Genomic DNA, 115343 nt, shown 5'->3' on the forward strand with positions numbered 1-115343 from the left:
TTGCCGTCCAGCCGGACCGCTTTTCCGTGCAGCGCAGCGCGGTTCTTGACGCATCTCCCTCCGCCCTTTTTCCACAGGTCAATAGCCACCGGAATTTCGTAAAATGGAATCCGTTCAATGAGCTTGATCCAAATGTGCGGAATACTTTTGCCGGCCCGGAAAGCGGGGTCGGAGCTGTTTGCTCATGGAAGGGAAATGGTCAAATCGGGGCTGGCTCCAGCACGATTATCGAGAGCAGGCCAAATGAACTTGTGCGTCTCCGTATGGACTGGAAGGAGCCGATGGAAGGCACCAGCAACGTCGATTTCACTTTTGAGCCGAGAGACGGAGGGACCCTGGTGACGTGGAAAATGTATGGTCCCCAGACGTTCGCCGGAAAAGCGATCTCGCTATTCATGAGTGCGGAAAAAATGTGCGGACCGATGTTTGAAAAAGGTCTCCGGAACCTTGAAGTGGCAGCTAGGGATACCCGGATTTCACATTGAAAAATTTGATGCGTTTATGTATAAAGTAATATCACTAGAACCCGAATATAGAGTATGAAAACTGTTATAGAACCTTACCTGTTCTTCCGTGGCCGCTGTGAAGAAGCTGTCGAATTTTACGAAGCCGCTCTTGAAGCAAAACGCGTGATGCTCATGCGTTTCGAAGAAGCTCCCGATCAACCGCCGGAAGGAATGCTGGCGGAGGGCTGGGGAAAGAAAGTCATGCACGCCAGTGTCTGGATCGGCGAGACCATGGTGATGATGTCCGATGGATGCGGTGCTGACGAAGGAGGCTTCGATGGTTTCCGCCTTTCCATCGCGCCGGAAAATGAAGAGCAAGCGAAGAAAATTTTCGATGCTCTATCCAGCGGCGGTAGCGTGGAAATGCCATTGGGAAAAACCTTTTGGTCGCCCTGTTACGGGATGTGCACAGACAAGTTCGGTGTAGGCTGGATGGTGAACGTAGTAGCAGAACAGCAATAGCCTCAGTATTTCATTCAATCCCTAATCATCACACAAAATGAAAAGATATGTAGACGGGTTTGTCCTCCCGCTTCCGAAGGACAATATTGAAAAATATACGGAGATTGCCCAACAATCCGCCGCCATCTGGAAAGAGCACGGTGCGCTGGAATATGTGGAGGCGATCGCCGATGATATGACAGCGGAAAACATGGTTGCCTTCCCCAATCTGGTAGGAGCTTCCACGGAGGAGACGGTGGTTCTCGCCTATATCGTTTACGAGTCCCGGGAACATCGCGATGCAGTCAATGCCAAGGTCTTCGCGGATCCCCGTATGAAGGAATTATGCGGATCCGATACCGATATTTTCGATTGCAAACGTCTCTCGTATGGAGGCTTCCGGATATTCGTTAGTGAATAGTTTCCCCGGCTATCGATTCCATGGATTTGCGGGCCAGCCGCCGATCGGCTTCAAGGAAGTGGAATCATATATTGGCTAGGTGCGGATCCATGGGTTGGCGTTTTTCAATTCATGGATCCTGCCGGAGATGGCGATTTTGCCATGGAAATAATCTTTGCTCCGGGGTCGTCCCGTATGGCCTCTGGAGCTTGGATAAATGACTGATTGTCAATAGATTAGGTGTCTAACGGATATGGCGGTTTCTTCACCGAGATGAGTTTGTGAGAGTGAGGAATTGAGAGGAGGTTCCGCTCCTCCCAATGAGATCTTCCAAGTTTTTCCTGTTTGCGATCGCGGTAGCGAGCCCACTGTTCCCGGGCTCGGAATTAGCTGCGCACGGTGCTTACCATGATGTCGTTGCGGATCTAAAAAAGGATCTAAACCAGGATCCGAATGATGCGGAGCTTCGCTTCAAACTGGCGGAAGCTCATGCGGCGCATGACGAATGGAGGGCCTGCGAAAAGGAGCTGAGACTGGTGGAGCGGTTGGAGCCGGGAAAGTATCCCGTTGTCTACCTCCGCGGGTTGGCTCTTCACGTTGCGGGTAAGGAAAAAGAAGCAAAGAGCGAACTGGATACTTTTCTCGCCGGGAATCCGAATCACGGTGATGCGCTGGCAACGCGAGGCAGAGTGTTGATTTCGCTTGGTAGACCCGAAGAAGCCGCGATCGATCTCCAACGGGCGGTGGATCTCGCGGAATCGCCCAATCCGGATTTGATTCTCGAATTGGCGAATACCTACCGGTCCTTGGGACGGCTGGAAGATGCATCCGGTATATTGGATCTCGGCCTGAAAACTGCCGGGGATTCCACGTCATTGCTACTATGTGCGCTGGATATCGAGAAGGAGGCGCGGCTTTGGGACGATGCCTTGGGCCGGGTGGATTCTCTGCAACATGCCAGCCCACGGCCGGAGCCATGGATGGCGGAGAGAGCCCGCTTGCTCGCACTTTCAGGGCGTGGAGATGCATCCCGGCAGGCCTGGATGACCCTGCGGAAAAGAATTTTCTCCCTGCCAAATCTTGAACGTGGAACTCCAGAAAATGTCCGGCTTCTCGCTGAGGCGGACCGAGCTACCGGACGCGCAGCACCAGCTCCGGTAATGGCGCCTCCCGCCGTGAAAAATTTCTCTCATACGACCTCTAACTAAAATAATCCATACATGAAATCAAACCATCTTACCGTGTCCGCCGCGCTGTTTCTGACAGTGGCAGGCGCACATGCCGTGGAATTTGGGAATGTCGATGTCATCCAGAATGATGCCGGGAATTCCTCCTCTTCCATCACCTTGCAACGCACTCCGGGAAGCTCCTCGGCCTTTACCATTCTTGGGGGGAACCGTGGCGACTATGAAGTTAGCTTCGGCTCGCCCAACGATGCCGCTGCGGGAGTCATGATCGCATCCGTGGCAGAAAATGGCCGTGATAATACGGCGGGCGGAGAAGAAGGTGGCTTGTTCTACGCGACTTGCGCAGCCAGCGACACCAGCTCCGGGACCTACAATATCGCGCTATTCCGCTCGGCGGTTGGCGATGAATGCAATGTCAATGTCGGTTGCGCATGGTTCCCCTTCGACGAATGGTTGGGCGGCTATGTTAAAAATTCCACCGGGGCGAACGGTGGTCCTTTGGATGCGCTAACTGGTAGTGCCGGGATAGCGATCGGCACGCATTTTACGGATGAATCCGGAGGTAAATCATTGCTGGATCTAACCGCCTTGGGTGCTGGTTCCGCAGATGGTGTATTGCTGGTAAACCATGCGAAAAACGAGGATAACTTCGCACTCTCCAAGGCAAATTCCGATGGGTCTTTTTCACTCTACGTTCATGACAACGGCTCCAACGGCAGAAGCTACGAGCAGGATCCAGTGGCCTTTGTATATATCCCGGTGAATGCTGTGGGGACCAAGCAACTGGTGGCAGCTGCCCGCGTCAACAACGACGCTTCCACAGATGTTGCGGGAGGTAGTTTTTCGCTAGTGAAAGCGGGCACAGGACAGTGGTTCCTCACGATTCCCGGGCAGACAAATACCTCCGGTGTTCTGATCATCAGTCCGGAAGGGGATGTCACCAACAATGTAGATAATGTGATTTCCTATGAGTGGGATCCTGCAGGCAGCCACTGGGTCATCGAAAGCCGCGACCTCAGCGGAAATACGAATCAGCCAAACCTGCAGAACGGAGCCACCGATGATGAGGACATGTTCAGTTTTGCCTTTTTTGAAACCGACAATGAAATCCCCACCGCAGAGATCACGGCACCGGCCGGCGATTCGTTTACATCTCCGGGAACTTTTACCATCGAGGCAAATGCCTCCGATTCAGATGGAACCGTTACCAAAGTGGAATTCCTTCGTAATGGAGTGGTGGTAGGAACGGACACGACTGCTCCTTTCAGCTACACGGAGAGTAATCTTTTGGGGGGCTCGTATGATTACATCGCCCGCGCAACCGACAACGAGGGGAGCACAGGGGTCAGCCAGGCAAAGAATATCCGGATCACCCTGGACCCTGAGAATATTCCCGCGAATACCGCGTTGAGCTTCGATGGAATCGATGACTACGTGACAATGGGTAGTGCGCCTGAGCTCAATGTCGGCGGGCCTCCTGCCAGCGGTTTGACGCTTGAATGCTGGTTCCGCAAAGATGGCGCGGGACTTACCGCCAGCTCCGGCAGCGGTGGCGTGCGTGCGGTCCCGCTTTTTGGCAAAGGTCGAGGCGAAAGCGATGGCTCGAATGTGGATTGCAACATCCTCTTCGGCATCAATTCCGCCGGGATCCTGGTCGCGGATTTCGAAAGTTATTCCTCCGGTTTGAACCATCCGATCACAGCGGTCAACCAGCCCATCGAGAACGGGACCTGGAATCATGCGGCTGTGACTTTTGATGGCGTGACCGGAGTTTGGACCATGTATTTGAACGGAGTGGAAGTCGGCACCCAGACGGTTTCCGTCGGTGGGGCTGTGCCGCGCTTCGATAGCATCCAGCACTTCGGAATCGGTAGTGCGCTGAACTCGTCAGGTGTGGCGGAAGGAGCTTTTGCGGGGATCATTGACGAAGCCCGGGTTTGGGATCACGCCCGGAGCGCCACGGAGATTGCGGCGTCGATGGATACGGAGATCGGCTCAGGGACGGGCTTGCTCGGCCGCTTCGGTCTCAATGAGGGAACCGGCTTAAGGACCGAGAGCTCCAGCGGGGCGACCATCGGCAATCTTGTAAATGGACCGATGTGGGTGAATGGAGCGCCATTTGCTATCCAGAACCAAGCACCGGTAGTGAGTGTGTCCGCGCCTGCGGAATCGGTAATTCCATCACCCGTTAGTTTTACCGCTACAGCTTCCGATGCAGATGGTAGCGTCAAAAAAGTCGAGTTTTTGATCAATGGTGAAAAAGTCGGCGAGGATACTACGGCGCCTTATGCCTTTGACTGGACACCATCGGGAGTGGGCACATTCAGCGTCCGTGCGATCGCTCGCGATAACCTTGGGGCGGCCGGCTACAGCACTTCTTCCTCCCTGGAAATTCTTCCGAATCCGAACCAAGCGCCTGTCGTCGAAAACGGCGGTCCCGCGGATGGTAGCGAGGTATCCGGCCGTTCGGTCATGCTCAGCGCGAACCTGGCTGATCCGGAAGGCGACGCAATGACAGTCACTTTCTATGGGCGTCAGACAACGCCGGTGGAGCCGGGAGAGGATTTCAGCCTGGTGGCGATTCCGGATACCCAATACTACTCGCAGGGCTCTGCATCGAGGGCGAACAACGTGACCGTTGAGGAACTGGTCGGCACCTTCGGGGCGCAGACCCAATGGATCGCGGAGAATAAGACTGCGCGGAATATTGCATTCGTAAGCCACATGGGAGACGTGGTGGAAAGTGGAAACTTCGGCGGAAACACGATCCAGTGGGATCGGGCGACGGCTGCAATGGGCAAGCTTGAAAAGCCTCTCGATGTATTGCGTGCCTACGGCATTCCCTTCGGCGTGGCACCCGGTAATCACGATATCGATCCCATTGGCAGCTACGACTCCGGCTCGACAGCGTTTTTCAATCAGTTCTTCGGCACCGATCGATTCGAAGGCCGTGATTACTGGGGTGGCAGCTACGGATCTGATAACACAAACAACTATCAGCTCTGGAGTGCGAGTGGCCTGGACTTCATCTCAATCCATCTCGCTTACGATACTACTCCGAATCAGGCGATCCTCGACTGGGCGGACGCGCTTTTGAAAGCCCATCCGCACCGCCGTGCGATCATCACCTGCCACTACATTATCGGGCGGGGAAATCCTGCCTCATTCAGCACGCAGGGAGCCGCGATTTATGAAAACCTGAAGGACAATCCCAATTTGTTCCTCATGCTCTGTGGACACATTCATGCGGAGGGATTCCGGTCAGATACCTTTGAGGGACGCACGGTTTACTCGGTGCTTTCGGATTATCAGGGTCTCCAGGATGGTGGCCGTGGTTTCCTGAGAACCTTCACCTTCTCCCCGGCGAACAACCGCATCCGCGTGGAAAGTTACTCGCCGACTCTCGATCGCGAAGTGCTCGCCAGCGACAATCTGCCCCATTTCGATGGGAGCTATGATTTGAGCTATGACATGCAGGCGCCAGTGATGGACTGGGTGCCGATCGGGACCATGGAAGTGGGAGCGGGAGGAACCACCAGCTCAGTCCAGTGGACCGGCCTCGAACAGGGCAGACATTACGAGTGGTATGCGGCCGCTACCGACGGAATCAATGTGATCTCGTCCGCTCCGTCGAAATTTACGACTGCGGAAGGGATCGCGCCAGTGGTCACGCTGGATGCTCCTGTGGATGCCGCGACATTTTCTTCTCCGGCTATCGTAGAGCTGAAAGCCAGCGCCTCTGACAGCGATGGTGTGGTGGATCGTGTGGAGTTTTATAACGGGGGAATGAAAATCGGAGAAGATCGCACCGCTCCGTATGAGTTCTCTTGGACGCAAGTTCCAGCTGGCTCGTATGAGCTTAGTGCGGTGGCTGTGGATGATGACGGACTCACCGGACTGTCAAGCGGCGCAGCCATTGTGGTAAATCTCGGCGATATTCCACCGCTCGTCAGGATAACTTCGCCTGCGGTGGGCTCGGTGCTGGAAGTTCCCGCGAGTTTGACACTTGCCGCAGATGCAACAGATCATGAAGCGGAAGTCGTAAAAGTCGGCTTCTATTCCGGCGCACTTGAGCCTGTGCTACTGGCCGAGGATGACACAGCCCCATTCACGGTGGATCTCAGTAATCTGGGCGCGGGATCCTATCACTTCACCGCGCGGGCAACCGATAGCGTGGGACAAACCACGGTCTCGGAGCCAGTGGTGGTGCAAGTTTTCACAGAAGCTCTGCCGCCGCAAACGGCTCAGATTTCGGTAGGAAACTTTGACTTGCCGACCTGGACAATCGTGAAAACCAGTCCATCGCCAAACCAGTTCGACCAAGCGGGGAGCGACATCGGCGATCTTGAAATCAGAATCAATGGGACGAGCGTAAACTTCAGCGAAGGTATTGCCCTGGCGAACAATTGGAGTGGACCGGCGAGTGCAAACAACAGCTCGCACGACAATATCGTGCAGCCTTATGCAGATGGCGTGGGCAACCTCTTCATCAATGTGCTGGACAACAGTAATGACAACGCCGCCGGTGCAAACCCTGCTACCGCGGAGCAGACCTCTGGTGTAAGTGTGGCATGGCTACCGTTTTCCCAGGGCTGGACCGGAGCTATAGTAAATACTACAGGTGAAGTAATTTCCGGGAACCTGCCGGAAGGCGTCACAGTTGTGAAATCCGGCGGATCTGGTATTTATGCGGTGAACGGATTGTCAGTGGCGGGCAACATGCTTGCCTACACCAATGGCAATACCGGAACGCTGGCAGAAAATGTCTGCTCCGTCCGGGTGGAGAACAACCAGTGGATCATCGATACCCGGGACAACGGGGATTTTTCCCAGAGCAATGAATTCAGCTTTGTCTACCTGCCGCCTCATACGGGTGGCGTGTTCGCCGGAGCGATTTCCGGAGACGGGGTGGTCTCAAATCTCAATGCCCTGGCCACAGAAATAGGCGTCATGGCGATTGCGAATACGGAGGGCTTGGATGTTACCTTTGGTGACGGCTCTCTGATCAATCCCGGGACAGCGGCACTGTTCGTTACCGCGGATTCCACCGACGGCGGTTATAACAGCCCCGCGGTAAACAACCTGATCTGCGTGGATCCTGTGGGAGATAGCTTCCGGATTTATTCGCAGGATTTACCGGAAATCAATGGGACTCACGAGGCGATTGACGTTCGGTTCATGGTGATCCCGTTCGCTCCGGTGGTCTCAATTGTAGCGACTGATGCCAGTGCGGGTGAGTTCGGAGAAGACAAGGCCTTGGAGTTCAAGGTCTCACGGATGGGTGCGACCACGGCGGAGCTGGCTGTGCCGCTTGTTTCCGCTGGATCCGCCACTGAAGGGCGCGATTATTCGGGCTTTACCAGTCCCCTGACTATCCCGGCGGATCAGACAAGCTCTGTGCTGCCTCTTACCGTGATTCCAGACGATAAAGCGGAAGGCATGGAAAGCGTGGATGTGTCCCTCGGAAACAGCGTGGAGTTCGCCACTGGCTCTGCACCGGGTGCGCGTGCAAGTATCGCAGATCATCCGGCACAGGATTATTATTTCACAAATATTGCGGATCCTTCCCTGCGTGCGCCAACGGCTGATGCGGATGGTGACTCGAACGCGAACGCTGTAGAGTATTTCATGGGGAGCTTGCCGGGTGATGCGAGCAGCAATGGGTATCTGGAGGTTCCGGAGAGCTCCGGGACGACCTTCAAAATCCGCTATCCGCGTGCGCTGGATCGCTCCGGCGTCACCGGAAGGTTGAGCTGGTCCAGCGATCTGGAGACCTGGCATGCGGATGGTGAAAGCAATGGCACGCATACCGTAACCTTCGTGGAAGAAGTGGTCAGCGAGTCCGGAGCGAATCCAGAGACGGTGGAAGCGACGGCCACTATCACTGGCGACGGAACTGCCCCGAAAATCTTTGTTCGGCTCGGTGTTGAATAGGCTTGGCCAATAAAATCTGCTGGAGATTGCTAACCCGAATCCTCTCCCACCATCTGGTGTGGAGGGGATTTTTTTACCCCCGGGGGATGTGCTTTCAGCAAGCTCCGTTCAATCCCTTCAAGAAGGCCTCAGCCTTTGTCATCGAGGTATTTCCACTGGCCCTTGAAGCGTTTGAAGCGGGACTTCTCGTGTAGCTCACTACGCTCGTTGTCACTGAAGTATTCCGCGATAAATTCGACTTTTCCCGTTTTATCGGCAGGACCGCCTTTCGATGTTCCCAGGATGGTGAGAAAGCTCCAGTCCGCCTCGTGTAGATGGGTTTCGAGCTCCTCCTTCATACCCGGCCATCGGCTCGCAGGATGCATGCTGGAAACGAGAAAGTCCGCGTTGCGGAAAAAATACGCGCTGTAACGGGCGCGCATCAGCTGAAGGGCGGTGGTGGGTTTATCCCGCCCGTAATGAAATGGCATGCAGCATTCCGCATAGATCTCCCGGCTCTTACAAGGGCACAGACCCGCTTCCCGTTCTCGGGGAATTTTCTCAATTTCATCGCTCATGGGTGGTGTTCTCCGCCGGATCCGAGCCTTTCGCAAGAACGGAAACGCATGCGCGGCTTACAAAGAAACTGGCGGCTTTTGGGAAGCGGGAATGCTGCACCTCGGTGTTATTTCCCGGTGAGAGGAGTCAGTTCATCCAGAATTTCCCGTGTCATGGGGCTCACCTGTTTCGCCGGGGAGGCTGGCACTTCGAGTTCCAGGCCCACAGCTCCTGCGCAAATATCATCACGGCATGCTTGTGCGGAAATATTCACCTTCACCGCTTGTTCCGGAGTCGCGAGCTTCACCGCGAAGTAGGAGACGCCCTGAAAACCCCAGGTGAACCAATGCATCTCCGGATCGGAAAAATCCGTGGGTTCGGTCTGTAGCCATCCGCCTTTGATTTCCTGGTCGATCGTGATCTCAGTCGGGAGTTCCTGGTTTCCTTCGACGATTTTCCGTCCCTTCAACCGCGCTGCGTTGTCCATTGCAAAGCTATGCCAATCGGCAAAATGCCTGGCCTGCACCAAGAGATATTCACCTACCACAGCGGCCCGGTAGCCGACCGCCTTTTCCTTCCCGCTGGACAGGTATGCGGTTTCCGACCAGCCTAGGGATAGATCCGGAATATTTTCTTCCACAGGAGCTTTGCGGAAATTCATCTGTCCCGTCTTCAGATTGATATCGCGGAGTTTCCCCGCTCTTAGCACGCCTAGCCTCACCACACTGTTCGGAGCATGGAAGAGCTTGATGTATACGGAAGGATCACTTGTCAACGGATTACTGGCTCTGCCATCCACACTAATGACAATGTCTCCAATCTCGAGATCGTGATGCCCGTTCATCGCCGCTTCGATATCGAGGCCGGTGACTTCCGAGGCGAAGCCTTTTTCCGGGAGGCGTAGTTTTTCTTTCTCTTTCTTTTGTAATTCCCGGCTTTCGAAAAACAATTGTGGCTCCACTGTCCAGTGACGGAATTCCAGGTCAGTCTTCCACCATTCCCGGGGTAGCGTGACCACCATTTCGGAAAGTTCCCCGTTTCGCTTCACGCCGAGAAGAATTTCCGGAGATAGTCGTGGGACCTTGTCGAGTTGATACTGGAGATCTCCAAAAGTTAGCACGGTGGTCCCATTCAGACTGGCAACCGTATCTCCCGCCATGATGCCGGCGTCAGCGGCTGCTCCCTTCGTCTCTTTCAAAAGCAGCCCCTTCGGCACATCCAGATATAGACCCAGCCGCTTGATATCGGGCGACCGGTATAGGTCCGAAATGGGGTCCAGCAGCCCGGCATGCGCCTTTTCTTGCATCGAATAATCCGCAATCAGATGGCACTCCGTGCAGCGGTTCTTTTGAATCACCTCCCGGTTCAGTAATCCGATATCCTCCGGCTTGAAATTGGCGGTCGCCCCGGTGGAAGCCCGTCTTCCCTCTTTGAACGCTTCATGTTCGGAAAGCCCCAGCGTTAGCGCCAGCTCCAGGCTGTCCAAATTCAGGTAGGTGTCTGCGGCGACTTCATCCCTCCCGCCATATCGCAAATAGATGTCCTCATTCCCATTGATGATGAAATAATAGAGAGAGTTGTGCCAGTCGCGGTCATAGTGGGCGATATTCACTCCTGACATGCTCGTCACCCGCGCTAGAACATAGCGGGACATCAGTTTCCCGCGCGGTGAATCCGGCTCGGTGTAGTAGTATACCTGTGCATCGAACTCGCGGCCGTTGACGCACGGTGCACAACGAAATTCGAGGAACAGCGGCTTACCGCTTGCCTTGGCCTCCGCGAGCGCCTCTGGCAAAGAGGCATGCCAAAACAACGCCTCTCCCCGGACTTCCGCTGCAAAAACGCAAGTCCAGAAAGAGGCTACTAACAACAAACAACGAAAAGCCATCATTCCAGCAGGGGAAGCATTTCAGAGACCGGCAGCCAATAGGTCCGTTGCCAGATTTCAGATACAGGCACGGTATCGGAATCCCCCTTCAAATGTTTCCAGACGGTTTCGTCATCGGCCGCAAATTCGGAATATTCTGACTGATCGATTTTTCCGTCCTCGTTCCCGTCCAGGTTGGAAAGAGATGCCGCCAGATGAACCTGCACGGCTTTCAGCCCCAGGTCCGCCGCAAAATGCGAAACGACTTCACTCTCATCGATCATCCCGTCTTTGTTCAGGTCATCACCCTCGAAATGTCCGCGCTGATGCCAATCCACACCGTCTTCCTCGATTTCTCCCCTGACAGGGACACCCAGAGAGTATTCCTTGATGTTCAGCTTTCCGTCTCCATCGCCATCGACTTTCATTTTGTCTTCCAATAGAAACACCAGCTGGCCACGGATCGAATCACGGATCTCAGCTTCATCCAGCTTCAGGTTCTTATCGAGATCCAGGTCTTTCAGATACTCCACATCCGCTTGGCCCATTTGAGCCATGCGCGAGAGGCGCTCGGCATGATGATCCTCATAGATCTTACGGTCTTTCTCAGGCATCTGGGCCAGTTCCGCCTCAGACTTTTTCATTTCCGGATGCACGGGAGGAGGATTTCCAAATCCCATTCTCCGCAAAGCGCTGACGAGCGGGACAAGTTTTTCCCCGCTTTCATCCACCTCGGAAAGTGCCAGGCGGATATGCCGGGATGAGATTTCGGAAGTCTCCGTAAGGACTTTTTCGGTTTCCGGGGAAACTTCCGCATGCAGGGCTGCCGAAAGCCCGAACAGACATAACAATGAAATTTTCATAATTAGAATTCGTAGGCTGCTCCGATGCGGAATTCACGGCCGGCACTTGCGAAGCCAGAGTCGGTGAAGATCGTGTGATCCTGGTATTGCTCGTTGAAGATATTGTCCACGTTGAGAGAGAGGCTCAGCCCCTCGACCTGCTTCACATCCCACCGGATAAACGTGTTCACGAGGAAATAGGAATCCTTTGCCGCAACAGCCGGGAATCGACCGAATGGAATTTCCTCCACTTCCTCCCGATACTCGATATTGCCACCAAATGTCAGACCGCTTTCCTGGTGGTTATAGCTCGCCTGGGTAATCCATTGCCGCCCGGCAACAACCATGCCCGTATCATCTAGATAGGCATATCCCTCCACCTCCGGATTATTTTCCGTCACTGATAGAGATACGAGAAAACCATCCTTTTGATAACCAACCCTGGCCTCATAGCCATCGTTCATCACGTCTCCGTAACTGGTTGCTCCGCCAATCGGATAAATGTAATTTTCGATCGTTTGGTCGAAATAGGATGCATCGGCAAAAAAGCCGTCACGCTCGAACGCTGCTGTGATTTTGAAGGTTTCCGCATCTTCGCCAGACAAGCCAGCTGGCTTGGCCGCCGGGAAAAACGCCTCGCGTATGCCCACTCCGCGGTATGCCTCCGCGTATCCCGCCGTGAGCGTGAACTCTTCCACCGGCTTGAACTCCAGCGCCACATTGGGGCTGAACTCGGATGAATCATTATCCGTGCCCGTGATGTCCTCGAAGTCATACACATCGAAGCGCCCACCGAAGCTCAGGCCGAACATCCGGTGAAACTGCCAATCGTTCTGGAGAAAGAAACCGTAGGCCAGCTCCTCCTCACTGGCACCCGTAACCCCGTAGGCCACGGATGTCACATCGCTCTCCGTGCTTTTGAAATCAAAGCCATAGGTGCTGGAGAAGGTATCGGTAAACATCGAGGTGTTGCGCACACTGATTCCGAAGGTTTCCAGCAAGGCATTCTCTCCTGTCGTTTCCCGGGTGTATTCCTGTCCGGTGAAATACGTGTTCGCCTTCAGGTCCACCAGGGGGTTGTTTCCAGGCGTAAAGCGGTAAGTCGCGCTGAATGTATCGCGGGAGATCTCATTGCGTTGCAAGACACCTGTTGGGCGCCCGGATGAATTGAGGAAATCCTCAGTCACATTGAGACGGTCATAGGCGAACGTGTCACTCAGGACATGCTCAAAACCGACATCCAGGCTGTGACCGCCATCAAAACGACCCGAAAGCTTCATGAGAAAGCTTTCCGAAGAATAGTCGGTCAAATCGACGTTGTCTCCATTTCCATCCTCGTAGTCATCCTTGTCCGTGTAACCACCTGAGAGGAGGATGGCCCAGTTCTCGCCGAGACGTGATGCGAGAGTCTGTGAAAAGCGATAGCCTTCACCGTTGGAATAATACATCCCCTTGCTCAGTCCGTAGAAATCTTCACCTTCCCCAATCAGATCGAAAGCGTTCTTGGTCTCGAATTGCAGCGATCCGTTCAATGCGCCGAGTCCTTGCAAGGCATTGCCGGCGCCACTGGAAACTTCCACCTGCTTGATGAGATCCGGCTCAATGACCACTGCACCATTGTGGTGCGAGATATTGCCCTAGACCGCACCATCGATTGTCACATTGCTCAAATTGCTTTCCAGCCCGTTGACGAAAATCTGCTGGGCCTGTGCGCGGCCGCCATTCACGTCCACGGCAGGAGTCTTCTGGAAGACTTCATCGAGATCCGTCGCATTGATCTCGACCAGATCCTCGGCGGTAACCAGGCCTGCCGCATCCAGCTGCCGCTCTTCCTCCCCGCGGACGACGAGAGGATCAAGCCCTTCGATCTCTTCCTCCCGCTCCGTGCCGGGTTCCTGTGCATTTGCTTGTAGGACCAATGCTGGTGCGGCCCCCATCACAAGCGCCAGCCTTGCTGACCTTCCGAGATTCCATTGTTGCGTTTGCTTCATGTCGCACGCCTTTTCCCCCGGATTGTTGCCGAGGTAAATATGTTATTGAGACGCAGTATAAATTAGGTGAATTATCTATCAAATGAAAAGGCCGGTGCCCTCTTCGGACACCGGCCTGATGAATTCTGCTTTCGTGGAAGTTACGCGAGCGGCGTTGTAACCTCTTCGACAGGGCCTGCGGAAGCGGCTTCCTCAGCTTTCTGATCACGCAGCCATGCACGGCGGGACATCTTCACGCGACCCTTTTCGTCCACGCCAAGGCATTTTGCTGTGAGCATTTCGCCTTTTTTGACGACGTCTTCCACTTTCTCCACGCGGCCTTCGGCCAGCTCCGAGATGTGAACGAGACCGTCCTTGCCGGGAAGCACTTCCATGAATGCACCGAAGGCGGTGACCGAAACAACGCGACCTGTGTAGGTGTTGCCGACTTCGATTTCCTGGAACATGCGGTCGATCATCGCTTTCGCGCGCTCGAGGCCTTCCTGCTTGGATGCGTAGATGTGCACGGTGCCATCGTCCTCGATGTTCAGCTCTGCGCCGGATTCGGCTTGGATGGCTTTGATGTTTTTACCGCCAGGTCCAATGAGCTCGCCGATACGATCCTGTGGAATCTTGACGGAAACGATGCGTGGCGCGTGGGCGCTGAGTTCCTTCGGAGTGGTGATGGACTCTGCCATTTTGGCGATGACTTTCGTGCGACCGTCTTTTGCGATTTTGATCGCTTCCTCAAGCATGGAGAGCGGGAGGCCCGGGAGCTTGAGGTCGAGCTGGTAGCCCGTCACACCGACATCGGTGCCGCAAAGTTTGAAATCCATGTCGCCGTAGAAATCCTCGGAGCCGATGATATCCAGAAGCATTTTGTGGGATTTGAGGGATCCATCCTCGTTGTTCTCGGTAACGAGACCTACGGAGATACCACCAACCGGGCGGATAAGTGGAACACCGGCATCAAGAAGAGCCATGGTGCCAGCGCATACGGAAGCCATCGAGGTGGAGCCGTTGGATTCCATAACTTCGGAGGAAACGCGCATGGCGTATGGGAAATCCTCTTCGGATGGGATGACGGGCTCGATCGAGCGCTCGGCGAGGGAGCCGTGGCCGATTTCGCGGCGGTTGATGCCGCCCATGCGTCCGCATTCACCTACGGAGAATGGAGGGAAGTTGTAATGGAGGATGAAACGTTTCTCATCCACACCACCTGCGTAGTTGTCGAAATGCTGTTTTTCATCAGCTGGTGCGAGGGTGGCTATGCCAAGTGCCTGTGTTTCACCACGGGAGAAAATAGCAGAGCCGTGGACGCGTGGCAGGGTGCCGACTTCCCCGTAGAGCGGGCGAAGATCGCCGATCTGGCGGCCGTCCGCACGGATTCCTTTCTCCATGATGGAGATACGGAACGCTTTTTTCTGAAGGTATTCGAAGGCCTGCTCGACATCGAAATCAGTTGCCTCGGGAGCACGCTCCTTGATGGCTGCTTCGACTTCATCGCGGAGTGCTCCGACCTTTTTGGCACGCTCGGTTTTGGAAGCGGCGTAGATTGCATCTTCGATGCGGTCGCCGGCGATTTCGTAGGCGATTTCGAGAAGATTTTCTTTTGCGAGCGTGAGTTCGTATTCGCGCTTCGGCTTGCCGCATTTCGCGACGAGTTCCTCCTGAGCTTCTACAATTTTGGTTACTGCTGCTTGGGCGAAGTGGAGGGCTTTGATGAATTCATCTTCCGGGAGCTCATTGGCTTGGCCCTCGATCATGATTACGTCGGTTTTGTTGCCAACATAGATGAGGTCGAGATCGCTTTCGGCACGCTCATCGTGTGTCGGGTTGATGAGGAATTCACCATCAACACGGCCTACGCGGACGGCGCCGATCGGGCCTTCGAAAGGAATGTCGGAAATGGCGAGGGCGGCTGATGCGCCGTTCATCGAGAGGATGTCGGAATCGTTGATGCCATCCGCACTGAGAAGAATGGCGACGATTTGTGTTTCGTAGAGGTAGCCTTTCGGGAAAAGAGGGCGCAGCGGGCGGTCCGTCATGCGGCAGGTGAGAATTTCCTTTTCGGTAGGACGGCCTTCACGCTTGAAGTAGCCTCCCGGGAAGACACCGGCTGCGGTGGCTTTCTCCTTGTATTCTACGGAAAGCGGGAACCAGGTTTGGCCCGGGCGCACTTTGGTTTGGGAAACAGCGGTGACGAGGATGATGGTTTCCCCGCAACGGACGGTTACTGCACCGTCCGCAAGTTTGGCAAGTTTGCCGGTTTCGATTGTCATCGGATTGCTACCGACATCAACCGTGACTGATTGGATGTTCATTTTCTTATGTTCTTCTTTTACTTACGTCAAAGCCCGGCTGCCGTGTGCAAGCCGAGCTATCATGGTTTTCGGGGAATCCCCGGGGGGAGGGTTCTTAAAAAGAACGCATACCCTTTTTGCGAGGCAGCCACGAGAGAGACTCCCGTGGCTGCTGTTGCGAGATGGTCCGGATTAGCGGCGGAGTCCGAGGTCTCCAATGAGTTTCACATAGCTTTCCTCATTCTTGCCCTTGATGTAATCAAGAAGCTTGCGGCGCTGGGCTACGAGCTTGAGGAGGCCGCGGCGTGAGGAGAAATCCTTTTTGTGCGCGTTGAGGTGATCCGTGAGGTGGAGGATGCGAAGGGTAAGGAGGGCCACTTGATAAGTTGCGCTGCCGGTGTCGCCTTCGTGTGCTTGGAACGACTTGAGGTCGATTTCTTTTTGTGGTGCGTTTACGCTCATAATAAATAAGGGATGGGCTTAGCGTTCATCGCCAAGCCGTCCTAGTCGCGCGGAATGAAGCGGGGATGAGAGTGGATTGCAAGGATTTTCGCTGTCTGGGCGGCTGGTTTGTTTATGTTTCTTAATGGTTTCTGGGTTGTTGAAAATTTTCAGGAGATGCGGTTCCACGGCATTTTTGCTAGCATCATGCCCATTCCGCAGGTGTCTGTGAGACCGGCAAAGGCCAGCCCGGATCCTACAAATAGGGGAATTCCAAGCCAGTAAGGATGAACCAGGAGACCCAATAGGGAGCCAAATACTACCAATGATCCGGCCGCGATTCTCACCTGTCGCTCCAGAGACATGGTTGATTTTCCATGATTCAGCGGCAGCCCGGCCGCGGCCCAGGCATCGATTCCCCCGTCGATGATGACGGTGTCGGCAAGGTTTTGTCCGGCGAGTTTTGCTTTGGCTTTCGCAGAGCGGGCGCCGGATTTGCAGAGAAGATAGATGGGCTGATTTTCCACAACCCCATGGATTTTATCCGCGTTGAGCTCATCCAGAGGCAGGAGGGTGGAGCCTTCAATATTCCGCTCTCTGTATTCCGCAGGCGTGCGCACATCAATGATCTGGGCTGGAGTGATCTGGCTGGAGGATAGCTTTTGATGGAGAGCTTCGACTTGGATTGTGTTCATGATTTATCTTTAAGGTGGCTTGGTAAAATTTCCAGCGATGACTCAATCTGCCGCGCGTATGTGGAATGGTTCCGGAAAATGCCGGGTGGCTATTGGCGTTCTGTCGTGTTTTAGTCTGGCCAGCGCGACTGATGACTTACTTTCTCTATGTATTCGATCTCACAGGTGTATTCTTTTTCGCCATTTCAGGGGCGATCGCTGGACGCAAGAACGAGATGGATATCTTCGGGATGTTTATGCTGGCTCTGGTCACCGCAATTGGCGGCGGCACGCTGCGGAGCCTTTTGATCGGAGTGACGCCGCCTCCGGTCTTGAGGGATCCGGCTTACATTTCGCTCGCGGCGGGCGCTACCATCGTCTCGCTGTTCGCAGAGCCACTGTGGGAGAAATGGCAGCGGGCGGTATCGCTCTTTGATGCGGTGGGGCTTGGAGTTTTTGTATGTATCGGAATACAGGTCGCACAGAATCAGGGACTTGCGCCATGGGCGTGCCTGGCGATGGGCTTGGTCACCGCGACTTTCGGCGGGGTGCTAAGAGATCTTTTCCGGGCAGAGGTTCCTTTGATTTTCCGGAAGGAGATTTATGCGACGGCGGCTTTGCTCGGCGGGCTTGTCTACCTTTTGGGTGACTTGCTGGGAATGCTGCCACGTTATAATATACCGATTACCACGGTGGTGACCGCCGGGATCCGCCTAGCCGCGATCCATTTCGGGTTGCGGCTGCCCCTCCAGGCGAGAGAGGAATAATAGCGTTACCAGGTCTGCCCTCGGAAACCTCAGCCTTTCAAATGCCGCATGCTTTCCTGGATGCTCTCGATCGGGTGCGGTGATTGATCCTGCTCCACGTGGCAATGTTTCACACCGGCGGCCTGGGCGGCAGCCATGATTGGCTCCATCGGGATCATGCCATTGCCGATTTCCTTGAACGCATCTTCAGGAAGCTTTCCGTAGGTCGGGATCTCAATACCCTTCTTGAGGTCCTTCAAATGAAGCTGAGCTACGCGGCCTTTGAGCTTTTCGATCAGTTCCAACGGCTCTTGGCCGGCGGCTTTGACCCAGAAGACGTCGATTTCGAACATCATCTCGGGGCTGAACTCGGCGATGAAAATATCGTAACCGTTTTGACCGCCTTCCATGGGCTGGAACTCGAAATTGTGGTTATGGTAGCACAGTTGGATGCCCGCTTGCTTACTGATCTGAGCGGCCTGATTGAATTTCTCCGCCAGAGCTTTGTAGCCATCCAGATTTGTGCGGAGAGGCTCCGGCACGTAAGGGATGACGAAGTGGCTGAGACCGATGGAGTGTGCGAGGTCCACGTTTTTCTTGAACTCGCCAAGTTCCGCGTCTTTTGCCTTAACGATGGTGTTCACATCAATATGGCTGGAGTTCACAGCCAGGCCATTTTCCTTCGCTGCCTCAAGCATTGGCCCGGCATTCGGGAATCCGTAGATCTCGACTTGTTTGTAGCCTGCTTCCGCGACCGCTTTGAAGGTGCCTGGAGTGTCGGTTTTCAGCGCATCCCGCAGGGTATAGATCTGCAGTCCCATATGATCAATGTAGGGGCTGGTATACTCTCCGGCGAAAAGCGAGCGGACGCTTGTCAGCGCGAGGACTGTTCCAGCGGTGTTGCGGAGGAAGTGGCGGCGGTTCAAGGTTTTCATGGAAGAAGAATGATGGGTTTGATGCTTTGCTACAAGAGGGTTTATCGAGCGCCGGCAAGTTCCTGGCAGGTTTTGATATCGAGTTTTCCGGAGGCGAGGAGCGGGATCTCGCTAACCGGAATGATGACCCGCGGGCACCAGAGGGAAGTCAGCCCGTGATCGAGGAGTTTGTAACGTAGATCGATGCATTCCTGCTCCAGCGCCTGGCTGGCGATGGTGGAGAGCAGCACGATGGCTTCGCCCTTTTGCTCGTCGGGGATGCCGACGATGGCGATTTTTCGCTCGGTTTCACTATCAAGACCCAGAACCTGGTTGATGGATGCTTCAATGGTTTCGTGGGGAACCATCTCTCCCGCGATCTTGGAAAAACGCGAAATGCGTCCCTGGATATGGAGGAAGCCGTGCTCGTCCATCTTACCAACATCTCCTGTTTTGAACCAACCGTCACTGGAGAGGACCTCTTTGGTCTTCTTCTCGTCGCGGAGATAACCGGGAAAGATATTGGAGCCTTTGAAAATAATAATGCCTGGCTGATCCAGTGGGACGGATTTTTCCGTGGCGGGATCGATCAGTTTGATGGCGATGCCGGGAAGCAGCTGGCCGACGGAGCCATTGGAGCGTGCGGGTAGGATATGCGTGTCCGCTTGATCTTCCGGACATGGTAGGTTCACGTTGGTGGCCGGGGAGGTTTCCGTCAGGCCATAGCCTTCCATCGGGCGGACGCCGAATTTTTCTTCGAAGGAATCCGCGAGGTTTTGCGGGAGTTTCTCGGCACCGGTAACAATGAGTTTCAGTGACTGGAGTTGTGCGGGATCAATGCGTTTCATGTAGCCGCGAAGAAAGGTCGGCGTCGCGAGCAAGACATTGATCTGGTGGAGGGAAATAAGCTCCGCGAGTCTCTTGGTCTCCAGCGGAGACGGGTAGGTGATGAGGTTTATGCCCTCAATGACCGGATACCAGAGGGTTACCGTGCAGCCGAAGGAGTGGAATAGCGGGAGACTGCCGAGCAGGGAGGCGTCCCGTCCGATGTTCAGGCGTGAGGCGAATTGGGTAACGTTCGCGAGAACGTTGCGGTGGGAAAGTGGCACTCCTTTCGGCTCTCCGGAGGAGCCGGAGGTAAAGAGCAGAATGGCTTCATCATTGTCGCGGCGTTTGTTGAGGCCCAGTAGAGTCGCCAATGCAGCGGCGGGAAGGAGTTTTGAAATAATCCCCCATTTTACGATTTCCTTCTTCAGCTCCGGAATCGTGCGCTCGATGAAAATGAGATCCCGGTTCGGCGGCCAGGGGAAGGTGGATACTTTTCTGACAAAAGGATCGGCTGTGATAAAGCGATCGACATCGGCTTGCCTGATCGATGAACGGATGGCCTGGTGGGAGGCGGTGAAATTGAGGTTAACCGGGATCTTTCCGGCGAATAGCACTGCGAGATTGGCGATGAGGCCGCCTTTCCCCGGGGGCAGGACGATTGCCACGCGCGGCTTATCGGTTTCCTCGCGGATATATTTGGATAGCGCGATGGCAACGGGTAGGATCTTGGAGAAATTCAGGACGGAATCGTCCGCGCCATCGACCAACTTGTCGGCGGGATTGTTTTTCAAGCCGTGGAGTAGGGCGGTGGCAAGCGAAGTTTTGAGAATCGCGCGGGAGGAGTAAGCTTCCTCGAAAGCTTCGAGAATGCCCGCCTGGTAGGCAGGCAAGGAGACATCTCCGGCAGAAATCAGGCTGCCCGGACATATTACCGCGTATGGCAGGGAGGAAATCTTTTCGATGCTCAGGCAGGATTCGCGCGGGCAGTCCAGAGCGATCGGGAGCACAGGCAGTTTGAACGCGGTGAGAGTTTTCAGATGTCCGGCGGGAATGTGGACGGGAGTCGCCGGGCGGGTCGCCGCGCGCCCGGGAACATACAGGATAATGCCGTTGTCTTTGAGGAAATTGGCGAATTCCCGGCCAGCTGCGGCGGGATTTTTATCCGTGATGGAGAACATTGCTCCGGAGCCGGATTTTTCCATGTGACCACGCAAGGCGGGATCGTGGTGGTCGTTTTCCTCGATGAGGTAGGTGATTTTCCGTCCTTGGAAAAGCTTTTCGAGATGGAGGAGCTGATTGAAATCGAGGCGTCCGGGGATGGCTAGAAATCCGGTGGATGGGATGCGGTCTTGGTGCAGGACTTGGATGGCGGCGGACATTTTTTTGAAAGCTTTCTAGGGAATAGATGCGGGTTTTTAGCGCTGGTAGCACGGATTTTTTTGTAAAATCAACGGAGTTTTAAGGAATTGAACGGAGATGACGCTGTTTGTAGTAAGTTATCATCATATCTTGATTTGATGATTTGACTCTTGAATCCCTTCCTGCGCACGCCTAGCCTGCGGCATGGCACAGCAGGATTTTACGGCGGAACTCGAAAAGAGCCTCTCAGAAAAAATTATGGTGCTGGACGGCGCGATGGGCACGACAATCCGCACCTACGGTCTGGATGAGGCTGCGGCCAGAGGCGGGGAGTTCAAGGATAATGAAAAGGATCTGCTGAACAACGGGGATATTCTCTCACTGACTAATCCCGGGGTGATTGCTGATATTCACCGGCGTTTTTACGAGGCGGGTTCTGATATTTGCGAGACGAACACCTTTTCCGCTACCGGCATCGCCCAGAGCGAGTTTTTCGTGGAGGATCCTCGTGAGACGGGAGGAAGAAAGGATCCTGAGTTTTTTCAGAAGATTCTGGAGAATGATTTTTTGAATGAGCTCGCCTGGCGAATGAATGTGGAGGGCTCCCGCCTGGCACGTAAAACCGCGGACGATGTGGCAACGGATACCGGCATCAAGCGGTATGTGGCGGGCGCGATCGGGCCGCTGACAGTTTCCCTGAGCAACTCTCCGGATGCGGAGGATGCGGCGTTCCGCGTGGTAACGTTCGATCAGGTGCTGGAAGCCTACCGGATGCAGGTGCGGGGCCTCATCGAAGGCGGGTGTGATATTCTGATGATCGAGACGATTTTCGATTCGCTCAACGCAAAGGCGGCTGCCGTGGCCGTGCAGGATGTCTTCGAGGAGCAAAAGCTGACTCTGCCGGTGATCGTTTCCGCGGCTGTCGGCCTGGGTGGCGAGACGATGATTTCCGCGCAGAAGGTGGAGGCGCTCTGGAATGCCTTCGCACATATCAAGCCGCTTGGCATCGGACTGAACTGCTCTCTGGGTCCGGATTTGATGAAGCCGTTCCTTGAGGAGCTTTCCGGCGTTGCGGGCACTTATGTATCGGCTTATCCGAATGCTGGTCTGCCAAATCCATTGGCGCCAACCGGCTTTGATCTGGAGCCGGAGCACATGAAGGAATTCATGAAAAATTTCGCGGAGAGCGGCTTGGTTAATTTCGCCGGCGGATGCTGCGGGAATACCCCTGAGCACGTCAGAGCCATCGCGGAGGGAGTAAAAGGGGTTGCACCAAGAGCGGTGCCCGGGCGATGAGGTTTATGGCGACTATGAGATCGCTTTTCCGCGGAACTTTGAAAGTATGAAGCATGGATAGCACATTAAATTTCGATTCATTGCTTATGTTTTTTGAACTCCTGCTGTTTCTCCTGAGGCAGTGGACGCTATAATTTTATGAAATCTATCAAACCAGCCCTTCGACTATCCGGCACGGAAGCCTATAATCATGATGAAGGAAAAGGCTTCCTCATGATCGGTGAACGGACGAATGTCGCGGGTTCCCCGAAGTTTGCGAAGCTAGTGCGCGCCGGTGATCTGGAGGCTGCGGTGGAAGTCGCAAGGCAACAGGTGGAAAATGGAGCGAACGTGATCGATATCTGTTTCGATGACGGCCTGATTGACGGAAAGGCGATGATGGCGCGTTATCTGGATCTCCTGCAGGGTGAGCCGGATGTCGCGAGGGTGCCGATCATGGTGGATTCCTCGAAGTGGGAAATTCTCGAGGAAGGTCTCAAGCATCTTCAGGGAAAAGGGATCGTGAACTCGATCTCGCTAAAGGAAGGTGAGGAGATCTTCAAGAAGAACGCCCGGCACATCATGAAATACGGAGCGGCCGTCGTGGTGATGGCTTTCGATGAAAACGGGCAGGCTGCGACTTATGAGGAAAAAATCCGCATCTGCGAGCGGGCCTACCGGATTTTGGTCGATGAAGTCGGCTTTAATCAGAATGACATTATTTTCGATCCCAATATCCTGACCGTTGCAACGGGGATCGAAGAGCATAACAATTACGCGCTGGATTTCATCAATGCGACGCGTTGGATCAAAGAAAACCTGCCGGGTGCGAAAGTTTCCGGCGGAGTCTCCAATATCTCGTTTTCCTTCCGGGGGAACAACGCTGTCCGCGAGGCAATGCACTCCGCATTCCTCTATCACGCCACAAAGGCCGGGATGGATATGGGCATCGTGAATGCGGGAATGCTTGAGGTCTACGATGAGATTCCCAAGGAGCTCCTCACCTGTGTGGAGGACGTGCTTTTGAACCGTAGTGACGAGGCGACGGAGCGTTTGCTTGATCTGGCGGAGAGTTTCAAAGGGGTGGGCGGGAAGAAGCTGGAAGAAGATCTCTCGTGGCGGGAGGAATCTGTCGAAAAACGCCTGGAACATGCACTTCTGAAAGGAATTGATCGCTTTATCGATGAGGATACGGAGGCTGCCCGGTTGAAATACGGCAGGCCTTTGAAGGTGATTGAAGGTCCATTGATGGACGGGATGGGAGTGGTGGGTGATCTTTTCGGAGCCGGAAAAATGTTTCTCCCCCAAGTGGTAAAGTCCGCCCGTGTCATGAAAAAGGCGGTCGCTTGGCTTTTCCCCTACATGGAGGCTGAAAAGGCGGAAAACCTCGCTGGCAACATCGCTGCCATCTTGGAAAAAAATCCCGGCATGACGAGGGACGAAGCCCTGAAAATCGCCGAGCGCGGTAATTCTGCCGGACGTTTCCTTATCGCAACGGTGAAGGGTGACGTGCACGACATCGGGAAAAATATCGTTGGCGTGGTGCTGTCCTGCAATGGCTTTGAAGTCACCGATATGGGGGTGATGGTTCCTTGTGACAAAATTCTGGACCGGGCCGTGGAAATGGGCGCCGATGTGATCGGGCTGTCCGGGCTCATCACTCCCTCGCTCGACGAGATGGTGCATGTCGCCAGGGAAATGGAGCGTCGTGGGTTCAAGATCCCATTGCTCATCGGTGGGGCGACAACTTCCGCCGCCCACACTGCGATCAAAATTGCCGAGCATTATTCCGGCCCGGTGGTTCACGTGCTCGACGCTTCACGTTCGGTGCCTGTGACCACTTCGCTGCTCTCGAAGGATCAATACGAAGGTTTTGTCAGGGAGCTGCGGGAGAAGCAGCAGAAGGCGCGCGACAATTTTCTCGGCGGCCCGAAGAAGGAAACCATATCGCTTGCGGAGGCCAGGGCAGAGGCGCCGAAAATTGATTGGGAGAATTATACCCCGCCGGTTCCGGATTTCACTGGCACGAGAACGATCGAGCCGGAGATTGCAGATCTTGCCGGATATATCGATTGGACCCCGTTTTTTCATGCCTGGGAGCTTCGCGGCGTCTGGGATCGGGATAAGAAAATTCTGAAAACAAAAAATGAGGGGGGAGCGGCCGAGGCAAAAAAACTCTACGCGGAGGCCAATGTTTATCTGGAAAATCTCATCAAGGAGGATCGTCTCAGAGCCCGGGGGATCTACGGATTTTTCCGCGCGAATTCGCATGGGGACGACATCAGGGTCTGGAATGAGGATGGTAGCCTGCGGACCACGTTCCACACTCTGCGCCAGCAGCTCAAGAAAACCTCCGGTAAACCAAATGCCGCGCTTTCGGATTGGGTAAAACCGATGGGGGAAGATTACCTCGGCGGCTTTGTGGTAGGCATTCACGGGGCGGACGAATACGCACGTGAACTGGATGCCCAGCACGATCCATACGGCTCAATTATGGTCAAGGCGCTCGCTGACCGCCTGGCGGAAGCTTTTGCTGAAATGCTCCACCGCAAGGCGCGGATCGATTGGAATTACGAGGCGGAAGGTGAGCTGACAAAAGACGCGCTGATTCATGAGAAATATCAGGGAATTCGCCCGGCGCCAGGCTATCCGGCCCAGCCGGATCATACGGAAAAGCCAATTCTCTTCGATCTTCTCGGAGCAAGCGATGCCACCGGCGTGGAACTCACCGAAAGCTGCGCCATGCATCCGGGAGCGGCTGTTTGCGGCATCTACTTCTCCCATCCGGAGAGTCACTATTTTGCCCTTTCGGATCTGCAGAAGGATCAGGTGGAGGACTATGCACAGCGTAAAGGCATGACGGTGGAGGAAGCGGAGAAATGGCTCGGGCCATGGCTCGGCTACGTGACGAAGTAGCCTGTTTCCATGCCTGGCGGGGAAATTTTCTTTCCTGTGGAAATTCCCCGTTTCCAAGACCGCGCCATCGTCTATTCTCAGCGCCATGCGCAGCCTTATTAAGCACGTTCTCACACGCACTGAAGCCACAGATTCATTGGAAGTCGCCGGTTGGGTCCGGACCCGCCGTGACTCCAAGGCCTTTTCCTTTATAGAGCTGAACGACGGGAGCTCGCTGCTGAATCTCCAGATCGTCGCGGATGCGAATATACCCGGCTATGAAGAGATTCACAAAATGGCCACGGGGGCCTCAATCTCGGTCAAGGGGAGGCTGATCGCATCCCCTGCAAAGGGGCAGGACTGGGAAATGCAGGCATCCAGCATCAAGCTTCTCGGAGCGGTGCCGGAAGATTATCCATTGCAGAAAAAAGGGCATTCTCCAGAGTTCCTCCGTTCCATCGCCCATCTCCGGCCGCGCACAAATCTTTTCGGCGCGGCCTTTCGTATCCGCTCCCGCATGGCTTATGCGGTGCACCGCTTTTTCCAGGAGCGGGATTTCATCTACGTCCACACTCCGATCGTCACTGCCAGTGATTGTGAGGGTGCGGGAGAAATGTTCCGGGTCACGACCCTGCCGGACGATAAGATCTCCCGTGATTCCGAGGATTTTTTCGAAAAACGCGCCTATCTCACAGTTTCCGGCCAGCTGGAAGGCGAGACGTTCGCTTGCGCTCTCTCGAATATTTATACCTTCGGCCCGACTTTCCGTGCGGAGAACTCCCATACCTCCCGTCATGCCGCGGAGTTCTGGATGGTCGAGCCAGAGATGGCGTTCTGCGACTTGGCCGGCGATATGGATGTGGCCGAAGAGATGATCAAATTTTTGGTGAAGGAGGCGCTTGATGGCCAGGATCACGATCTCTCCATCTGCGAGAAATTCGTGGATAAAACGCTCCGCCAGCGGCTTGAACACGTTGTCGAAAAACCGTTCCAGCGCATCAGTTACACGGAGGCGGTGAAGCTCTTGGAAGCGTCAGGCCAGAAATTCCAGTATCCGGTAAAATACGGCCTGAACCTTCAGTCCGAGCATGAGCGCTGGCTAACGGAAGAATATTTCAAGCAGCCGACCACGGTTTACAATTATCCAAAGGAGATCAAACCGTTCTACATGCGTCTGAATGAAGATGGTAAAACCGTCACAGCGATGGATCTGCTCGTTCCAGGGATTGGCGAGATCATTGGAGGCTCTCAGCGCGAGGAGCGTTACGATGTGCTATTGGAGAACTTCAAGCATCACAAGATCGATCCGGAGGCTTACGGGTGGTATGCGGATCTGAGGAAATACGGCACTGTCCCGCACGCGGGCTTCGGGCTTGGCTTCGAGCGTTTATTAATGTTTGTCACGGGCATTCAGAATATTCGCGATGTCATTCCTTTTCCGCGGACTCCCGGGCACTGTGAGTTCTAGCCACACTTTCCCTTGCTGCTAATCTTTTCCTGGGACGGACCCATCACTGCGGACAAGATCCCTGGTCCCGCATCGCCATGTGTATTGAAAAGGCTTGCACCACGGCAAAGCGCCCCCTAACTCACTCGCATGGCTACCGAAACCACACTAATTCTTTTCAAACCAGACGCAGTTTCCAAAAATCTCACCGGCGAGGTGCTTGCACGCTTCCAGAAGGAAGGATTTTCCATCCGTGGAATCAAAATGATGACTCTCAGTGATGAGATCCTTGCAGAGCATTACTCGCACATCGCGGATAAGCCGTTTTTCCCTTCCGTCCGCGGTTTCATGCAGGAAGCACCAGTCATCGCGCTGGCTCTCGAGGGTGAGGATGTGATCTCCCGCGTTCGTGATCTGCTCGGCCCTACGGATTCCGTGGCGGCTCCTGCCGGCACTATCCGTGGCGATTTCGGCTTCAAGGACGCTGACGCGAAAATGCGGAATGTCTGCCACGCGTCCGATTCTCCGGAAGCTGCCGCTGATGAGATCAAACGCTTCTTCAAAGCGGACGAGATCTTCGCTTATTGAGCCGAGTTCCCGCGGAGATGAAAACCTTCAGCCTGCTGCTCAAATCGCTCGATCCGAAACCGAGCCGGCAGGAGCTGGAGGAAATTTCCGTAGAAGTCCCATCTGTTGCAAAGGCTGATTGCGCTGGCATTGTCAGCGATTGGTTCGGCATTGTGGTCTCTGGCATAAGTATCGAGGATGCCCGGCTTTTGCAAACCGCGCTGCGCTCCAAAGGATGTGCAACCGATGTGGTCGGGGATGACGATATTCCTGCGCTCCATCCGGATATTCGCTGCCAGCGCGTTGCTCTGACAAAGAGTCAGGTCATTCTGACAAACTCGATGAACCGACGGCAGGATCGCAATAAAGACGAGCTGGTTTTCATCTCTGCGGGGATGGTTTCCCGGAATAAGCTGATCACCAGATATAAGACGGTGTCCGAGACACGTGAGACCAGATATGGAAACTATACCGTCCCGGTCGAAAGAGCGGTAAAATGCGAGGAAACGAAAACTTCTTTCCGGGTGGATTTCTTCTTCAGCACCGCTCCACACCGGATCTCTCTGGAGCTGGATTCGGATTCTGTGATTTTCTTCGGCGATAGGCATGTCAGGCTGAAAAATTCCACGGAACTGTTGGTTCTGATGGTAGATCTTCTGGCGATTGTTCCACCGGAGAGAACGAACCGCAGTCTTCGGGAACTGGCTTTGGATCAGGTTTATCCCAGTATGCATGGATATGAGGAGGAGCTGCGCTGGGCGTTTTACCGACTGGGCGCAAATAGCTAGAACGAGCGCACGGCGTGGCGGGCAGTTCGCTATTGCCCGCAGCCATTGAATTTTTAAAGATAACAACGTGTTCGAAACGAAAATCATTGAGGCCACTGACGATGGCATGAAGGAAGCGCAGAACGAGGCTGTCAATCTGCTGCAAAATGGCGAAATCGTGGCCCTCCCGACGGAGACGGTCTACGGCCTCGCGGCGGATGCGTTCAATCCCGAAGCGGTTGCCAAAATTTTTGCGGCAAAGGAGCGCCCGGACTTTGATCCGTTGATCGTTCATATCGCTACGCTCAAGGACCTGAAGCGCGTTGCCATCGTGCCGGAAGATATTCAGGAAACGGTCAACAAACTCGCCAATGAGTTCTGGCCGGGACCTCTGACCATCATTTTGCCGAAAACTCCGGAAATCCCGGATCTGGTAACGAGTGGGTTGCCCACCGTCGCAGTCCGCCAGAGCGGGCATCCGATTTTTCGCGCGATCAATCAGGCGCTGGGTCAGCCGATCGCCGCGCCGAGTGCAAATCGTTTCGGCCGTATTTCCCCCACTTCCGCAGCAGCTGTGATGAAGGAACTGGAAGGGCGCATTCCCCTCATCGTGGACGCCGGCGCATGCAATGAGGGTCTTGAAAGCACAATTATCCGCATTGAGCCCCGCGAAGGAAAGAAACCCATTTTCTACATCCATCGTGCCGGTCCGATCACCAAGGAGCAGCTTCAGAAGTTTGGTAAAATAGAGAAGGTGAAACCGGGTGACAAACTACAGGCACCCGGCCAACTGGAGAGTCACTACGCTCCGCTCACCCCGTTTCGTCTGATTGAAAAACCGTCCGATTTCATCCCGGAGGAAGGAAAGACCTATGGATTGCTAAGCTACAAAGGTGAGGAAGGCGGAGAATTTGTCCGCATGCACGAGTGGGACAGCGTGGTCGCCCTAAGCCCGGGAAGCGGAAAACTTGCGGAGGCTGCCATCCGTCTATTTTATGTGATGCGCGAGATGGATGAAATGGGCTTGGATGAAATCATCGCGGAGCCGGTGAGCGAGACTGGCCTGGGTGTGGCCATTATGGATCGGCTTCGCCGGGCTTCAGCGAAGCACCCAGCTCAGCAATAAAGCCAGAAACAGCACGAGACTCACGACTTTCCAGAAAAGTAGCGGGTTTCTGGCGGCGAGGGGTAGCGGACCGTTAGTGAAAATCGCAGGATCCGGCTCGGATAGATAGCGGATGAATTCCGACATCGTTTCGTGCCGTGAGTCGGGCGATATCGAAAGGGCTTTGCGCAGCGTGCCGTCCATCCAGAGCGGCACCATCGGATTGTAGAGGGTAGCGGAAGTATACTCCAGGGTGAGGAAGTCCCGGAGTGTCCGCGCCTTTTCCCACCGCTCGCCGTAGGGGAGTTTTCCTCCTGTTAAAAGGTAGTAGGTGATCGCCGCGATCGAAAAAAGATCGGCCTTGGTCGTGGCCGTCGCGCCGAGCCGATACTCAGGTGCGGAAAAATCCAGGGTGCCTAGCGCGCTATGCCGATCAAAGGGCGAAGCGATCTCGGAAATGCCGCCAATACGGCAGCTGCCGTAGTCGATGATTTTCACACAGCCGCTGGAATCCATCAGAATATTCTCCGGCTTGAGATCCTGGTGAATGGTATCTTTCCGGTGGAGCGCGCGGATCCCGGCGACAATTCCGTCCACGATCCTTACCACGCATTCGATGGATGGAGAGGGATTGTCTCCGCTCCATTGGGCGAGTGTGGGGCCATCCACGGGCTCGAGAACGTAGTATAGAAAGTTGCGGGGCGTTTCCCGGTGAACAACTTTTACGAGATGAGGATTATCCGTCCGCAGGCCGATCCATTCTTCAAGCGCGAAACGCTCCAGATAAGAGGCATCATCCTCATAATTCACGGAAGGAGTCTTTAGCACGAAAGGTCGGTCTCCAGCATGGATATCGTGCACCAGGTAGAGCTGGGAATTCGGAGACGCGGCAATAAGGCGTTCCACCATTAGGCCGTCGATGGATTGGCCGGGTAGCAAATCCGGCGGAAAAGGAAGATGGCTGAGCTGGCGGAACACATTATCTTTGTCGTTGTCGGGAAGCGAATCGATACGGATCACCAAGGCCGAGCGATTGTCGTCTCCGATGGAAGCTGCCTCTCCCAGTGCGGAGGCGATTTCGTCCGGCTCCCTACCGGAAGAGAGCTCGGCGAGGATTTTTTTCGTTGGGACAAACCCGTGAATGCCATCGGTGGTCAGGGCGAAGATATCCCCTGCCTCGAGTGGAATAGCATGATAATCGATGTTGGGATTGAGGCTGATCCCCATCGCGCGGGTGAGGTAGCAGGTAGCGGCCGATACGCGGGTGGAATGATCCCGTGTGATTTGCTCAAGCTCTGCTCCGCGCAGACGATAGAGCCGGGAATCGCCGATGTGAAAAACGTGAGCCGTGTGGGATTTGAAAATTGCGGCGGTAAAGGTGGTGACACAGCCTTTCTCCGCTGACGAGTGTCCCTGCCCCTGGGAAAAAAGCCAGCGATTGATCGCGGTAAGAACCCGCTGTCCTGCGGTTTTCACCTCCCAGGACTCCGGGGTTTCATAGTAGTCGCTCAAGAATCCCCGGACGGCGGTTTCGCTGGCTTCCTTCGCCGCGCTGGCCGCGGAAACCCCATCTGCAATACATGCGGCGATGCCCTTGGTGGCCAGCAGACTGCCCTCCGGGGTTTGGATTCCCAGGAAATCCTCGTTCTGGGGTTTTGGCCCGGCGTCGGTGAATTGTCCGACAGCCAGGCCGATTTTTCCGCTGAGGTGCATACGGGAGATTTACCTGCGTCCCTTTGCTTACGCGACTTCAATCAGTTGCACCGAGCCGTCTTCCGCGACTTCCGAGATATGGCCCTTCGGCTCCTTGAGGAAGCAAGAGGCAACGAGACCGACCACGGATGATGCCGCAATGATCGTGAAGAAAGTGGATGCATCCACAAAGGAGTAGATGGTCAGGAAAGTCACGCCGCCCACATTGCCGTAGGCACCGGCCATGCCCGCGATCTGTCCTGTCATCCGGCGCTGCACGAGAGGAACCATTGCGAAGACCGCGCCCTCACCTGCCTGGACGAAAAATGAACATGCCATCGTGGCCATTACCGCAAGGGCGACCGGCCAACCGGGGGTAATGCCGGAAAGGGTGAGGTAGCCGAGAGCGAGCCCGCCTAGGAGGATGAGCATGGTTTTTCTACGGCCGAACTTGTCCGAGATCCATCCGCCTCCAGGCCGTGCTGCAAGATTCATAAATGCGAACCCGGATGCGAGAAGGCCGGCAGCCACACAGGGCTGAGTTTGAAGGTCTCCGCAAAGAACGAAGGCAGCATGGAAACAACTGCAAGCTCGGAACCGAATGTGATGAAGTAGTTGATATCCAGAATCGCAACTTGTTTGAAAGAGTAGCGTTGGTGCTCCGGGACTCCGCCGTTCTTGAGCATTTCAGCGTTCACGCGGTAGATCTGGTAAGTTTGAAAAGCGAACAGCAGAGCGAGTCCCACGTAGAGAATGATGACGAAGGGCTGGGGGAGAAGATTCACGCCACTTGGAGATAATTTCCACGCAAGCAAAGCGAGTGCCGCGAACATCGGCACATTCATCGCCAGGAGGAAATAGAAATCACGCGGGGTGGAAACTTCGAGCCCGCCGGATTTCTTCGGTTTGAAATATGTGGATCCCTTGGGCGTATTGCGGGCGATTTTGTAAAAGAAGAACCCATATACGAAAGCGACGGCACTGATGGAAAGTAGGGCATAGCGCCAGCCGTTTTCCCCGCCATACATGAGGGCCACTGTAGGTAGGAGCATAGCTGCTGCCGCGGAGCCGAAATTACCCCATCCACCGTAGATGCCTTCCGCGAGGCCGACTTGCTTCGCCGGAAACCATTCCCCGACCAAGCGTATGCCAATAACAAACCCCGCCCCGACGAATCCCATCAGGAAGCGTGCGAGGGCAAGCATTTCAAAACTCTGTGCGAGGGCAAAAAACGAGCAGAGAGCTCCTGCAGACATCAACAGCAGAGAGTAGGTAACCCTGGGGCCGAACTTGTCGACAAGGATCCCGATCACGATGCGTGCGGGAATGGTGAGGGCCACATTCAGGATCAGCAGAGCCTTCCACTGGGCGTCGCTCATCGCAAAGCTTGAGGTGATGGCACCCTTGAATGGCGCGTGGCTGAACCATAGAACAAACGTTAGAAAAAAAGCGATCCACGAGACATGGAGCGTTTTTATCGCAGGTGATTTGAAGTCGAGAAGACGTAGTTTTCCGGATGGATCTGTAGACATTGGCTGAATTTGAGGTTCAGCACCTTTGTTAGCTTGGGGTATGCCAGTGTCGCTTGGCTGGAGCCTGAGCGGACGTCATTATTGTGATAATGAAGGTGAGCTGGATTCATAGCTCGTCTCCCGTGCGCTGCGCGGCTTGCCTTTGCAGACCGCTCACTCTTGCGGGACGTGGGGCTCGAAAGTCATCGAGCGCTCATGTTCGCGGGCTTTGGCCACCCGCTTTGCCTGGGTGTAAAAATACTCCTGGGCGCGGAAAGCTTTTTCTCCACGCTTCGGGGTGATCGGCTCGGAACTACCATCCGGGAGGATGTGATACGCGTTCTGATTGTCCCTGAAGTAAGCTTCGAGGATTTTGATAAGGCGGCGTTTGATCGTCTTTTCATCGATCGGGATCATCAGTTCCACACGTTTTTCCAGGTTACGTGTCATCCAGTCTGCCGATGAAATGAGGACCTCCGGGTCGCCGCCTTGATGGAAATAGAAGAGTCGCGCATGCTCGAGGAAACGATCGATCACCGAGACGACTTCAATATTCCTGGAGAATTTTTCACCCGGTATGAGACAGCAAATACCACGGACGTTCAGTTTGATCTCCACGCCAGCTTCGGAGGCGGTGTAAAGTGCGGCGATGATATCGGGATCCTGGAGTGAATTGGTCTTGGCGATGATTTTTGCCGGGAGCCCCTGCTTGGCTCGCTCCGTTTCGCCCGCGATATAGTCGAGAAGGAGCGGCTTCATTGCCGATGGTGCGGGAATGAGCCGCTGAAAGCGAAGGAGCTTTGAGCGTCCGGTGACCGCATTGAAAAGCAGCGAAGCATCGTTTCCATACTCCGACTTACAGGTGAGGTAGGAAAGATCGGTATACAGGCGGGAAGTTGTCTCATTATAGTTGCCCGTGCCTAGATGCACGTAGCGCCGGATGCGGCCGGACTCGCGGCGGAGAATGAGGCAAATTTTTGCGTGGGTTTTGAGATTTTTTACCCCGTAAACGATTTGCGCACCGGCGCGCTGCAGTTCATCCGCACGGGTAAGGTTCCGCGCCTCATCAAAGCGTGCTTTGAGTTCCACCAGCGCGGTGACGTGCTTGCCGTTTTCCGCCGCCTTGATGAGTGCATCGATGATTTGGGACTGGCGGGCTGTGCGGTATAAAACCTGTTTGATCGCGATCACATCCGGATCGGATGCCGCTTCTTCGATCATGCGTATGACCGGGTCAAAGGACTCGTAAGGGTGGAAAAGGAGAATATCGTTTGCAGCGATTGTCTCGAACATTGAGGCACCCGGAGTGATCGAGGGGCTATTCTGGGCCGGCCAGTCCTCATCGCGGAGGTGGTCGAAGTCTGGTAGAAAGGCGAGTTCCATCAGAGAGGAAAGCCCCAGTGGTCCATCGTGACGGTAGATTTCCTGCGCACTGGAAGCGGTGACGTTTTGAATCATCCGTGAGAGATCGCGCGGGGCGCTGGCGCGGATTTCCAAACGCACGGTATCGGCAAAGCGGCGGGCGGTGAGAACATCTTCCATCTCATCGGCCAGATCGGTGGCGTCTTCCTCCTCGACGGCGATATCGCCATTTCTGGTGACCCGGAAGGCTGTCGTGGCTGTGATATTTTCACCGGGGAAAAGCCGGTCCGCGTGGGCGGCGATGAGATCCTCGATAAGGATGAACGCATGGGTCTCATCCTCGGTGGTGATGGAAATCCGGCGTGGCAGGTTTTCATGAATCGGGATCAGCACATGGCGGGTGGATTTATCCGCGGGATCCACCAAGCGACAGGCTAGCACGATGTGCAGGGCCGGAACGATTGGCGGAGGGGAGTTCGGATCTACGGCGAGGGGCGTAAGGAGAGGAGAAATATTATCCTCGAAGATGATGGCGGTCTGCGAACGCTGGATATCTGTGAGCTGTTCCGCGGAAAGAAGCACGATGCCCTTCTGTGCCAGCGCCGGAATAAGGGTGTGGTTCAGGAGATCATATTGATCCTGATTCATTTTCAAAACCCGCTCACGAATGGCGGCGAGGTTGCGGAACGGTGTGTAGCCGGAATTGTCTCTCGTTTTTCTGCCACTACGGCGTAGGAGCATCAGCGAGCCAACGCGGACCTGGAAAAATTCATCCAGGTTCGAGGCGGAGATGGCCAGGAATTTGACTCGCTCGAGTAGCGGCATGGATTCCTTTAGAGCTTGGTCGAGGACGCGCTGGTTGAATTCGAGCCAAGAGAGTTCGCGGTTATGGTATTCAGGCATGAGAATGATTCGGAAAAGTGCGGGTTAATTGTCTTCCTCAATGACGACCGTGAGGCCGAAGACATGCTCGAAGAGATCTGCCTTCGAGTCCATGGCGAGACGCTCGATGGCGGCATCTTCGAGGCCTGGGAGGCGAATCTTGAGTTTACTGGAGGTGCGGCTGATTTCTATTTTTGAAACGCGTTGTGCGTGCGTGCGCTCAAGGGCATCAGCCACGCGGAGAATGGCTGCGAGTTTGCAAACACGAATACGGTCTTCCACTGAGAGCGCCGCGTATGAGGGATGGTCGAGACGGGGGCCCGAGTGCCGGTGATAGCGGGAAACGAGAGCAACGATGGTGACATCCAGGCGATCAAGACCAAAGATTTCCGAGTTTAGGATAATGTATTCCGAGTGCTTGTGGTGAGCCCGGGGACTGACGTAGGTGCCCACTTCATGCAAGATGGATGCGACCTGGAGAAGCAGCGCATCATGCTCTGTTAGATTATGCAGATCTTGCAGATTCTTCAAAAAATGCTCGCAGAGGCTGCCGACGTGAGCGCCATGCTTTGGATCGGACTGATATTTGTCCGCCAGAATGCGGGCCGAGCGAAGAACCTCCTCCGCAAAGGTGTCTGTGATGATCCGGGAGGCGAGAAGATCTTGCAGAAGACCTTGCTCATATTCACTGATGGGAATGTGGACTTCTTTTAGATTCAGTGATTCCGCAATCGCGAGATTGATCTCCAAGGCAGGAATCAGGGCCTCTGCTGTCTGGTAATCCAGCTGGAAGCGCTTTACGGCTTCAAGATCGGTGAGAGATGCGGTTTCCGCGGTAAATTCCCGGAAGCGCTTCAGTGAGCATGCTTCATTATTTTTGGTCACGAAGCGTGCGACCGATTGGATTTCGTAGCCGATAAGGACCAGGCCATCGATCTCGACGTCCGAATAATCAAACCTCAGCTGTGAGAGGTTTCCGGAGGCATGCTCACGGATGACGCGCATAAGCGTCGGGCCCTCGGCCAGTGAAGCTTCCACAGCCTCGCGGGTGCGGTGTGTTCCCATCCGGTAACTTGTATATCGGGTGATGAGTCCTTCCTGGAACAGCAGTGCCCGTGTGTTGCCCGGGCCGACGTGCACAACCAGAGCGGTGCGTTGGCTCATGGCCGGAAGATGCTGGATGCGGCGGCGCGTTTTGAGATAGATCAGACGGGTCATCTCACCATCATCGATCATCGAGACAGGAAGTCCGCAGGCAATGCGGATGCGATTGAGGACGGTTTCGTGGTTGGCCGCCTCATGGAGAACGTTTGTGGCTACAGAGCGGTGGAAATTGTGCGGATCCAGGCCTAGCTCGGCAAGAGTCTCTTGATAGCCGCGGATAATTGATACGATGCGCTCAGTAGTCGCGCTGGAGACAAGATTGTTTCCAAACACATCTTGTGCCAGAGCTGCGGGTTGCTCCAGAAAGTCGATTGCGACGAGCCCACCATCGGCATCGCGCTCGGCAATGATCATGGATACGGAGCTGGCTCCGATATGCAGTGCGGTGACAAGCTTCGCATGATTGTCCGGGTGCAATGTGGTTTTTTTCCGCGCTGGAAGCATGTGAAGATGACACTCCCAGCGACGTAGATTTACAATGATGAATATGTGACGATGAGCGGGAAAATGCAGACGAAGCTTGTCACATCAAGCTCGCAACGTGATAAAAGGCTATGCCTGTCAGCGGAGCTTCCGAACGATATATAGTGAAACCCGGATCCAAAGTGGATCTCGGTAAGATTGATCCAGGGGAACAAACTTTGTTCCAAAAAGGCGGAAAAGAAGAAAGCTACGCCGCCTTCGATAAGCTGCAGGATGAGCTCCAGCACCTTCAGAAGATGCTTTACGCACAGAATAAGCATCGGGTTCTCGTCGTGATCCAAGCGATGGATACCGGTGGAAAAGACGGCTGCGTGAAACACGTTTTTTCCCGGATCGATCCCCAGGGAATCCATGTCCGTGCTTTCAAAAAGCCGAACGAAGAGGAACTTGCCCATGACTTTTTATGGAGGGTTCACGCGAAGGTCCCGCAAAATGGCCAGCTGGTAATCTTCAATCGTAGCCACTACGAGGACATCATCGCAGTGAAGGTGAAGAAAATTTACGAGGACAAGGTGTGGAAGCGCCGTTTCCGGCATGTCGTTGATTTCGAGCGTATGCTTGCGGAAGAAGGCACCACCATTGTGAAGATTTTCCTTCATATTTCCAAGGAAGAGCAGAAGGAACGGCTTGAGTCCCGCTTAGTGAATCCGGACAAGCATTGGAAATTTAATCCAGACGACTTGAAAGACCGGGCGCTGTGGTCGGAATTCATGGAGACCTACGAGGATGTTCTGGCCAAGACGTCCACGGATTACGCACCTTGGTTTGTCGTTCCGGCAGATCGCAAGTGGTATCGGAATTTGATCGTTGCAAGGATCATGGTGGATACCTTGAAGAAACTCGATATGCGTTTCCCGGAGATCGACTGGAATCCCTCCGAAATCGTCGTAAACGACTGATACTTAAAGCTTATTAGGAATTCTTGACTGTAAAATAGGATTGTTAATACAGGCAGGGCGTGTAAGTTGACCAAGTGTCATGAATACCCGTCGCTCAAGTCGCTTCCAACGTGCGTGCAATAAGTATCCGGTGCTGAGATTTGTCCGTGGACCGCTTCTGTGCGTAACGGCACAGTTCAACACACGGAATGCGATCTTTATGATCCTGTTGTGTGTGCCAGTCCTATTGTTTGGTGCCTTACAGACAATACCAGGATTCTTGTTCGTATCTCCGCAGCAAAATGAATATTTCTATTTCGCGCAGATCCTCAGCGAGAGTAACTCACGATGGCTGCCGATGGTGCTATGCACCCTGTGCACTTGTTTTTGTTTTGCAGTGCCGTGTGATCGGCACCCGGCGCTTGGACGCAAGTGATACGCTCGGTTTTGCTTGAGCAATGCCTGTAAAAGGCACTTATATATCGAGCAATGAAATCTATTACCGAGCCTCCTTCCGGAAGAGCGCGATTGCTGGCTTTTGATGGAGGCGGGATCCGGGGGCTCTTTGCCCTTCAGTACGCGAAAAGAATCGAGACGCTGCTCCGGGCAAGGACAGGGAATCCTCATCTGGTGCTGGCGGATCATTTTCATTATATCGGCGGCACCAGCACAGGGGCAATTATCGCTGCATTCCTTTCCTGGGGACTAGAGGTCGCGGAGATCGAAAGATTATACCGTATCAACGCGCTGGCGATGTTCCAGAAATCCGGGTGGACCACGCGTTTCACCAGCCACAAATTTGTTGCCGATGGGTTGACCGAATTCCTCCAAAAGTTTTTTGTCGAGGATGATGGAACCCCTGCGACTTTCGGCACACAGAAGCTCAAAACATTGCTTCTTGTCGTCACACGAAATGCCTCCACAGGTTCTCCCTGGCCACTTTCCAACAATCCGCAAGCGAAATACAACGATCCAGCCTCACCGGGAAATAATTTGCAAATTCCGTTGTGGCAGCTGGTTAGAGCCAGCACGGCGGCTCCGACATTTTTTCCTCCGGAGATTTTACGGGTCAAGGGTGAGAAGGGTGAGGATATGGAATTCGCCTTTGAGGATGGCGGGATCACTCCTTTTAATAATCCCGCCTATTTGCTGAAGATCATGGCGACCTTGCCGGAGTATAATCTTGGCTGGAAAAGTGGTAGAGAGCGGATGTCTGTGGTTTCCATTGGCACGGGTGGCACCAAGCTTGGACGGGATCAGCATATGCTTGATGTGCTTTCCCAAGCGAAGAATTTGCCCTCGGCGTTGATCGGATCATTCCAGCAGTATCAGGATTTGCTGTGCAGAGTGCATGGCGAGTGTCGTTACGGGCCGCCGATAGATGGCGAGCTAGGCGCTCTTACCCGGCCAAGCGAAAATCCGGAATATATCTATGCCAGATATGACAAGATTTTTACAGATGCCGACCTGAAAGCGGCTGAGGCTGTCACCAAGCACGGTTTCACATTGGACAATCTCGAACTCATGGACTTTCTCTGTGAATGCGGAGCGTCACATGCTGAGGATGTCGTGAAATTAGAACACTTCGATGATGAATAATACCAAGCTCCAGCCAAAATTGCTCGGCTTCGCCGGGCACCGGCAAGTGGCGGACAAAGAAAAACTAGCCATCGTGATCCGGCATGAAGTCGAGATGATGAAACAAGCTCTAGGCGAGAAAATGATTGGTATATCGAGTGCCGCTGCCGGAGCGGATTTGGTTTTCCTCCGCGCCTGTGTCGAGCTGCGGATTCCGACCATTGTGATTCTTCCATTTTCCGAGGAGAGATTCTCGGAGGATTTCGAGGATCAGGCGGAATGGCAGCTTGCCCAGCAGCTGATGAGTGTTTCTCTGGTAAAATATATCATTCCGGGCCGATATGAATCCCCGCAGGCGTATCATGTGGTTTCCACACAGCTTTTGGAATGGGCGGATGCCTTTCTGTTTGCGTGGAATGGCCAGCCCCAGAAAGGGATTGGAGGGACGGGCGAAACGGTGGCAGACGCACGGGATACAGGCACGCCGAGCCGGATTATTGATACCGGATCCCTGGTCGCAAGGTGGCAGGTTCCTGTAGACGAAAGCCGTGCGGCAAAGCATGGGTTTGAGACGAGAAGAGAACTACTGGAATTTCTCGATCGGCGGTATTCCGGCGCGGTTCATTAACTTTCCATACTGAGACGGAGCGCCTTTGATCTGCGTGATTGCTCGCGATCGCAAGCGGTCAGAAATGATTTGATCTCTTCAAGGAGAGAATCGCAGTGCTTGTTCCATTTTTCCCGCCCTCGAAGGATCAGCGCACTCTCGCGCAATCCAGTGAAGTGGACTTGCTCGGCACCCGCGTTTCTCAGTTCCGATAGCTCATTGCGAATCGCCTTGAAAAAACCCAGCTCGAATCCGTTCCCGGCATCATAAGCGGCCTTCACCAGAGAAACGGTGACGGGCGGGGCCAGTGGCTCGAGTTTCTCCGCGATCTTTTCGCAGCCGATTTTTACAAGCATCTTGCGCACCCGCTCATAGAGATCTTCCAGAAGAAGGAGCCGGAGTGGACATTTGTTTTCCAAATAAAGCTCCACCCCGCTTCTAATCTCCTCGACTAAGGGAAAATCCTCCAAATCAGCAGCTTGCGCGGCACGGCGCAAGGCATCCTCCAGCCACAGGGTATCGTAATCGAGCACCTGGTAGGGGCCGATTTGGATAGCGGGGCGGTTGCCGATGTATGAAATCACGAAAAAGTATTAACGGTAGTTATGAAAAAGTGGTTTGGGGTGGGACAGCAGTCTGGGTGAAGGTCGGATTTTGGCTGGTTGGACCTATTCTTTGAACAAACGTCTCTGGAAGGTATCCCTTGCCGCGCGTCGCGAGAGGGACTGAATCTCCGCGATGAACTCATTGACGTTTTCAAACTGGCGGTAGACTGAAACGTAGCGCACATACGCTACCGGATCGATCTGGTGGAGCTTGTCCATCACCTTGGCGCCGATTGATGCCGAGGGCACTTCGCTAAGGTGGTCTTTGTGAAGGTCTGTGAGAATTTCCTCCACCGCGCGATCCAGTCTCTCCATAGAAACGGGGCGCTTTTCACAAGCTTTGATGAGTCCTCCCATTAGTTTCTCGCGGTTGAGCGATTCTCTAGTCCCGTCTCTTTTGACAACTCGGAGTTCGGTGCGCTCGATTTGCTCATAGGTGGTGTATCGATACGCGCATTTCAGGCATTCCCGGCGACGGCGGATCGTCGTCCCATCTTTCGAGGAACGTGAATCGAGCACTTTGTCATTAAGGGAACCGCATTGAACGCAACGCATAGATCGGGAGGTGAAACAATGCGCTATACTCTAATCGCTCATGTGGTATGGTCAATTCGAAAACGGTAGCACATATTGCATGTGAACCTTGAAGATCAATAGGTCTTATGGGTTATTTTTGAAAAATTCGACCTGCGGGAAAATGGCTCCGGTAGAAGTTTCCAAAAAGTGCGAAAGGGGAGCGACAGTCAGGCAAACTTGAGGAAATGTGGTCCATCTGGTTGGCGAAATAATTTGCAAAGCGCGATCTTTCCGGTCTGTTTGGGCGCTTTTTTACATGCGGGTCGGTCAATTTGCCGCGGAGATTTTTTCATCCGCTTCCGCCTTGTCTCCAGACTGTTCCTCCGGTGCTTCCTGATGGTTGGCACCTTCTGGCTGGTAGCAGAACTCTGCAAACATGGGGAAATGATCCGATCCCACTGATGGCAACCGTTTGAGATGGATGACGCGGAAATGATCCGAGATAAAGATGTGATCCAGGGGCCAACGGAGGAACCAATGGTGAGCGTGAAAGGTGCTGAAGAAACCTCTGCCCACGCGAGGATCCAGTAATCGGCTGATTTTCTGAAACAGGCGCGTCGTCCGTGACCAGGCGACGTCATTCAAATCCCCCAGAACGATGGTCGGTCCACCGTGTTCTTCAGCTCGTTTCCCGATGATCAGGAGTTCCGCATCCCTGTCTGTCGAAGTGCTGTCCTCATCCGGGAAAGGAGGTTTGGGGTGAAGAATATGGAGTTTCACCAAGGTCCCATCGCTGAGGTGGATGGCGGCATGCACTGAAGGAATATTTTCTCTGATAATGTATTCCACGGTGGTTCCGATCAATGGTATCCGCGAGCGAACCACCATCCCATAGGTGTCTTCCTGGGGGAGTTCCACAGCGTGGGGATACTGCCCCGATAGATTGGAGAGCTTGTCGTTCCACCATTTGTCCGTTTCCAATGCTACGAAGATGTCCGGCTGATATTCGCGGATATGGGAGAGGAGTTTATCGCTTTTCCGATTGTACATCAGAACGTTGGAAACCAGAAATTTGATTCTTATCTCGCTGGTTCCGTCCAGGACCTCCTTTTTGTGTAGAGGGGTGTAGCGCCACATCCAGATGGCGAGAGCAAGTAGGGCGGAGGCGAGCAGGAAGATAATCAACCAGTCCCGACCGGTTTCGGAATCCGAAAAACCGAAGATGAACAAACCCGGCATCACCAGTAGACCAGCAACGAATAGCTGAATTCTGGGGAAATCCCAGCCTCTGATCATCCAATAATCGCAACGGATCAAAGGAATGAATGTGCCTATGGTAATAAAGAGGGCAAGGAGTTGGAATATCATTTCAGCGATCACCCAACCAAACAACTCCATGCAGCGGAGTTCGTCAAATGACTCCCGCCGTCAATGATCGGCTGGATATCTTCCGAGAGTGGTTTTCAGCGGTTCCAATTTGTTGGAACTTTTGCTATCCGGTCGGTCGATGAGTCCTTCCGCCCTCGCCAATCTCCTGCACGCGCTTCCTTATGTTGAGGAGACCACACCCTTCGGGCCGGAAGTGCTTGTTCAGAAAGTGGGGGATAAAATGTTCGCCTGCTATCCACCGGTGAAAGAACCTCTCCGGCTGAACTTGAAATGCGATCCGGAGCGAGCCATCGAAATGAGGGAGAAATATGAGGAAATTACTCCCGGATATCATATGAACAAGCGGCACTCGAACACCCTTTTGCTGGATGGGACACTTCCCCCGGAGCTAGTGAAGGAATTAGTAGAACATTCCTACGATCTGGTAATGAAATCGCTCACCAGGAAGAAGCGCGATGAACTGAGCCAAGACAGGTTCCCTTAGAATCCTGTTAGGTTGCTTATAGGATGATAAGTAGCTTTCCGTCGTTTTTCACCAAGGACGCTCGGGAACTGGTCGATAGGAGGAGGATTTTGTCAAAGGTTGAGTGGTCGGGTAATAATGAATCTTGGCTATGTGTCTGATTATCAGGGCTTTGACTGTTAGATAATTGTTTTATCGGATGATTAGTAGTTTGGCTGCCAGGTGGATTGATGGATTGTGAGGGCATTGCCTAAGTTGAATATGCAAGGTTTCCCTGCATTTCATCGAGGTGGTTTTCCATGGAGTGAGAGGTGGGGATGGCTTGTTCACCCTTACACCCCTACCCAATGAAATTAATAAAGTTAATATGTCTTGCTGGCTTGTTGCCCGCTTCCCTGACTGCTCAAACAATTCAGAGCGCAGATTTTTTCAACCCCGATTTCAAGGTTCGTCGGCAGGGCGCAACTTCTGGAATCCTGAATGTCAGTGTCAATACCGCCAAGGTCGAAGGCACCCAAAGTAGTGGATCTACAACGTGGCGTCACTCAGCCGGGGGACATGCCCAGGTGCGGACGAATGTTATCGTGGCAAATCTGGACGCGCAATTGGCTGCCTACACCCAAACTTCCGGGGACTCACTCGTTTTTGGACGGGAAATTACAACAAGCGCCACGTTATTGGGTGAGGATGTCGGAGGGCAAAACCTGACGCCACTGATCAATGATCTGGTAGGTGCGAGCGTTCTCTATAGCTGGGAGTCCGATGCGACGATGTCGGGGCTGGCCATAGCTCCAAACCAAGTTTACGAAGTCAGTTTTCGCGTGACGTCGGGTTCGGGTCTGCCGGCGAATCTTTTGAGCGCTTCCACCTTTGGCATTACCAATCCTGAGGTCTCCGGGACTGGGGCCGGAAGCGCGGAACTCCTGAATTTGCTGGATGTTGTGACGTTGGGAAACCAACCGGATACAGGACTTTTCACCTTTCAATTCCAGTCTTCACAGGCGCTTGATCATTTGGATTTCAAGTTCGCAGCCACTTCGGGAGTCAGCGTTTCCGCACTTGGAGGCTCCGCCGAAAACCAGAATGTTCTTACTTTCTCAGAGTTTACGGTGAATCAGGTCCCTGAGCCATCATCCCTGATGCTTTCGGGTTTGCTTGGTGGTGTCTGCCTGCTGCGGCGCAGACGCTAACTTATATGAATTTGTGCAATCGTAAGACCTTCCATTCACTACGGGGATGGAAGGTTTCTTCGTGTGTTTGTTATGGAAACTTTAATAATCTGGCGATGGCCGATTTTCGATAGACTTAATTTTTGATGGATTGGGAATTTTCATAAGGATGTCTTAATTAGACCTATTGCTATGAATACGATTTTTTCAGGACACACCCATGAGGTAATATCAGGCCGCTTGCCTCAGCGGGGTCTTGCGAGAGCTTCGGAAACCATGGTGGGAGGAGCGGGAGTGGTGGATTTCCGTCATCTTCAGCTGTTTCGGAGGGCGTATTTGGAGCGTGACTACACTTCTGTCGCTGTCGGCACCGGGGCTGCAAAAAGAAGTGTCGTAAAGACCATCCGCGATCTCGAACTGGCCTTCGAGGAAACTCTTTTCATCGAGGATTCGAGAGGACGGCTTGTGCCAACGCCGTTTAGCGAAAGGCTTTTCAATGATTCCGCCAAACTGCAGAATGCGGTGGCGCATCTCATGGAAGAGGTGGAGATCATCCGGAATCACTCCCGTGTCCTGCGACTGGGAGCCACCGCGGCAGTCTTTAGAACTGCTGCCTTCCGTAAAGCGTTTCTGCGGCTTCAGGAGCTCCCGGGTGTGCGAACTGCCTATGTCCCCATAGAGGTGGGAGATGCTGCCAAAGCACTTAGCCAAGGGCATTGTGATTTGTATCTGGGCTTTCTGGATAACGCCGGGGACCGTTTTGAATCCACCATTATTGGTAAGATTCCTGTCCGCGAATATCTTCGAGGAAATTTGCAGGATGATAGCCCGAGGGCGTCCTACGCATTACAGATGGATTTCGGCTACATTCATGATCGGGCAAATCAGCACAGCAAGCGACCGAAACTGAAATTATCGGAGCAGGAGTGGATGGACTGGCTGAGCCACCCGTCCAGCTGTGAGAGAGGGACTGTGGTTCAAGCATTAGAGGTTAGCGTCGATGAGCGCTTCTGGACCACTCTACCTGTCAGGGAGGACAGCCCTTATGCATTTTCCCTGAGTGCGACTTATTTAAAGCAGCATCCCTTCGAGTTCTTACCGGGCCTTTGCGAGCAGTTGAAATCACGTCCATAATTATGTTGATTACGCCGGAAATTCGGGAATTGCAGGCTGTCATTGCCTTGGTCCACGAGCATGGATTTGCAGGCGCGGCGAAGTCGCTAGGCGTTTCGCAGCCTTCCGTAAGCATGCGCATTGCAAAGCTGGAGCAGATTTTCGGCTTCACCCTTTTCCACCGCCGTCCGGAAGGGAATGTGCTTACAGAAGAAGGGATGCGTCTCTTGCCGATTATAAGGAATATTAACTCCGAATACAATAGTCTCCTCAGCCGGGTTTCCTACTGGAGACGGGCACAGAACAAAACGTTGAAGATTCTTGCCGATGGCAGTTAGCTATCCGGATACCTGAGAGATTCTTCCCAGCGGGATAGCGAATCGCAGTCAGCGGAAGAGTGGGCGAGTCTGTGCGGCGATGCAGGTTGGCAGGAGGCCCTGGTCTCATACAGTGCCGATATAGTTCTGACGGGATCTTTCCTGAATGCCGGCAGTGTATCGGGTATAAAAACGGAGCCAATTTTCTGTCAGCGGGGACTCACCGTCGCCTGGAATCCAAATTATTACGATTTCTCGGAAGAAAAATTCAATTTTCCCGACTCCGTGGCGTCCAGTGTTGTCGTGCCGTGCGAGACAATGGCTCTCGGGTTCTGGGAATTTTTATCCCGCTGGTGTAGGGAATCATACGGATTTTCTTTGCTGAGCAACTTGGTGGTATCGACCGAGGCTGAAGCTGTGCGTGAATGTTCCCAAGGGATAGGAGTATTGGTTTTGCCCGGAGACGCGGAAAGTCGATTGCATCTGCGGGGTGCCGGTCTATCTGTGGCAGGTGTTTTCGATTCACTGCTGCCGGAGGCGTTTACCTTTGGCGTCAGGTATCGGGCGGAAGAGCGGAATCCGCTTGTTCTTGAGGCGGTCGCAAGACTGGCGGCAAAAGCGCGCTCCCGGGCTTGTGTATGATCATTCCGGCGTGTGACATTCCGCACACCCGCTCCCGAAAAACTTGCCAAATCCCCGGATCTGTCCCACCTAGTAAGCACATGTGGCGCGGCGTGAGTGGCGCTTTCCAAGTTTTTATCTTATGAAAAATATTCTCATCATCGGAGCCGGCGGAGTCGGCAGTGTAGTCGCCCACAAATGTGCCATGCTCCCGGAAGTCTTCGGCGAAATCACCCTGGCCTCGCGCACGCTTTCCAAGTGTGACGATATCGCCGCTTCGGTATTGCAGAGGACAGGCAAGCAGATTGCGACCGCGAAGGTGGATGCTGATAACTCCGATGAAACCGCGGCCCTCATCAAAAAAGCCGGGGCGGTGCTTTTAATCAATGTCGCACTCCCCTACCAGGACCTCAATCTGATGGATGCGTGTTTGAAGGCTGGTATTGATTACATGGATACTGCCAATTACGAGCCTCTGGACGTGGCGAAGTTCGAGTATTCCTGGCAATGGAAGTATCAGGAGAAATTTGAAGAAGCTGGACTGTCCGCTCTACTCGGTTCTGGCTTTGATCCGGGCGTGACCAATATCTTCACAGCCTGGGCACTGAAACATCATTTTGATGAGATTCACACCCTGGATATCATTGATGTGAACGGGGGCGATCACGGCCATGCTTTTGCGACCAATTTCAATCCCGAGATCAACATCAGGGAGGTTACCGCAGAATGCCGCCACTGGGAGAACGGTGAGTTTGTAGAGAGTGCCCCGATGTCCACCCATCAATCGTTCACCTGCCCGGATGGAGTCGGCAACTATGAAATCTACCGGATGTATCATGAAGAACTCGAATCGTTGGTAAAACACATTCCTACGATCAAACGTGCCCAGTTTTGGATGAGTTTTTCTCCGAATTACCTCAAGCATCTCGAAGTGTTGGAAAATGTTGGCATGACCCGCATCGATGAAGTCGAGTATCAGGGGCAGAAAATCGTTCCGCTACAATTTTTGAAAGCGGTTCTCCCGAATCCCGGCGATCTTGGAGAAACAACGAAAGGTAGAACCTGTATCGGAAACATCATCAGCGGAATCAAGGACGGCAAGCCGAAGGCGATTTACGTTTACAACATCTGCGATCACGAAGCCTGTTTCGAAGAGGTGGGCTCGCAAGCGATTTCCTACACGACTGGCGTGCCGGCAATGATCGGCGCGAAGCAAATGCTTTGCGGTGGATGGAGCAAACCGGGTGTCTGGAACATGGAGCAGCATGATCCCGATTCCTTCATGGCCGATCTCAATGAATTCGGCCTTCCATGGAAATACATCGAGCTGACCCCTGAACAGGCGGCAAGTTTCGAGGTTGCATGATTGAAAGTTCCTGAATTGCGCAAATTCCGGATATTTAAGATCCAAGCCCCAATATTTTAAAAAATATTGGGGCTGCGTTTACATAGTATTGCAAAAATTTGCAATCTGACACGAATTTTGACTTGTCAGTGATGTGGTTTCTTACGACATTCTCAGCGTGAACATCACAAAAACCCATACTTTTCTAACGGCTGCACTCTTGGCAGGTTTTCAGACTGCTGGTGCGCAAGTTACGAACGAAGGTTCCTTCCAGTTCGTTGCTCAATCTTCCGCGACCTACCAGCAAAGCCCGACTGATGTGACCTTCCAAGGTGGCTCTTTCAACATCGGGTTGCGCGATGGCTTGCTGATTTATGAATCTCCATGTATTCTCGATGAATACTTTCCGCCAAATCCACCTGAAGATTTATTTGGAAAAGGAAAATGCGCCCAAGGTGCAACAGGATATATCACCGCCGGAGATATCGACGGGGACGGTGTTAATGATTCCCAGGCGTATGCTACGGTTTCGCAAATTATCGCAGCTCGTTCCATCAGACCGTTTGAACCGCAGAACGTAAGGCTGGTGGCGGCACCTCCATCCGAGCTGCCTCGTCCGCTTTCCGGTTTTACTGGAAGTAGTGCGAAGGTGTTCTTTAACATTCAGTCTCCTATCGGTTCATCAGAATATAGTATTTCCGGGTATCGTTTCAGCCGGGTTTACCTTCCAGGCGATCGTAGCCGTTTCGATAAGGAAATCGTCCCGGGCTCCTATACCTTCACGTTTCCCCGCTTAGGTCAGACTCCTGGCACAAACAACAATCCAATCGCTCAAACCCTTAACCTTTTTCCGACTCTTGACGGCTACCGGAAGGTCAACAATCAGAGAGTAGGCTTTCGTTTCAAAAACGTCATTTTCGACGGCGGTTTCGCCGTGCTCGATCCGAACATCGTTAATGTAATCGAATGGGAGGGCAATACCGGAGAGCGTATTATTCCAGGGAACGACACGGCCTATGTGTCCATCAGAGCACTGACAGCCCCCGAAGATCCAAATTCTGGAACCACGGGCGAGATTATTTTCCCGAACTTTACCGGCGTCTCCAATCAGATCATCTTACCAAGTCCTGTTCAAACCAGTTATGCGTTGGCTCCAGGTTTCTTGGCTCCAGGTGAAAGTGGTTTGTTTGAGATCGAATTTTCTACCTACCGGCCTACGACCTCCGTCGCTTTCGAGCGATCGGTGCGCCGCTTTCGCCTGCCTGTGAAAATGGGGAACTTCATGACTACGGCGCTTCGTGCTGCTCTTCCGGCAAATGCTACTAACGAACAGCGTGATCCAAGTGCGGACTATGACGGAGACGGAGCAAGTAACTTTGCCGAATGGGCTTTTGGCTCGGATCCGGCAAAAGCTGGCAGTGTCCCTCCTGCTCCTAGTTTAGAGCTGGTGAATACTCAGGCAGCGCCCGGAACATTCAGCGAAATCGGTAGCGAGTCCCATGGCCAAGGATGCTGGGAATACAAGGTCGACAAGTTGATCAATCCGATCCCTGCGCTCGACTATCATGTGGAGCACAGCACTGACATGAAAACCTGGGTTCGCATCGATAAGAGTGATGACAAATGGAACTTCCAGGAGACATCGAATCAAATCAAGGTTAGCTGCCAGGATGATGAACTTCATGGCGGAGGTTTCTTCCGTGTGAAAGTTGTGACAAAATAAGAGAAAAGCTTTAGCCTAATCTTTCATAAAGCCCGTCTCGTCTCTGACGACGCGGGCTTTTTTCATTTCCCGGTTTCGGTCCAGATCGGATTATCCAGCGAATACTTATGTTATCCGGATTGCGGATGACCATGAATCTCAGGAAAAGCCGGATCGCCGGGCAAAAAAAGCCCCGCCATGCTCGTGCGAGAGGCGGGGTGATAAGTGAATAAATTTGCTATGGGTTACCCCAAGTTAGTGTAGACCGATTGAACATCATCATCATCCTCAATTTTATCGAGAAGGTTTTCAACGTCTACAATCTGTTCCTCGGTAAGCTCAATCGGCTGCGTGGGTAGCCGCTGAAGTCCGGATTTCTTGGTCTCAATATTCATCGCTTCAACGGCAGCGGTGAGGCTGGCAAATGAAGTATAGTCACCGATCAAGGTGACGATTCCATCATCCACAGACATTTCTTCGAGTCCGGCATCAATCAATTCGAACTCTAACTCCTCGAGATCTTTGCCTTCAGGCGCCTCGAATTCGATGACTGACTTCCGGGTGAACATGAAGTTCAGGGATCCGCTCGGTGCGATCTCTCCACCGTTTTTACCGAGAATGGTTTTTAAATTCCCTACGGAGCGGTTGGTATTATCCGTGGCACATTCGATGTAAAACAAAGAGCCGTGAGGTCCCTTGGCCTCGTAGGTGATTTCTGTGATCTCCGACGCGTCCTTCCCGGCAGCGCGTTTGATCGCGTTTTCAATATTCTCCTTGGAAAGGTTTGCTGCTTTAGCGTTTTGGATGGCAACTCTCAGTGGAGCATTGCTCTCCGGGTCCGGGCCGCCGTTTTTTGCTGCCAGTGTGATGGACTTCGCGAGCTTGGGAAATATTTTGGACATGCTTGCCCATCGCGATTCCTTCGCCCGTCTTCTGCATTCAAACGCTCTTCCCATGGTCTTTCTGAAAATTAGTTGGTTACACGCATTGGCATTAATACGTAGAGGAATGAGCCATCAATGCGAATCACACCCGGGCTCATCTCGTCAATGAGGTCCAGGTAAATATTATCGGTGTCCAGAGCGCGGAGTGGAGCTTGGAGAAACTCGGGATTGAAAGCGATCTGCATATTCGGCCCCCCGTAACTTACCTCCAAAGTCTCTTGCGCTTCACCCACATCCGGTGAGTTCGCGGTCACTTCAATCTGGTTTTCTGAAAAGATCAGCTTAACGGAATTGGATTTATCTGACGAAAGCAAAGATACCCGGCGGACTGTTTCGAGAAGTGCGTCGCGGGATATCACCACGCGCTCGTTACTATCGCCTGGGATAACCTGGCGATAGTTCGGATAGTTTCCTTCGATCAGTTTGCTTGCAAGGAAGGTATCACCAACGGTGAAAGAAATCTGGCTGTCGCTAAGCTTGACCTCGACCTCACCGGAATCTCCCAGCAGACGTTGGATCTCCTGGACCGCCTTCGAGGGGATGATGACATCCGTCTCATGGGAAGCCGGGAATTCCAGATCGGTATCAGCCATGGCGAGGCGCCGGCCATCGGTCGCGACCAGAGCGAGTTTCCCTTCACGGAAAGAAGCGAAAATGCCGTTCAAAACATAGCGTGTCTCATCGGTGGAAATCGCAAAAGAGGTCTTCTTGAGGCCGTTTTTGAGATCCGCTTGCGGGATTTTGAATGTTTTTGCTCCTTCGAAATCCGGGAGCGGAGGGAATTCCGAATCGCTGAGGCCAATGATTTTGAAAGTTGATGGGCCGCTTTTGATGGTTGCGTAATTTTTCGCGTCGACAGTGACCTCGACTTCACTGGAAGGCAGTTCTTTCACAATGCTTACCAAGCGTTTGGCGGGGAGGGTCGTGGCACCTTCCTTTTCGATCGATGCTTCAACAGATCCGGTGATGCCGACATCAAGGTCTGTGGTGGTAAAAATCAAACGCCCTTCTTTTGCGACCAAAAGGACGTTTGAGAGGATGGGCAGAGTGGTTCTGGAGCTCACCACGTGCTGAACCTTTTGCAAACCTTCGAGGAAAACGTCTTTGGAAATACTGAACTTCATAAGCTGAATATGCACAGTGTGCTTCTGCGAGTGTCTGTTTTCATTCCGCCTTTGCAAGCATACAGTCACCGGAATCCCAAGATATTTTCCCTCATGCTACTACAGGTGGTATGCTATGGGTGCGAGAGGCACAAAAAAGGCAAGGTTCGACGGTTCCTGAGGAAATGTTGGGCGGGTTAAAAGTTTCGCCTAGCCGCGCCCCCTTCCGGACGGGTAGTTTGTCCGCATGAATCGCTTCCTGCCACTGGCACTGATAGCCCTGCTTCTGATCATTTTCCGTTTCATCGGGAGTCTTTTCCCGGAGACACTACCCAATTTTCAACCCCTTGCCGCTTTGTTCTTTTGCGGTGCCTGTATGGCCAAGGATTGGAGGGCTTGGGCGCTACCACTCTCCGCTTGGTTGGTCACGTATCCCGCTCCGGCGCTCATCGAAGGAAACAACAGCTATCTTTCGGTGGATGCACTACTCACAACGGGGCTGGCTTTTGTCGCCACTTATTTCATTGGTAAAGCTCTTTCCGGGCGGGGCCTTGGGACATTGTTGCTAGGATCCATCGCAGCAGCACTTGCCTTTCATCTGATCACCAACGGAATCGCTTGGATCGGGAGTCCTATTTATGCAAAAAATCTAACCGGCCTGTCCCAATCGCTCTGGACAGGGCCCGCTGGCAGTCCGTTCCCGTCTTGGGTGTTTTTGAGAAACATGACTGCGGCGAATCTGATTTTTACCACGGTTTTTCTCTCCGCGCGTTTCGCTTTACCCCGTTTTTCCCCTGTGTCAGCGGAGCTTGCCACTAGATAAACCTTGCCGCCTGCGCCTCACACCTCTACTCAGCAACCGATTTCACTAACCCGATTCTCCATCATGTCCGATCTGAATTTCGCCACCTCTCCCATTAACCAGTCTCTCAGCAATGAGAGAAAACTCGAGCTCTTCACTCAGATGGTGCGCATTCGCCGCTTCGAGCAAGCTGCTTTGAAAAACTATAGCGCAGGGAAAATGGGAGGGTTCCTCCACCTTTACATCGGGCAGGAATCGGTAGCCGTTGGCACGATCTCCCTCGGCGGCGCTGACGATCATTTCATCACCGCTTATCGCGATCACGGCCACGCCCTTGCTGTAGGGATGGGGATGAATGAATGCATGGCGGAGATGTATGGCAAGCAAACCGGTTGCTCAAAAGGAAAAGGCGGCTCGATGCATTTCTTTGCTCCCGACAAAAACTTCTGGGGAGGTCACGGAATCGTCGCCGGCCAGACACCGCTCGGTCTTGGCCTGGCTTACGGTCTGAAATATCTTAACAAGGAGGGCTGCTGCCTTTGCTATCTTGGCGATGGTGCGGTTAACCAAGGTGCTTTCCACGAGTCTCTCAACATTGCCTCTCTATTCGGCATTCCGGTTGTTTATGTCATCGAGAACAACGGCTACTCCATGGGGACTTCCCAGAGCCGCTCGTCCGCATATTCAGGATGTCTTGCACAGCGTGCGGAGGCCTACGCCATTGAATGGGATGTCATTGATGGCTCTGATATCTACGAGGTGCGTGCAAAAACGCACATCGCCATGGAGCGCGCCCGCAAGGAACAAAAGCCAACCGTTCTGGAGATCGATACCTACCGCTATTACGGCCACAGCGTTGCCGATGCGAACCATAAGAAATACCGCACTCCTGAGGAGATCGAGAATTACAAGCAGAACCACGATCCGATCAACGTCTTCCGCCGGAAGCTCACTGAAGAAGGCGTGCTCGACGAGGAAATGGCGGACAAGATCAACAAGGACGCACAAGCGGAAGCTGCCGCTGCAGTGAAATTTGCCGACGAGTCGCCGGCGCCGACAATCCCGGACATTTCCACAGATGTCTATTGGGAAACCGACAACAACACCGAGGCGTCAAAAATCGGTCATCACTTCTTTGCCTAATCCACAGTTCCCGGATCACCACACACTTCTTAATCCAATTTTCCATATATCATGCGCACTTTGACCTACCGTGAAGCCCTCCGTGAAGGACTCGATGAAGAACTCGCCAGAGACGAAAATGTCGTCCTCATGGGTGAGGAAGTCGCTCAATATAACGGAGCTTATAAAGTTACCGAAGGCCTCTGGGCTAAATGGGGTGACAAGCGCGTTGTCGATACACCGATTTCCGAAGCCGGGTTCATCGGCATGGGGATCGGGGCTTCCATGCTCGGCGTCCGTCCTGTCATGGAGCTGATGTTCTGGTCATTCCACTCCGTCGCCTTCGATCAGCTGGTTAACAATGCCGCATGTGTTCGTTATATGTCCGGTGGCCTTTGCAACTGCCCGATTGTGGTTCGTGGCCCTGCAAACGGCGGCACGAACGTTGGAGCGACTCACTCACACATTCCCGAAGGACTTTTCGCAGCCTTTCCAGGCTTGAAAGTTTGTTCTCCGGCAACCCCGGCTGATGCAAAAGGTCTGATCAAAGCGGCAATCCGCGATAATGATCCAGTCTACGTCATGGAAAATACTCTTCTCTACGGAATGACTGGAGAGGTTCCGGATCCTGCGGATGGCGATTTCGTGATTCCTCTCGGCAAGGCGGAAGTAAAACGCGAAGGTGCGGATATTTCGTTAATTGCGCACGGCCGCTCCACAATCAGTGCGCTACAAGCTGCGGAAACACTCCAGGCAGAGCACGGCATCAATGCGGAAGTGCTGGATCTTCGCTCCATCCGCCCACTTGACGTGGATGCGATTCTTGCGACCGTCGCAAAGACACATCGCGTGGTTCTTGTGGATGAATCGAAGCCGTTCGGTGGCGTATCGGCAATGGTTTCCCACCTGATCCAGGAGCATGCCTTCGATGAGCTGGACGCTCCGATCAAGCGGGTCTGCACAATTGATGCACCGGCAATCTACTCACCACATATCGAGAACGAGCAGTTGCCAAACCCGCGTCGTATTGTGGAGAAAGTGCTTACCATGTTCTGATTTTCCACACAGCGGCAAGCTGGAATAATGTTTCAATCAAAAAGCCATCACCGGGATTTCTGGTGATGGCTTTTTCTTTCGAAAACCAGCGGAGCGTTAAGGTTCTTGTTTACGGTATTCGTCCAGCCGCTCCATGGCTTGCTTTTCGTAAGACCGTTTGAGCTGCCAGAGCGGTCTCTCAAGTTCTGCTTCCCATGCGAAAAGCTCTTTGAACATTGTGCGGACTTTTTCAGGATTTGCATCCGCCAGGTTGTTATCCTCCGAGGGGTCGGCTGCGATGTTGTAAAGTTCCGCAGGTCTGTCCGGAAAACGGAGAAGCTTCCAATCTCCTTTGCGGATCGTTCCCCGGCATTCCTTTTTCCAAAACAGTGTCTCGTGGGGAAGTGCGGTGTTTTGTCCTGTCAGGAAAGGCATTAGATCCACTCCGTCGAGCCCTTCTATCCCAGCGGGATTGCCACCTCCCAAAGCGACGAACGTTGGGAGGAAATCCAGGGTGCTGACTGGATTCTTGAAGGTGCTTCCGGCTTCCAGGCGGCCTTTCCAGGACATGATTCCCGGGACGCGAATTCCACCCTCCAGGTGGGTCGCCTTCGTTCCGCTGAGCGGATAGTTGCTTGATGAATTGCTATCCGTTGGGCCGCCATTGTCGTTGGTGAAAATAATCAGAGTGTCTTCCCGCAGTCCCAGTTCATCCAATTTGGCGAGAATTTGCCCGCAGGCCCGGTCCAGGGATAGAGTCATTTGCGCCACTTTCCGCCGCCGTCCCTCCAATTGTGGAAACTCTTTGGCATCCCCGGGATCGATATCCATTGGGGAATGGACCGCATTGAAAGATACATAGGCAAAAAACGGTTTTTCTTTATTCCGCTGCATGAAATCGCAGGTTTCATCAGCAAGCCTGTCGGTCAGATAGCCCTCATGCTCCACAAATTCGCCGAATCCACGCTCGATCAGTTTGCCTTTTTCGGTGGCCGCATCATCGGGATAGGCGTAGTAGTTGCGGGCTCCACCTCGAAAGCCATAAAACTCGTCAAATCCCCGCTTGAGAGGGTGATATCGATCGGCATCCCCCATGTGCCATTTGTCGAAGATCGCCGTGCGGTAGCCAAGTTTTTTCAGATGATCCGCAATTGTCGGGATCCCCAGAGGCAGTCCCATATCTTCTCCGGTCAGCCCGGACTCGCTCATGTAGCCGGGAACATTGTTTTCCTCGAAGCCGAAGCGTTGTTGGTATTTTCCGGTCAGAAGCCCAGCTCTAGAGGGGCCACACACCGCCGCCGTCACATAGAACTCCGAGAACAGGATTCCGCTTTTCGCCAGCTTATCGAGATTGGGTGTCTTGAAATGGCGGCTTCCTTGGAAGCCAAAATCCGCATACCCGGCATCGTCGGAGAAAAGTAACAGAATATTCGGCTGCTTCTCTTCTGCTCCCGCAGTGCAGATTCCAGCAAAGTTCAGTGGGAGACTTGTCAAAAAGCCTAAAAAGCAATTTTTCAAAAGAGCTATCATTGTCAACAGTCTACGAAGACGGATAGCCCAGTCTATCCAAATCTATGACTGCCGTCCGCTCACTCTGCTTCCAGGAGAGCACAGTGGCGGATCAGACAGGATGCTATCGAACCGGTTAGATTGCGTGGGCCCGTGCGCCGCGAGCAATCTGGTTGCCGACTTGGCCGATGGCATTTTGGCGGGGCATGTGTTTGGCCGATGCTGTAGCTGAAATCAAGTCTGCCAGCTGCTGTGGCCATTGCGCGGCATCTTCGGCTGATAGTTTGAGATCGAAATCATCTGATGTGCTTAGATCCGTGACATTCAGAGTCGGGGTGAGAGCGTGAGCGATGCAGGCTCGTTTCCCGGAGGCGTGAAGGATCATATTTGCAGCGGCTCCCAGTCCGGTGACGAGCTCAACCGGGTTTTCCGTGATGCACTGCATGATATGAAAACCGGGAGTGGAAATATCTTGGGCGAAGCTCAAGGTGGGTGTCCATTCCGATACCCCGGTGGCTTTTCGGAACACCGCGCAATCGCGAAGCGGGTCTTTTTCGGGAAGAATCACGCTGCCTCCCTGGCCAACGATTTGCCGGGCTACTTCTGCGAGAGCTCGGGATAGACCATCACTCAAATCCTCGCCGGACATGATCGCTATGCTCAGATCCTTACCCGCACCCTCGGCTCTTTGGGGGATGGGTGTCTTTGAAAATTCTTCCCGGAACCAGGAGTCTACCGCTGTGATGGTGTTCGCTGTGCCGCGGGAGCCTTGGATGGTGAGCCATCCGAAGTTTTCAAGATCGATTTGGCGGGTTTTGATTGCCTCGGTGATCTCCGGGAAGCCAACGTCTTTGCCGCTCATCGCGGAGCGCAGGAAGTTGAGGGAAACCATTTCACAGCCCAGCGAAAGGAAAACGCAACGCTCGACCAAGGAATGGGAAGAGTAACTGAGCATAAAATTGATGATTTCCGAGCCCGTTGTGACTCCGCAGCCCTCGGTATTAGTCAACACGACGAAGCGCGAGACTTTCCCGCTGGCAAGAAGCTCACCGTTTTCATTGAGGCGGCGTGCCGCCTGCTCCGCAGTGGCAACCGAGCAGCCAACCGTCGGCAAAATAAGACCGACGCGATCCTTCGGAACAGCCCGGCCGTTTTTCAAAACTGCCTCGAAAGTGAAATCCAGTTCGTTTGCCGAAGCTTCCCGATTCAGCGGGATAGGATCGCCGGGAAGCCGCGAGGCGATCAAGGGAGCATGGTCGGACGGTGGCTCCATGAAGAATTTCCGCCTCCAGAGCAGATCGATGTTCTGGTGGGCTTTTTCTCCGTTGGTGCGCTCACCCGAAGCGATGGCAGCAATCTTATCGAGACTCTCGGCGGTGAGATCTTCCATCGACATACCGTCGAGGTAGCGTCCCGCGTTGATATCAATATCATCCTTCATCAGCTCGTAACGCTCGGTGGTATTTACGATTTTGACGGTTGGGACGATGGAAGAGTTTGTCGGTGTGCCGCGTCCTGTGACAAAGAGCACGATATTGCAGCCCGCAGCTGCCTGGCCGGTATAGCTGGCAATGTCACCGCCCATACCATCCATGAAATAGAATCCCGGTGAGGCCATTCGTTCGCCGTATTCTGAAACGTGCTCGATGGGAATTGCCGGATCGCGTTTGATCGCCGCGCCCAACGATTTCAAAGTGATGTTGTAGAGCCCGCCGAGAAGATTGCCCTCGGAAGGGTTTTTATCGACCTTTCCACCATGCCAGCCGAGCTGGGCCTTGAAGCGATCAAGCATGGAAAGAAAGCGTGGCCCGATCCCGGGATCCGCGATGTAGGAAAGCGTGTAGTCCTCCGCGCCCGCGAGTTCCGGAGTTTCGGTAAGGTTTGCGCTACCGCCGTAATAGATCACCTCCCTTGCGATTGCTGAGGAGAGCACATTTCCGCTGATGCCGGAGAATGCATCCGATGCCCCGCAGTTGAGACCGATCTTCAGTTCGGAGAACGGGCGCTCTGTGCGGACCGATTGGTTTGCTTCGCTCAGGCCTTTGCTGGTTTCCGCACAGATTTTCGCGAGATCGCTCTCGAAGGTATCCGCGGCTGTGACCGAATGGACTGGCAGGTCGCTGACATCCGGGCCGTTGTTCGCGATCCATTGCAGGAGCTCGGCATTGGTGATTTCTCCTTCGGTCTGTGTATCAATCGCGATCAATGCACCGACATTGGGATGTGTGACCAGACCGGAAAGCGTGCGCAGAGTCCTTTCGCGTTCCTCGGCGTCGGTTTCCGCTCCTTCCGTGTGACGGATGGCGACGACGTCATCGACATTGTCAAAATTATCGATTTTTCCCTGAAAACTCTCGGCAGCACGTTGTGCCAAGGCGGAAGTGCGCGAGGTGGTGCCAAGGATAACAACGAGATTCCTGGTTCCTGTGCCGCGTGGGCCGCGGAAATGACCTTTGAAACTACGGGATGTCTCATACTTTGTCAGCGGCTTCGGGGCAGACCACGCAGACTCATCGAAGGAGTAAGGCGGCATGTCGTCGATGAAGTTTGGCTCCTTCGGAATATCGAGGCCGCGGTATTTCGGATCCTGCTGGATGGAAAAGCGATCAAGGACGCCCTGATTGCAGAGGTATTCGCCCGGCTGGATATCACGAATCGCACGGCCAAACGGATACTCCCATGAGGTAATCAGCTCTCCCTCGCGGATCGCCCGTGCGGCGAAACGATGTCCGGTGAGAACATCGTGCCGCATGAGAATCGTGCGACTGTCGTGAAGCAATTGCTGACCTTTTTTCAGGTCTTGTGTCGCGATGACCGCATTGTCTCCCGGAAGGGGGAAACGCGCGAAGCCATCGATCGGGGCAGCTTGGGAAGTTGAAGGAGTCATGGCAAAAAGAACGGAAGGAACAGCTTAGGAAAGGGTCTCTTTCATGGCTTCATAAGCGCCAATTTCCAGAATGCGCCCCAGCTTTTCGGTAACTGCATCGGTCAGGCCGTCGATGGCGTTGAGATCCATCTTCCAGTTTTTCTCATAGCCGAGGACTGTTTCCACCAGCTGGCGGAGACCTTGCGGGGAGCCATCGTAACCAGACCAGACTTTGTCGTAGAGTTCGATGATATCCGCATTGTCCTTACAATCGTATGATTCCTCGTTGCGTTTGCCGCGATAGAATGCAAGCAGAGCTGCGAGAGAAAGCGCGAGGCGCGGTGGGATGCTGCCGGTGTTTTTCCTGGCATCAAGGAGACTAGGTAGCACGCGGGTTTCCCACTTGCTCATGGAGTTGAGCGAGATCGTCAACCAGGGGTGACGGATAAATGGATTGTAGAAGCGCTCGAGGATTTTTTCGGAAAATTTCTGAAGGTATTCCTGGTCGCCCGGGATATTCGGCACGATGTCCTGTGCCAGCATCTGGCGGACGAATTTGCCGAGCGCCTCGTCCTCCATGGACTCACGGACGGTATCAAAGCCGCTGAGGTAAGCGACAGCCATGGTGCCTGTGTGGGAGCCATTGAGGATGCGCACCTTTTGATCACGGATTTTCCGCTGCTCTTCTTCGTTGACGAAACTAACGGTGAGCCCCGCCTGATCGGCCGGGAATTCCTTTGCCACCCAATCCGGAGCCTTGATCACCCAATTGTGATAATACTCGCCAACAACGATCAGGTTGTCCTCAAAGCCGACTTCAGCCTGATACTCTTTGACGGTCTCACGGGGAAATCCCGGGACGATACGATCGACCAATGTGGAGCAGAATGAGCATGAGTTTTCCAACCATTCGGTGAAACCCGCCTCCAGCTGCCAGTCGGCGGCATGGCGCAGAACATATTCCTTGAGCTTGTCACCGTTGTTTTCGATGAGCTCGCAACAAATTACGATAAGGCCCTTGTCCGCAGCTGCCTCGAATTTTTGGAAACGCTTATAAAGAAGAGCTGTCATTTTTCCCGGGAAGGACTTCTGTGGCTCCATATCCAGGCTTTCGCCCTCCGCCCACTGGATGCCGGCTTCCGTGGTGTTGGAGATGACGAAGCGAACGTCCGGACTCTCGAAAAGTTGCTGATATTCGGCATACTGGCTGTATGGGTTCAGGCAACGGGTCACGCAGTTGATGAGTTCGCTCTCCTTCACTACGGCGCCATCTTTCATGCCTTCCAGGAAAAGGTGATACAGTCCATCCTGCTTGTTGATCATATCGGCCAGGCCCTGCTCGATGGGCTGGACGATTGCTACCGATGAATTGAATCCGACTTTCTGATTCATGCGCTGGATCATCCAGTCAACAAACGCACGGAGGAAATTTCCCTCTCCGAACTGTATGATGCGTTCTGGGTAATTCGGTAAGTCTCCGGCTGTGGCGCGATTCAGTGGTTTCATAAATAATAAAGGGGGTATTGGGAAAAGGAGTTCAGGAGGCAGTGGTGTGGCCTTTTTTGAAATTGAAGCCGTGGATGCCGGTGGGATAAATAGGTTGGAATAGTATTTTCGGGCGAGCGAGGGATCCCGGCTCCGAGGATTCATGAGGCCGTCGGGCGGGCTCAATCGTCTTGGATCGGAAGTTCATGCGCTGCGGGTGATAAGAGAAATCGCCGTGTTTTTTCCTATGGAAACGTAGTTGAAAACCGTAAATTGCTAAAAAATCGATGTTTTTTTGCAGAAATCCGGAGCGTTGTCCGCGAATTTGATGAAAGTATACAATTTTTGAACACTTCTGCTGACGCATTGACTGGCTTTTAGCTGAAAAACGATATTTTCAATGAAGTTTCACTTTCGCGCCTCTCATCAAGATGAGTGAGGAGATTCCGCGCTTCCCTCTTTGACAATCCTGCGGTCCCGCACCAGTCTCGGCGCGCGAACTCTTTTCAAGAAATTACTATGTCTTACGATCTCATTGTCATTGGTGGCGGCCCTGCCGGATATGTCGCTGCAATCCGCGCGGCCCAACATGGAAAAAAAGTTGCTTGTGTCGAGGCTGACCGAGCTGGCGGCACCTGCTTGAACTGGGGTTGTATCCCGACCAAGGCGCTCCTTAAAAATGCCGAGCTTTATCAGACGCTGATGCACAAAGCCGGTGAAATGGGTCTCCAGATCCAGGGGCTCTCCTATGATTGGTCCGCGGTTGTCGGCCGGTCACGCAAGGTTTCGGATCGTCTTGCAGGCGGCATCGAGTTTCTTTTCAAGAAAAACAAAGTGGATTATATCCGCGGCTTTGGCTCCATCGAGTCCGAAGGAAAAGTAGGCGTGACCGCAGCGGATGGTGCCAAACAGGTCATCGAGGGAAAAAACATCATCATTGCCACCGGCTGTAAATCCCGTCCGCTCCCGCCGCTTCCTTTCAACGGCACATCGGTGATCGGCTCGAAGGAGGCAATGGTTCTCGCAGAACAGCCAAAGGAAATGATCATCATCGGTGCGGGCGCTATCGGTATCGAGTTTGCCTACATTTACAACGCATTCGGCACGAAGGTGACCGTCATTGAGATGTTGCCCAATATTCTTCCGGTGGAAGATACTGAAATTGGCGAGGCTCTTGAGAAATCCCTCACAAAACAAGGGATCCGCTGCCTCACAAATACAAAAGTGACCGCAACCAAGGACCATGGTGACCGCGTGGAAATCACCGTGGAAGGGCCCAAGGAAAACGGAACTATCTCTGCGGATGTCTGCCTGGTGGCAATTGGCATCCAGCCGGTTCTCCCGGGTGGGCAGGAGCCTGCACTGGATGAGCGAGGCTACATCACGGTGGGCGATCGCTATGAAACAAATCTCCCGGGTGTATATGCAATCGGCGATATCAACGGGCCGCCATGGCTCGCGCACGTTGCGTCTTTCGAGGCTTTCCAATGTGTTGACGGCCTATTTGTGGATGGCTTCAAACCCCGCAAGGTCACAAATTTCCCGGGTTGCACCTATTGCCATCCGCAGGTTGCTTCCGTTGGTAAAACCGAGCGCGCGCTCAAAGAGGAAGGCGTGGAGTATACCGTTGGAAAAATCCCATTCGTCGCAATCGGTAAAGCAGTCGCAGCCTCCGAGACAGATGGTTTCGCAAAGCTTCTCTATGGCAAGAAACATGGCGAGCTATTGGGTGCTCACATCATCGGGGACAATGCCACCGAGCTAATCGCGGAAATGGGCCTGGCGCTGGATCAGGAACTCACCATGGATGAAATCCACGCGACCATTCATGCGCATCCGACAATGTCCGAGGTCATCCACGAGGCAACTCTCGCGGCAGAAGGACACGCCATCCATTTCTAGGGAGTTCCCTCATTACCAAATCTAAACCGAAGCCACGTTTCCCGCCCGGGAGGCGTGGCTTTTTTCAAATAACAGTGCTGAACTTTCCTGAGCCGCCGAGAGACGGAGGGATATTATTTTTATTTGAGAAACTTGGAAATCTCTCCCTGTAGCCAGCTTTCATTTTCCCAGGGAACACGGTGTCCGGCTTCCGGTGCGGTTCTCAAAATGGAACTAGGGACAAGCGCCGATGCTTCCGCGGCGTAGGCGTGGAACTTTGGGTCTTGTTCTCCTGCGATCCAAAGGACGGGAATATCAATTTCGCCTAGTCTGTCCCAGAGAGGCTGCTGATTGCCCAGAGACCAATCCACAAAACTGCGGGCAATCTCGCGCCGCCGCTGAATCAGTTTTTTGTCCTCGCGCTCGTCTCTCATCGCGCCGCCAAGCAGAGATTGCGAATTCCATTTTTGGAGAAATTCTCCCCAACCAATTGTCAGCGCCTGGGTTGCCCACAGTGTGTCATGGCTGCGGCGGGCGGAGGCTTCCGCAGGATCTTTCAAGCCTGGATTCGCCGAGATAATGATTGCCGCATCCCACGGGCCTTTTTCCAAGAGTGCATGCAATGCCAGCCGGCCGCCCATGGAGTAGCCGAGCAAGACACGCCGCTGGCCCCGGGAGACTTCGCCCGCAGCATCGGCATTAAGCCGTTTGCCGAATTCTGGCATGGGCACACTCTCGCACTGGAGAAAACGCCAGAGATCGACCGCACGGGTCGCGATTCCCTGCTTAGCTAGCTGACTGGCCAAGGAGCGCCAATCCGAGGCTGTGCCCACGGCACCGTGGAGGCACCAGATTTCTGTGGGCACCGAGGTCTCGTCTGTCCGCTTGGCGGCTTCTAGGCGCTCGTCGGTCTCTTTTGAAGTTTGGATCACTGGGCGGAGCGTATTTGTCTTTCCTCTTCGATCTTGCGGATGAAGTTCTCGATGGTTTCCCGGTATGGATCGTCAGGACCCGTCTGCGTCATCGAAACGGCGACGAAGATCGCTGCGGCGATCGCCAGGAGAAAGCTTCCCCAGTAGAGAATCGCGAGAATCCAGCCGATCGTATCGAGTTTTTTATGATCAGCGTAGCCTTCCGGGCAGACCAGAAGCCGATAGCCCAGCCAGATATTGAGCAAGGGAATGAAGAGGCCGAGAAACCATAAGCGGGTCATCGCCAAATTCTGGAACCGCTTCAGCAGGGCGATCAGTGAAACGATAATCGGTAGGAATGAGAGCACGGCCACACCCAGTCCAAGCTGGTCGGCAGCGACGCTTCCGGCCAGTTGCTGGGAGACAAAGGAGAGGGCCACCAACCAGATCACGGGGAAGATATAGCTCATAAAGAAGAAAACACTGCGTGAGACACCGGGCCATCGGCCTTCGTTTCTCAGTCTTTCCTCGGGAGTTTCTTCAGGTTGGAATTCGGTGAAAGCTGTGGCGGAATCTTCTACGGCTTCACCAGAAGCATCCTTGTTTTTCTGGAACAATCCTTCGATCTCGCCGGAGGGGATCCAGTCTTCCATCCCATCCTTCCAGACCATATCCAGGCGTGGGTTGAGTTTGCCACGCTCGGCTTCGTATTTGAGATCGTCCAAAGAGACTGGCCCGAATTGTTGCCCTTCGTGGGTCACATACCATTCTTTGGTTAAATCGGGATCCTCCATAAAGCTTAACTATCAAAGGCAATTTCCCGTGTCAACGTGCAGGCGACCGGAAGATTAGAGCCTATCCGGAAATTTTTTGGTAATTCGGAACAGCGAATGCAGTATTTAGAGGTGATGGATTTGCAGGACAAGCTGGGGAGAGGTGTGAGGGATTTGAGAATATCTGTAACGGATCGCTGCAATTTTCGGTGCCGCTATTGTATGCCAGCTGAAGTATTTGGCCCGGGTTACGCATTTTTGCCGAAGGATGACCTTCTGACGTTCGAGGAAATGGTGAGACTTGTGCGGATTCTCGTGCCTCTGGGTGTGGGAAAGATCCGTCTGACCGGAGGGGAGCCTCTCTTGAGACGCGGAGTGGCGGATCTCGTGGCGATGATCGCCGCTGTCGACGGTGTCCACGATCTGGCGATGACAACCAATGGTGTCCTGCTTTCCCATCATGCGGAGGAGCTTGCGCTAGCTGGAATGAACCGGGTGACTGTGTCTCTGGATTCTCTCGACCCCGCGATTTTTGCCAGGATGAATGGCACCGGCGCAAAGGTGGATCGCGTCATCGCCGGAATATTGGCTGCGAAAAACTTTGGATTACCGGTGAAGGTAAATTCCGTCATCCAGCGGGGTGTGAACGAAGATCAGATCCTACCTTTGGCGAGGTGGGCGCGGGAAGCGGATGTCGACCTCCGCTTCATCGAATACATGGATGTTGGCGAGACGAATGGATGGGATATGTCGCAGGTAGTTCCCGGGGCGGAAATTCTGGAAATTCTCGGCACGGAATTCGAGCTGCAGCCCAGAGCCGCTGCCTACCGGGGAGAAGTAGCGGTGAATTGGAAGCACCTTGGAAGCAGACAGGAAATCGGGCTGATCCAATCGGTCAGCTCTCCGTTTTGCCGGGATTGCCAACGGCTGAGACTTTCCGCAGACGGAAAGATTTTTACCTGCCTGTTCGCGGAATCCGGCCATGACCTGCGCGGTATTTTACGCGGTGGATTGGGGGACCGTATGGTTTCCTCCGTTGTTGAGGATATATGGCGGGCAAGGGTGGATCGTTACTCGGAGCTGAGAGGAAAAGTCGCGATGAAAAAGGCGGAAATGAGCTACCTCGGCGGTTGAGGGTGGTTAGTGAGGACAAAAAAACCGCCGGAAGGTAAAATTACCTAACCGGCGGTGTTATGCTATGGCTTACAAGGTAAGGGGTCAGTGTGTTGCGTGGGTCTGGATCTCGTCGCCGACTTTTTCGACGTCTTGGCCGAATCCGCGAGTGGTTGCACATGAAGTTGAGGCGAGTGCGAGAATGGTCGCCGCACCGGCTGCCATGGCTACCATGCGAAGTGGAGGTTTTTTGGAAGTTTGTTCGACGGTCTTGCTGATAAATAGTGGATTCATGATACCTCTACCTATTGCGCGAAATATGCCACTCACGGCAAATTGCCCAAACCCTAGCTTTTAAAAGGGATTCCGGCGGCAGGTGGCATCTCGGCACTTCCGAATGCGATGCAGTTTGCAAGGCATTGCAACAAATGGTGCGAACTTTTTGCACGGAGCAGCAGCCTGACATTCAAGACAGACGTCGAGCACCTTCAGCCGGGCGACTTGCAAAGATTTCCGGTGGGAAGCCGAACTTTGCTTCGTAGCTTTTCACCATTGCAGCTGCAATGGCTTCGGCCTTACTGGCTTCACAGAGTGTAACGGTAGATCCGCCAAAGCCGCCTCCTGTCATCCGGGCGCCGATGACGCCGCCTGCGGCACCTAGCGTGGCGGCGGTTTCGACCAGCTGATCCAACTCCGGGCAGGAGACCTCAAAATCGTCCCGCAGCGAATTGTGGCTTTCGTACATCAAGCGGCCGACTTCCTGGAAGTCTCCTTTGCGCAAGGATTCCACAGCCCCGATGGTGCGGGCGATTTCGCCGACAACGTGACGGGAGCGGCGGTAGGTTACCTCATCCATCTTTTCTTTGGCTGCATCCAGATCTGCAGGGGAAACATCGCGCCAGCTGCCTTTTCCGATCGCGATCAGGCCGTCTTCGGTGTTTTTCCGGCGGGCTGCATAGCCTCCATCGGAAAGCTCGTGGGAGACTTTTGTGTTGGAGATGAGGATGGTGAGATCGTCATGTTTGAAAGGAACCATTTCAGGCTCGCCGGTTTGGCAATCGATCAAAACCAGCTCGCCGTCTTTCCCGAAAGCGGAGGCAAATTGATCCATGATTCCGCAGGGGACCCCTGCGTAATCGTGTTCCGCTTTCTGCGCGAGCAGGGCCATTTCCTTTGTAGGCATCGTATTGCCGGTGAGGCCGAGAATGAGGACTGCAACAGCACACTCAAGGGCGGCGGACGATGAAAGGCCAGCACCACCAGGAAGGCTGGAGATAATGAACGCATCAAATCCAGGGACTTCCACACCCCGCTCGTGAAAGCCGTGAATCACACCCCGCAGATAGTTCGACCACTTGGGAGTTGCCTTGTTTTGCGGCGCACAAACGGCGAAGCAGGCGGTCTCGGAGGTAAAGGCCGTGCCGGCACGGACTTCCGTGGTCCCATTGGGAGCCGCTGCGATAACCACCGTGCGCTCAATGGCGAATGGGAGCACGAATCCATCGCAATAATCGATATGCTCGCCGATGAGATTGACCCGTCCCGGAGCTGCGGCAACGATGGTTGCTTCCTTGCCGTAGCGGGCTTTGAGTTCGTCCTTGGCGATTTTTACGAGATCAGCGATTGGTGGATTCGGAGCGAGCATGAGCCGGATTCTAAATGGGATTCTTGGTTATTGGCGCTTATTGAGCGAAAAACGCGTAGATGGCGATGACTGCAACGATCAGGATCAAGCTTGCCCATTTAGCATTTTTCCAGGGAGTCATGTCGATCGGTGTGGTGGTCTCCAGAATCCATGCGGTCGGGCGTGGAGCCACGGTGCCCCATACGATCATGAGAATGACAAGGCTGGCGAAGACGAAGCCGAGGAAATGGAAGTTATAAACAAAAACACTGTCTACGGCCGGACCGACACCCGGGATGAAATATTTCACCGCAATCATAACGAGACCGAGGATGAGAGCCACGAATGCCGCCTTCGCGGGAACGCGCTTGTGAAGCATACCTACTACCACAACCGCGAAAATCGGGATGAAGTAGATCGCGTTCATGTCCTGAAGGTATTTGAAAATACTGTCTTGGCCGGCTAGAAGCGGAGCCACGAACATTGCTGCGATGGCAATAGCGACCACGAAGATTTTGGCAGCCTTCACCATCTGCTGTTCCGAGCCCTTTGGATTGATGACGTGGTGATAGAGACCGATGCTGAAAAGCGCGGAGGTGCTGTTCAATGCAGCATTGAAGGAACTGAGAATGGCTCCGACCATGACTGCTGCGAAGAAGCCTGTGAGATATGGAGGAAGAACACCACGAACCAGAGTGCCGTAGGCGTAGTCATTGGAGATACCGTCCGCTGCATAGAGGTGGAAGGCGATGATGCCGGGAATCACCAGATAAATCGGCCCGAGGAGCTTGAGCGCACCGGTAAGGAGCACGCCCTTTTGACCTTCTGCGAGGCTGCTAGCGCCGAAGGTGCGCTGGATGATCTGCTGGTTGGTGCACCAGTAGAAGAGGTTGAGAAGTGCCACACCGGTGAAGAGAGTGCTGAACGGAACGCTGGTTTCCGGGCTGCCGATGGAATTGAGTCGATCAGGATTTGCTTCCTTGAGGATACTCCAACCTTCCAGGATACCTTCGCCATTGCTGACCTTGTTGAGGGCAAACCAAGCGATCATCACACCGCCGACAAGAAGCCCGATCCCGTTGATCGTATCGAGAACGGCCAGGGTTTTAAGGTTTCCAAAACGTGAGTAGAGCGAGCCCATGATGCCGATGAGAAAGACCGTCATCCAGAGGATGACTGTGTCCGGCTGGACGACGTTCCCGAAGAAATTCACAGGCTCGGTGATGCCGGTGAGCGATTTCAGGTCCAGCATCTGGGAGAGGCCAACCGCGCCGCTGTAAAGAATGATCGGAATGAGAAGAAATGCGTAGGCGAGAAGGAAAATCATGTTCGCCAGGCTTTGCGTGGATTTATCGAAGCGATTTTCCAGGAACTGGGGCACAGTGGTAATGCCGGTGCGGAGGAACTTGGGCAGGAAGAACATCGCCATCAGGACAAGGGCGATGACTGCGACAACTTCCCAAGCCATCACGCAGAGTCCGTCTTTGAACGCCGCTCCATTCAGGCCCACCATCTGCTCGGTGGAGAGGTTGGTCAGCAAGAGGGAGCCGGCAATGATAGGGAAAGTCAGGGATCGACCACCCAGGAAGAAGCCCTCGGATGTGCTGGATTCATCCTTCCGTGTGAGGAACCAGGTGAGTCCTGCCGCGAAGGCGGTGAATAGGACGAACGATATCAGAGTCAGTGCGTGCATGTTTGGATTTTTGGAGTTTGCGAGGCGGTTACCGGAAAAATCTGATTAGAAGTGATGCTTACTACCAGAAAAACTTGCAGAACTCTCCGAGAAACCACGTTTTTTCGGGGATTGAATACGGTGTCATCACACGGTTGTTGGAAAATCGACAATGTTTACCCGGCTTATATCAAATGAAGGCAGGGTTTATACGTGAATTGCAGCTTTATCGCGGAAGCGGTAGCGATGGTGTCCCGCAATCAGGGATGCCTGGGGGAATCCACAGTTTTCGCGGGAATAGACACTTTGCACCCACCAGGTGAAATTTCCGTAAACTTTCCGGTTTTCAATCCGGGTTTGCCAGCGTTCAATGCCGGCACGTCCCCGACTTATGAGCAAATCCTCCATCCGCATCGCTGTTGGCGCCGATCACGGCGCTTTTGAATTGAAGAACGCAATCGTCGCTCACCTCCGGGAGAGCGGATATGTGGTAGAGGATTTCGGCACACACACCGCCGATTCCGTAGACTATCCCGATTATGCCAATATCGTTGGCCGCAATGTCTCCGATGATACCTTCAATTATGGCATTCTTGCCTGCACATCCGGGATTGGGATGTGCATCGCCGCGAACCGCTTCCGTCACGTGCGCGCTGCAAATGTCCGCTCCGTGGAAGAGACGGTCATCACCCGTAAACACAATGATGCGAATGTGATCTGCCTCAGCGGAAAAGATACCGATGCCGAGACCGCGAAGAAGATGGTGGAAGCCTTCCTTACCACCGAGTTCGAAGGCGGTAGACATGAGGCCCGCGTTTGCAAGTCATCAGGCAGTCGCATCGCGGAGACTGATCCTGAACTTTACAAGGCTATCGTCGGTGAAGAGCACCGCCAGCGGAACCACATCGAGCTCATTGCCTCGGAAAATTTTGCCTCGCCTGCGGTTATGGAAGCGCAGGGCTCTCTGCTCACCAATAAATATGCGGAAGGGTATCCCGGTAAGCGCTGGTATGGTGGCTGTGAATACGTCGATGTTGTCGAGACTCTCGCCATAGAGCGCGCAAAAGAGCTTTTCGGCGCGGAACACGCGAACGTGCAGCCTCACTCCGGCTCCCAGGCGAACACTGCCGTTTACTTCTCCGTGCTGAAGCCGGGTGATAAAATTTTCACCATGGATCTCGCCCACGGCGGACACCTTACCCACGGCCACAAGGCGAACTTCTCCGGTCGCTTTTACGATGTCACACATTACGGGGTTTCCCCTGAAGACGAGCGCATCGATTATGCGGAGCTTGAAAAAACCGCCCGCGAGCTGAAGCCTGCTCTCATCACCGTCGGCGCGTCCGCCTACTCGCGTATCATCGATTTTGAGCGCATGGGCAAGCTGGCCCGTGAGATCGGAGCCTATCTCTTTGTTGATATGGCGCATATCGCTGGCCTTGTTGCTGCCGGAGTTCACCCGAATCCGGTGCCGCATGCCGATTTCGTCACTTCCACAACCCATAAATCACTGCGCGGTCCACGCGGCGGTATCATTCTTTGCAAGGCGGAATTTGCTAAAAAGATCGATTCCCAGGTCTTCCCGGGAATCCAGGGCGGTCCGCTCATGCACGTGATCGCGGCGAAGGCGGCTTGCTTCGGCGAGGCGCTCAAGCCGGAGTTCAAAGCCTATTCACAGCAGGTAGTTAAAAACGCCCAGGCAATCGCCGCACGTCTCACCCACCACGGCTTCCGCGTTTGCTCCGGCGGCACGGACAATCACGTGATGCTTGTCGATCTCCGCCCGAAGGGTCTCAACGGTTCCGAGGCTTCTCTCGCACTGGATGAGGCGGGGATTACCGTGAACAAAAACGGCATTCCGTTCGATACCGGCAGCCCGATGAAGCCATCCGGCATCCGCATCGGCACTCCGGCGGTCACCACCCGTGGGATGAAGGAATCCCACGTCGAGCAAGTGGCGGACTTTATCGCAGAAGCTCTCGCGGATCACAAAAATACCGAGAAGCTTCACGCCATCCGCGAGAAGGTTTTCGCTTTCAACCAGGCATTCCCGCTTCCTTGGTAGAAAGGAACCCCGATCTGGAAATCGCGATAGCTCCAGCTCTCACAGCAGCCGTGATTACCATGTCACGGCTGCTTTTTCGTTATGTTCTACGACGTCCGCAGCTGGAAGATACTTGGCAGTAGTCGCATTGACACGACGACCCATTTTCATCAGATTTTTATAGTAGCACTCTTTCCTTCTTAGCGTTCGGAATGAAACACTATCCACTCCAAAAATGAACCACTTCGAAAGTGTTGTGAGCTTTAGCGAGCCCATCCTCAAAAACTGGCTGTCCAACCAGTCAGACATCTATAATGCAGAGATCGTTCAGCAACAGTATTTATACTCGATGGCAAAAGGATCAATGAGGTCATCATCGTCATTTTACACGCTGATTGAACAGGATAAGCATCACGATCTACCGGTTCTCGCCCGCCTTTCGTTGGAGCGCTATATGAAAGCCGATTTTGCCAGGCGGTCGCCCACAAATGCGGTGGCTTTAATGATCCACGAAGTGAAGACTGTCATCATTAAACTCAACAAGCTGGCGAAACTTCCTAGCTCCGATTCAGCTATGCTGATTTTGAAGGTAAGCGATCTCGAGAAAGATCTGCAGAAGTTTGAGGGGTTGGTGGATCCAGATTATCCCAAGGATTTATCGATGTTTCGGATCTTCGAGCTTTGCGAGTTGGAGGAAATTTATCGTGGTGCCTATCATGAGCTTTCTAAAGTCGCTCATGGTGGGTTTCATTCTGGGTTCAAGGATGTCAGGGCAGATGGCTTATTGAATTTTCTTGCTTTGATGACTCCCGTAGATGCTACCAACATGCTTTATATGACGTATCATGAAACGCCTGCATACGGTTATGAATCACTGCGCGAATCTATTTATGACAGGTGCTTCCAGAAATAAAACTGAGAGAATATACTTCTGGAGTGATATCTACCGCCAAGAAGTCGGCTTTCCACTTTGGGATGGGACAGTTGGGTAGAAGTCGCGGAAAGCCCGTTACCCCACCGCCTTATTCCTCTCATCCACTTGCTCGTTCAGCGTGCAGAAGTCGTAGAGCCAGCCGAGGCCGAAGAGGCCGCCGGTGAGAAGCCAGATGATGCCGGAAGGGATTTTGCCGAGGTAAAAGCGGTGGATGCCGAATAGGCCGAGGAAAAGCTGGAGCAGCCAGGCGACGGAGTAATCATAGGTGCCGGTGGAGTATCTGCCCGCAGCTTCCTTTTCCATGGAGGGGATGAGGAACAGATCGACGATCCAGCCGATAAGGAATACGCCACCTGTCAGCAGCCAGATTATCCCGGAGACGGGTTTCCCGTAATAAAAACGATGAACCCCGATAAAGCCGAAAATCCACATGAGATAGCCGAGTCCGGTGCTGTGCGTTTGTCCGTTTTTTTCAAGCATGCGCTAAAGTATGCGGTCTGCGGATATGTGCTATTCCAAAAAAATGGAAACGCGGTCCGGGGAGCAATCGTGGCTCTCACAGAGAAGATGAGCCGGATTTCACTTCCGCCACCTGTTTAGGCTTCCCCTTTCGGGGTGCTTCCGTTGAAACTTCCGGCAGTTCCATGTCCAATCCCTTCAGAGAAGATCTCGTTTCCCGCAACCGCCCTGAACCCTGCACGGTGGTCATTTTTGGTGCCACTGGTGATCTCACGCATCGCAAGTTGATCCCCGCGCTTTATAATCTGGCCGTTGATGGCGAGCTGCCGACCGGGGTGAATATCATTGGATTCGCGCGTCGTGAGAAATCGGACGAAGAGTTCCGAGCCGGCCTGGAGGAGCTCAACCAGAAAGTTTCCCGCAGTGGCCATGATGAGGAGATCTGGGGGAAATTCATCTCCAGTGTGACCTACCATCAGTCGGAATTTACGGATCTCGATGGTTATGCGTCGTTGTCGAAACGGCTCGATGAGATTGATGCCGGCCGTGGCGGCAAGGGTAACCGCCTGTTTTACATCGCTTCCGCACCTGAGTTTTTCGATGATATTCTGTTGAATCTCAAAGGCGCAGGTTTGAACGAAGCGAAGGAAGGCTGCTGGTCGCGGGTGATCGTGGAAAAGCCCTTCGGCACGGATCTTAAGACGGCAAAGCATCTCAACCAGGTGGTCAACGAGACTTTCCATGAGAGTGATACTTACCGCATCGATCACTATCTGGGTAAGGAAACTGCGCAAAACCTGATGGTTCTGCGTTTCGCGAACGCGATTTTCGAGCCTCTCTGGAATAGCAAATACATCAGCCATGTGCAGATCACCTGCTCGGAAAACCTTGGTATGGAAGGTGGCCGCGGAGGTTACTATGAGAAATCAGGCGCACTCCGGGATATGGTGCAGAATCACCTTTTGCAGCTCCTCAGTCTAGTGGCCATGGAGCCACCAACGGATCTTTCCGCGGATGGTGTGCGTGATGAAAAAGTGAAGGTCATCCGCTCGCTCCGTCAGTGGGACACTCCGGAAAAGGTTGCGGAAAACGTCATCCGCGCCCAATACACAGCTGGCCATGTCGATGGGAATCCTGTTCCCGGCTACCGCGAGGAAGACCGCGTTTCCCCGGAATCTGAAACCGAAGCCTATGTGGCTGTCCGCTTGTTGATCGATACCTGGCGCTGGAGCGGAGTGCCGTTCTACATTCGTATGGGCAAGCGTTTGCCGAAAAAATCGACGGAAATTTCCATCCACTTCAAGGATGCACCCTGTGTGCTTTTCAGCGCACTTCCAGGAGGCGTCCCGGGCGGCAACGTCCTGGTGATCCGCATCCAGCCGGATGAGGGGATATCACTGCGTATGGTCTCCAAAATTCCTGGAACAAGCCTGCGCCTGGAGCCGGTGAAAATGGATTTCCATTACGCGACTTCATTCGGAAAAGGCAGCCCGGAAGCTTACGAGCGTCTTATCCTCGATGCGATCGCGGGTGATGCCACTCTCTTCGCCCGCCGCGATGAGGTGGAAGAGGCGTGGCGTTTCATCGATCATATCGAGCGTGCCTGGCATGAGTCCGATAACAAACCGCCGATGGCAGAGTTTGTTGCAGGTTCCTGGGGACCGCGCGAGGCGGATGAGATGATCAAAAAAGACGGCTTCGCGTGGCGCAGGCTTTAATCCGAATACCAGTATGGAAAATTACGCAGAACTGGGAACGGAGGTAAAAGTCTCCGATATCGATAAGGAATTACGAACCCTGTGGGAGCAGGACGAGGCACGGACAAATGCGTCTCTGATGAACCTTGTGGTCTACACGGAGCGTGATGGTGGTTTGCTGGAGAACTCCCGGATTATCAATAATCTTACCCGTGAAAACGCCTGCCGCGCGATCCTTGTGGAAATCAATCGCAAGGAAGCCGCGAGCCTCCGGGCATGGATCACCGCTCATTGTCACCTTTCCCACGGGCAGAAATCGATCTGCTGTGAGCAGATTGCCTTCCGTCTCACGGGGCGGGTGACAGGACGTTTCCGGAATACGGTTTTCTCCCACTTGAATTCAGACCTTCCGCTGATCTTCTGGTGGCAGGGTGAGCTCTCGGACGTTTTCACCGAGCGTCTCGCCAGTGTGATGGACAGGCTGATCGTGGATAGCTCTTCCTGGTCGGATGTGGCTGGCAGTTTCATCCGTATCAATGAGGCCGTGAGCGGCAACAGTGGCTTGGTGGTGCAGGATCTTGCCTGGACTCGCTGCTGGCAGTTCCGGGTGGGAATCGCGGGGCTTTTCGATGATACCGTGGCGCAGACGATGCTGGGAAAAATCTCCAAAGTCCGGATCGGATACCATTCCGCTCACGAGAACACCGCCCTGCAAATACTGGCTTGGCTTGCGGTTCAAGCCGGATGGAAGATCGGTGCGAACAATAGTTTTACCACGAAATCAGGAAACTCCATCTGCGTGGAGCTGGAAGCAGGCGAGGAATGCGCACCACTGGCTCTTGTGGAAATTTCATGTGACGAAACGATTGTCCGGGTGAGCCGGGAAAATCGCTCGAACCACCTCTTGAAGGAAATCGATTCCGGAGACTACCGGGTAAGCTCACTTTCTCCGGCGGATCCGGAAGCCTCCGAGGATCTCGTCGCCCAGCAACTTTCGCGCGGCGGGAAAAACTCGTTGTTTCTCAAGATTCTTCCAGCGTTCCTCCGGCTGAAAGGCTGATTTGTTTCCGCTGCGGCGGTCAGAGTGTGACCTGTGCGCCGAGTTCCACCACACGGCTGGGCGGCAGGTGGAAATACGCCGTGGCCGGTGAGGCATTCCGCGCCAATGTGGCAAATATGGAGAGCCGGATTTTGTCTATGGAGCCTGCGGTTTTCTTCACGCAATAGCTTTCCTGTCCCAGAAAGTAGGTGCTTCTGCCTGGCTGGAAACCGATGAATTCCGGCAGCCTCTGACGAAGGGCGGCGGGCACATCCGGATCATCTGCAAAGCCAAATCGTAGAATGGCTTTGTGAATGCCTTGGCCGATGTTTTCCAGCTCCAGGAGCTCGTGATCATCAGCGCGGGGTTCGTCCAATGTCTGGACGTGGAGCAATAGGATGCGCTCGTGGACCACATGATTGTGCTTCAGGTTATGCAGAAGGGCGGAAGGCGTGTTATTCCGGTGGCCCGTCATGTAAATCGCTAATCCGGGGACACGGTGGATCTTCTCATGTGAGAGCTCCCTGGCGAAGTCCGCGATCGGTAGATCGTGCAGAGACATCTTTTCCGCAAGTCTGCGTCTGCCCCAGATCCAGATCAGCATAAGGCCGGTGAGAATGGCAGCGATAAGAAGGGGGAGCCAGCCGCCGTCATCGATCTTGGTGGCATTTGCCGCGAGAAATGCGCCATCCACCACGAGAAAGATGGCGGTAATGACTCTCGACTTCCAGATCCCCCATGCGAAACGAAGCCTGGCCGCATAGAAGAAGAGCAGGGAGGTGATGACCATGGTGAGAGCGATTGCCACACCGTATGCCCCGGCGAGCTCCGCGGAGCTCCCGAAGGAAATGACCAGAAGGATGCACGAACACGCAAGCAAGCCGTTTACAAAAGGAACGAAGACCTGTCCGACGGACTCATCGGAGGTGTGCATGATGCGGACCCGGGGAATGATTGCCATACGCACGGCTTGCGCGGTAAGCGAAAAAGCACCGGAAATCAGGGCCTGGCTGGCAACAACTGCCGCGCATGTGGCCAAAATCGTGAGCGGAAAGCGCAAAAAGGCCGGAGCGAGCAGGAAAAATGGATTTTTGATCGCCAACGGATCGGAGATCAGTAGTGCTGCCTGGCCCAGATAGTTTAGGACCAATGCGGGTAGCACAACGATAAGCCAGCCGCACCGGATTGGCCGCACACCGAAGTGGCCGAGATCCGCGTAAAGCGCCTCTCCTCCGGTGACTGCGAGGAATACGGCGGCCATAAGAGGCATGGCGTGCTTCCACTCCCGGACAAGAAACGAAGCGCCTTCCCATGGACTCAATGCGAGGAGGACCTGGGGTTGTTTCGCCAGGCCGGCAAGTCCCAGAGCTGCAAGACTGAAGAACCAGAGCAGCACGACGGGGCCGAAAAGACGTCCGACCTTTGCTGTGCCGAATCGTTGGATCGCAAAAAGCGCAATGAGAATACCTACGGCCAGCGGCACGATCCAATGACTGATCAGCGGTGCGCTGACTGAGAGACCTTCCACCGCGCTGAGCACCGAGATGGCAGGGGTGAGCATTCCATCCGCATAAATCAGAGCGGCTCCGATCAGCCCGAAGATTACAACAAACAGCGGGTTTTTATCATTTCCAAGCTTTCGGAAACCGGAACGGACCAGTGCTGAGAGCGATAAAATCCCTCCTTCTCCATGATTATCGAGTCTAAGGATCACAAAAAGGTATTTCACCGTGACGACGAGCAGCAGAGCCCAGACGATCAATGATGCGGCTCCAACTAAATTCTGAGGATTGAGCGCAGCAGAGCTCGAATGATCTGCGAAACATTCCCGGAAGGCGTATAGAGGGCTGGTTCCAATATCGCCGAAGACGATGCCCAAGGCCGCAAGAGTCGCCACGGGCAGGGAGGTGCCGCCATTTTCCTTGGAGTCCATCATAAGACAAAAAAGTGAGGCGTCGTCTGCGGCGCTGCGGAAGCCAAGCACTACCTTCCATCGCTTTCCAGCGAATTTGTTTCCCTGGAAAAATTACCGGGCGGCATTCGCGGAAAGCTTACTCAAGCGTAGGCAGCGGAGCGGATACGATAAAAGCAATTCGTGTGCAAAAATAATGTGCGGCATACATTATCCTGTGTATTTTCCGATTTCGAACCCCATATCCCTTCAGTAAGAAAAAATGACACCATTGCGAATTTTCACACTTCTCCTGATGTTGCTGCCCATGGCGATGCAAGCCAGGGATCGGCAAAGTTTCAACGCCGAATGGCGTTTTCACAAAGGAGAGGCAGAAACTGCCGAGAAAGCTGATTTTGATGACTCGGAGTGGCGGGAGGTAACCTTGCCGCATGACTGGGCGATCGAAGGACCATTCGACGTGAAATATAATGCCCGCTGCGGAGGTTTGCCCTTCCATGGAACGGGTTGGTATCGGAAATCCTTTACGGTCCCTGCATCTGCAAAAGATCAGAAGGTAACCGTGGAGTTCGACGGGGCGATGTACAACGCCCATGTGTGGCTGAACGGCCACTTTCTCGGTTCACGTCCTTTCGGATACATGGGCTTTGAATTTGATATGACACCTTACCTGAATTTCGGTGAGGAAGAGAACGTGATCTCCGTCCGCCTTACTCCGGAAGATCTTTCTTCCCGCTGGTATCCGGGAGCGGGAATTTACCGGAATACATGGATCGAGATCAAAGATGAAAGCCACATTGATCACTGGGGCACCTTTGTCAGCACGCCAAGCGTTAGCAAGGAAAGTGCGGAAGTAAATATTGAGACAAAAATCGTCCACGACGGTGATGAAACCCGGGAGGCGACCCTTAAATCAACGCTTCTCGATCCTTCGGGCAAGTCCGTTGGTGAGGCGACAACTCCTTTGAATCTTTTGCCGGGCGAGACCCGGGTGGTCACCCAGCCGATTTATGTTTCGTCTCCGCAGCTCTGGGGGATGAAATCGCCGGTTCTCTACACGGCGGTGTCCGAGATCATTTCGGGAGATACAGCGGTTGACCGCTATGAAACCCCATTCGGCATCCGCACACTGGAATTCATCCCAGGGGAAGGAATGCGCCTCAATGGCGAGAAGGTCCGCCTCAATGGCGTCTGTATGCACCACGATCTGGGGGCCCTCGGTGCGGCAGTCAATTATCGTGCCACTGAGCGCCAGATGGAAATCATGATGGAAATGGGCGTCAATTCGATCCGCACTTCCCACAACCCTCCGTCTCCCGAGCTGCTTCAAATCTGTGACCGCCTGGGGCTTTTGGTTCAGGTGGAAGCTTTCGATTGCTGGCAGATGGCAAAAGTGCCGAATGGATATAACAAATTCTTCGATGAGTGGCACGAGCGTGACCTGCGCGATATGATCCGCCGCGATCGTAACCACCCCTCTGTCATCATGTGGTCTATTGGTAACGAGATCCTTGAACAGGGCACAAAAGATGGCTGGAAAATGGCGCGTCACCTTCATCGCATTTGTAAGGATGAAGATCCTACCCGCCTGACATCCGCAGGTTTCAATTACTATCCGGCATCCGTGAAAAACGGCCTTGCTGCAGAAGTGGATATCCCTGGGTTCAACTACAAACCGCTCGCATACAGCACGGTGAGCAAAGAGCACCCGGACTGGAATATCCTTGGTTCCGAGACATCTTCCTGCACTTCTTCGCGGGGCGTCTATCACCTGCCTATCGAGAAATACGAAAAACATGAGTCGCTGCAGGTGACCTCTTATGACCTTATCGGGCCGCCTTGGGCTTATCCTCCGGATATCGAGTTCCGTTTCCTGGGAGAAAACCCGAATGTCCTCGGCGAGTATATCTGGACCGGATTCGATTATCTCGGGGAGCCGACTCCACACGGAGGAAAGGATAACTCGACCAATGGCTACTGGAATGAAGATTGGCCTTCCCGCTCCTCGTATTTCGGTGCTGTGGATCTCTGCGGCTTCCCGAAAGACCGCTTCTTCCTTTATCAATCCCATTGGACGGATGTAAAAGACAATCCAATGGTTCACCTGCTTCCACACTGGAATTGGGAAGATCGCGCCGGCCAGGAGATCCCGGTTTACGTCTATACGAATGCCGAGGAAGCCGAGCTTTTCCTTAATGGAAAATCTCTTGGACGAAAGGTGAAGGGCAAAGATAAGCCAAAACAAATTGTTGCCTTCAATAACTGGGAAGAGGGCAATGATTGGGAGACCCCATACCGTCTCCGTTGGGATGTTCCGTTCGAGGCGGGAGAGCTAAAAGTTATCGCCTACCAGGACGGTAAAGCCATCGCGGAAGATTCCCATAAAACCGCTGGAGCGCCTGCAAAACTGGAGCTTACCGCGGATCGTCCTGAAATCACAGCGGATGGCAAGGATCTCTCTTTTGTGACGGTGCGCGTTCTCGATAAAGACGGGAATTTCTGCCCGAATGCGACAAATCAGATCGATTTCAAGCTGGAAGGCCCTGCTTCAATCGCAGCTGTTGATAATGGAAATGCGGCTTCTCTGGAGTCCTTCCAAGCCCCGACCCGCAAGGCATTCAGCGGTATGGCTCTGGTAGTGATCCGGGGAGAAGACGGAAAATCCGGTGAAATCAAGCTGACCGCGACTTCCGAGGGCCTTGAGCCGCTCACCATTCCGCTTGTTTCCAAGTAGATTCCCCTCAGAACGACTGGGCGAGAGCGATCCGCTCTCATCCCGGAGATCTGACTTAGGACGTTTTTCCCTCACGGGCCACCTGCGATTCGCAGGTGGCCCGTATTTTATTAGGTCCGGAAAAGCCCACGGAAATCCTAGCATTTACAGGCCTTTCAGGCAGGCTCGCAGAATATGAAGGCAAAAAATCTGGGATTGCGACAAATCTGTATGACAGAATTTTTTTGTTTTCTCTGTATGTAAAAACTCACTGAGACAGAAATACCCAAATATGAGATTTATTTCCGCGCCCCTATTTGCCCTTTTCGGGCTAGCAAGTCTTTCCGCAGAACCGGTGCCTCCGGATAAAGCGGAAAATATCGTATATATCGGAAGCGGCCTCGGCGAGCGTATGCTGGACCATCCGTGGCTGGAGACCGAGCTACAGCTCCGCTATCCGGGAATGGATCTTGTGATCCGGAATATGTGCCGTCCGGGTGATACGCCGGGCTTCCGCCCGCATCCTTCGCGGAAATCCCAATGGGCATTCCCCGGTGCGGAAAAATTCCGTCCCCAGAATGCCTACCATGCTGGTGTCGGCACCCATCCCACGCCGGATGAATGGCTATCCGAGGTGCATGCGGACACGATTCTCGGTTTCTTCGGTTATAATGAATCATTCGATGGACCGGAAGGTCTGGAGCTCTTCAAGGGTGAGCTCAAAGCATTTATCGATCACACCAAAGCCCAGAAATACAATGGCAAGGACGCTCCGCGTCTGGTGCTGGTCTCGCCAGTGGCCTACGAAGATCTCAGTGCGCAGAGAGATCTCCCCAACGGAGAAAAGGAAAACGCCAATCTCAAGCTGTATACGGATGCGATGCGGGAGATTTCCGCCGCAGAGGGCATCGATTTCATCGACCTGTTCGCACCGACTTCGGAACTTTTTGCCCCAACGGATTCCAACTACACCAGCAATGGCTTTCTTCCGAATGACGAGGGTTACAAGTTTATCGGACCGATTCTTGCCAACGGAGCCTTCGGCGAAGCCGGGCACAAGTCCAAGGCGGATCCGGAAGAGCTTGCCAAGACGATCGTCAATAAGAACTGGTTCTGGACCCACGATTTCCGGATGCCGAATGGAGTTCATGTCGACGGGCGCCGTTACAATCCTTTCGGTCCCAAAAACTATCCTGCGGAGATCGAGAAAATCCGCAGTCTGACGGCGATCCGTGATCAGGCGGTCTGGGCAAAGGCCACGGGCAACGATTTCGATATTGCCTCTGCGGATCGCGCTTTGCCGCCCCTTCCGGAGGTGGAGACGAACTACAAACCAAGCGAGAAAAACGGCACGACAGAATATAAATATGGCAAGGATGCGTTGGACTCCCTGACTGTCCCGGAAGGCTATAAGATTGAGATGTTCGCCTCGGAAAAAGAATTCCCCAATCTTGAGAATCCTTCCCAGATTTCCTTCGATAACAAAGGGCGCCTGTGGGTTGCCTGTATGCCGACTTACCCGCACTATCGCCCGGGCGACGGAATGCCAGACGACAAACTTCTGATCTATGAGGATACCGATGGTGACGGGCGTGCGGACAAGGAAACGGTTTTCGCGGATAATCTTCACTTGCCGATCGGTTTTGAATTTGCTCTGGAAGGGGTATACGTGGCCCAGACTCCGCATTTGGTTCTGCTCAGGGATACGGATGGCGATGATCGTGCCGATAGTAGCGAAGTGATCATCACAGGTTTCGATTCCCACGACACTCACCATGCTGCCAGTGCGTTTTGTGCGGATGCTTCTGGTTCCTTCATGCTTTGCGAGGGACGTTTCCTTCACTCGAACGTGGAGAGCCCATACGGTCCCGTGCGTGCGGTGGAAGGTGGTTTCTTCCGTTTCAGCCCACAGCGCACGAAGCTTGAGCGCACTGCCCAGGTGAACATTTCCAATCCGTGGGGCTTCGCCTACGATAAATGGGGGCAGGACTTTGCCTTGGAAACCTCTGGTCCGCGCATTACCTGGCTGCTGCCGATTTCTCCAAAGCCAAACTATGGTGGTCAGGCAAAAGCAACGGTGGACCTCGCGCCAAAGGGCAATGCGGTTCGCCCAACCTCCGGACTTGAGTTCGTGTCTTCCGGGAATTTTCCCGACGATGTCCAGGGCGACATGCTGCTCTGCAACAACATCGGCTTCCTGGGGATCAAGCAGCACAAGATCGAAGATGACGGCACGGGTTTCAAAACGACGCACCGTCAGGATTTGCTGGTCTCATCGGATGGAAATTTCCGCCCTTCTGACCTGGAGTTTGCACCGGATGGTTCCCTGTATGTCTCGGATTGGCACAATGTCCTCATCGGCCACATGCAGCATAACGCCCGTGATCCGCTTCGTGATCACGTCCACGGCCGTGTCTACCGTATCTCCTACACCGGCCGTCCCCTGACGAAGCCCGCACCAGTGGCGGGGGCATCGGTTTCCGATCTTTTGGATAATCTCAAAGATACCGAATATCGCACACGCTACCGGACAAGACGTGAGCTTAGAGCGCATCCCGCAAATGAAGTTCTCCCTGCTCTCGCGGCGTGGGTGGAGAAACTCGATAAAAACGATTCCGAATACGAGCATCACCTGTTGGAAGCCCTCTGGACTACCTGGGCGATGAATGACGTGGACTCCACGCTTCTCCACACGCTTCTCAAGGCAAAGGATCCCCATGCCCGCGCTGCCGCCGTTCGCGTGCTTCGTTACAATTACCAGGTCGTTGATGGCTATCTGGACTTGTTGAAAGCCGCTGCCAATGACAGCGACGGACGTGTGCGCCTCGAAGCCGTAATCGCCGCCTCCTGGGTCGATACGAATGAAGCGATGGAAGTGGTGGAGATTGCTGAAAAGCACCCTCTGGATGTTTGGAGCAAAGGAGCTGTGAAGACGGTGTCCGATCGCTTGACTGGGGTGACCGAGAAAGTCGTGGACGAAAATCCAGTCCCGAAACCTCCCCAACATCTCACCGCCATCGAGAAGAAACGTTTCAAGAAAGGACATGAAATCTACTTCCGCGATGGTCACTGCGTGACTTGTCACCAGCCGGATGCAAAAGGGCTGCCGGGCTCCGGTTTCCCGCCGCTGTATGACAGCCCATGGGTTCATGGCGAAGAGGAGCGTATTATCAAACTCACTCTCCATGGTCTGATGGGACCGATCGAGGTGAAGGGCGTGAAATATCCCGGCCAAGTGCCGATGACCCCATTCGGTGGGATGCTGGATGATGAAGAAGTCGCTTCAGTTCTAACTTACGTGCGGAATACCTTCGGCAATAAAGCTTCTGCGGTTACTCCGGAAGATGTCGCCAAGGTCCGGAAAGAGACGGGAACGAGAGGCTTTTACAGCCCGGATGAGCTTCTCAAAGATCATCCGCACGACGAAAAGTGATTCTCCGTTAAGAATTTAAACTGAATCCATCAGGCACGGCGCGCGAACCAGCGTTCCGTGCCTTTTTTATTGGGATCGGCCTTGGGATAATACCCTGTTTCGAATGTCGCTTCACGGTCCGGGCGGATTGATCTGTTCCACAAGATGCCCGATTGAGTGGGTCGGCTTTCACCAAGATCCTATCCGAGTAGTGCCCGGATAGGAGGCGTGGAATCTTGTGTGACTTGTGCGAAGGAGAGGACATTCCCGGGATGCGGTATCCCCCCAGCGCTGATGAAACTGCTAGTTTCTAGGGTTGCGGAAAATCCTTCGGATTTTTGCTGATAAGAAAAGCGGTGAGTTCCGCGATCTGGATGGGCGGCATTTTTTGGCCCCAGGCTTCCATCTTCGCACCGTTGTGGCCATCGCTGCCAGCAGGTGTTCCCTCGTTGATCAGCCGGAAGACATCCATTGGTTTTGATCCGTATTTCCACTCGCCATCGGTAAGGGAAAGACCCGGCAGATTGACGGATTGGCCACCACCGATATCAATTTTTGCTGAAAGGTCCTGGCCATGACAGGCGATGCAGTTTGCCTGGAAAATTTCTTCGCCTGCCGCGATATGTTCCGGATTCGTAGACCACTCCTCGATGAGCGCCCGGTCATCCAGCTTGGCGAGCATTTCGTCCAAGGCCTTTTTCTTCGCAGTCTCGATACGCTCCATGGCTTGATCGATCTTTTCGCCATCAGTTTTTGACCAGCCGAGCTGATAATAGGCAATCCAGTAGCCGAAGAAGAAAAGGAGACTGCCAAAGAAAACGAACAACCACCAGTTCGGCAAAGTCTGGTCATATTCCTGGATACCATCGTATTCGTGATCTCTGAGGACGACTTCGCCCTTCTTACTGGCATACTGTGCTTTATGAGCTTCTGTTTCTTCCGACATGAGATTTGGGCAGTGAAGGGTTAGTGGGTTCTGGACGAACGATTCCGGGTGTCCGCCTGATCCGGAGCGCCGTCTTCAAATGGAATATTGGCCAGGTTATCCCGCTGCTTCTTCGGGAGCGAAAGTGCGCGGATACTCACGATCAGGAAGACGCCGGCGGTGAAAACGAAGGAGATGATCGGCACAATGGCGACCCAATCCTGATAGAAGATGCGGTGGAACATTTGTGGGTAATTCGCTAAAGGTTACTTGGAAGAGCGCCGGATGGAATCGGGATCAAGTGGTTGCGCTCCCCGCTGGTGGTCGACTTTTTCATAGACCCCGATTTTTTGGAGATAGGAGATGAGAGCCACGCCTTTTGTATCGGATAAATGACGCATCAGCTCGTCCTCCGGCATATCTGGCTGGGCCGGAAGGTAGGCACCCGCTTTTACCAATGCTTCGGCGATTTGCATCGCCTGATCACGGGCATGCTGCTCGATCTCGTCCTTGGTCATCGCAGGATACGGAACACCGAGGGTGGCTTGGACGGCGATGCGCTTCGGCAAAGTTTTAAGATCCGCTTTTGTTTCAAAGAGGAAAGGATACGGAGGCATGTTTGAGCCCTGGGAAGTCTGGCGGGGATCGACCAAGTGATTGTAGTGCCAGAGATTATCACGACGGCCGCTGCGCATTACTTCCGATCCACTGACGATAGCGCCACCCTCGCGGGCCAGGTCCGGGCCAGTGCGTTTAGAGCCCCACTGGTGGGGATGATCATAAAGGGATTCCCCCAGGCGGCTGTAGCTCTGGTCTTCTGCCGGACCGTAGCGCAGCACGTCCGGGACCAGCGTGCGGATCATCTGGGAGTGGCAGTTGTAGCAGCCCTCGGAAACGTAGATATCACGCCCTTCCAGCTCCAGCGGAGTGTAGGGGACCTGTAGGCGTTCCTCCGTATTTGCGGCGCGGTTCACCAAGAGGGAGGGAATGATCTGAACGACTCCGCCAATAGCGACGGCGACAAAAATCAGGATGGTGAACGGAAGGTAGTTTTCCAGCAACCTATCGAAGTAGTCCGACCATGTCTTGGTGTCGTTTTTGAAAAGGGAAACCGCTTTTGCGATGAGAATGATCGTGACGATGAGGGCTGCCTTGTCGGCGTGATGGGGAAGCAGAAACCATAGCACCATAAACGCGAGGGCGACGATGGTGTAGACGACGGGATCCTTGCGCAGGGCCTCGCCGAGAGGCATGGAGTCTTTTTTGGATTTTTCCAGAATCTTGATTTCGACTGTCTCCTCATTCGCTTCCCCGCTGCGGGCCGTCATGTAGATATTGATCGCGCAGGCGATGAAGCCGATGAGGTATAGTCCTCCTCCGAAAGAGCGGAGAATATAGAGGATATTGATCTGGCGCAGGGTCTCGACGAATTCGTATTTCAGGGTGGCGCCACCCGGATTTGTCTCGGATAGCATGAGGCCCTGCATGATGCCTCCCACCCACATGGAGGAGACGTAGAGAAGAATTCCAACCAGACCTACCCAGAAATGCATGTTCGCCAGGCTGGTGGACCAGAGTTTTGTTTTCCACAGACGTGGCGCGAGCCAGTAGAACATCCCGGCCGCCATGAAACCGTTCCAGCCGAGCGCACCGGAGTGCACGTGCCCTACAATCCAGTCTGTATAGTGAGCTATCGAGCTAACGGAGCGGATGGAAAGCAGTGGCCCTTCAAAGGTGGCCATGCCGTAGAATGTCACCGCCACGGCGAAAAACTTAATCACAGGGTCTGTCCGGAGCTTGTCCCACGCGCCACGGAGCGTAAGGAGTCCGTTGAGCATCCCGGCCCATGATGGAGCCCAGAGCATAATGGAGAAAAGCATACCCAGCGTTTGCAGCCAGTGGGGGAGAGCGGTGTTGAGAAGGTGGTGCGGGCCTGCCCAGATATAGATGAAGACCAGCGCCCAGAAGTGGATGATGGAAAGCCGGTAGGAGTAGACCGGGCGGTTCGCTGCCTTAGGCAGGAAATAATACATGATGCCGAGGATCGGAGTGGTGAGGAAGAACGCGACGGCATTATGGCCATACCACCACTGGACCAGAGCATCCTGAACACCGCCGAAGACCGGATAGGAGTGCGTCAGGGAAGTTGGGATGGAAAGATGGTTTACGATGTAAAGGAGGGCGATCGTTACGATCGTGGCAATGTAGAACCACAGTGAAACATAGAGGGAACGCTCGTTGCGCTTCGCCAGGGTCCAGAAAAAATTGAAGCCGAAGACGACCCAGATCACCACCACGGCAATGTTCAATGGCCAGATGAGTTCCGCATATTCCTTACTGCGGGTGAGACCCGCCGGGAGAGTGATGGCGGCTCCCAGAATGATCAGCTGCCAGCCCCAGAAATGGATTTTTGAGAGTAAATCGGAAGCGGTGCGGACTTTGCAAAGCCGCTGTGTGGAATAGTAAACGCCGGCAAAAACCATGTTTCCCACAAACGCAAAAATTACCGCATTAGTGTGCAAAGGGCGGATGCGGCCGAAGGTGATGTAGGCAAGCCCCTCGCCTTTGAATAGGCCGAAACTGATGGTCTCCAGGAATTTCCCGTTCATCTGCCAGAAGGAAAGCTGGGTCGCGGCGAGAAGCCCGACGAGCATGCCGACTAGGCCCCAGAAAATCGAGGCGGCCATAAAGTGGCGGACGGTCTTATCGTCGTAGGTGATGGTGGTCATAGGTTGTGGCAATCTTGTGAGATGATGGGAAAAGACTTATTTCTCAGCTTTATCAATGGGCTCGGGCTCGAAAGGGAGCAGTGAATCCCGCTCGAAGCTGGACTTGCGGCCACGGCGAGACTCTATCGCAAAGCAGACAACGAAAATCGCTGCCAGGCAGGAGCTGACGAGTATGGTAATGCCGAGAACGTTCACGCGGAAAGTGGAGCAGACTTGCGGGAAAGGTGCATCGCGTTCCTTACCTTAGACTGCGCGTATCTTCTGCGACTGATAGGAAATGCGCGGACAAGCCGTGTGAGGATGGGCTTTGCATCGCAAGGGCACAGGGCTTATGGAAACGGGTGTGAGTCTGAAGGAAAAGCTGCTGGCGTGGATGCGGGGAGGAGAAGCATCGTTTGATGAAATGGCCTTGGCTGTCTTCGCCCATCAGTTCCGGGAAAACACGGCTTACCGGAGGTATTGTGAAAGTCTCGGAAAAACTCCCGGGACCGTGGATTCCTGGCTGGAGATTCCAGCCGTGCCGACAGATGTATTCAAGCTCCCCGAGATCGGTATCCGTTGCTTTCCGGCAGATAGAATCGGCGGGTTTTTCCTGACCTCCGGGACGACGCAGGAGGTGAAAGGCAAGCATGAGTTCACGGATCTGGAAATGTATCGGGCTGCCGTGCTCGGCGGCTGGCGGGAGCTCGGGATGCCGAACCTGACGTGCCCATCGTTTTTTTCCCAGAGGGCAAGTGATGCTCCGCATTCATCGCTCGTCCGGATGTTCGAAATACTGGCGGAAGATCTCGATGCCGATTGGCGGATCGATGGCGGGGGCGTGCTGGAAACCCACGGTTTTTTCCCCGAGGCTCCCACCGAAGTCCTCGGGACATCGCTTGCTCTGCTTAGAGTATGTGAGCAAATGCCCGCGTTGGAGCTCCCGGAAGGATCCTGGATTTTTGAGACCGGTGGTAGCAAAGGCCTCAGGAAAAGCTTCCGAGCGGAGGAGGTAAGATCGCTTCTATCACAGCATTTCGGCATCCCCTTGAGCCGCATTGTCAATGAATACGGCATGACCGAACTCTTCTCGCAATTCTACAAATGGGGCGGAGAGGAAACCCACAAAGGCCCGCCGTGGGTAGGAGTGAGAGTTTTGAATGTGGAAACCGGACACCTGGCCGCGCGGGGGGAAATCGGCTACCTGGAAATTATCGATCTGGCGAATTTGGAGAGCGTCTCCGCGATCAGGACGCAGGATCTTGCCATTGCTGCCGGGGATAGGGAATTTCATCTCATCGGCAGGGATCCTGCGGCAATTGCCCGTGGATGCTCGCGTGGTGTGGAGGATGTATTAGGAGAAGCTGTATGAAGACACTCGCGGAAAGAATCGATTTCCTGATCTCACAGAGGGAAGCACTTGAAAAATGGGTCGGGACTTATGATGAGGCGATCCTGAGGCAGTGGCTGAGGGCAGAGATCGGCGATGAGCGACGGCTGGAGAGCTGGGTGGCGGGCTCACGGGCAGTGGCGCGGGGGCCTGTGCTTCACATCGTGAGTGGAAATACCGAGCATGCGGCTTTCCAGAGCGTTTTTCGTGCGATCCTCATTGGCTGTGAATCGTGGGTGAAAGTGCCATCCGCCGGGCTGGCCGAATTCGAGAAATGGGCTGCCGGCGTGGCGGGTCTCGACGTGCGGCGGGTGCTGCCTGAGCAGTGGCGCGCGCCGGAGGTGGCCATCATCTATGGTGGAGCGGAAACGTTGACATTTTTTCGCGATTGGCTCTCTCCGGGAACGCGCATCACCGAGCACGGTCCGAAGCTGAGTGCGGCTTTCGTTTTCGAAAATCGAAAGGGGCTGGCCGAAGACCTGGCGGAAGACATCATGCGCTACGGTCAGCGGGGGTGCCTTTCTGTGCAAATGGTCTACTTCAGGGGGGATGTGCCACGATTTTGCGCAGATCTCGCGGCAGCGCTTGAGCGATACCTTGCGGAAAACGGGCGGGAGGAGCCGGATTTTTCGGAAGCGGGAGGAGTCCGCAATGAGCGGGAGCTGACACGCTTCCGTATAGCGAATGGAGCAAACCTCCAAATGTGGGAGAGTGCGGAATCAGTTGATTGGACGGTGGTCCTTGATGGTGAAGACATCAAATTGCGTGCCGGTCCCTTGAGTGGATTCGTCCGTGTGGTTTCTATGCCGGAATCGCTCACTCCGGATAAGCTTGGCCCGGAAATTGATTATCTATCGACAGCGGTTCTGGAGCCCATCTCGGCAGCGGATCAGCTCGATCTGATAGCGCCGCCAAGAATATGTGCCCCGGGCAAAGGGCAAGAACCGGGGATTTTTTGGCATCCTGATGGTGAAATGCCTCTCGCCGGGCTTGTGCGCTGGCGGGATTTGGGATGAGCTTTCTCCTGATGTCTGAAACTGCGATCCAAACAACCGGCGTGATCCTTGAGCGCAAGGGCGAAATCCTTTACCGTGTGGAGCTGATGAACGGAAAAGTGTTGCTAGGCCACCTCTCAAAACCTCTGACGGAAGCAAAAACAGAATTTGCCGATGGGGCGAAAATCCGTTTGGAGCTCACTCCATACGATTTCGATCAGGCACGGATCCTCAGCGCGGAAGCGTGATCCCAGCGCATCGGACGATCTTGGGGCGGCGTTAGCCGCAGCCTAAAATGGCTTGGCCACACCTAGATAAGCGGCAGCGCTGGCGGCTAAAAGCGTCAGAGCAAAGACAATGGTTGGCGGCAGAACCTTCTTCTTGGATAGTGCCGGAGCCAAGCCGATGAAGAGCCAGATGCCGAATTTTACCATCCACCAATATTGGTCCATCGGCGGTTTCTCGAGCATGGCGAAGCCGATCAGAAGAATGAATAGCAACGCAACCCCGTGCAGGATACTTGCCGATTTTTTGCTGCTACCGCCGATCATTGTCGCGCCGAGGGAGGCAAACAGTGCGAACACGCCTGCAAGGTGTAGTGTTTTCAGTAAAAGTGGATCCATAGCTGGGCGGAAGCTTGGCGAGCAAGGTGCTGAAATCAAGAAAACTCGGAAAGTTGGAGGATTCTTACAACGTATGTGCTTTAACCAATGAAACGAAAACTCGCATGGATTGGAGCTGTGTTCTCCGGATTGTATCTGCTCACCGCAGGGCCGATACCGGATCCGATCCCCTTTGTTGACGAGGGAGTAGCGCTGGCTGTTTTCCTGAAATGCACACTCTACCTGGGGTATGACTTGCGGAAATGGTTGCCCTTCCTGTCTAAAAAAGGCAAATCCAAGCGTAGTCAAGAACCCAAAGACGATAAGGACATCACGATTGATGTCTGATTCTCCCCAGAAAACCCATCTGATAGATATTTAGAAATATGAGCACAGAAACAGATCTCGATGCCGCAGGCTCGAAGCATAGAAAGCCGTGGGGGATCACCCTCATCGGACTGATAACCATCGGCGGGCTTATTGCCATGCCATATCTGGCTGGTGAGCCGGATGGCGAAAAAATGCCGGATATCGTCCGTTTCCTCGGGCATTTCCACCCTGTTTTACTCCACCTGCCGATCGGTATTTTTTCTTTGATCCTTTTCCAGGAGCTTCTGGCCATGGTTTCCAGGAAGAAGCCGCAAAGGACGATTTTTCCGATGTTCTTTGGCGCAGCCAGTGCTGTGCTGGCCGTGCTGGCTGGATTTCTTCTTTATCACGGTGGCGGCTTCGAGGGGAGTGAACTCGCTCACGATCACCTCTGGGGTGGCTTGATCTTCGCATGTGCCGCAGTCTTCACCTTTATTGTAAAATCCTGGTCGATGGCGCCGAGCTCATCCCAGGCATTCTATCGGGTGCTGCTTTTCTCAAGCGTGGGTATCATGGGCTACGCCAGCCACGATGGTGCCTCAATCACCCACGGCTCCGATTACCTGACCCAGTATGCGCCGAACCCGATCCGCGAGGCGCTGGGGCTGGAGCCAAAAATCGAGAAGGAGGAGAAGGCAGCTAAGCCGCTGGAGGAGCAGATCGTCTATGCGGATATCATCCAGCCAATCCTGGAAATGCGCTGTGTGGAATGTCATAAGGAAGGAAAAGCCAAAGGGAAATTCCGCCTGGATACCTATGATCTCCTGCTCGCAGGTGGCAAGGAGGGCGAAGGTATTGAGCCCGGCAATGCCATCGACAGTAACATCATCTTCCGTATCGATCTTCCTGAGGACGATGACGAGCACATGCCGCCTGAGGGCAAAAAAGACATCGAAGACCATGAGGTCGCGATCTTGAAATGGTGGATCAATCAAGGCGCGGATCCTGCCAAAACCGTGGGCGATCTGGAAATCACAGACGAGATCCGCGACGCGATCGGGAACCTGAAAATGACCGAGAAATTCGTCGAGGATCATGCGCACGGCGAAGGCTCATCCGATGCCGAAGCTGCGAACGCAGACTCCAGCCAACCCTCCGATGATTTGAAGAAAAGCGTCGATGCTCTCGCGGTAAAATTCCCGGGCGCGATTACCTTTGAGTCCCAGGAGTCCGCAGGTCTCACATTCACCGGTGTATCGATGCGTAAAACGCTCAATGACGATATTTTTGCGGAAGTCGGGCCGGTAATCGCTCAGTTGGTCAGTCTGGATCTCTCCGCTACCGGGGTGACGGACCGCACGGTCGCTCTTCTGGAGCCTGCGGAGAATCTGCGTATGATCCGCCTTTCCGAGACTCAGATCACCGATGCTGCAATGGACACGCTGGCGAAATTGCAGAATCTGGAGTCGATCAATCTCTACGGCACCAAGGTCACGGACGCGGGAGTCAAAAAACTCTCGGAATTGCCCAACCTCAAGCGTCTTTACCTCTGGCAGACCGATGTTTCGGATGCTGCTATGGAGGAGCTGAAGAAGGCAAATCCCGATCTTGAGATCGTAACCGGTATCTAGCGGTTGGGATCGCACTGTTTTCCGAAGGACCCGGCGGGAATTTTCTGCCGGGTCCTTTTTGTAATGCTAAACGGAAGTTGATTCCAGAGTGCTATGGCGCGGGCATGTTGAAACTTCCACGGTCGTTTTCCTCCTTGCGCGGATTTTCGATCGACCCCTCTTTCAACACGAGGCTCTGGGTGAACTGCGAACCGTCTGTGAACGAGCCACTGCGCTGGATATAGGACATCAGGTAAGAGGGCCTTTCCTCCCGGACAAATCGCCGGATTTGTCGAGGGAGAATTAGTTGTCAGTTTTGGCCTCGTCGTGGGCCTCGGTCTTTGAGAGCACAACCCGGAAGCCGTAGTAGGAGCCATGAAAGGCGGAAGGGACGGGATTGCGCCAACCCACAAGCAGGTTTTCCCGGAGGTAGGTATTCCAGCCCGCGCCGCGCACGACACCCAGCGAGCCGGTCGTGGTGGCAGAGATATCATCGCTCACCCATTCCTGAACATTGCCGCTGAGATCATATAAACCCTGCCCGTTTGCAGGAAAGGAGCCCACCGGAGCAGTCCGCGGGAAGCCATCTGTGTAGCCGGAGATGATCCTGTCGGACGTTGTTCCGGGAAACTCGGCTGCGGAAGTATCCGCGTAGTTTGCAAACGTTTCCGGAGGTGGCCAGCCGGAGCCCCACGGGTAGATTCCGGGTTTGTTCGCATCGCGCTGCCCGGGGCCATCCCCCACCTCGAATTCCAGTCCTGCCATCCGGCTCCACTCCACATCGGTCGGGAGGCGGTATCTGTGGGAAAGGGCGATGCGCTCCTCTTCCCGTTCCCGCTCGGTGAGCCAGTCGCAGAAGGCCTGGGCATCTTCCCGCGATACATAAATGATCGGGTGATTGGGCCCTTGCTGGAAATCCGGGCGCCGGGGCCATTGGTATTTGGCATCGCGGATGAAGGTTTCGTAGTCCTTGACGCGGGTTTCGAAAACGGAAGCCATCAGATCTGAGCCGATGGGCTCGAACTTCATTTCCATCCCGTTTTTCCAGGGTTGGCCGAAGACGACGCCCTCATTTTTGACTAGAGCAGCTTCGATCGGTAGGTTTTCGCCGGGCTTGATCTTTGCGTTGATCGTCAGAGGCTTGAATCCTTCCAATACGATGACCAATTCCACCGGACCGGGTTTCACTTTCGGGATGAGCAGGGTGCTGCCATCATATTTTGTGGAGCCTACCGCCAGGCCATTCACATAGACCTCGGCACCGGGTGGCTCGGAAACCAGCTGCACTGCGCCATAGCGGTATTCCCGGACAGCGAGGCGGAAGGGTTTGAGGTTTTCCCGCCTCGCCCGCTTGCTGAGCTGGGCATTGTCAAAGGACTGGTCGACTTTCGCATAAACTTCATTGTCTTGTGTGAGAAAGCCATTCCTGATCCCGCCGCCTCGCGCCCAATCGGTAAACGCAATGATGTCCGGCCATTGTGCGAGAACAATTTCGGATGGTTTCCCGTTCTCCGAGATATTGATGTATTCGACCGAGTGGTCGGAGCGTTTGGATGAATTTAAAAAATCCCGCCAAATTTTTTTGTTCACATAGCGGGAGCTAACGTGCTCGTCCCCATCCGGGAGATAGGTGATCCCGAGGTGATCATCCCATTTTTCTCCGATCTTTGGCGGGCTGAAGTTCTGCAAAGTGCCGAAAACGATCATCGGTTCTTCGATCGCTTCTTTCGTAACTGTCGCGGAAATCTTCAATGGCCGATAGCCGGTCTTTTTGACCACGTAGCTGACCTCGCTGCCAACCGGGGCGGAAATTCCCTCCGTTGGAGTGATCCCGATGAGCGTCCCGTCTTCCGTGAATACTTCCGCACCCTCCGGTGTGGTGACGACCCTGAGCAGACCTTTCACAATCGTGGCTCGCGGGGCGTCCTCCGGCACATGGTTCCACGGAAGAAGCTCACTGTCCTTCATGGCTTGCCAGGATGCCCAGGATGCGAAACCGAAAAGCACGCACGTCGTTGCCCAAATGGAAATGTTGCGGCTGCGCCTGGTTTTCCCGCGCTGGAGGCGGTGGAGTGCGGAGGCAAGATCTCTGGCGGTGGAGATCTTGCGTTTGCTGATCCGCGGCTCGCAGATATCGCAGATGATCTTATTGAGCTCCAGCCAGCGTTTTCTCTCCAGACCGGTGGGTATCTCATCCGGTAGCTCGGGGAAATCCAGACGATCCTTTCCTGTGGCTATCTCATAAAGGACCTTCCCCAGTGAGTAGACATCCGCTTGGGCGGAGCCCGGGCCTTCCGGAGGGACAAATCCTTCCGTGCCGACAAATGTCCGCTGTCCACGGGCTGCGACGAGGCCGATGTCTGCCAGTTTTGCCTTGCCGTTGACGAAAATAACATTGGAGGGCTTTACATCGCGGTGAGCTAGATTGCGCTCATGGAGATGCTCCAGTGCCTCTGCCAGCCGCAGACCGACATCAATACACAAGTTCGTATCCAGCCGGACTCCCGCCTTCCCATCGGCGCGCAGCGTTTTCGCCTCGTATTCGACAGGATTGATGTCCTGGCCGGTCTCGACGTCATCGCCCAGCTCCATGACATAGTAATAAAACGAAACCCCGTCCGGGCTGCGCCCAACGTGGAGGATGTTGACCAGCCCCGGGTGATCGCGTGAGATCGGTTCGAATTTGAGGATACCCTCGAACTCGCGTTCAAAGGTTCTTTCGTCGTCAAAATCCTCCCGCCAGACGACTTTTACAGCCCGCATCGCCCCGGTTACTCCCCGTGCCATCCACACTTCGCCGTAGGCGCCGCCACCGATTTTTCGGAGAACGTCGTGATCGGGGATGTTCGGATGGGTTCGTTTCGGAGAGGGCATCTGCGGATGTTACTCAATCTCGTCTTCCAGCTTGGCGAGTTCTTTCTTTAAAACGGCGCCGACGCGGTGTTTTGCGAGATAAACCTGCGCCATGCTGACGTTAAGCTTTTTCTGGACTTTGTTCGCATCCCATTGGCGGATGACATAAAAATCGAAAATCTGGTATTGCTTCGGTGAGACCTGGGCTTTCACGCGCGCCAGTGCTGCATCAGCGACATTCTTTTTCCATTCCACATCCCAGAGGCGGGAGAGCACCTCGCCGTTGGGATCCTCGATCCTGTCGATGACGGCGGTTTTCCGTTCGTCGTCCCATTCACCTCCGCTCATTGCTGTGTCCTTCTTGCGTTTGCGGAACTGATCGTTGATGCGCCAGCGGGTCATGTTCATCAGCCAGGTTTTGAATGAGCCCTGCTCGGGATCATAGAGTTTCTTCTTACTCTGTTTTGCGATGGAAAGGATCGTTTCCTGCACGCAGTCAAAAGCCTCTTCCGGACGCAAACCCGCCTTGATGGCGACGGAGTAAATCAGCTTCCAATAAGTTTGATAAAATTCGTCCCAGGTGCGCTGATCCTCCCAGTTATCGAGCCGGGCGATCAGGCTTTTTCGCGTCTTGGCGTAGGCCTGGGTAATGACGGCATCTTCTTTTTTTTGGGGTTCGTCTTCGTCTTCGTCCTCTGGCATTGGGCTGTATGTTTACCATTGGAGAGGGGGGATGTCTTTCTCCAAAAAAGCAAAAGTTTCAGTTTTGGGTTAGGGGGTAAAACTCGCAGGCTTTGGCTCGCGCATCGTTTTCTCCCAGAAATAGCGGCGGAAAATAACCTTCACTGCCGCCGAAAGTGGCACCGCGAGCAGTGCGCCCACGAATCCCCCGAGAATAAGCGACCAGAAGAGCATGGAGAAAATCACCGTCAGCGGGTGCAATCCTACGGAATCACCTACAATCTTTGGTGCGGTGAAAAGCGAGTTGATCTGCTGGACGCCGGCGAAGATCAGCACGACACAACCAACGTATGGCCAGGGATCAAGATCGAAAGGGACCTTTACGGTTTCCGCGTGCAGGTAGGCAATGATGCAGGCCGGGATCAGGCAAAGAATATTTCCGATGTAGGGAATCACGCCGAGAATGGCCATGAAGACGCCAATCAGCAGGGCATATGGCAGATCAAAGAAAAACAAGGCAATGCCAACAAGTATCCCGTCAATTACGCCGACAACGACCTGTCCGCGGAAGAAGGAGATGAGGTAGCCATTGATTTCCTGCAGGGTGGATACTAGCTCGGTCTTGAAGCGCGATGCGCGCAGCGGAACGTATTCGTGCCAGTGCTCGCGGATGGAAATCGAGTCCTTCAGGAAGAAAAACAGATAGACCGGAACCATGATCATGCCGATGACCAGGCCGAGAAAGCCAAAGAATTTGGAGGAACCCACGGAAAGCCATTTTTTGCCAGTATCGAGGATCTCGTCCTTGTATTTGAAAAGCATTCTGCCAGCACGGGTGCGATAGAAGAAATCCAGCGCTTCAGGGCTTTTGGTGCCATTTGCGTAGGCGATGGGCTCGCCTCCATCGGTGGTCTCCGTTAGCATCCAGCCTATGGGACCGTCCTTGTATTTGCTGCGGAGGTTGTGCAAGGAACGGGCGAGGGCAGGTGATAGATCCGGCTCGGATTCCGGCTCCGTGGGTATCTGGATTTCCACTGTTCCATCGATGTCGGTGGCTGTATCGGCTACAGGTTGTAAATCGGCATCGCTGATTTCCGCCGTGGCTTTGCCGACCTCCGAGGCTACTTTTTCCACATTTTCCAGTGGATCAGACGTGGAAAACAATCCTTTGAAAAACTCTCTGCCGCCCTGAATCGCAGGGATGACTGCCGCAACCAGCAAGGTGATCGCAATGAGTGTGGCCAGGAAAACAGTGATGACAGACCAGAACCGGCTAAGCCCCCGTTTTTCAACTACCCGGACGACTGGATCAAGAAGGTAGGCGATGATGCCGGCGACGATGAGAGGAACCAACACCGGCTGCAGAAATCCAAAAATTTGCCCCACCAGCCACACCAGGCCTACTAAAAGTGAACCCAGCACGAGCATCGCCAATCCTGTGGCCGCACTCCAAAGAGTCTTTTGCTGGAATCGCGTCGGATATTTCATTTGCGAGCTTTTGATAGCGGCTGGCAGAGATTCCGACAATCTTTCTTATCGTGCGAACTGCAGGTTAAATGGCCTATTGCGATCCCGTCTCGGGCGGATCGGCCATTGTCGCGGGGGCCAGCGCGGCTTCCAGCTGCTCGTTGCTGATAGCGAGTTCGTCCAGTTGCTCCCGGCAGAGCTGGCGGACGGTTTTTCCGGTTTGAACAGAGGCCTTTGCGATTGCAGCAGCCTTGTCGTATCCGATCAATGGGACCAGCGAAGTGACCATGGATAAGGAAAGCTCGATCAGCTCCTCACAGCGCTCCCGGTCCGCGACAATTCCTGCAACGCATTTCTCGGCGAAAGCCGTGGAGGCCCCGGCCAGCAGCTTGATGGATTCCAGCATGCATTGCCCCAGCAAAGGCATGAATGTATTCAGCTCGAACTGGCCGTTGGCGCCGCAGAAAGTGACGCTTGCCTGGTTTCCGAAGACTCTCGCCGCGACCATCGTCACCGCTTCGCAGAGCACGGGATTGACTTTTCCCGGCATGATGGAAGATCCGGGCTGGAGGGCGGGGAGTTTGATTTCTCCCAGGGAGCATCGCGGGCCGGAGCCAAGAAGCCTTATGTCATTGGCGATTTTGAAAAGTGAGGTGGCGATGGTGTTGAGCTGTCCGTGGGCCTCCACCAATGCATCGCGGGCTGCCTGGGCTTCGAAGGGGTTTTCCGCCCGATGAAGTTCCAATCCGGTTTTTTCCCGCAGAAAGTGTATCGCGGTATCCGGAAAATCCGGGTGGCGGTTCAGGCCGGTGCCAATAGCTGTCCCTCCCAGAGGAACTTCCAGAAGGGCTCTGATGGCCTTGTGTGCGCGGTCGATGCCCCGTTCCACTTGTTTCGCATATCCGGAAAATTCCTGGCCCAGACGCATTGGAGTCGCATCCATCAAGTGGGTCCGCCCGATCTTCAACACGGGGTGAAATGCCTCGGCCTTCGCGGAAAGCTCATTTTGCAGGCATTCCAGCGCGGGGATCAATGTGTCGCGCAGCTCCAGGCAAGTGGCAAGATGGATCGCCGTTGGAAATGTATCGTTCGATGACTGGCCGAGATTGATGTGATCGTTGGGGTGTGCGGGTTTTCGGGAAGCGAGCGATTCCCCTGCAGAACGCGAGCAAAGATTCGCGATCACCTCGTTTACGTTCATGTTTGTCGAGGTTCCGGAGCCCGTCTGGAATACATCGACAGGAAAATGAAGGTCATGCTTTCCCTCGGCGACTTCCCGAGCGGCGGCCGCGATACCTTCCGCTAGTTCCGCAGGCAGCATCTTCAGCTCCGCGTTTGCCAGTGCGGCAGCCTCTTTGATGAGCCCGTAGGCGTGGATCAGCGCTGGAGCTACCACTTCGCCGGATATGGGGAAATTTTCCACGGCCCGTTGGGTGGAAGCGCCGTAGAGCGCACTTGCGGGGACTTCCAATTCCCCCATGGAATCATGCTCCAAGCGTGTTTCGATCATCCGACAAGAAAGCCTGTCTCCCCAATCTTCGCAACAGGAGAAAAGCGCGGCGGCTCCCTTGTTTTTACAAAGTTACCGCTTACCTTTCTGCCGAACTCCCCGACCGGAAAGAACCTATGGATATCTCCCAGAAATTACCTGCAGAACTCTCATCTGTCCCCGAAGGGGCTGAAATCGCGATCCTTGGAGCGGGCTGTTTCTGGTGTATCGAGGCGGCTTTGGGCCAGATCGACGGCATTGATTCGGTAATTTCCGGATACATGGGTGGATCCAGGGAGAACCCGAGCTACGAGGATATCTGCACGGGTTCAAGCGGCCACGCGGAGGTCGTAAGAGTGGTATTTGACCCTGCGAAAATCGATTTTGAGCGGATTCTCGCATGGTTCTGGGATTTGCACGATCCCACCCAGCTAAACCGCCAGGGTAACGATGTCGGAACGCAATATCGTTCGGTGATCTTCTATACAAATGCGCTGCAGAAAGACATCGCGGAGGCCTCAAAGGAGGCGGCGCAAAAGCATTTTGACCGGCCAATCGTGACAGAAATCAGTCCGGCCGAAACTTTCTATCCAGCAGAGAGATATCATCAAGGATACTACTTTGAGAATAAATCGCGCAATGGCTACTGCCAGTTCGTGGTGGAACCGAAGCTGAAAAAATTAAATCTGAAGCACTGAAGCCATCGAGCGGGCTGTAGTTCTTTCGGTTACGGTCTTTTTACGAATTTTGAATAAATCCCGGCCGTATCCGTTTGAAAGATTGGCCTGCTCCGTGCTGATTCCAAATGGCGGGAAACAAGCTAAGCAAAACGCGCCAGCCACTCCGCTTGGAGGTTGTCTTGGCCATTGATTTTCTCCCTAACATTTTCCATAAACCCCTAAGCCCATGCCCGATGTTTGTCTCTACTTTCAGGTTCATCAGCCGCACCGCCTGATCTCTCCCCAGAATGATAGGACGCGGTTGAAGCCTCCTTACGAGGACGATGCGCTGAATCGGGAGATTCTGAATCGCGTTTCAGATAAATGCTACCTGCCTGCGAACAAAATGTTCAAACAGCGCATAGAGGAGAGCCACGGACTATTCCGCATGGCACTTTCGCTAAGTGGCACGGTTGTCGAACAATTTAAGAAATTCCGGCCGGATGTCCTGGAGTCTTTCCAGGAGCTCGTGGCCACCGGAGGAGTGGAACTTCTTGCGGAGACCTATTATCATTCGCTCGCTTTCGTCTATTCGGACAAGGAGTTCCAACGTCAGGTGGATATGCATTTGGACATGTTGGAGGAGAATTTTTCGGTTCGTCCGCGCGTATTCCGGAATTCCGAGCTGATTTATAACAACTCAATTGCGGCAAAAGCGGAAACCCTCGGCTTCGAAGGAATTATCGCGGAGGGAACACCTGCCTTCACGGAAGGTATTTCCCCGAACTATCTTTATAGGGCGCCGGATACCGCACGCATCAAGACCCTGATGAGGAACCATACGCTCTCCAATGATCTGGCATTTCGTTTCTCGGATTCCGCCTGGGGTGGCTATCCGCTGACATGGGAAAAATTCACCGATTGGGTCGGTCAATCGCCGGGTGATCTTGTGAATCTTTTCATGGATTACGAGTCGATTGGAGAGCACCAAAAGGCAGAGAAGGGTATTTACGAGTTCTGGCAGAAGGTTCCGGAAGTGCTCATCGAGGCTGGCTCGCAGTGGGTCACCCCGAGCGAGGCGGTATCGATCTACCCGTCTCTAAAGGAATATGACTGTGCGAAAGTGACCTCTTGGGCAGATGCCGAAAGAGATCTTTCCGCATGGTATGGGAATGCCATGCAACAGGAGGCAATGGCCAAAATCCGCGAGCTGGAGCCGAAGATCGTCTCCTGTGGCGATCCCGTGATGCTTGCGACATGGGGCCGTTTGCAGTCATCCGATCATCCGTATTGGATGTCGACGAAGGGTGGGGCCGATGGAGATGTGAAAAATTATTTTTCACCCTACAAAAGCGCGGAAGAGGCATACCGCACTTTCATGGACGCCCTGGCTGATTTGGAATACCGGTTGCAAGCCTGTGCGGTCCATGCCTGACGTTCACGGGAGCCAGAGTCCGGCGGGCTATGGCTTGAGATCCGGGCGGTTTTGTGTGGTGCGGGCCAATGCTTGTTCATCGCGCCACCTGGCGATTTTTCCGTGATTCCCCGACAGCAATACCTCCGGAACCTTTTTGCCCATGAAATCCACTGGTCGGGTATAGCACGGGGCTTCCAATAAATTCGGATCGGTAAATGATTCCTCAATGGCGGATTGGGAGCCGCCAAGAGCGCCCGGCAGCAAGCGGATCACGGCATCACACAATACCGCTGCCGCGATCGCACCATTGGTAAGCACGTAATCCCCGATGGAAATTTCCTCATCAATCAGCTCCTCGATAATTCGGTGATCCACCCCTTCGTAATGCCCGCAAACGATCAATAGATGCTCTTCGGTGGAAAGCTCCCGCACCCTCGCCTGTTTCAGAGGCGCACCCTGCGGAGTCATGAGAATAACCCGGGTGTTCTCCTGTTTCAGTCCAGAAATCGCCGCAAACAGCGGCCCCGGCTGTAGAACCATCCCCGGCCCGCCACCGCACGGTGAATCATCCACGCGGCGGTGTTTGTCCTCCGACCAATCCCGCAACTGATGCCCTCGGATTTCCACCAATCCCGCGTCCCGTGCACGCTGGATGATGGAATCGCTAAGAGGAGAAAGGGCGATGTCCGGGAAGAGGGTGAGGATGTCAATTTTCATCTGCGGTGAATCGTGGCGCGGGAGAAATGTGGAGTAAATATGGATATAGTTCTTCCGAAGAACGCTTGAAGTTTGATTTACGGATCTTTGTTGTCGCTGGCTGGGATAAACAAGGTGATATGAGGTAGCTCACAGATACTCCCGGGAGATGAATCGTCTAACTTTCAGATTTCGATTTCCTCCAAAACTCCAGGCGTTCTTTGATGCGCTTTTCCAGGCCCTGGTCATTGGGGTGATAGTAAATGCGGCCGTCGGGGAGGTAGGATTGTGGAGTGTAATTTCCTTCGTAATCGTGGGAGTAGAGATATTTCATCGATTCCTCTGATTGTCCGGTGGTGGCGGTGAGTTTCTTGGAAGTCGGCGTGCGGAGATGGGGAGGGACGGCTAGGGTGCGACCGGTTTCGACATCTTTCATCGCTGCGCCGAGAGCCGCGTAGGCGCTGTTCGATTTCGGCGAGGTCGCCAAATAGACGGTGGCGTGGGCGAGTGGAATCCTGCCTTCCGGCATGCCGACGAATTCGAGCGCATGATGTGCGTCCAAAGCCACGCGCAATGCTCCGGAATCCGCCAAGCCGATATCTTCGGAAGCGGCAATGACCAGGCGGCGGGAGATGAAACGGGGGTCCTCACCGGCGTGGAGCATTTTCGCCAGCCAGTATAGCGCGGCATCGGGATCGGAGCCGCGGATGGATTTTATAAAAGCGGAAATGGTATCGTAATGTCCGTCATCGCCGTAGTTGATTGCCTTTTTCTGGATCGATTCCTCGGCGATCTCCAGGGTGATGTGAATTTCCTCCGATGGCGTGACGGTAGCAAGCTCCAGGGCGGTGAGGGCTTTGCGGACATCTCCATCTGAAAGTTCCGCCAAGTGATGAATGGCTTTCTGGTCGTAGCTGATCTCCAGCATTCCAAGACCGCGCTCTTTATCGCCGATGGCTTTCACCAATAGCCTTTCGATTGATGCGGTATCGACAGCTTCCAGCTGGAAGATTTGTGATCGGGAGACGAGCGGCGAGTTCACATAGAAGTATGGATTGTGGGTGGTTGCCCCAATGAAACGGACAGTGCCCCGTTCGAGATGGGGGAGCAGGACATCTTGTTGGGCTTTGTTGAAACGGTGGATTTCATCGATGAACAGGATGGTCGTCTCGCCCCGTAAGTCTCGCCAAACCCGGGCTTGCTCGATTTTTGCGCGGATTTCCGCAACGTTTGATTCCACGCCGTTGAGTGATTCGAAGCGCGATCCGGTGGTTTTCGCAATGACTCCCGCGAGCGAGGTTTTACCCGTTCCCGGAGGGCCGTAGAAAATCAGCGAGGTGAAACGATCTGCCTCGATGGCGCGGCGGAGTAGTTTTCCTTCCGCAAGGATATGATCCTGGCCGAGGATCTCATCCAGAGTGGCCGGGCGCATACGGGCGGCAAGTGGCTCGGAGACTTCCGGCTTATTGGCTGAGGCTTGAGGAGTGGAAAAAAGATCGGACACTGGGAGAAAACCAGACCCCAGAATGTAGGTGGCAGCAAGAAGGTTTCTCGTTATCGGGGTGTTCTTAGCTTCCGCACGGTAATGCGTTTCCAGAACATGCGGTCGCGCCAATCGCTGAAACAATCGACGTATTGCCGGAGCTGGCGTCCGGTGCCCGTCGCGGTGCCAGCAATTAGAATCTCGTTCATGCTCTCTTCCGTATGAAGCACGCGGACACTTGGAAAATGGTGGCAGAAGTTTTTCCGCGTGATGATTTGCTTTGCTCGGTGACCGGGGCCGGTGACCAGGTTGAGCGCGAGCATTCCGCCGGGGGCCAGGGATTTTTTCAGGAGCGAAAGCCAGGAGGTATTGCAGTTTTCGGCACGTATAACGTCATCCTCTCCAGCCAGGTAGAGGTCATCGATAATGATGTCGAACCGCCGCGTGTTAGTCTTCATCCATTCATAGGCGTCTGCGATGATGATTTTCGCACCGGTTTTTTCGAGTTCCATTTCCTGTTTGGCCAGCGCGATGAGCTCGCGATCCAGATCGATGCCGGTGAGCGCCACCTCAGGTAAAAGATGGCGCAGCGTTCTCAGTGCGGTTCCCCCGGCTACGCCTAGCATGAGGATGCTTTCGGGCGGCGGGCCCGGCCGTAGCATGGCTCCGGCGGCGAGAAGATCCCAGGCGAGGCCTGTCAGGAAGCGCTTTCTGTGAAAAGAGGCATGGATAGCTCCCGCAACGCGGAACTCTGTGGCCAGATCGGATTTCCAGAGGGTGACTTTCTGGTAGCGGGTTTGAAAATCTCCGGAGTTTTTCATCAGGTGAATCATTTACCCTAACAGTTCCAGAGGGCGGGTGGAAGAAGGTTTTTTTCCGGGAAAAGGGACAGCTGTGGCTGCTCTCGTCCATATCGGTTGGGAGATCATTCTGTCGATACCGGCACCCGGAGAATGTCTTGCCCGGAAACGTGATGGCGTTTTTCCCCTGTGGACTCAATGACCCTGCTTGACGAGTGGCCGCGAGTTTACATAATGCCGTCTCCGAGCATGGGCAGTCCTCCGCAGCCCATCCAAACAATCAGCCTTAGAATTAATTTTCCGCTATTCTTATGAAATCCAAGTTTCTCTTCAGTTTGCCAGTTCTTGGCTGCCTCGCACTCGCATCATGTTATCCGCTTCCTGACAACCCGAACGGGCCGCGCGGTCCGCGCACACCGCAGCAAAACGACGCTTCGGTAACCAGCGGTAACCAGCAGAAGATCCAGGAGCAGCGCGAGGCGATGAAAAAGCGTGACGAGGAGAAGAAGGAAACGGCTTCGAATCAGATCAAAGAAACTGAAAAAGAGGTAACTCCTACCAAGCCCACCGAGAAAAAATCCGGTGATTACGCTTTCGCAAATCCAGTCCCCGGCAAGGAAGGCTTCGTCTTCAGCCCTTACAATAATAAGCTTGTCGACGTTCGCGATATTCCAAGCGGCACCTTGGTTCAGGATCCTACCTACCCTGCAGCAGAGAAAAAATATTTCCGTGTGCCTTAGTCTCCAATCGGCATTCTGGAATCATTACCTTTTTCCCTAAGTCCCAAGACCGGGTCCATACCCTTGGATCCGGTTTTTTTTATGAGCCACATATTCAACAGAGTCAGCGTTCTGGGCGGAGGTTTGCTCGGCGGCTCCATCGTTTTAGCGCTTCAGGACAGAACGGACACCCGCTTGTGGTTCCGCAAGCAGGAGGCTGCGGAAAATGCCCATGAACAAGGAATTTACCAAGCAACAGGAGATCTTGCCGAAGCTGTTGCCAACTGTGATTTGTTGATTCTTGCGGTGCCTGTCGGTGCCATGCCGCCTCTGCTGGCTGCAGCGGTTCAAGCCGGCTTACCAGGCGATTGTCTGGTGACTGATGTCGGCTCCGTGAAGCAGGCTCCGCATCAGATGCTGCAAGCGATTCTGGAAGAAAGCGGAAACCCTTTCATCGGAAGTCACCCAATGGCTGGATCCGAGCAGAACGGACTCACGGCCGCACACGGTCAACTTTTCAAAGGTGCGGCTTGCCTGTTGACCAATGATTCGGCCGCGTCGGCAGAGCATTGTGCCGCTCTGGAGGCTTTTTGGGAATCCCTGGGCTGCCGGAATACCTGGTTCAACGCGCGTGAGCACGATGAGCTCGTCGCTCGCATCAGCCATCTGCCGCATGTGGTTGCCGCCGCTGGCGCGAAAGTCTCTCTCAAAAATCCGGAAATCGGCGGTTTTGGTGGCGGCGGCCTCCGGGATACCACCCGGGTAGCCTCTGGAAACCCCGGCATGTGGGCGGAAATTCTTACTGAAAACCGCAGTGCGATTATCCCGGCGATCGAGGAAACCATCAGCGAGCTGCGCGAAATACTTGCCACTCTCCAAAAGCCCGACCAAGAACTTACCCATCAATGGCTGCGCGAGGCAAAACAGCTCCGCGACACCCTGCACCGCAATAGCATTTAAAAATTTATGTCCACTTTACGCGTCAAAGCCATCTCCTCGCTTCATGCCGAGTTCAGCGTTCCCGGCGATAAGAGTATTTCCCATCGCGCGGCGATCATCGGCGGCCTTTCCAATGGTGTCTGCGAGGTCTCGAATTTCCTCCCGAGCGAGGATTGTCTCAATACGCTGAAAGCGATGCGGGCATTGGGTGCGAATTTTGAGATTATCGAGGAGCTGGAAGGCTATGGGCCTACCAAGCTCCGCATCCACGGGCAGTCCATGAAGTTAAAAGCTCCTGAGGCTCCCATTGATTGCGGAAATTCCGGCACCGGGATGCGTTTGCTTGCAGGCTTGCTCGCGGGGCAGGAATTTACCTCGGAGCTATTTGGTGATGCTTCGCTTTCCTCCCGCCCGATGGGACGCATCACCGTGCCACTTGCTGAAATGGGTGCGAAGCTCGAGACGCTCGGTGACAAACCGGGCTGTGCGCCGCTCAGGATTCATGGAAGCAAGTTGAAGCCGATTGACTACGACATGCCTGTTGCTTCTGCGCAGGTGAAGAGCGCGGTCCTGCTCGCGGGACTTTTCGCTGAGGGGACGACCTCTGTCACCCAGCCATCCGTAACCCGTGATCACACGGAGCGGATGTTTGCGGCTTTCCAATTGTCCTGCCGCACAGAGAATAACAAAATTTCCGTCCCTTCGGGACAAATGCCGGAATCCTGCGACATCATCGTCCCGGGAGATATTTCCTCTGCGGCTTTCTGGCTGGTGGCCGCCGCCGCGATGGATGGCTCCCGCCTTCTTGTCAAGGATGTGGGCTTGAACCCCACCCGCACGGCGATTCTAAAAGTGCTGGGCCGGATGGGTGCGAAAATGACGGAAATCCTTCATAGCTCCACCGGAGAGCCGATTGGGAATATCGAAATCCATGGCGCCCCTCTGAAAGGGACCACCTTGTTGCCGGAGGAAATCCCGAATTTGATCGATGAGATCCCCGTGATCGCGGTGGCGGCGGCTCTGGCGGAAGGTGATACCCACATTCGCAATGCCCGAGAGCTACGGGTGAAGGAAACCGATCGCATTACTACTACCGTGGAAAATCTTCGGAAAATGGGTGCTGATGTGGAAGAGTTCGAGGATGGCATGATCATCCACGGCGGCAAGAGGCTGAAGGGCGCAAATATCGAATCCCACGGCGATCACCGCATCGCGATGGCATTTGCGATCGCCGGTCTTTTTGCCAAGGGTGAGACAGTTATCAATGGCACCGACTGTATAAATACATCGTATCCCGGCTTCGCCCATCATCTGGATGCGATCCGCCACGAGCGCACCAACCCGGAGGATTTCAACCTGCCAGTCATCACGAAATGAATCACCACGCCATCGCCATCGACGGTCCCGCAGCCTCCGGGAAAAGCACCATGGCCCGCGCTCTCGCGGAGCGCCTGGGTCTCGTCATGGTCAATTCCGGTGCGATGTATCGGGCGGTGACATGGAAGGTGCTGGAAGAAAAAATCAATCCCACGGATGCTGCAGCCGTCAGGGAATTGGTAGGCAGAATCCGGATCGATTGCGGCCACGATGGCACTTTTTCCACGATCTCGATCGATGGTGTGGATCCAACACCGTTTCTGCGTAGTGCGGAAGTAAACGCCAATGTTTCCGCGATTTCGGCAATCCCGGAAGTCCGCGAAAAGCTCGTCGCCCTCCAGCGGGACTATCTCAAAAGCACCCATGTGGTGATGGAAGGGCGTGATATAGGTTCCGTGGTCTTCCCGGAGACTCCGTTTAAAATCTATATCGATGCCGATCCTTCCGTTCGGAATCATCGTCGCTCGGATGATGGTGAGGTGGATTCCGTTGAGACACGGGATGCTGCCGATAGTTCCCGAACCACTGCTCCGCTGGTCATCGCGGATGGGGCAACGGTTCTCGATACTTCCAAGCTGTCCATTGAGGGCGCGATCAAGGCCGCGATTGATATTCTTCGCGCACAAGGCTTTCCCATGAAACAATCGGAAACTCTTAAAATCACTGGTGAGGAGCCGGATCACGCGCCCATGATGCGTTGGATCTATTGGCTTGGCTGGATGTCGTTTGGCGCGGCCTACCGGACACTTTTCGGGCTGCGAATTATCGGGCGGGAGAATATCATCCACAATGGTCCAGTTCTTATCGCCTCAAATCACCAGAGTTTTCTCGATCCACCATTGATCGGAAATCTCTATAAAACGGAAATGGTATTTTTTGCCCGCAAGACACTCTTCAAAGGCATTGGAAAATGGCTTTACCCGAAGTGGAACGCGATTCCCGTCGATCAGGATCGCCCGGACATGAGCTCGATGAAGACGGTGATTCGCAAGCTGAAGGAAGGCTGGCGTGTGTTGGTCTTCCCGGAAGGTGCCCGGACTCTTGATGGGGAGATCGGACAGGCTGCATCCGGCATTGGGCTGATTGCGGCAAAGGCCGGAGTTCCGATCCAACCGGTAAGAATTTTTGGCGCGGACGAGGCATTGCCACGCGGTTCGGGCAAAATCCGTTTCGCCCGGATTACGGTAAAAGTCGGCAGGCCCATCGTTTTGACGCCAGAAGAGTTAAAATCCTACTCCGGAAAAACGGGTTACGAGGCCCTTACCAATCGCATCATGGATGCGATCAAGGATCTCTAACCCGGCGGCGATATCAATAGACCGGAGCGTCCTGATACTGGGAGCTGTCATAGCCGCCAGCAGGCTCTTCATAGGCCGCAGGAGAGTCGTAGCCGCCGTCGAGGGGTTTTGCCTGGCCAAAACCCTCGTCACGCGCGATGTAGCCAGCGGCCAATCCAACGGCTCCGATTGCTAGGGGAACACAGGAACTCATAGACACTCCGAGCAATGCGCTCAGACCAAGAAGCTTGAAAAACGGAAAAACTCTATGGAATGCGTGATCAGGCATGGCAGCAAAGGGTTAATCACAAGAGATCCTATCCGGCGAGTGCATCATCAATCGCATCGGTAAGTTCTTTGTCCCGGGGCTTGGTGGGGGACTCGAAGCGGGCTTTGGGTTTGCCGTCCTTACCGATTAGGATTTTGCCGAAATTCCATTTTACATCTCCTGGAAAGGCGCCCTTGGGGCCGGTGAGTGCTTCGTATAGCGGGTGTTGATCTTCGCCTTTTACGTGGATCTTCGACATGATCGGGAAGCTCACATTGAATTTACTGGAGCAGAACTCCTGGATTTCCTCAATTGTTCCCGGCTCTTGCCCACCGAAGTCATTGCAGGGAAATGCCAGAATGACGAGTCCGTCATCCTTTTTCTCTTCATAGAGTTTTTGTAACCCTTCGTATTGCTTGGTGTAACCGCATTTGGAAGCGACATTGACCAGAAGGACGACTTTGCCCTGATATTCCTCAAGGCTGGTCTTGCTGCCATCCGCCTTCTCAAACGGGATTTTGGTTATATCCGCAGCAAATGCGGCTGCGGATAGCACGATGGCGGGAATGACGATTCTCATTAACATTCCGCAAAACTAGACGACATTTTGCGCGTTGCAAGTTGGGAAAAAGATCGGCAATGGAAGCTGGGCTTCAGTACAAACCAAGGGCGCCGGAGTCCTTTGTTCCGGCGCCCTTGGGCCCTTTGGGGGGTCTATTGTGCTATCCCTTACACGGGTAGATTTGTAACAGAACTGGAACAGATCGCAACTCCGCGATCACGTAGGATCGGCATTATTATGATTATTTCGCCATAAACCATCATTTTCCGGGGCGGTCTGCAATTGTCCCCCTTACTCCTCGGGGATTGACAAAGATCCCTGTAACGCTTGGCTGTTTGGTGTGCGTGCTTTGAAAATACCTGATTCTGGAGCAAAAAAGAAACTACTGGATGCTGCCGAGCGATTGGTCGCTGAAAATGGTTTCGATCTGGTGTCAGTCAGAGACATTACCGGCGAGGTGAAAGCAAACGTAGCGGCTGTGAATTATCACTTCGGGAGCCGTGAGACACTGATGGATCTTGTCGTTCTCCGGCTATTGCAGCCGTTGCTTGAAGAGCGTCTCAAGGCACTGGATGGAGCGGGCAAGAAGCCTTCGGTGGAAAAAATCATTGATTCGTTCGCCTCTCCTTTGCTTTCGATTGCCGGCTCGCTTGGCATGGATCAGTTTTTTTTCCTCAGGCTCATTGGTAGAATATTGGTTCTGCCACCGGCTAAAATATCCCAGCCGCTCTCCACGGAATGGCAGGCGATGCTGGAGCGGTATCAAGCCGCCTTGGAAAACGCGCTTCCGGATATGCCTTCCGCCCGGGTAGCTGCCAGGTTTGCTTTTTTTGATGCCGGTCTCAGCCAATCTCTGCTCGGTCTGGAACCTTCGGACGATTTTGCAGAACTGCTGCAGGACTGGATTGCCTTCGCTTCGCAAGGTTTTGGTGCGGTGGCTGCTCCGACAAAGCAAAAGAAAGATGACCCGCAGGAGCTTCTGCTCTTCGATTTCTAGACGGTTTCTCTTCTGGAATTTCTCGAAATCTCAAAAGCCGGACTTGGTCCCACCGATCGGAGATCTTGGCTCATCGCCTACCGGGCTTCTTTGGAATCCTTCTTTTTCTTCGGTGGATTCTTTTTTTTGGGTGTGGCCCAATGATCAACGGCGGAATTTACGAGAAAATCACTTCCCAAGGCTTCTCTGCCCAAGAGTAGACGATGAATCATGCGCTTGCGGCAAACCAGGGAGACAAGGATGCGCTTTTGTGTCCCGGCTAGCTGCAGGGTGGTTTCCACGAAAATACGATCCGTCGGATGACCCGTGGAAGAGCGGACGCGTTTCCGCATCACGATGTCTTCCTCCAGGACGAGAAGTTTCTTCTCTTTCCGGTCGAGCCGGACGGTAAAGCGCACCCTGTTATTGGGAAGCTCGGTGATTTCCGCACAATCGATGGCGCTGCTGCGTGCTCCCGTATCTGCTTTGGCTCTCAATTTAAAAGACCAATCGGGAAACTCCACCCACTCGCGCCAGCCGATGATAATGCTCATGAATTTGGTTCGTTAGGGATTTCCTGGACGGGGAGTTTTGCGATTTTCCTGCGCTTTTTCTTCTTCGCGGGAATCAGTCCTTTCATGTGCTCTGATTTGCCGTAGCAGAGGAGCGTGTCGTCTGCCTCGAGAACGCGGGTTCCCTTTGGGTTGGAGATGACGGAACTCTTCCGGCGGAGTGTGAGAACAACCACATCCTGATCGCGCAGGCCGGTTTCTTCGATGGATTTTCCGATGTAGGTGCTGCCCTCGGGGATGTGAATGTCCGCGACGGAATAGCCGCGGGAAACCGTGAGACGCTGGCGGATATCGATTTCAGGAAATTTCACCTGATCTGCGATGTAATCGATGATTTCACCTGCGATGTCTAGCCCGGTCGCTCCCTCGATTCCCTCGAGACCCGGTGATGAATTAACCTCCATGATCTGGGGGCCGTCAGCACCTTCCAGCATATCGACCCCGCAGATTCTCAGTCCCATGATCTGGGCGGCCCGGACGGCGGCCTCCTCGTAGGCCGGATCGAGCTTGATGGCTTCAGCTTTGCCACCGCGGTGAACATTGGAGCGGAATTCCTGGCCCTGTGCCGTGCGGCGGATAGCAGCAACGACACGATCTCCGATGACAAAAGCGCGGACGTCCTTGCCTTTGCTCTCGGCAACGAATTTCTGCAAAAGCACCTGTTGCTTGGTGCTGTGGAGGGTTTCCACAATAGCCTTCGCAATCTCGATCTTATCCGCCAAAATCACGCCCACGCCCTGGGTTCCCTCGAGTAGCTTGATAATGACCGGAGCTCCGCCGACGCGCTGCAGGGCTGATTCCACATCCCGTTTGTCATCGACGTATGCAGTGGAAGGAATGCCGACATCGTGCCGGGAGAGGATCTGAAGCGAGCGGAGCTTATCGCGGGAATTGCCGATGCCGGCCGCAGTGTTGGGCGTAAAGATGTCCATCTGCTCAAACTGGCGCACCACTGCCGTGCCGTAGCGGGTTATTGATGTCCCGATCCGTGGCAGGACAGCATCCGGAGTGCGGAGAGGTTTGGCGTGATAGTAGAGATCCGGATCTCCCTGATCCAGTCCGATGGTAAGTCTCAAGGTATTGAGAACCTCGATTTTATGGCCGCGTTTTCGACCCGCTTCCACAAGGCGGCGGGTGGAGTAACATTTGGGAGAGCAGGAGAGGATGGACAGTTTCATTAGAAGGAAATTCCGCGGCGGATCTTTCCCGAAACGGCGCTCCTAAATAGAACAGAGATGGCTCTGCGTCAATTAAAGTGCAATGTCGCCGCCCGATTCCGGATCGCGGATTCCAGCTGTTTTTTCATGATAATTTCTCTTTTTCGCCAGCTGATAGACATGCATTGTCCCTGCCGACAATGAAAGGCGCATTGCAATATCTCCGGATGAAAAATTTATGCGTAACATTTGTTTTGTTGCTTGGCGCATGTGCGGCGATTTCTCCGGAGAGCCGGATGGGAAATGTAGGCGCACCGGGAGCATGGGCCGCTACCCGTGAGGCGAAGTCCGGAATCGACCGGCACTGGGTTGGAAAGATCGGCGGTGCGGAACTGCGGAGCTTGGTCGATAGCGCGATCTCTAACAATCCCGACATGAAGGCTGCCGCCGCAAGGGTGGAACGTGCGGGTGCCGAGGCAAAAATTGCCGGTGCCGGGCGGTTGCCAAGTCTTGGCCTCGGCGGCGATGCAAACCGTAGCAAACAGAATTTTATCGGCTTCCCCTTCGGTAGCGGGGGTGGCGTGCCATCGAATATTTCCCAGCAGTTCGGCGTGAATCTAAATGCGGCGTGGGAGATTGATGTGTGGGGGCGTGCGAAGGCAGGCCAGGAAGCGGCCATCGCGGATGCACAGGCCCGGCTCTACGATTATGAGGCTGCGAGGGTGTCGCTGGCTGGTCAGGTGACCAAGGCTTGGCTCGCGCTGGGGGAATCCAATGAGCAGGTCTCACTGGCGGAGCAAGCCGTCGGGGCGACCAAGGCGCTGGCAGACGCAGTAAGACAGCGCTTTGAGAGAGCGATCACGGATGACGGTGGCTCGGCAGCGCAGGTGCGGCTGACAGAGGCTGAAGTGGCGACTCGATCGGCCACCCTCGCGGAGCGGAAGCAAGAGCGTGAGCGTGTGCTGCGGCAGTTGGAGATCCTTTTGGGGAAATACCCGTCCGGTGGCCTGGCCCGCTCTGCGAGACTTCCCGATTTTCCGGGAGCAACGCCCTCCGGGCTACCATCCGAGTTGTTGTTGCGACGTCCCGACATTCTAGCCGCAGAGCGGGAATTGGCCGCCGCCGGGAGAAGGGTGAAAGAGAGAAAACTGGCACGTTTTCCCAGCTTGAAGCTTACCGGCTCCACCGGGACGACCACGGAATCGATAGGCGATGTGCTCCGTAGCGATTTCGGTGTGTGGTCGATCGGTGGTAGTCTGACCCAACCCATTTTCGAAGGTGGCTCCATCGTTGCCGGGATTGATTCCGCACGGGCAACCGAACGGGAGAATATCGCGCTCTTACAAAAGACGGTGCTTGGCGCTTTTGGCGAGGTCGAGCAATCGCTCACTGCGGAAATGTTTCTGAGCCAGCGTGAACAGGCGGCGAAACGTGCCGCCGAGCTGGCCAAGGAAGCGGCGGAGCGGGCCGATGATGAATTCAGCGCGGGCACCGGAGATGTGCTAACCTTGATCGATGCCACCCAGCGCAAGCTCGATACCGCCAGCCAGTATGTCGCAATCCGGCGGCTTCGTCTGGAAAACCGGGTTGATCTACACCTTGCGCTTGGCGGTGATTTCAAAGCTTCAAAATAAGTTTCACGATGAGCGAAAAATTGGAAAAAGAGCGAAAGATCGAGCTCAGGGCGGTGCTGTCCTTCGTGTTCGTGCTAGCGATCATTGGAGCGACGATTCTTGGGATTATCCTGCTGGTGATCAACAAGCGGGTCGCAAAGGAGGAGGACAAGAAGCGTGTCATTCCGGCAGTTGAGGTCATCGAGGTCGTAAGCCGCGATTATGTGACAGAGATCAAAACCCAAGGCGTCATCGAAAGCTCGCGGGAGACCCGATTGGCGGCGGAAGTAGGCGGCCGTGTGATGGAGGTTTCACCGAACTTCAAGCGCGGCGGTGTGGTAAAGAGAGGTGAGCGGTTGGTGCAGATTGATCCCTCGGACTATCGGGCGGCACTTGCCGGTGCGGAAGTGGCGCTCGCGGAGGCAGAGCTGGCCCTGGAGCAGGAGCGGGCCCGTGTCGAGCAGGCGGAGCTCGATTGGAAGAAGCTTGGCCGTGGTGAGCCGATTAACCCGCTGGTGCTGCGCGGTCCACAGCTTGCGGCTGCGGAAGCCAGAGCGGGAGCGGCGCGGGAAGATGCCCGGAGAGCGCGGCGGGATATCGAGCGGACGGAGATTTTAGCGCCCTTTGACGCGGCCGTGAGATCAGCCGATGTGGAAATTGGTGCTGTGGTGGCCCCCGGCACGATGGTTGCCGAGCTTTACGCGAACGCAGATCTGGAGGTGCGCCTTCCCCTGAGTATGGAGGATTTCGGGTTCCTCTCGCGGGACGAAAATGGAGCTGTTCTGGGGCATGCCGATCTTAGTGGAAAAATCGGGAACGAAACGTTCCACTGGAAGGCGGTCCCCGTGCGTGTAGATCCCGAAATCGAGCGGAAAACGCTCTCTGCAAACATCGTGGTAAAGGTGGAGCGGAGCGCGGAAGGCGAATTTCCCCTTCCTCCGGTGGGCTTGTTCGTTCTGGCGCAGCTGGACGGGAAAACTCTGCAGAATGTGGCGGAAATTCCCCGCCGCGGCTTGCTGGAGGGGGACCGTGTGATCACGGTGAATGATGAGAGTAAAATTGATTTCCGGGACGTGGAGGTCCTTTGGTTGACTGAGAAGACAGCCGTCATTGGCAAGGGGCTGGAAGCTGGAGACCGCGTTTGCATGACGCGTCTTTCCGGACCGGTGGTCGGCATGGAAGTGATGGTTGAGAACGGGAAAACTGCTGAAGCGGAAGAAAGCAAATGAACGCGGTCAAATGGTTCACCCGTAACCATGTAGCGGGGAATTTTATCATGTTGCTCATCGTCATTGCTGGCTTTGCAACGTGGTTTAAACTGAAAAAAGAGATTTTCCCGGAAGTTTCCATTGATGCGATATCGGTGCGGATCCCGTATCCGAACGCGACTCCCGAGGAGGCCGAACGCGGTGTGGTAGTGCCGGTGGAGGAATCAATCGCGGATCTGCAAGGGATAAAAAAAATCTCCGGGACAGGTGCGCAGAATGTCGGGACTGTCGTGGTGGAAGTGCAGACAGGTTACGACGTGCGTTCCTTGATGAGTGATGTGAAATCCCGGGTGGACGCGATCGATAATTTTCCCGAGGAGGCGGAGACGCCGGTGTTGGAAGAGATTTTGATCAAGGCTCCGGTGATGAGTGTCACGCTCACTGCGGATACCGACGAGACGACCATCCGGAAATTGGCAGAACGGGTGCGGGATGAATTGCTGACCTATGAGGCGCCGGGTGCGACTTCCCTTGGCGGCGTTTTCGGACGAGCTTTCAACGGGGTGCCAAAGATCAGCCAGGTTTCCATTTCCGGCACGCGACCGTATGAAATTTCCATCGAGGTTTCCGAAGAAAGGCTGCGAAAGCTTGGCCTGCGTCTCTCGGATATCGCGCAGGCGGTGAGGAGCAGCACGCTGGATCTGCCGGGTGGATCTGTGAGAACGGAGCGCGGGGAGGTGATATTGCGGGCCCTCGGGAAGCGCTACGAGGCCAGTGAAATGGCAAATGTGCCGGTGAAAACCATGGCAGATGGTAGCGTCATCCGGCTGGGCGATATCGCGAAGCTTGTCGATGGCTTTGAGGATGTGGATGTCAGTAGCCGTTTCGATGGAAAAAATGCGCTGGTGATCAATGTGTTCCGTGTCGGCGATGAAAATACGCTGGAACTTGCCGAACTGGTGCGGACCTATGTGAGGGATTCAAGGTCCCGCCTGCCAGAGGGGGTGGAGCTTTCCGTGTGGAATGATCAAAGCGTGTATCTTCTCGGTCGTCTCGATCTACTGAAGCGGAATGCGATCATGGGCCTGCTGCTGGTGCTGGGGGTGCTAACGCTCTTTCTACGTCCTTCCCTGGCATTGTTGGTCGCGCTCGGGATTCCCATTTCCTTCGCGGGCGGGATATGGATGATGCCCTACTTTGGCGTCTCGGTGAATATGATTTCACTCTTCGCCTTCATCCTGGTGCTCGGAATTGTGGTAGATGATGCGATTGTGACGGGGGAAAACGTCTATACCCGGATTCAAAAAGGAGAACATCCCAGTGTGGCGGCATGGAAGGGGACAAGCGAGGTGGGGACGATCGTTGTCTTCGGGGTTCTTACCACGATGGTGGCGTTTACCCCGATGCTGGGGCTGAGCGGGGTGAGCGGTAAAATCTGGCCGAACATTCCGCTGGTGGTGATCCCGACTCTGCTTTTTTCCCTGCTGCAATCGAAGTTCGTCCTGCCTGCCCATTTGGCGCTGCTTTCTCCACAGGACCATACGAAAAAGGTCAACGTGCTGTTCCGCATTCAGAGGAAGATTGCCAACGGCTTGGAGACCTTTGTGGAAAAGGTTTACCAGCCGGCGCTCAGAACCGCGCTGCGCTGGCGCTATGTGACTGCCGCGACTTTTATTTCGGTGCTGGTGCTTACCCTTGGCGCGGTGGCCACCGGGCAAATCCAGTTCAAGTTCTTTCCGGAGGTGGAGGGCGATATACTGAGTGCGAAGGTGGAGCTGGCGCAGGGAGTGCCTTTTGAAGAAACGGAAAGAGTGGTCAAAAGGATCGAGGCGGCGGCGATAGAACTCTCGAAGAAATACCAGACCAATAAGGGCGAGAGTATTTTGAAACACGTCCTTAGTAGTGCCGGCACCCAGCCATTCCAAACAGGTATTGCCGTGGGTGGTCCGCCGACGGCTACGCATTTGGGTGAAGTGACGCTGGAGCTTGCAGCGGCGGCGGATCGCACGATTGGCTCCGAAGAGCTGGTGGCGGAATGGCGGAGATTGGTGGGGAATTTACCAGGTGTGGTGGAGCTGAGCATCCAGGCGGAAACGGCATCTGCCGGAAATGCAATCGACGTTACCCTGACCGGGCCGAATCTGGAACGTCTCGTCGAGGCTACAGCGTTCGCAAAGGAAGGACTGGGAGTTTTCTCGGGAGTGATTGATATCTCGGATTCGAACCGCGCGGGGAAAGATGAGCTGAGGTTTCGCGAGCTGACTCCAGCGGGGCGTGCGATGGGCTTCCGCCTGGAGGATGTGGCCTCCCAGGTGAGAGATGCCTTTTATGGAAACGAGGTGCAACGCCTGCAGCGAGGACGCGATGAAGTGAAGGTCATGGTCCGTTTTCCGGAAAAGGCACGGCGAACTCTTGATAGCTTGGAAAATATGAAAGTCCGCACCCCACAGGGAGATGAGGTGCCACTTTCGCAGGTTGCGGAAATGGAACCCGGACGTGGGCCGGCGGTGATCAACCGCACGGACAGACAGCGCTCGATCAAAATCACTGCGGATGTGGAGCCGGGAGTGAATGCGAACGAAGTCGTGGCCGGTTACACCGAGAAAGTGCTGGAGGAGATCCCACTGAGATTCCCCGGTGTCCGCTATTCCTTCGAGGGGGAGCAGAAGGACCAGGCAGACAGTGTTCGTGAAATGGGGATTGGTTTCGTAGGGGCCTTGATCGCGATGTACGTGCTGATTGCCATTCCGCTACGCTCCTACCTGCAGCCTCTGATCATCATGTCTGTGATCCCCTTTGGCTTGGTCGGGGCGATCTGGGGACACGCTTTGCTCGGCATGAATCTAAGCATTATGTCGATGTGCGGGCTTGTCGCTCTGGCCGGTGTGGTCGTCAACGACAGCCTTGTGATGGTGGATTATGTCAACCGGCATCGTGATGAATCCGATACCTTGCAAGACGCGGCAATTGCTGCCGGCGGGCGTAGATTCCGTGCGATTCTGCTGACATCGTTGACAACGTTCGTAGGGATCATGCCGATGATCCTCGAGACAGATGTTCAGGCGCGTTTCCTTGTGCCCATGGCAGTTTCTTTAGCCTTCGGGATCTTGTTTGCCACAGTGATTACTCTCTTTCTGGT

At 54.2% G+C, this 115343-nt stretch carries 92 protein-coding genes and 1 pseudogene (2 of these 93 cut by a window edge); 47 read left to right on the forward strand and 46 right to left on the reverse strand.

Annotated elements, in window-relative coordinates; genetic code table 11:
* The 5 genes from ACFSSA_RS02755 to ACFSSA_RS02775 all read left to right on the forward strand — a co-directional run.
* Nucleotides 1–485, forward strand: the 3' portion of a protein-coding gene (locus tag ACFSSA_RS02755) for an SRPBCC family protein (protein WP_386818241.1). Its footprint begins 58 nt before the window's first position; 485 of the gene's 543 nt are visible here — the last part of the coding sequence; its start codon lies beyond the left edge, outside the window; it ends in the stop codon at nucleotides 483–485.
* Nucleotides 486–539: 54 nt separating this feature from the next.
* Complete coding sequence (locus ACFSSA_RS02760) at nucleotides 540–968, forward strand: VOC family protein (RefSeq protein ID WP_386818242.1); 429 nt, start codon at nucleotides 540–542, stop codon at nucleotides 966–968.
* Between the two features lie 37 nt (nucleotides 969–1005).
* Nucleotides 1006–1368: a DUF1428 domain-containing protein gene (locus ACFSSA_RS02765; protein WP_386818243.1), complete on the forward strand. Its 363-nt coding sequence runs from the start codon at nucleotides 1006–1008 to the stop codon at nucleotides 1366–1368.
* A 299-nt stretch (nucleotides 1369–1667) separates the two neighbouring features.
* Complete coding sequence (locus ACFSSA_RS02770) at nucleotides 1668–2555, forward strand: tetratricopeptide repeat protein (protein ID WP_386818244.1); 888 nt, start codon at nucleotides 1668–1670, stop codon at nucleotides 2553–2555.
* A 12-nt stretch (nucleotides 2556–2567) separates the two neighbouring features.
* A complete protein-coding gene (locus ACFSSA_RS02775; protein ID WP_386818245.1) occupies nucleotides 2568–8468 on the forward strand; it encodes an Ig-like domain-containing protein in 5901 nt (1966 codons plus the stop codon).
* A gap of 128 nt (nucleotides 8469–8596) precedes the next feature.
* Here ACFSSA_RS02775 and ACFSSA_RS02780 read toward each other — a convergent pair whose 3' ends face one another.
* The 8 genes from ACFSSA_RS02780 to ACFSSA_RS02815 form a co-directional block, all read right to left on the reverse strand.
* Nucleotides 8597–9025 (reverse strand): YchJ family protein, encoded by a 429-nt coding sequence (locus ACFSSA_RS02780; protein ID WP_386818246.1) that lies wholly within the window; start codon nucleotides 9023–9025, stop codon nucleotides 8597–8599.
* Nucleotides 9026–9132: 107 nt separating this feature from the next.
* Nucleotides 9133–10875, reverse strand: coding sequence for a Trx7/PDZ domain-containing (seleno)protein (locus ACFSSA_RS02785; protein WP_386818247.1), 1743 nt, complete (start codon nucleotides 10873–10875; stop codon nucleotides 9133–9135).
* A gap of 17 nt (nucleotides 10876–10892) precedes the next feature.
* On the reverse strand, nucleotides 10893–11735 hold the full coding sequence (locus tag ACFSSA_RS02790; RefSeq protein ID WP_386818248.1) for a CREC-EF hand family protein: 843 nt from the start codon (nucleotides 11733–11735) through the stop codon (nucleotides 10893–10895).
* 2 nt (nucleotides 11736–11737) lie between these two features.
* A complete protein-coding gene (locus ACFSSA_RS02795; RefSeq protein ID WP_386818249.1) occupies nucleotides 11738–13324 on the reverse strand; it encodes a TonB-dependent receptor domain-containing protein in 1587 nt (528 codons plus the stop codon).
* Between the two features lie 27 nt (nucleotides 13325–13351).
* On the reverse strand, nucleotides 13352–13705 hold the full coding sequence (locus ACFSSA_RS02800; protein ID WP_386818250.1) for a TonB-dependent receptor plug domain-containing protein: 354 nt from the start codon (nucleotides 13703–13705) through the stop codon (nucleotides 13352–13354).
* 140 nt (nucleotides 13706–13845) lie between these two features.
* Complete coding sequence (locus tag ACFSSA_RS02805; protein WP_386818251.1) at nucleotides 13846–16008, reverse strand: polyribonucleotide nucleotidyltransferase; 2163 nt, start codon at nucleotides 16006–16008, stop codon at nucleotides 13846–13848.
* Between the two features lie 171 nt (nucleotides 16009–16179).
* A complete protein-coding gene (gene rpsO / locus ACFSSA_RS02810) occupies nucleotides 16180–16449 on the reverse strand; it encodes a 30S ribosomal protein S15 (protein ID WP_386818252.1) in 270 nt (89 codons plus the stop codon).
* 149 nt (nucleotides 16450–16598) lie between these two features.
* Nucleotides 16599–17123 carry a rhodanese-like domain-containing protein gene (locus ACFSSA_RS02815; protein WP_386818253.1) on the reverse strand — a complete coding sequence of 175 codons (525 nt, stop codon included), beginning with the start codon at nucleotides 17121–17123 and terminating at the stop codon, nucleotides 16599–16601.
* Between the two features lie 131 nt (nucleotides 17124–17254).
* Here ACFSSA_RS02815 and ACFSSA_RS02820 point away from each other — a divergent pair, with 131 nt between their 5' ends.
* The gene (locus tag ACFSSA_RS02820; RefSeq protein ID WP_386818254.1) at nucleotides 17255–17869 is read left to right on the forward strand and encodes a trimeric intracellular cation channel family protein; all 615 of its coding nucleotides are present in this window, start codon (nucleotides 17255–17257) and stop codon (nucleotides 17867–17869) included.
* 29 nt (nucleotides 17870–17898) lie between these two features.
* Here the strand turns inward: ACFSSA_RS02820 and ACFSSA_RS02825 are convergent, their stop codons facing one another.
* Both ACFSSA_RS02825 and ACFSSA_RS02830 read right to left on the reverse strand, forming a co-directional pair.
* On the reverse strand, nucleotides 17899–18783 hold the full coding sequence (locus ACFSSA_RS02825; RefSeq protein ID WP_386818255.1) for a sugar phosphate isomerase/epimerase family protein: 885 nt from the start codon (nucleotides 18781–18783) through the stop codon (nucleotides 17899–17901).
* A 41-nt stretch (nucleotides 18784–18824) separates the two neighbouring features.
* Nucleotides 18825–20969: an AMP-binding protein gene (locus ACFSSA_RS02830; protein ID WP_386818256.1), complete on the reverse strand. Its 2145-nt coding sequence runs from the start codon at nucleotides 20967–20969 to the stop codon at nucleotides 18825–18827.
* A gap of 184 nt (nucleotides 20970–21153) precedes the next feature.
* Between ACFSSA_RS02830 and ACFSSA_RS02835 the strand changes: the two genes are divergently transcribed.
* The 6 genes from ACFSSA_RS02835 (at nucleotide 21154) to ACFSSA_RS02860 (ending at nucleotide 29026) form a co-directional block, all read left to right on the forward strand.
* Nucleotides 21154–22245, forward strand: a complete 1092-nt coding sequence (locus ACFSSA_RS02835) for a homocysteine S-methyltransferase family protein (protein ID WP_386818257.1) — start codon at nucleotides 21154–21156, stop codon at nucleotides 22243–22245.
* Nucleotides 22246–22383: 138 nt separating this feature from the next.
* Nucleotides 22384–25140 (forward strand): methionine synthase, encoded by a 2757-nt coding sequence (gene metH / locus ACFSSA_RS02840; protein WP_386818258.1) that lies wholly within the window; start codon nucleotides 22384–22386, stop codon nucleotides 25138–25140.
* 85 nt (nucleotides 25141–25225) lie between these two features.
* Nucleotides 25226–26587: an asparagine--tRNA ligase gene (gene asnS, locus ACFSSA_RS02845; RefSeq protein ID WP_386818259.1), complete on the forward strand. Its 1362-nt coding sequence runs from the start codon at nucleotides 25226–25228 to the stop codon at nucleotides 26585–26587.
* Nucleotides 26588–26716: 129 nt separating this feature from the next.
* On the forward strand, nucleotides 26717–27154 hold the full coding sequence (gene ndk / locus ACFSSA_RS02850) for a nucleoside-diphosphate kinase (protein ID WP_386818260.1): 438 nt from the start codon (nucleotides 26717–26719) through the stop codon (nucleotides 27152–27154).
* 17 nt (nucleotides 27155–27171) lie between these two features.
* Nucleotides 27172–27921: a hypothetical protein gene (locus tag ACFSSA_RS02855; RefSeq protein ID WP_386818261.1), complete on the forward strand. Its 750-nt coding sequence runs from the start codon at nucleotides 27172–27174 to the stop codon at nucleotides 27919–27921.
* Nucleotides 27922–27988: 67 nt separating this feature from the next.
* On the forward strand, nucleotides 27989–29026 hold the full coding sequence (locus tag ACFSSA_RS02860) for an L-threonylcarbamoyladenylate synthase (protein WP_386818262.1): 1038 nt from the start codon (nucleotides 27989–27991) through the stop codon (nucleotides 29024–29026).
* Here ACFSSA_RS02860 and ACFSSA_RS02865 read toward each other — a convergent pair.
* From ACFSSA_RS02865 to ACFSSA_RS02880, 4 genes and pseudogenes are all read right to left on the reverse strand, one after another.
* Nucleotides 29000–30718 carry a protein kinase domain-containing protein gene (locus tag ACFSSA_RS02865; RefSeq protein ID WP_386818263.1) on the reverse strand — a complete coding sequence of 573 codons (1719 nt, stop codon included), beginning with the start codon at nucleotides 30716–30718 and terminating at the stop codon, nucleotides 29000–29002. The genes ACFSSA_RS02860 and ACFSSA_RS02865 overlap by 27 nt on opposite strands.
* 27 nt (nucleotides 30719–30745) lie before the next feature.
* Nucleotides 30746–32229, reverse strand: a pseudogene (locus ACFSSA_RS02870) (MFS transporter).
* A gap of 153 nt (nucleotides 32230–32382) precedes the next feature.
* Nucleotides 32383–34473: a polyphosphate kinase 1 gene (gene ppk1, locus ACFSSA_RS02875; protein ID WP_386818264.1), complete on the reverse strand. Its 2091-nt coding sequence runs from the start codon at nucleotides 34471–34473 to the stop codon at nucleotides 32383–32385.
* 24 nt (nucleotides 34474–34497) lie between these two features.
* Nucleotides 34498–36060 (reverse strand): Ppx/GppA phosphatase family protein, encoded by a 1563-nt coding sequence (locus ACFSSA_RS02880; RefSeq protein ID WP_386818265.1) that lies wholly within the window; start codon nucleotides 36058–36060, stop codon nucleotides 34498–34500.
* Between the two features lie 143 nt (nucleotides 36061–36203).
* Between ACFSSA_RS02880 and ACFSSA_RS02885 the strand changes: the two genes are divergently transcribed.
* The 3 genes from ACFSSA_RS02885 (at nucleotide 36204) to ACFSSA_RS02895 (ending at nucleotide 39183) form a co-directional block, all read left to right on the forward strand.
* Nucleotides 36204–36998, forward strand: a complete 795-nt coding sequence (locus ACFSSA_RS02885) for a PPK2 family polyphosphate kinase (protein ID WP_386818266.1) — start codon at nucleotides 36204–36206, stop codon at nucleotides 36996–36998.
* 468 nt (nucleotides 36999–37466) lie between these two features.
* Nucleotides 37467–38576 carry a patatin-like phospholipase family protein gene (locus tag ACFSSA_RS02890; RefSeq protein ID WP_386818267.1) on the forward strand — a complete coding sequence of 370 codons (1110 nt, stop codon included), beginning with the start codon at nucleotides 37467–37469 and terminating at the stop codon, nucleotides 38574–38576.
* Nucleotides 38566–39183, forward strand: a complete 618-nt coding sequence (locus tag ACFSSA_RS02895) for a hypothetical protein (RefSeq protein ID WP_386818268.1) — start codon at nucleotides 38566–38568, stop codon at nucleotides 39181–39183. Before ACFSSA_RS02890 ends, ACFSSA_RS02895 begins: the two co-directional genes overlap by 11 nt.
* Here ACFSSA_RS02895 and ACFSSA_RS02900 read toward each other — a convergent pair.
* The 3 genes from ACFSSA_RS02900 to ACFSSA_RS02910 form a co-directional block, all read right to left on the reverse strand.
* Complete coding sequence (locus ACFSSA_RS02900; protein ID WP_386818269.1) at nucleotides 39180–39746, reverse strand: hypothetical protein; 567 nt, start codon at nucleotides 39744–39746, stop codon at nucleotides 39180–39182. The two genes, ACFSSA_RS02895 and ACFSSA_RS02900, sit on opposite strands and share 4 nt — an antisense overlap.
* Before the next feature lie 84 nt (nucleotides 39747–39830).
* A complete protein-coding gene (gene nrdR / locus ACFSSA_RS02905) occupies nucleotides 39831–40322 on the reverse strand; it encodes a transcriptional regulator NrdR (RefSeq protein ID WP_386818270.1) in 492 nt (163 codons plus the stop codon).
* A gap of 288 nt (nucleotides 40323–40610) precedes the next feature.
* Nucleotides 40611–41651, reverse strand: coding sequence for an endonuclease/exonuclease/phosphatase family protein (locus tag ACFSSA_RS02910; protein WP_386818271.1), 1041 nt, complete (start codon nucleotides 41649–41651; stop codon nucleotides 40611–40613).
* 139 nt (nucleotides 41652–41790) lie between these two features.
* Here ACFSSA_RS02910 and ACFSSA_RS02915 point away from each other — a divergent pair, with 139 nt between their 5' ends.
* From ACFSSA_RS02915 to ACFSSA_RS02930, 4 genes are all read left to right on the forward strand, one after another.
* Nucleotides 41791–42156: an MmcQ/YjbR family DNA-binding protein gene (locus tag ACFSSA_RS02915; protein WP_386818272.1), complete on the forward strand. Its 366-nt coding sequence runs from the start codon at nucleotides 41791–41793 to the stop codon at nucleotides 42154–42156.
* A 326-nt stretch (nucleotides 42157–42482) separates the two neighbouring features.
* On the forward strand, nucleotides 42483–43325 hold the full coding sequence (locus tag ACFSSA_RS02920) for a PEP-CTERM sorting domain-containing protein (RefSeq protein ID WP_386818273.1): 843 nt from the start codon (nucleotides 42483–42485) through the stop codon (nucleotides 43323–43325).
* A 171-nt stretch (nucleotides 43326–43496) separates the two neighbouring features.
* Nucleotides 43497–44438: a hypothetical protein gene (locus ACFSSA_RS02925; RefSeq protein WP_386818274.1), complete on the forward strand. Its 942-nt coding sequence runs from the start codon at nucleotides 43497–43499 to the stop codon at nucleotides 44436–44438.
* A 2-nt stretch (nucleotides 44439–44440) separates the two neighbouring features.
* Nucleotides 44441–44755 carry a LysR family transcriptional regulator gene (locus ACFSSA_RS02930; RefSeq protein ID WP_386818275.1) on the forward strand — a complete coding sequence of 105 codons (315 nt, stop codon included), beginning with the start codon at nucleotides 44441–44443 and terminating at the stop codon, nucleotides 44753–44755.
* A gap of 224 nt (nucleotides 44756–44979) precedes the next feature.
* Here the strand turns inward: ACFSSA_RS02930 and ACFSSA_RS02935 are convergent, their stop codons facing one another.
* Complete coding sequence (locus tag ACFSSA_RS02935) at nucleotides 44980–45486, reverse strand: hypothetical protein (RefSeq protein ID WP_386818276.1); 507 nt, start codon at nucleotides 45484–45486, stop codon at nucleotides 44980–44982.
* An 11-nt stretch (nucleotides 45487–45497) separates the two neighbouring features.
* Between ACFSSA_RS02935 and ACFSSA_RS02940 the strand changes: the two genes are divergently transcribed.
* Together ACFSSA_RS02940 and ACFSSA_RS02945 are read left to right on the forward strand one after the other, a co-directional pair.
* Nucleotides 45498–46721 carry a saccharopine dehydrogenase family protein gene (locus tag ACFSSA_RS02940; RefSeq protein WP_386818277.1) on the forward strand — a complete coding sequence of 408 codons (1224 nt, stop codon included), beginning with the start codon at nucleotides 45498–45500 and terminating at the stop codon, nucleotides 46719–46721.
* Between the two features lie 157 nt (nucleotides 46722–46878).
* On the forward strand, nucleotides 46879–48423 hold the full coding sequence (locus tag ACFSSA_RS02945; RefSeq protein ID WP_386818278.1) for a hypothetical protein: 1545 nt from the start codon (nucleotides 46879–46881) through the stop codon (nucleotides 48421–48423).
* Nucleotides 48424–48647: 224 nt separating this feature from the next.
* Here ACFSSA_RS02945 and ACFSSA_RS02950 read toward each other — a convergent pair whose 3' ends face one another.
* Nucleotides 48648–49358, reverse strand: coding sequence for a YebC/PmpR family DNA-binding transcriptional regulator (locus ACFSSA_RS02950; protein WP_386818279.1), 711 nt, complete (start codon nucleotides 49356–49358; stop codon nucleotides 48648–48650).
* Nucleotides 49359–49372: 14 nt separating this feature from the next.
* Entirely contained in the window at nucleotides 49373–50470 is a 1098-nt protein-coding gene (gene dnaN, locus ACFSSA_RS02955) for a DNA polymerase III subunit beta (RefSeq protein ID WP_386818280.1), read from the reverse strand.
* Between the two features lie 226 nt (nucleotides 50471–50696).
* Here dnaN and ACFSSA_RS02960 point away from each other — a divergent pair, with 226 nt between their 5' ends.
* The 3 genes from ACFSSA_RS02960 to ACFSSA_RS02970 all read left to right on the forward strand — a co-directional run bounded on the left by ACFSSA_RS02960 (nucleotide 50697) and on the right by ACFSSA_RS02970 (nucleotide 53429).
* A complete protein-coding gene (locus ACFSSA_RS02960) occupies nucleotides 50697–51272 on the forward strand; it encodes a DUF6580 family putative transport protein (RefSeq protein WP_386818281.1) in 576 nt (191 codons plus the stop codon).
* Between the two features lie 63 nt (nucleotides 51273–51335).
* Nucleotides 51336–52394, forward strand: a complete 1059-nt coding sequence (gene pdhA / locus ACFSSA_RS02965; RefSeq protein ID WP_386818282.1) for a pyruvate dehydrogenase (acetyl-transferring) E1 component subunit alpha — start codon at nucleotides 51336–51338, stop codon at nucleotides 52392–52394.
* 51 nt (nucleotides 52395–52445) lie between these two features.
* Entirely contained in the window at nucleotides 52446–53429 is a 984-nt protein-coding gene (locus ACFSSA_RS02970) for an alpha-ketoacid dehydrogenase subunit beta (RefSeq protein ID WP_386818283.1), read from the forward strand.
* A 96-nt stretch (nucleotides 53430–53525) separates the two neighbouring features.
* Here the strand turns inward: ACFSSA_RS02970 and ACFSSA_RS02975 are convergent, their stop codons facing one another.
* The 3 genes from ACFSSA_RS02975 to ACFSSA_RS02985 all read right to left on the reverse strand — a co-directional run bounded on the left by ACFSSA_RS02975 (nucleotide 53526) and on the right by ACFSSA_RS02985 (nucleotide 59289).
* On the reverse strand, nucleotides 53526–54938 hold the full coding sequence (locus ACFSSA_RS02975) for a sulfatase-like hydrolase/transferase (protein ID WP_386818284.1): 1413 nt from the start codon (nucleotides 54936–54938) through the stop codon (nucleotides 53526–53528).
* Nucleotides 54939–55053: 115 nt separating this feature from the next.
* Nucleotides 55054–57804 carry a UxaA family hydrolase gene (locus ACFSSA_RS02980; RefSeq protein WP_386818285.1) on the reverse strand — a complete coding sequence of 917 codons (2751 nt, stop codon included), beginning with the start codon at nucleotides 57802–57804 and terminating at the stop codon, nucleotides 55054–55056.
* A gap of 24 nt (nucleotides 57805–57828) precedes the next feature.
* Nucleotides 57829–59289 carry a tagaturonate reductase gene (locus ACFSSA_RS02985; RefSeq protein WP_386818286.1) on the reverse strand — a complete coding sequence of 487 codons (1461 nt, stop codon included), beginning with the start codon at nucleotides 59287–59289 and terminating at the stop codon, nucleotides 57829–57831.
* Nucleotides 59290–59787: 498 nt separating this feature from the next.
* Between ACFSSA_RS02985 and lpdA the strand changes: the two genes are divergently transcribed.
* Entirely contained in the window at nucleotides 59788–61170 is a 1383-nt protein-coding gene (gene lpdA / locus ACFSSA_RS02990; protein WP_386818287.1) for a dihydrolipoyl dehydrogenase, read from the forward strand.
* A gap of 119 nt (nucleotides 61171–61289) precedes the next feature.
* Here the strand turns inward: lpdA and ACFSSA_RS02995 are convergent, their stop codons facing one another.
* Both ACFSSA_RS02995 and ACFSSA_RS03000 read right to left on the reverse strand, forming a co-directional pair.
* Nucleotides 61290–62081 carry an alpha/beta fold hydrolase gene (locus ACFSSA_RS02995; RefSeq protein ID WP_386818288.1) on the reverse strand — a complete coding sequence of 264 codons (792 nt, stop codon included), beginning with the start codon at nucleotides 62079–62081 and terminating at the stop codon, nucleotides 61290–61292.
* Nucleotides 62078–62854 (reverse strand): GYF domain-containing protein, encoded by a 777-nt coding sequence (locus ACFSSA_RS03000; protein ID WP_386818289.1) that lies wholly within the window; start codon nucleotides 62852–62854, stop codon nucleotides 62078–62080. The genes ACFSSA_RS02995 and ACFSSA_RS03000 overlap by 4 nt, the downstream gene beginning before the upstream one ends.
* A gap of 96 nt (nucleotides 62855–62950) precedes the next feature.
* Here ACFSSA_RS03000 and moaA point away from each other — a divergent pair, with 96 nt between their 5' ends.
* Nucleotides 62951–63967: a GTP 3',8-cyclase MoaA gene (moaA, locus tag ACFSSA_RS03005; RefSeq protein WP_386818290.1), complete on the forward strand. Its 1017-nt coding sequence runs from the start codon at nucleotides 62951–62953 to the stop codon at nucleotides 63965–63967.
* Nucleotides 63968–64051: 84 nt separating this feature from the next.
* Here the strand turns inward: moaA and ACFSSA_RS03010 are convergent, their stop codons facing one another.
* The 3 genes from ACFSSA_RS03010 to ACFSSA_RS03020 all read right to left on the reverse strand — a co-directional run bounded on the left by ACFSSA_RS03010 (nucleotide 64052) and on the right by ACFSSA_RS03020 (nucleotide 67263).
* Nucleotides 64052–64240, reverse strand: coding sequence for an entericidin A/B family lipoprotein (locus ACFSSA_RS03010; RefSeq protein WP_386818291.1), 189 nt, complete (start codon nucleotides 64238–64240; stop codon nucleotides 64052–64054).
* A 172-nt stretch (nucleotides 64241–64412) separates the two neighbouring features.
* Nucleotides 64413–65591 carry a galactokinase gene (gene galK / locus ACFSSA_RS03015; RefSeq protein WP_386818292.1) on the reverse strand — a complete coding sequence of 393 codons (1179 nt, stop codon included), beginning with the start codon at nucleotides 65589–65591 and terminating at the stop codon, nucleotides 64413–64415.
* A 37-nt stretch (nucleotides 65592–65628) separates the two neighbouring features.
* A complete protein-coding gene (locus tag ACFSSA_RS03020) occupies nucleotides 65629–67263 on the reverse strand; it encodes a solute:sodium symporter family transporter (RefSeq protein ID WP_386818293.1) in 1635 nt (544 codons plus the stop codon).
* 370 nt (nucleotides 67264–67633) lie between these two features.
* Between ACFSSA_RS03020 and rpiB the strand changes: the two genes are divergently transcribed.
* Together rpiB and ACFSSA_RS03030 are read left to right on the forward strand one after the other, a co-directional pair.
* Nucleotides 67634–69307 (forward strand): ribose 5-phosphate isomerase B, encoded by a 1674-nt coding sequence (gene rpiB / locus ACFSSA_RS03025; RefSeq protein WP_386818294.1) that lies wholly within the window; start codon nucleotides 67634–67636, stop codon nucleotides 69305–69307.
* A gap of 214 nt (nucleotides 69308–69521) precedes the next feature.
* Complete coding sequence (locus ACFSSA_RS03030; protein WP_386818295.1) at nucleotides 69522–70199, forward strand: DUF5677 domain-containing protein; 678 nt, start codon at nucleotides 69522–69524, stop codon at nucleotides 70197–70199.
* Between the two features lie 96 nt (nucleotides 70200–70295).
* Here ACFSSA_RS03030 and ACFSSA_RS03035 read toward each other — a convergent pair whose 3' ends face one another.
* Nucleotides 70296–70700, reverse strand: coding sequence for a TM2 domain-containing protein (locus ACFSSA_RS03035; RefSeq protein ID WP_386818296.1), 405 nt, complete (start codon nucleotides 70698–70700; stop codon nucleotides 70296–70298).
* 164 nt (nucleotides 70701–70864) lie between these two features.
* Here ACFSSA_RS03035 and zwf point away from each other — a divergent pair, with 164 nt between their 5' ends.
* Complete coding sequence (gene zwf / locus ACFSSA_RS03040; RefSeq protein ID WP_386818297.1) at nucleotides 70865–72397, forward strand: glucose-6-phosphate dehydrogenase; 1533 nt, start codon at nucleotides 70865–70867, stop codon at nucleotides 72395–72397.
* A gap of 13 nt (nucleotides 72398–72410) precedes the next feature.
* The gene (locus tag ACFSSA_RS03045) at nucleotides 72411–73436 is read left to right on the forward strand and encodes a glucose-6-phosphate dehydrogenase assembly protein OpcA (protein WP_386818298.1); all 1026 of its coding nucleotides are present in this window, start codon (nucleotides 72411–72413) and stop codon (nucleotides 73434–73436) included.
* Between the two features lie 19 nt (nucleotides 73437–73455).
* Here the strand turns inward: ACFSSA_RS03045 and ACFSSA_RS03050 are convergent, their stop codons facing one another.
* Nucleotides 73456–75351 (reverse strand): potassium transporter Kup, encoded by a 1896-nt coding sequence (locus ACFSSA_RS03050; RefSeq protein WP_386818299.1) that lies wholly within the window; start codon nucleotides 75349–75351, stop codon nucleotides 73456–73458.
* Between the two features lie 238 nt (nucleotides 75352–75589).
* Between ACFSSA_RS03050 and galB the strand changes: the two genes are divergently transcribed.
* Entirely contained in the window at nucleotides 75590–78061 is a 2472-nt protein-coding gene (gene galB / locus ACFSSA_RS03055) for a beta-galactosidase GalB (protein WP_386818300.1), read from the forward strand.
* 271 nt (nucleotides 78062–78332) lie between these two features.
* Entirely contained in the window at nucleotides 78333–81473 is a 3141-nt protein-coding gene (locus ACFSSA_RS03060) for a PVC-type heme-binding CxxCH protein (RefSeq protein WP_386818301.1), read from the forward strand.
* Nucleotides 81474–81762: 289 nt separating this feature from the next.
* On the opposite strand, the gene ACFSSA_RS03065 is transcribed toward ACFSSA_RS03060, so the two are convergent.
* Genes ACFSSA_RS03065 through ACFSSA_RS03080 form a run of 4 tightly spaced genes read right to left on the reverse strand, consistent with a single transcriptional unit; the run spans nucleotide 81763 to nucleotide 85301 of the window.
* Nucleotides 81763–82398, reverse strand: a complete 636-nt coding sequence (locus ACFSSA_RS03065; RefSeq protein ID WP_386818302.1) for a cbb3-type cytochrome c oxidase N-terminal domain-containing protein — start codon at nucleotides 82396–82398, stop codon at nucleotides 81763–81765.
* 20 nt (nucleotides 82399–82418) lie between these two features.
* Entirely contained in the window at nucleotides 82419–82622 is a 204-nt protein-coding gene (locus ACFSSA_RS03070) for a hypothetical protein (RefSeq protein ID WP_386818303.1), read from the reverse strand.
* Between the two features lie 21 nt (nucleotides 82623–82643).
* On the reverse strand, nucleotides 82644–85106 hold the full coding sequence (gene ccoN, locus ACFSSA_RS03075) for a cytochrome-c oxidase, cbb3-type subunit I (RefSeq protein WP_386818304.1): 2463 nt from the start codon (nucleotides 85104–85106) through the stop codon (nucleotides 82644–82646).
* 36 nt (nucleotides 85107–85142) lie between these two features.
* Nucleotides 85143–85301 carry a hypothetical protein gene (locus tag ACFSSA_RS03080; RefSeq protein WP_386818305.1) on the reverse strand — a complete coding sequence of 53 codons (159 nt, stop codon included), beginning with the start codon at nucleotides 85299–85301 and terminating at the stop codon, nucleotides 85143–85145.
* A gap of 136 nt (nucleotides 85302–85437) precedes the next feature.
* Between ACFSSA_RS03080 and ACFSSA_RS03085 the strand changes: the two genes are divergently transcribed.
* The 3 genes from ACFSSA_RS03085 to infA are packed head-to-tail and all read left to right on the forward strand — an operon-like array spanning nucleotide 85438 to nucleotide 87718.
* Nucleotides 85438–86457 carry a long-chain-fatty-acid--protein ligase gene (locus ACFSSA_RS03085; RefSeq protein ID WP_386818306.1) on the forward strand — a complete coding sequence of 340 codons (1020 nt, stop codon included), beginning with the start codon at nucleotides 85438–85440 and terminating at the stop codon, nucleotides 86455–86457.
* A complete protein-coding gene (locus ACFSSA_RS03090) occupies nucleotides 86454–87491 on the forward strand; it encodes an acyl-CoA reductase (RefSeq protein ID WP_386818307.1) in 1038 nt (345 codons plus the stop codon). The genes ACFSSA_RS03085 and ACFSSA_RS03090 overlap by 4 nt, the downstream gene beginning before the upstream one ends.
* Nucleotides 87488–87718 carry a translation initiation factor IF-1 gene (gene infA / locus ACFSSA_RS03095; RefSeq protein ID WP_386818308.1) on the forward strand — a complete coding sequence of 77 codons (231 nt, stop codon included), beginning with the start codon at nucleotides 87488–87490 and terminating at the stop codon, nucleotides 87716–87718. Before ACFSSA_RS03090 ends, infA begins: the two co-directional genes overlap by 4 nt.
* Before the next feature lie 42 nt (nucleotides 87719–87760).
* On the opposite strand, the gene ACFSSA_RS03100 is transcribed toward infA, so the two are convergent.
* Nucleotides 87761–88093 (reverse strand): hypothetical protein, encoded by a 333-nt coding sequence (locus tag ACFSSA_RS03100; RefSeq protein WP_386818309.1) that lies wholly within the window; start codon nucleotides 88091–88093, stop codon nucleotides 87761–87763.
* 87 nt (nucleotides 88094–88180) lie between these two features.
* Between ACFSSA_RS03100 and ACFSSA_RS03105 the strand changes: the two genes are divergently transcribed.
* Together ACFSSA_RS03105 and ACFSSA_RS03110 are read left to right on the forward strand one after the other, a co-directional pair.
* Nucleotides 88181–88420: a hypothetical protein gene (locus ACFSSA_RS03105; protein WP_386818310.1), complete on the forward strand. Its 240-nt coding sequence runs from the start codon at nucleotides 88181–88183 to the stop codon at nucleotides 88418–88420.
* A 38-nt stretch (nucleotides 88421–88458) separates the two neighbouring features.
* Entirely contained in the window at nucleotides 88459–90012 is a 1554-nt protein-coding gene (locus ACFSSA_RS03110; protein ID WP_386818311.1) for a c-type cytochrome domain-containing protein, read from the forward strand.
* 282 nt (nucleotides 90013–90294) lie between these two features.
* Here ACFSSA_RS03110 and ACFSSA_RS03115 read toward each other — a convergent pair whose 3' ends face one another.
* The 4 genes from ACFSSA_RS03115 to ACFSSA_RS03130 form a co-directional block, all read right to left on the reverse strand.
* Nucleotides 90295–92865: an SUMF1/EgtB/PvdO family nonheme iron enzyme gene (locus tag ACFSSA_RS03115; protein ID WP_386818312.1), complete on the reverse strand. Its 2571-nt coding sequence runs from the start codon at nucleotides 92863–92865 to the stop codon at nucleotides 90295–90297.
* A 9-nt stretch (nucleotides 92866–92874) separates the two neighbouring features.
* A complete protein-coding gene (locus ACFSSA_RS03120) occupies nucleotides 92875–93546 on the reverse strand; it encodes a sigma-70 family RNA polymerase sigma factor (protein WP_386818313.1) in 672 nt (223 codons plus the stop codon).
* A 69-nt stretch (nucleotides 93547–93615) separates the two neighbouring features.
* Entirely contained in the window at nucleotides 93616–95013 is a 1398-nt protein-coding gene (locus ACFSSA_RS03125; protein WP_386818314.1) for an AI-2E family transporter, read from the reverse strand.
* 73 nt (nucleotides 95014–95086) lie between these two features.
* On the reverse strand, nucleotides 95087–96502 hold the full coding sequence (locus ACFSSA_RS03130) for a class II fumarate hydratase (RefSeq protein ID WP_386818315.1): 1416 nt from the start codon (nucleotides 96500–96502) through the stop codon (nucleotides 95087–95089).
* Between ACFSSA_RS03130 and msrA the strand changes: the two genes are divergently transcribed.
* Both msrA and ACFSSA_RS03140 read left to right on the forward strand, forming a co-directional pair.
* Complete coding sequence (gene msrA, locus ACFSSA_RS03135) at nucleotides 96490–97179, forward strand: peptide-methionine (S)-S-oxide reductase MsrA (protein ID WP_386818316.1); 690 nt, start codon at nucleotides 96490–96492, stop codon at nucleotides 97177–97179. The genes ACFSSA_RS03130 and msrA overlap by 13 nt on opposite strands.
* A gap of 208 nt (nucleotides 97180–97387) precedes the next feature.
* On the forward strand, nucleotides 97388–98575 hold the full coding sequence (locus ACFSSA_RS03140; protein WP_386818317.1) for a glycoside hydrolase family 57 protein: 1188 nt from the start codon (nucleotides 97388–97390) through the stop codon (nucleotides 98573–98575).
* A 27-nt stretch (nucleotides 98576–98602) separates the two neighbouring features.
* Here ACFSSA_RS03140 and trmD read toward each other — a convergent pair whose 3' ends face one another.
* The 3 genes from trmD to ACFSSA_RS03155 all read right to left on the reverse strand — a co-directional run bounded on the left by trmD (nucleotide 98603) and on the right by ACFSSA_RS03155 (nucleotide 101557).
* On the reverse strand, nucleotides 98603–99274 hold the full coding sequence (gene trmD, locus ACFSSA_RS03145) for a tRNA (guanosine(37)-N1)-methyltransferase TrmD (RefSeq protein ID WP_386818318.1): 672 nt from the start codon (nucleotides 99272–99274) through the stop codon (nucleotides 98603–98605).
* A 157-nt stretch (nucleotides 99275–99431) separates the two neighbouring features.
* Nucleotides 99432–100757, reverse strand: coding sequence for a replication-associated recombination protein A (locus ACFSSA_RS03150; RefSeq protein ID WP_386818319.1), 1326 nt, complete (start codon nucleotides 100755–100757; stop codon nucleotides 99432–99434).
* A gap of 50 nt (nucleotides 100758–100807) precedes the next feature.
* On the reverse strand, nucleotides 100808–101557 hold the full coding sequence (locus tag ACFSSA_RS03155) for a spermidine synthase (protein WP_386818320.1): 750 nt from the start codon (nucleotides 101555–101557) through the stop codon (nucleotides 100808–100810).
* A 290-nt stretch (nucleotides 101558–101847) separates the two neighbouring features.
* On the opposite strand from ACFSSA_RS03155, the gene ACFSSA_RS03160 reads away from it, so the two are divergent.
* The 4 genes from ACFSSA_RS03160 to cmk all read left to right on the forward strand — a co-directional run bounded on the left by ACFSSA_RS03160 (nucleotide 101848) and on the right by cmk (nucleotide 105869).
* The gene (locus ACFSSA_RS03160) at nucleotides 101848–102276 is read left to right on the forward strand and encodes a hypothetical protein (RefSeq protein ID WP_386818321.1); all 429 of its coding nucleotides are present in this window, start codon (nucleotides 101848–101850) and stop codon (nucleotides 102274–102276) included.
* A gap of 81 nt (nucleotides 102277–102357) precedes the next feature.
* Entirely contained in the window at nucleotides 102358–103215 is an 858-nt protein-coding gene (locus ACFSSA_RS03165; RefSeq protein ID WP_386818322.1) for a prephenate dehydrogenase, read from the forward strand.
* Between the two features lie 6 nt (nucleotides 103216–103221).
* Nucleotides 103222–104571, forward strand: a complete 1350-nt coding sequence (gene aroA, locus ACFSSA_RS03170) for a 3-phosphoshikimate 1-carboxyvinyltransferase (protein ID WP_386818323.1) — start codon at nucleotides 103222–103224, stop codon at nucleotides 104569–104571.
* Complete coding sequence (cmk, locus tag ACFSSA_RS03175) at nucleotides 104568–105869, forward strand: (d)CMP kinase (protein ID WP_386818324.1); 1302 nt, start codon at nucleotides 104568–104570, stop codon at nucleotides 105867–105869. The genes aroA and cmk overlap by 4 nt, the downstream gene beginning before the upstream one ends.
* Nucleotides 105870–105882: 13 nt before the next feature.
* Here the strand turns inward: cmk and ACFSSA_RS03180 are convergent, their stop codons facing one another.
* Together ACFSSA_RS03180 and ACFSSA_RS03185 are read right to left on the reverse strand one after the other, a co-directional pair.
* Nucleotides 105883–106137, reverse strand: a complete 255-nt coding sequence (locus ACFSSA_RS03180; protein WP_386818325.1) for a hypothetical protein — start codon at nucleotides 106135–106137, stop codon at nucleotides 105883–105885.
* A 28-nt stretch (nucleotides 106138–106165) separates the two neighbouring features.
* On the reverse strand, nucleotides 106166–106702 hold the full coding sequence (locus tag ACFSSA_RS03185) for a glutathione peroxidase (RefSeq protein ID WP_386818326.1): 537 nt from the start codon (nucleotides 106700–106702) through the stop codon (nucleotides 106166–106168).
* A 316-nt stretch (nucleotides 106703–107018) separates the two neighbouring features.
* Between ACFSSA_RS03185 and ACFSSA_RS03190 the strand changes: the two genes are divergently transcribed.
* Entirely contained in the window at nucleotides 107019–107675 is a 657-nt protein-coding gene (locus tag ACFSSA_RS03190) for a TetR/AcrR family transcriptional regulator (RefSeq protein ID WP_386818327.1), read from the forward strand.
* Nucleotides 107676–107752: 77 nt separating this feature from the next.
* On the opposite strand, the gene ACFSSA_RS03195 is transcribed toward ACFSSA_RS03190, so the two are convergent.
* Both ACFSSA_RS03195 and ACFSSA_RS03200 read right to left on the reverse strand, forming a co-directional pair.
* Complete coding sequence (locus tag ACFSSA_RS03195; protein WP_386818328.1) at nucleotides 107753–108208, reverse strand: ATP-dependent zinc protease family protein; 456 nt, start codon at nucleotides 108206–108208, stop codon at nucleotides 107753–107755.
* Nucleotides 108205–109404, reverse strand: a complete 1200-nt coding sequence (locus ACFSSA_RS03200; protein ID WP_386818329.1) for a RimK family alpha-L-glutamate ligase — start codon at nucleotides 109402–109404, stop codon at nucleotides 108205–108207. The genes ACFSSA_RS03195 and ACFSSA_RS03200 overlap by 4 nt, the downstream gene beginning before the upstream one ends.
* 206 nt (nucleotides 109405–109610) lie before the next feature.
* Here ACFSSA_RS03200 and ACFSSA_RS03205 point away from each other — a divergent pair, with 206 nt between their 5' ends.
* The 3 genes in view from ACFSSA_RS03205 to ACFSSA_RS03215 are tightly spaced (at most 8 nt apart) and all read left to right on the forward strand, a layout consistent with a single transcriptional unit that may run on beyond the window.
* Complete coding sequence (locus tag ACFSSA_RS03205; protein ID WP_386818330.1) at nucleotides 109611–111017, forward strand: efflux transporter outer membrane subunit; 1407 nt, start codon at nucleotides 109611–109613, stop codon at nucleotides 111015–111017.
* Between the two features lie 8 nt (nucleotides 111018–111025).
* On the forward strand, nucleotides 111026–112225 hold the full coding sequence (locus tag ACFSSA_RS03210; protein WP_386818331.1) for an efflux RND transporter periplasmic adaptor subunit: 1200 nt from the start codon (nucleotides 111026–111028) through the stop codon (nucleotides 112223–112225).
* A protein-coding gene (locus ACFSSA_RS03215; protein ID WP_386818332.1) for an efflux RND transporter permease subunit crosses the window boundary here: on the forward strand, nucleotides 112222–115343 show its 5' portion. 82 nt of this gene lie beyond the right edge of the window; only the first 3122 of its 3204 coding nucleotides appear in the window; the start codon lies at nucleotides 112222–112224; the stop codon falls past the right edge of the window. Before ACFSSA_RS03210 ends, ACFSSA_RS03215 begins: the two co-directional genes overlap by 4 nt.

This window comes from Luteolibacter algae (genome assembly GCF_042683045.1).
Taxonomy (GTDB): domain Bacteria; phylum Verrucomicrobiota; class Verrucomicrobiia; order Verrucomicrobiales; family Akkermansiaceae; genus Luteolibacter; species Luteolibacter algae.

Coding starts and splice junctions, on each gene's coding strand:
- ACFSSA_RS03060 (WP_386818301.1), top strand. CDS start 78,333: ATGAGATTTATTTCCGCGCCCCTATTTGCCCTTTTCGGGCTAGCAAGT.
- ACFSSA_RS03205 (WP_386818330.1), top strand. CDS start 109,611: ATGAAAAATTTATGCGTAACATTTGTTTTGTTGCTTGGCGCATGTGCG.
- ACFSSA_RS03115 (WP_386818312.1), bottom strand. CDS start 92,865: ATGCCCTCTCCGAAACGAACCCATCCGAACATCCCCGATCACGACGTT.
- ACFSSA_RS02980 (WP_386818285.1), bottom strand. CDS start 57,804: ATGACTCCTTCAACTTCCCAAGCTGCCCCGATCGATGGCTTCGCGCGT.
- ACFSSA_RS03180 (WP_386818325.1), bottom strand. CDS start 106,137: ATGCCTGATCACGCATTCCATAGAGTTTTTCCGTTTTTCAAGCTTCTT.
- ACFSSA_RS02880 (WP_386818265.1), bottom strand. CDS start 36,060: ATGCTTCCAGCGCGGAAAAAAACCACATTGCACCCGGACAATCATGCG.
- ACFSSA_RS03100 (WP_386818309.1), bottom strand. CDS start 88,093: ATGGATCCACTTTTACTGAAAACACTACACCTTGCAGGCGTGTTCGCA.
- zwf (WP_386818297.1), top strand. CDS start 70,865: ATGTCCAATCCCTTCAGAGAAGATCTCGTTTCCCGCAACCGCCCTGAA.
- ACFSSA_RS03125 (WP_386818314.1), bottom strand. CDS start 95,013: ATGAAATATCCGACGCGATTCCAGCAAAAGACTCTTTGGAGTGCGGCC.
- asnS (WP_386818259.1), top strand. CDS start 25,226: ATGCGCAGCCTTATTAAGCACGTTCTCACACGCACTGAAGCCACAGAT.
- nrdR (WP_386818270.1), bottom strand. CDS start 40,322: ATGCGTTGCGTTCAATGCGGTTCCCTTAATGACAAAGTGCTCGATTCA.
- ACFSSA_RS02780 (WP_386818246.1), bottom strand. CDS start 9,025: ATGAGCGATGAAATTGAGAAAATTCCCCGAGAACGGGAAGCGGGTCTG.
- ACFSSA_RS02820 (WP_386818254.1), top strand. CDS start 17,255: ATGACTTACTTTCTCTATGTATTCGATCTCACAGGTGTATTCTTTTTC.
- ACFSSA_RS02930 (WP_386818275.1), top strand. CDS start 44,441: ATGTTGATTACGCCGGAAATTCGGGAATTGCAGGCTGTCATTGCCTTG.
- ACFSSA_RS02815 (WP_386818253.1), bottom strand. CDS start 17,123: ATGAACACAATCCAAGTCGAAGCTCTCCATCAAAAGCTATCCTCCAGC.
- ACFSSA_RS02800 (WP_386818250.1), bottom strand. CDS start 13,705: ATGAAGCAAACGCAACAATGGAATCTCGGAAGGTCAGCAAGGCTGGCG.
- galK (WP_386818292.1), bottom strand. CDS start 65,591: ATGCTCGCTCCGAATCCACCAATCGCTGATCTCGTAAAAATCGCCAAG.
- ppk1 (WP_386818264.1), bottom strand. CDS start 34,473: ATGCCTGAATACCATAACCGCGAACTCTCTTGGCTCGAATTCAACCAG.
- ACFSSA_RS02805 (WP_386818251.1), bottom strand. CDS start 16,008: ATGAACATCCAATCAGTCACGGTTGATGTCGGTAGCAATCCGATGACA.
- ACFSSA_RS02765 (WP_386818243.1), top strand. CDS start 1,006: ATGAAAAGATATGTAGACGGGTTTGTCCTCCCGCTTCCGAAGGACAAT.
- ACFSSA_RS02865 (WP_386818263.1), bottom strand. CDS start 30,718: ATGCACCTCAGCGGAAAAATCGGCCTGGCTGTCGGACAATTCACCGAC.
- ACFSSA_RS02790 (WP_386818248.1), bottom strand. CDS start 11,735: ATGAAAATTTCATTGTTATGTCTGTTCGGGCTTTCGGCAGCCCTGCAT.
- ACFSSA_RS02760 (WP_386818242.1), top strand. CDS start 540: ATGAAAACTGTTATAGAACCTTACCTGTTCTTCCGTGGCCGCTGTGAA.
- ACFSSA_RS03070 (WP_386818303.1), bottom strand. CDS start 82,622: ATGTTCCACCGCATCTTCTATCAGGATTGGGTCGCCATTGTGCCGATC.
- ndk (WP_386818260.1), top strand. CDS start 26,717: ATGGCTACCGAAACCACACTAATTCTTTTCAAACCAGACGCAGTTTCC.
- ACFSSA_RS03010 (WP_386818291.1), bottom strand. CDS start 64,240: ATGAATCCACTATTTATCAGCAAGACCGTCGAACAAACTTCCAAAAAA.
- infA (WP_386818308.1), top strand. CDS start 87,488: ATGAGCTTTCTCCTGATGTCTGAAACTGCGATCCAAACAACCGGCGTG.
- ACFSSA_RS03110 (WP_386818311.1), top strand. CDS start 88,459: ATGAGCACAGAAACAGATCTCGATGCCGCAGGCTCGAAGCATAGAAAG.
- ACFSSA_RS03130 (WP_386818315.1), bottom strand. CDS start 96,502: ATGATCGAAACACGCTTGGAGCATGATTCCATGGGGGAATTGGAAGTC.
- ACFSSA_RS02920 (WP_386818273.1), top strand. CDS start 42,483: ATGAAATTAATAAAGTTAATATGTCTTGCTGGCTTGTTGCCCGCTTCC.
- rpsO (WP_386818252.1), bottom strand. CDS start 16,449: ATGAGCGTAAACGCACCACAAAAAGAAATCGACCTCAAGTCGTTCCAA.
- aroA (WP_386818323.1), top strand. CDS start 103,222: ATGTCCACTTTACGCGTCAAAGCCATCTCCTCGCTTCATGCCGAGTTC.
- ACFSSA_RS03065 (WP_386818302.1), bottom strand. CDS start 82,398: ATGTCGGAAGAAACAGAAGCTCATAAAGCACAGTATGCCAGTAAGAAG.
- ACFSSA_RS03045 (WP_386818298.1), top strand. CDS start 72,411: ATGGAAAATTACGCAGAACTGGGAACGGAGGTAAAAGTCTCCGATATC.
- moaA (WP_386818290.1), top strand. CDS start 62,951: ATGCAGTATTTAGAGGTGATGGATTTGCAGGACAAGCTGGGGAGAGGT.
- ACFSSA_RS03050 (WP_386818299.1), bottom strand. CDS start 75,351: ATGATGGACTCCAAGGAAAATGGCGGCACCTCCCTGCCCGTGGCGACT.
- ACFSSA_RS02915 (WP_386818272.1), top strand. CDS start 41,791: ATGAGTCCTTCCGCCCTCGCCAATCTCCTGCACGCGCTTCCTTATGTT.
- cmk (WP_386818324.1), top strand. CDS start 104,568: ATGAATCACCACGCCATCGCCATCGACGGTCCCGCAGCCTCCGGGAAA.
- ACFSSA_RS02975 (WP_386818284.1), bottom strand. CDS start 54,938: ATGATAGCTCTTTTGAAAAATTGCTTTTTAGGCTTTTTGACAAGTCTC.
- metH (WP_386818258.1), top strand. CDS start 22,384: ATGAAATCTATCAAACCAGCCCTTCGACTATCCGGCACGGAAGCCTAT.
- ACFSSA_RS02985 (WP_386818286.1), bottom strand. CDS start 59,289: ATGAAACCACTGAATCGCGCCACAGCCGGAGACTTACCGAATTACCCA.
- ACFSSA_RS02895 (WP_386818268.1), top strand. CDS start 38,566: ATGATGAATAATACCAAGCTCCAGCCAAAATTGCTCGGCTTCGCCGGG.
- galB (WP_386818300.1), top strand. CDS start 75,590: ATGACACCATTGCGAATTTTCACACTTCTCCTGATGTTGCTGCCCATG.
- lpdA (WP_386818287.1), top strand. CDS start 59,788: ATGTCTTACGATCTCATTGTCATTGGTGGCGGCCCTGCCGGATATGTC.
- dnaN (WP_386818280.1), bottom strand. CDS start 50,470: ATGAAGTTCAGTATTTCCAAAGACGTTTTCCTCGAAGGTTTGCAAAAG.
- ACFSSA_RS02950 (WP_386818279.1), bottom strand. CDS start 49,358: ATGGGAAGAGCGTTTGAATGCAGAAGACGGGCGAAGGAATCGCGATGG.
- ACFSSA_RS03090 (WP_386818307.1), top strand. CDS start 86,454: ATGAAGACACTCGCGGAAAGAATCGATTTCCTGATCTCACAGAGGGAA.
- ACFSSA_RS02910 (WP_386818271.1), bottom strand. CDS start 41,651: ATGATATTCCAACTCCTTGCCCTCTTTATTACCATAGGCACATTCATT.
- ACFSSA_RS02830 (WP_386818256.1), bottom strand. CDS start 20,969: ATGTCCGCCGCCATCCAAGTCCTGCACCAAGACCGCATCCCATCCACC.
- ACFSSA_RS03120 (WP_386818313.1), bottom strand. CDS start 93,546: ATGCCAGAGGACGAAGACGAAGACGAACCCCAAAAAAAAGAAGATGCC.
- ACFSSA_RS02835 (WP_386818257.1), top strand. CDS start 21,154: ATGGCACAGCAGGATTTTACGGCGGAACTCGAAAAGAGCCTCTCAGAA.
- ACFSSA_RS03165 (WP_386818322.1), top strand. CDS start 102,358: ATGAGCCACATATTCAACAGAGTCAGCGTTCTGGGCGGAGGTTTGCTC.
- ACFSSA_RS03155 (WP_386818320.1), bottom strand. CDS start 101,557: ATGAAAAACTCCGGAGATTTTCAAACCCGCTACCAGAAAGTCACCCTC.
- ACFSSA_RS03035 (WP_386818296.1), bottom strand. CDS start 70,700: ATGCTTGAAAAAAACGGACAAACGCACAGCACCGGACTCGGCTATCTC.
- pdhA (WP_386818282.1), top strand. CDS start 51,336: ATGTCCGATCTGAATTTCGCCACCTCTCCCATTAACCAGTCTCTCAGC.
- ACFSSA_RS02940 (WP_386818277.1), top strand. CDS start 45,498: ATGAAAAATATTCTCATCATCGGAGCCGGCGGAGTCGGCAGTGTAGTC.
- ACFSSA_RS02960 (WP_386818281.1), top strand. CDS start 50,697: ATGAATCGCTTCCTGCCACTGGCACTGATAGCCCTGCTTCTGATCATT.
- ACFSSA_RS02855 (WP_386818261.1), top strand. CDS start 27,172: ATGAAAACCTTCAGCCTGCTGCTCAAATCGCTCGATCCGAAACCGAGC.
- rpiB (WP_386818294.1), top strand. CDS start 67,634: ATGAGCAAATCCTCCATCCGCATCGCTGTTGGCGCCGATCACGGCGCT.
- ACFSSA_RS02925 (WP_386818274.1), top strand. CDS start 43,497: ATGAATACGATTTTTTCAGGACACACCCATGAGGTAATATCAGGCCGC.
- ACFSSA_RS03030 (WP_386818295.1), top strand. CDS start 69,522: ATGAACCACTTCGAAAGTGTTGTGAGCTTTAGCGAGCCCATCCTCAAA.
- ACFSSA_RS03085 (WP_386818306.1), top strand. CDS start 85,438: ATGGAAACGGGTGTGAGTCTGAAGGAAAAGCTGCTGGCGTGGATGCGG.
- ACFSSA_RS03160 (WP_386818321.1), top strand. CDS start 101,848: ATGAAATCCAAGTTTCTCTTCAGTTTGCCAGTTCTTGGCTGCCTCGCA.
- ACFSSA_RS02775 (WP_386818245.1), top strand. CDS start 2,568: ATGAAATCAAACCATCTTACCGTGTCCGCCGCGCTGTTTCTGACAGTG.
- ACFSSA_RS03195 (WP_386818328.1), bottom strand. CDS start 108,208: ATGAGCATTATCATCGGCTGGCGCGAGTGGGTGGAGTTTCCCGATTGG.
- ACFSSA_RS03200 (WP_386818329.1), bottom strand. CDS start 109,404: ATGAAACTGTCCATCCTCTCCTGCTCTCCCAAATGTTACTCCACCCGC.
- ACFSSA_RS02825 (WP_386818255.1), bottom strand. CDS start 18,783: ATGAAAACCTTGAACCGCCGCCACTTCCTCCGCAACACCGCTGGAACA.
- ACFSSA_RS02770 (WP_386818244.1), top strand. CDS start 1,668: ATGAGATCTTCCAAGTTTTTCCTGTTTGCGATCGCGGTAGCGAGCCCA.
- ACFSSA_RS03000 (WP_386818289.1), bottom strand. CDS start 62,854: ATGGAGGATCCCGATTTAACCAAAGAATGGTATGTGACCCACGAAGGG.
- ACFSSA_RS02970 (WP_386818283.1), top strand. CDS start 52,446: ATGCGCACTTTGACCTACCGTGAAGCCCTCCGTGAAGGACTCGATGAA.
- ACFSSA_RS03105 (WP_386818310.1), top strand. CDS start 88,181: ATGAAACGAAAACTCGCATGGATTGGAGCTGTGTTCTCCGGATTGTAT.
- ACFSSA_RS03020 (WP_386818293.1), bottom strand. CDS start 67,263: ATGCACGCACTGACTCTGATATCGTTCGTCCTATTCACCGCCTTCGCG.
- ccoN (WP_386818304.1), bottom strand. CDS start 85,106: ATGACCACCATCACCTACGACGATAAGACCGTCCGCCACTTTATGGCC.
- ACFSSA_RS03210 (WP_386818331.1), top strand. CDS start 111,026: ATGAGCGAAAAATTGGAAAAAGAGCGAAAGATCGAGCTCAGGGCGGTG.
- ACFSSA_RS03185 (WP_386818326.1), bottom strand. CDS start 106,702: ATGTTAATGAGAATCGTCATTCCCGCCATCGTGCTATCCGCAGCCGCA.
- ACFSSA_RS02890 (WP_386818267.1), top strand. CDS start 37,467: ATGAAATCTATTACCGAGCCTCCTTCCGGAAGAGCGCGATTGCTGGCT.
- trmD (WP_386818318.1), bottom strand. CDS start 99,274: ATGAAAATTGACATCCTCACCCTCTTCCCGGACATCGCCCTTTCTCCT.
- ACFSSA_RS03140 (WP_386818317.1), top strand. CDS start 97,388: ATGCCCGATGTTTGTCTCTACTTTCAGGTTCATCAGCCGCACCGCCTG.